Raw genomic sequence first — 83,650 nt, forward strand, 5'->3', positions numbered from 1 at the left:
GCGGTCAGGGCCGCGAGCAGCGCGTCGACGCTGGCGCCTTCGGCCAGGCGCGCGCGCCAGTATTCCAGGCCGGTGGGATCCGGTTCGCGTCCGAGGAAGCCGCGGTACAGGCCGCGGACGAGGTCCGCGTGGTCGTTCTCGGGCAGGTGTGCGCTAGTTTCTGGCATAGGAATCGATAGGGCTGGCAAATGGATCAGCTGGAGTGGAACTGCAGCTGCGGATGCAGGTTGACCAGGCCGCTCCAGACGATCGAGGCGGGATTCGGCGAGACCGTGAAGCTGTGCACTTCGTGCAGGTAGTTCAGCACCTTCTCGAACGAACCTTCGCCATGGCCGCCGGCGCCCAGGCCGACGGTGAGGGTGTACTCGTCCGGGAACAGCGACAGGTTCAGGGCGAAGCTGGCGCTCAGCACGGCGCCGGCGCGGGCCGGGCCCGGCGCCTGGCGCATGCAGTAGCTGTTGGTCTCGAACAGCACCGCGCCGTAGCGGTTGCGGATCTTGAAGCCGACATGCGGGTCGGCCACGTCCTCGTGCAGCAGGTAGTCGACCTGCAGGGTCGCCGCCTCGTCGGCCAGCAGGGTGCTGCGTTCCTGGCCATGGCGGTCGAGCAGGCGCACGCCGACGCAGTCGGCCGCCGGCGTGGTGATGCTGCCGGTCTTGCCCGCCAGCGCGCTCAGGGAGGCGGGAGCGGCATGCAGCGGGGCAGGCGCATCCGCCGGCGCGGCCTGGACGCGCAACTGGTCCGGGGACTGGTCGAGCCGGCCCAGCAGGTCGGCCTGGTACAGGTCGAGCGCATCGGCCGGCGCGCCGTCGAAGGCGATGCGGCCGCCGCGCAGGAAGATGCAGCGGTCGCACAGGTTGAGCACGGTGCCCGCGCTGTGCGAAACGAACAGCAGGGTCGTGCCCTGGGCGATGTAGCTGCCGATGCGGTCGAAGCATTTCTGCTGGAAGAACACGTCGCCCACCGCCAGCGCCTCGTCGACGATCAGGATGTCGGGCCGCACGCAGGTGGCGACGCTGAAGGCCAGGCGCACCTGCATGCCGCTCGAATACACGCGCACCGGCTGGTCGATGTAGTCGCCGATGTCGGCGAAGGCCAGGATCGCGGGCATCAGGGCCTCGATCTCGGGCACCGACAGGCCCAGCAGCTGGCCGGCCATGACGGCGTTCTGGCGGCCGGTGAAGTCGGGGTGGAAGCCCATGCCCAGTTCGAGCAGGGCGGCGACCCGGCCTTCCATCCACACCCCGCCGGTGGTCGGCTGGGCGGTGCCGGTGATGAGCTTGAGCAGGGTGCTCTTGCCGGCGCCGTTGACGCCGATCAGGGCCACCGCTTCGCCGGGGCGGATCTCGAAGCTGATATCGTCCAGCACCCACTTGAGGCGGTGGCGCGGGCGGCCGGGCAGCACCCAGTCGGCCAGGCGCGCCCAGCGCGAGCCGTACTGCTTGTAGGCCTTGCCCAGCCTGGAGGCGATGATCGTGCCCATCAGAGTTCGTCCACCATTTCGCCGGCGCGCTTGCGGAACATGCGCCATCCCAGCAGGCACAGCAGGGTAGCCAGCGCCAGCACCGGCAGCAGGCCGGCCCAGTCGGGCGCCTGGCCCTTGAGCAGGATGTCCTGGCAGGCCAGGATCACGGGCGCCATCGGGTTCCAGTCCAGCAGCGGGCGCACCGTCTCGGGCAGGATCGCGCGCGGATAGACGATGGGCGTGAGCCAGAACCAGAACTGCATCGCGATCGTCAGGAACTGGCCGACGTCGCGGAAGAACACATTGAGCACGCCGGCCACCATGGCGATGCCGACGGCCAGCATCACCAGCAGCAGCAGGACCGGGAGCAGGGCGAAGTAGGCCGGGCCGGGGAAGTTGCCGCTGGCCAGCAGGAACAGGGTAAACAGGCCGAAGATGATGCCGAAATTGACCAGGGCATTGAGCACCACGATCACCGGCAGGCAGGTGCGCGGGAAGGCGACCTTCTTGAGCAGGCTGGCCTGCTCGACGAACATGTTCTGGCCGCGGGAGACGATTTCGGCGAACAGGCCCCAGGTCAGGATGCCCGCGCACAGGTAGATCGAGTAGGCCATGTTGCCTTCGCTGCCGGGCAGCTTGGCGCGCATCACCTCGGCGAAGATCACGGTGTAGACCAGGATCATGGCCAGCGGGCTGAGCACGGACCAGGCGGCGCCCAGCACCGCGTTCGCGTACTTCGACTGGAACTCGCGCTTGACGCTGCCCAGCACGAAACCGCGGTAGGCCCACAGGCCGCGCAGGATCAATGGAGGCGTCATGGGGCGGTCCGCGGCAGGGGCGCCCCGTCGGCAACGTACGGGAGGGTGAGAGTCATAACAGTGGCATAGCCGGATGAGCACGAAATTATACTCGATGCCAGACGCACACTCTTGTTACACTTGTAATATCTTGTCTCAGTTCAACGCCGAATTGTCACGTGGACCAAGCTGTGAGGTAAGCGTTCACTCACCCTGGACGAGCTTCTCCAGCGCATCCGGCTTGATGATGATGAGCCGGTGCGCATCCTTCTGCACGATGCCCTTCTGGGTCAGCACGGCCAGGGCGCGGGTCACGGTTTCGCGGCTGGTATTGATCATGTTGGCGATATCCTGGTGGGTCGGCAGGTCTTCGACCACAGCCGGCTCGCCCGGCTGGCGCTGCTGCTTGGACTGCATCAGGACCAGGTAGGTATAGATCCGCTTGGCCGTGTTGTTAATGCTGAGCAGGGCGCGGAATTCCGAATCGCGCTGGATCTTCTGCGCCAGGTGGCGCAGCATCTGGTTCGCCACCGAGGGCGAGTGCGAGAACAAATGCATCGCCGTGGTGGCGGGCAGGAAGGCCACCACCACCGGCGTCAGGGCCACCACCGAGGCCGAGCGGGTCGAATTGTTGATCAGGGCGATTTCGCCGAAGAAGTCGCCCGGCGCCAGCATGCGCAGGCCGATCGCGCGGCCGTCCTCGGTCACGTCGATCACCTGCAGCTGGCCGGACAGCAGGAACAGCAGGCCGTCGCCGTGCCCGCCCTTGTGCAGCACCACTTCGCGCTTGGCGTACTGGCGGATGCGCAGTTCCTGCTTGACCCGCGTCATTTCGTCCTCGCTCAGGTCGGCGAGCAGGGGAATCTTGCGCAGGTGGATCTGGGCCTGGGTCTGGCCGGCGCCGTGGCGGGTGTCGAACGGCACCGCGACGCCGCCCGTGGCCAACGCTTCTCCTGGAGTGGCGGTCATGGATGTGGATTTCAAGTTTCTTGCCTCAGGCATAAGCAGCGTACAGGTAGGTCAGGCCGGCCGCGAAGACGATGCCGGCCGCGTTCGCGCCGATGTCGCGCCAGCAGAACCGGCGGTCGGGCACCAGGGCCTGCAGGCATTCGATGAGCCAGCCGCCGGCAAGCAGGCCGGCCAGCAGCAGCAGGGTCGGCGCCGGTCCCCGGACCAGCGGCAGGGCCAGGCCGGTCAGGACGGCGAAACCGGCGAAATGCAGCAGCTTGTCGTTCGGCAGGGGAGGCAGCCAGCGGTTCGGCACCAGGCAGCCCGCCACCAGCAGGACGGCAAACAGCCCGGCCAGCAGTGCATTCCAGCCCATCACGCGGCGGGTGTCGGGTTAGCGGAAATCATACCTGCGTGATTGTATATGCTTGAGCGCGCACGTGCGCGGACCGGGCGGCCGGCGGGGAGCAAAATGCGGCTTTTTGGCACCAGCTAGTTCGCCGCGTGGGCGACGGGGGCGGCTACGGGCCGTACCGGCGGACGCAGCCGGCGCCGCAGCGCGCGCAGCGCCGGCGCCTCGACCAGGTGCCAGCTGAGCGCCGCCAGCGGCAGCACCACCGCCATGCCGGCCAGGCACAGCGCCACCGGACCGGCGTCCGACATCCATTCGCCGAGCATCAGCAGCACCGGCCAGTGGTAGATATAGATGCCATACGAATAGTCGTGGCGCTGGAAGTGGCCCAGGCGGCGCGGGCGCGCGCTGCCCGCCCACAGGGCCAGGGTAACGGCCAGCAGCGCGGCGCCGAACCAGGTGAGCCCGCTGGGGTTGAGCATCGCCGTGCCGTTCCAGCTGATCGCCATCAGGATGGCGGCGCAGGCCGCCTGCGCTGCGCCGAAGCGCGCTTGGGGCAGCAGGGCCTGCAGGGCGACGCCGGTCAGGAACAGCGACCACAGGCGCACCTCCCACACATAGCCGGCCATCACCGAGGGGAACACGTTGGCCGCCAGCAGCAGGAACAGCGCGGCCCCGCCCAGCCACTGGCGCATCGGCAGGATCGCCGCCGCGCCGATCAGCGCCACCATCACGTACATCCGTCCTTCCCAGTACAGGGTCCACAGCGGGCCGTTCAGGAATTGTCCGCCGAGCACGCCGGCAATCTTCAGCTCTTCCGGAGGAATGTGGAGCACCAGGCCGTGCAGCACCGTGCCGCCGAAGATGAAACGCCAGGGCGCGCCGTCCGCCAGGCCGGCCCAGCCGGCGGCCGAGAACAGGCCGACCGCCAGCACCGTGGTCACCAGCAGGCAGACGAACAGGCCGGGTACGATGCGCGCCACGCGGCGCAGCGCGAAGCGGCCCAGGTGCGGGTCGCGCAGCCAGCTCTGGCCGACGAACATGCCGCTGACGAGGAAGAACACGCCGACCGCCAGCGAACCCAGGTCGGTCACCGGCCGCATCAGTTCGGTGAGCGGGTCGCGCGCGTTCGGCTGCACGTGGTTGAGCTGCCAGGCGTGGTAGACCACCACCAGCAGCGCGCAGACCAGGCGCACCAGGTTGAAGCCGTTGTCGTGGGTGCCGAGCGTGTCGCCCAGCGTGCGGGAAGAGGAGGAACGCAGCATCGTCACTTGCCCTGCCACTGCCAGCTGAGCTGGATCTGGCGGTTATCGTATTGGAAGATCGAAATGTTTTCGCTGTTACTCACGAAACGCGTTTCCAGCCGCAGCGCCTGGTTGCGGCCGATCGCATAGCTCAGCGCGGCACGGCCGACGCGTGTGTTCTGGTCGCGCACGGTGTTGATCAGGCCCGGCGCATAGGCTTCGCCGCTCTTCCAGCTCTGGTAGCTGAACGACAGCTCGCCGCTCAGCGGCCCCCACAGGGGACGGCGCGCCAGCAGGGTGGTGGCGTAGCCGTGGCGGTCCCCGCCCGGACGCTCGCGCCGCGCGCGGTCGGTCATCCAGGCATGGCTCATGCTGGCGTACACGGTGTCGCCGCGGTAGTTCAGCTGGCCGGTCAGCTCGAGCAGGGTCGAGTCGAAATTGCTCAAGGTCAGGTACTGGCTGCGCGACACCCCGCCGGTGGCATTCAGCGCCATCCGCGGCGGCAGCGGCAGCGGCACGCCGACCCGGGCCTGGAGCTGCAGCTGGCGCTGGTAGTACTTGCCGCCGAGCGCGGTGGCGCCCACGATCGCCGAGGCGCGCACCGGCCAGGCGCCGAAGCGGTAGGGGCTGTCGATGCCGGCGTACAGCGAGGCGCTGTCGTAGCGGCGCAGGCTGTCGTTGCGGCGTCCCGCGAACTGCATGAAGCCGCTGAGGCCGTTCGGCGTCAGGTCGCGCACGTGCTCCAGGTTGAAAGCCGTGTACTGGTCGTGCTGGGGCAGGAAGTCGGACTGCAGGGGCAGCTCGATCTGGCCGCCGTCGCGCTCGATGATGTAGCTGGGATTGCGCGCACCCTGGTTGACGTTCATGTCCAGGCCGCGCGACAGGCTGACCACGGTCGAGCGCGCCGCTTCCCAGGTGTCGCAGCCGGTATCGCGCGCCTCGGCGATCAGCTCCAGGATCGGGCGCGGCGGGTCGAAGCGGGTCTCGACGATCGCGAACAGGCGCTCGGCCTCGTCGCTGTGGCCCAGGCTGCACTGGATCAGCGCCACTTCGAGGTAGGCGCCGGCGTGCAGGGATTCCTTCTCGATCACCCGCATCAGGGTGCGCGAGGCGTCGTCCTTGCGGCCTTCGGTGATCGCCTGCAGGGCGTTTTCATACAGCACCTGGGCTTCGGTGGCCTGGTCGCCGGAAGGCGCCGCCCGGCCGGCGGCCGCCAGGGCCAGGCAGGACAGCAGCAGCGGCAGGCGTAAACGACGGGCCATCATGCGCCCTCCGCCAGGCTGGCCAGGGTGTAGAGGGCGGTCGGCTTGCCCTTGCCGCGCAGCTGGCGCTCGCCCAGCGCCAGGAAACGGTGGCGCGTGGCGCGCTCCACGGTGCCGGGACCGACGATGGCGTCGTGCGGGAAGTCGCGCGCCGCCTGCTCCAGGCGCGAGGCGGTGTTCACGCTGTCGCCCACCGCCGTGTAGATGCTGCGGAACGAGGTGCCGAAGTCGCCCGCCATGGCCTGGCCGCTCTCGATCCCGATGCGCACCCGCAGGCGCGGGCGGCCGTCGCGCTCGCGCACCGCGCTCAGCTGCGCCACGCGCGCGACGATCTCGCGCGCGGCATCGAGCGCCTGGTCGGCATGGTCCGGCACCGGCAGCGGGGCGCCCCAGAAGGCCACCAGGCCGTCGCCGGTGTACTTGTCGAGCGTGCCGTTGCGGGCGAACACGGGGCCGGTCAGGCAGTCGAGGAAGTCCTGGGTCAGGCGCGCCGCTTCTTCCATCGACAGGGTCTCGACCTGGGCGGTATAGCCCTCCATGTCGGCGATCAGGGTGGTGACGTCGAGCTGGCGCGGCTTGAGCGTATCTTCCAGGTCGCTCTTGAGCAGTTCCTGCACCACCGCCGGCGCCACGTACTGGCGCAGGGTGTCGAGCAGGTGGCGCGAGCGGTGCTGGGCCACCTGCCACTGGTAGGGCACGGCGAAGGCCAGCAGGAACAGGTTGCTGGCCAGCGGTCCGGTGGCCGAGAAGCCGGGATCGTGGGGGGCGATGACGAAGGCCAGCCCGACCCACACCACCGAGGCCAGTCCCATCAGGCCGACGCTGGTCAGGGCCGACAGGCGCGGGAAGGCGAAGGTGGCGAACAGCGCGCAGCCGGCCGAGAACAGCAGCGCCAGCGCGGCGCCCGGCCAGCGCGCCGGCGCCTTGCCGGCCTGCTGGTCGAGCAGGGTGGACAGCACGGCCGCCTGCACGCCCAGGCCCGGGCGGCTGTTGCCGAGCGGGGTGGCGACGCGGTCGCCCTGGCCGAGCGCGGACGAGCCGATCACCACCAGGCGCCCGGCCAGGTCTTCGCGCACGTATTCGCGGGCCAGCACCTCGGCCGCCGTCACCACGGTATAGGCGGTCCAGTCGCGTTCGAAGCCGACCCGCAGGCTGGGCCCGGCCGGGGCCAGCCGCGGGCCGCCGCTGCAGCAATTCACCAGGGCCAGGGACAGGGCCGGATAGACCTTGCCGCCGAAGGCCGTGTACAGGGGAATGCGGCGCAGCACGCCGTCGCGGTCGGGAATGAAGCCGATGTTGCCGACGTTCGCCGCGCGCCGCAGGCCGGCGTGGTTGGCGATGTAGCCGGTGGCGGCCACGGTGGCGGCAGCCGCTTCGGCCGGCAGGCCGGCGGCCGGCACGCCCTGGCGCAGCGCCACCGCGTTGCCGGACTGGAAATCGAAGGCCTGGGCCAGCACCACCGGGCCATGCGCCGCCAGCGCCGCCAGGCGCGCATCGCCCTCGGGGTCGGCGGCGTCCGGGAACACGATGTCGAGCGCCACCCCGCGCACGCCATAGTCGGCCAGCAGGGTCTCGACCAGGTCGGCCACGCGCTCGCGCGGCCACGGCCAGGGGCCGAGGCGGGCGGTGCTCGATTCGTCGATGTCGACCACCAGCACCCGCGGTTCGGGCGTGCTCACCGCACGCAGGCGCAGGAACAGGTCGCGTAACTGTTCGTTACCGAAAGCCCAGGCGCCGGCGCCGGACTGGGCATACACGCACAGGAGGAAAGCGGCGACCGACATCAGGGCCTGGACGGCGCCATGCGGAAGGCGGAACGAGCGGATCGCTGGTGGCAGGGAGAAAACAGACACGCTCGGTGTGGTCGTATTACAACGTTTGACAGGATAATCGTCGAGTATAGCGTCGCTTATCCCTCAGTGACACAATTCTCAATAGAAATTATAACCGATGGGCAGGGAGAGAATTGGTTAAAATGTGACGACCGTCACGTTTTTGCTATGGGCGCTGGGCGGATAATCGCGGGGAGGAGGAAGTATGATACGTCGTGGAATCGTTCTGGCAGCATTGACTTGTGCAATGGCGGCGGCAGCGCAGGCTGGCGAAGCCGGCAAGGTTATTTTTGTTGCGGGAAGCGCACAAGTGCTGGACCAGCCGGCCGCCGAAGGCAAGCCGGTGCAGGAAGGCGAGATGCTGCAGACCGGCGCCGACGGCTTCCTGTACGTCAAGACGATCGACAACGGCCTGTTCATCCTGCGCCCGAACACCAAGGCGCGCATCGTCACCTACCAGGTCGACGAGCGCCATCCCGAGAATACCCGCATTAAGCTGGAGCTGATCAGCGGCGTGGCCCGCAGCAAGTCCGGCGACGCCGTCAAGCGCGCGCGCCAGAACTTCCGCTTCAATACGCCGGTCGCCGCCATCGGCGTGCGCGGCACCGATTTCACGGTGTTTACCGACCAGTCGACCTCGCGCGTGTCCGTCATTTCGGGCGGCGTGGTCGTGACCGGCTTTGGCGACGCCTGCCGTCCCGAGGGTAGCGGCCCCTGCGAGGGCGTGTTCAGCCGCGAACTCTCCGCCGCCCAGCGCGGCAAGATGCTGCAGATCCGGCGCGGCGCCCAGGCGCCCACCGTGCTCAGCGGCGACAGTGTGCTGCCGGGCCAGCAGGCCGCGCCCGCCGGCGCACCGCAGGCAAGCGTGGCGCCGGTCGGCAGCGGCTCCGTCACGACTGTGGAGCAGACGGTCGAGGCGCGCAAGAACGAGCAGCTGGCGGGCAATATCGCGGCCCAGAATCCGACCACGCCGGTTGGTCCCGGCACGCCGACACCGGGTGGTTCCGGCGGTGACAATCCGGATACCTCGATGCCGCCGCCGGTGGTGGCCGTTCCCGAGCCCGTGAAGCAGAGCGGCATCCTGTGGGGGCGCTGGGTGCGCGTCAACGGCTTGCCGGCCGATTTCAACCTGACGCTCGAGCGCGCCAAGCACCAGCTGGTTGCGGTGAACGGCAATTTCGCCGTGTTCCGCACTGCCGGCCAGGAATACGTAAGCCCTGAACGCGGCGGCATCGGCTTCAAGCTGGCCGACAGCGAAGCGTATATCGTCACCGACTACGGCAGCGTGACCAATGAAACGGCCGCTACCCTGTCGAACGGCAAGCTGAACGTCGATTTCGGCAGCAAGACCTTCGCCACGTCCTTCGATGCATCGACCCGCAAGGAAGCCTTCAGCTTCACCGGCGCCGGTGTTGTTGCGCGCGACGGCACCCTGTATGGCGACCGCGCAAATGGCCGGCTCAACTTCGTCAACGTCCAGGGCCTGCTGACCAACGACAAGGGCGGTGGAGCGGCTTATGTCTTTGATGGCAAGATCGACGAACTCCGTTCGATCAATGGCGCCGCTTCCTGGACGCCGATTAAGAACTGAAGCGCAGGGAATAAAGTGAAACGGCCGTCGAGAACGGCCGTTTTTCTTTTGAAGGCCGATTCAATTCTATCGAATTCTATCGCTGCCCCGGAGGCGTACATATTAATATGTACAAACACCGCGCCGCTCATCCAATCCCTTCCGGACTACACCTCGCCACTCTCGGCGCCGATTATTTTGTTTCAATTTGTAAGCCAGGCTTCGGCGAACTTGAATACAAAATCAGGACATTTTTCGTGCGTCCTCCCTCTCATTACTGGGATAGGATAGCGCGGCTTGCTTTCGCTGGATGATTCTCTGATAATGAGCCGCCAAAATTATCCGAGTGTCTTGAAGAAAGATTTTGCATCATGTGATGGCTGTCACATTATCAGGAATCGCCTTCTGTCATGATGCGGATCGTTGGGGCTGCAGACACACTAGTGACGCTGCAAATCGACTTAAATTTTTGATCTAACCGATCTACTCAGGAGTTTTAAATGGCAACCACGTATCACACCCAAATTCAAGAACTGTACGTCGCTTACTTCAACCGTCCTGCAGACCCGGCTGGCCGTGATTTCTGGGAAACCGTCCTGGAAGGCAATGGCGGCGACCTGGCTCCGATCTCGGCTGCATTCGCTGCTTCGGCTGAGTACAAGGACGAATACGACCAGCTGACCGTCAGCGGCGTCGTCACCCAGGTTTACCAGAACCTGTTCGGCCGCGCTCCGGACGCTTCGGGCCTGGCATTCTGGGTCAACGCACTGAACACCCGCGCCATGACCGTGGACACCATGGTGACCTTCATCGCCAAGGGCGCACAGGGTTCGGACAAAGTCGCCTTCGACAGCAAGGTCGTCGTCGCTTCGGCCTTCACCAACGCACTGAACACCCCGGAAGAAGTCGCTGGCTACAACGTCGAGTCGCTGGCTGCAGCTAAAGAACTGATCGCCGGCATCAAGACCGCTGCTCAGGCAACCGCTGCTATCGTCCCGGCAACCCTGGACGCAAGCGTCGCTGCCGTGATCAAGTCGGGCGTCGAGTTCACCCTGGAAAACGGCCTGGCTGCCCTGGGCAACGCGCAAGCCGACCTGGCTGACTTCCTCGAAGAGTTCGACACCGACGTCGATGGCGACACCGACGTGGACGCAGACGACGTCGAAGCCGCCGTTGAAGAAGCTGATGACGCGATCGCAGCACTGGTCGCCGACCCGCTGTACGGCACCTCGACCAACGCAGGCGTCAAGGCTGCCCTGCTGGCAGAGCAGATCGAGATCAACGCTGAAGCGCTGGAAGATGCACAGGACGCCCTGGCTGACGAGCAAGAAGCCCTGGACGAAGTCGACGGCCTGGGCGACGCCCTGGCTGCTCTGACCTCGGCAACCGAAGCCGCTGAAGAAGCTGCTGACGCGGAAATCGAAGCGGAAGCCGCCTTCGCTGCTGCCGAAACCTCGTTCGAAATCCGTAACGCAACCGCTGTTACCGCCGGTACCCTGGCTGGCGGCGACCTGGAAATCGAAAACGCCGACGGCGACGTCATCCTGACCATGGAAGACGGCGAAGTCGTCCTGGGTGAAGACGTTGACGCTGCTGACTACCCGGGCCTGGCTGCTTACATCGCTGCTGCTAACGCCTACCTGTCGGCCCAGGCTGACACCGCTGCTGCAGACGAAGCTGCCCTGTTCGCTCAGCTGCAAGTCGAACTGCTGGATCAGTCGGGTGTCCTGGCTGGCGCCTTCACCTTCACCGAAACCACCCCGGAAGATGCTGACGCACCGACCTTCGATGAAGTTGTTGACGAACTGAGCGCCCTGACCGCTGAAGCCCTGAGCGCACGTGCCGCTTCGGACGCTGCTCCGGCCGACGTCGCTCTGGACGCTGCCGCTGACGCCGCTGAACAGGCTGTCACCGACTTCCGTGGCGAAATCACCGCCTACCTGGCCGCCAACGACACCGACCTGGCAGACGCCGTCACCGCCGCTGAAGGCGTGGTGGAAGCCGCTCAGGGCGATATCGACGACCTGGCAGAAGCCGTGGAAGACCTGGAAGCCGCTGAAGCCCTGGCCGACCAAGTGGCAGCCCTGGAAGCAGCAGTGGCCGACGCTCAGGAAGCCTTCACCGTCAACGACTACGCTCTGCCGAAACTGCTGGGCGCCAGCGCCTTCGGTACCTCGGGTTCGGACATCTTCGTTGCCAACGGCGTGAACTCGACCATCACCAGCTTCGGCCGTGCTGGCGACGACGTCCTGTACATCGGCGAAGGCTTCAAGCTGAACACCACCGGCGACCTGACCAAGGGCGACAACGCAGCACTGGAAGTGTTCTTCGTCCAGTCGGGCAACAACACCGTCGTCACCATCGAAACCAAGGCCTTCGGCTCGAACTCGGCTGACGCTGAGATCAAGATCACCCTGACCGGTGTCGACGCTGACGACCTGACCTTCGATAACGGCATCATCAGCCTGTAATTCGCTGATACGCTGCAAGTGGCCGGCTAGCCGGCCTCTCCGCAAAAGCCCCGCAACTTCGGTTGTGGGGCTTTTTTTTGTGGCTTGAGCGCAAAATTTGTGATGTGCATCACATTTTTTGAAAGTTTTGCCTCATAATATCTTGCCGCGACCGCTCAACAGCGGGCGGTGGCGTTCGCGACACGCCCAACTGATGTCGCTACCTGTCCATCCCCCATGAAAAACAACTTCCTGACACCGAAGAACGAAATCGAACAGGCGCTGCAGATTTTCAAGCGCACATTCATCACGGTAGGGGTGTTCAGCGCCATCACGAACCTGCTGGCGCTGGTGCCGTCGCTGTACATGATGCAGGTGTACGACCGCGTCCTGGCCAGCCGCAACGAGCTGACCCTGGTCATGCTGACCGTCCTGATGCTGGGCGCCTACCTGCTGCTGGCCTCCCTCGAACTCATCCGCTCTTTCATCCTGGTGCGCGTCGGCGCCCGGTTCGACATGCAGATGAACAAGCGCGTGTATACGGCCGCCTTCGAGCAGAACCTGAAGCAGTCCGGGGCCAACGCCGGCCAGGCGCTGTCCGACCTGACCAACCTGCGCCAGTTCCTCACCGGCAGCGCCTTGTTCGCCTTTTTCGACGCGCCCTGGTTCCCGGTCTACCTGATCGTCATCTTCCTGTTCCAGCCGTCGCTGGGCTTCCTCGCCCTGGGCGGCACCATCGTCCTGGTGATCCTGGCGGTGGTGAACGAGCGCGTGTCGCGCAAGCCGCTGTCGGAAGCGAACTCGATGGCGATCGAAGCCAATACCCTGGCCACCAACAACCTGCGCAATGCCGAGGTGATCGAATCGATGGGCATGCTGCCCAACCTGATGCGCCGCTGGTTCAAGCTGCACAGCAAGTTCCTCAACCTGCAGGCCGAGGCCAGCCACAAGGCCGGCGTCGTGTCGTCGGTGACCAAGTTCGTCCAGATGTCGCTGCAGTCGCTGGTGCTGGGGCTGGGCGCGATCCTGGTCATCGAAGGCAAGATGTCGGGCGGTATGATGATTGCCGCCTCGATCCTGGTCGGCCGCGCCATGCAGCCGGTGCAACAGCTGATCGGCGTCTGGAAGAACGTCAGCGGCACCCGCAGCGCCTACGGACGCCTGGTGGCCCTGCTGGGCACGAACCCGGCGCGCGAGGCCGGCATGGCCCTGCCCAAGCCGACCGGCACCCTGACCGTCGAAGGCGTCACCGCCGCGCCGCCAGGCGTCAAGACGCCCGTCGTGCGCGGCGTCAGCTTTGGCATCCTGCCGGGTGACGTGCTCGGCATCATCGGCCCGAGCGGCTCGGGCAAGTCGACCCTGGCGCGTCTCCTGATCGGCGTCTGGCCGGCCATGATGGGCAAGGTGCGCCTGGACGGCGCGGACATCTATCACTGGAACAAGAGCGAGCTGGGGCCGCACCTGGGCTACCTGCCGCAGGACATCGAACTGTTCGCCGGCACCATCGCCGAGAACATCGCCCGCTTCGGCGAGGTCGACGCCGAGCAGGTGGTGCTGGCGGCCAAGCGCGCCGGCGTGCACGACATGATCCTGCACATGCCCGACGGCTACGATACGCGCCTGGGCGACGGCGGCTCCGGCCTGTCCGGCGGCCAGAAGCAGCGCCTCGGCCTGGCGCGCGCCATGTATGGCGACCCCGCGCTGCTGGTACTGGACGAGCCGAATTCGAACCTGGACGACGCCGGCGAAGCGGCCCTGGTGGCGGCGCTGCGCGACCTGCGCGAGCGCGGCAAGACCATCGTCCTGATCACCCACCGCACCAGCGCGATCGGCATCACCACCAAGCTGCTGTTGATGAACGACGGCCAGGTGCAGATGTTCGGCCCCACGGCCAAGGTGCTGGAAACATTGAACGAAGCGAACCAGAAACAGTTGCAGGCCCAGAAAGCCGCCAAGGCCGCCGCCGCGGGTGGCGCGGCGCCGGCGCCGGGCGCGCCCCCTGCGGGCGCCGGGACATCGCCGGGAACCATTCCGACGGCGGACACCGCCCAGAAGCGTGACGCGACCACGGCCTCGAATCAAGGGAAATGATGAAGCTTATTAAGAATAGCGAAGAGAAGGTATCGGAAGTCCTGGCGCACCCGGTCGAGCCGCTCGAGGTCGACACCGATTCCAGTAAATGGAGCCGCTTCGGCTGGTTCATCGTGCTGTTTGGCTTTGGCAGCTTCCTGCTGTGGGCCCTGCTGGCGCCGCTCGACAAGGGGGTGCCGATGAGCGGCACCGTGGCCAAGCAATCCAACCGCCAGGCCGTGCAGCACCTGGGCGGCGGCACGGTCCAGGAAATCCTGGTGCGCGACGGCGACGAAGTCAAGGCCGGCCAAGTGGTGGCGCGCATGAATCCGGTGGTCGCCAAGTCGGCCGTGGAAATGACCGACGCCCAATACCTGTCGGCCATCGCCAATGCGGCGCGCTTGTCCGCCGAGCGCGATGGGCTGAAGAAGATTACTTTCCCGCCTGAACTCGAGCGCCGCCGCAACGAGCCGCGCGTGGCCGAGCTGATGTCGCTGCAAAACCAGCTGCTGCTGTCGCGCCAGAGCGCGCTGCAAAGCGAAGTGTCCGGCATCGAGGAAAGCATCGCCGGCCTGAAGATGCAGATCCAGGGCTTGCAGGAATCGCGTGACAGCAAGAAGGAACAGGTCGCCCTGCTCAAGGAGCAGCTCGGCGGCATGCGCGACCTGGCCAAGGAGGGCTACGTTGCCCGTAACCGCCTGCTCGAGCTGGAACGCACCTATGCCCAGCTGAACGGCTCGATTTCCGAAGACATCGGCAACATCGGCCGTTCGCAGCGCCAGGTGGTGGAGCTGACCCTGCGCAAGGGCCAGCGCATGCAGGAGTACCAGAAGGAAGTGCGCAGCCAGCTCAGCGACATGCAGCGCGAAGCCGAGGCCCAGCTGGCGCGCCTGACCGCGCAACGCTTCGAATTGCAGAACGTCGAGGTGAGGGCGCCCGCCAGCGGCACCGTGGTCGGCCTGGCGGTGTTCACCAACGGCGGCGTGATCCCGGCGGGTTTCCGGATGATGGACATCGTCCCCAGCGGCGACCCCCTGATCGTCGAAGGCCAGCTGCCCGTCAACCTGGTGGACAAGGTCCATCCTGGCCTGAAGGTCGAGCTGATCTTCTCGGCCTTCAACCAGGTCAAGACGCCGCGTATCGAAGGCGAACTGCTGACCGTGGCGGCCGACCGCACCGTCGACGAGCGCACCGGCGTGCCGTATTACGTGGTGCGCGTGAAGGTCGACCAGCAAGGCGCCCATGTGATTGCCAAGCACAAGATGGACATCCGCCCGGGCATGCCGGTCGAGCTGTTCGTCAAGACCGGCGAGCGCACCATGATGAACTACCTGCTGCGTCCGATCCTGGACCGCATGCAGGCGGCAATGGGGGGCGACTGATGGCAGGATTCCGACCACACCGCGTGCTTGCCCGCGGCGGCCTGCTCGGCGCCGCCCTGTCCCTGGCCTTCGCCGCGGCGCCGGCCCAGGCCCTGTCGCTCCAGCAGGCCTATGAAGCCGCGCTGCGCAACGACCCGACCTACCGCATGCGGATCGAGGAAAGCGTGGCCAGCAAGGAGCAGGCCATCGTGGCCCGCGCCGGCCTGCTGCCAAACGTCTCGGCCAGCTACAACTTCAGCCGCAACGTGGCCGACCAGACCACCGTGCAGCAGACCCCGCTCGGCGTGGCCGAGACCACCCGGCATCCGCGCTACCTCAGCCGCTCGACGACGGTCCAGCTGCGCCAGCCCATCCTGAACCTGGAAGCGTATTACCGCTACCGCCAGGGCAAGGTGCAGGCGGCCCAGGGCCTTGAGGCGCTCGAGGCCGGTACCGACGAAGTGGCGCTGCGGGTTGCGCGCGCCTACATGGACGTGCTGTTCGCGCAAGACCAGGTCGCGCTTTCGAAGGTGCAGCGCGACATGTACCAGGAACAGCGCGCGGTCAATCAGCGCCTGTTCGAGAAGGGCGAGGGCACCCGCACCGACACGCTCGAGACCCAGGCGCGCTACGACCTGGCCGAAGCGCAGTTGATCGAGGCCGAGGACGCCCTGGTGGCCGCGCGCGACACCCTGCAAGGGGTGATCGGCATGGATCCGGGCACGCTCGACCAACTGGGCGACAACTTCCGCCCGGTGGCGCTCACGCCCGGCTCCTACGAGGAATGGGAAAAGCTGGCGCTGGAGAACAACAACACGCTGGCCGCGACCCGCCTGGCGGTCGAGAACGCGCGCCTGGACATCGGCCGCAACCGGGCCGGCCACGCGCCGCGCCTCGACTTCGTCGCCACCTACAACAAGGGCGACAACGAATCGCTGAACCAGTTCGGCACCGTCTCGACCAACCGCCAGATCGGCGTGCAGCTCAACGTCCCGATCTACGCCGGGGGCGCGGTCAATGCCGCCACGCGCCAGGCCGCCGCTACCTATGCGCGGACCCAGGCCGAGCGCGACGTGCGCACCAATGACATCCTGGTTGAGTTGCGAAAAGCCCACAGCGTGGTCGAAAGCAGTTCGCGCAAAGTCGACGCCCTGGTGAAGGCGGTCGAGTCGGCCAAGCTCCTGATGACCGCCACCGAACAGAGCATCAAGGGCGGCGTACGCATCAACCTCGACCTGCTCAACGCCCAGCAGCAGCTGTTCACCAGCCAGCGCGACCTGGCCCAGGCCAGGTACGGCTACCTGCTGGGTGTCCTGCGCCTGCGCGCCGCTTCCGGCACCCTGGACAGCCAGGTAATACGCGAAATCGCCGCGTATTTCCGCTGATTATGATGGGCCGGTGCAATACCGGCCCGTATTTCTTTTATTACCACTTTTCTTATTATTGACGAGTCATGGACTAGGCTTTGATTAGCTCGTCCGTGCGTCTGTTCACAGATGGGTTCACGCCGCTCCGAGATGCTTGAAATTCTCGTAGGTAATTGATTTTCATAGGGAAATTGGGTGCGCACTCTTCACGCACTCTTCAGTATCTCGCGCCATTTTTTTTATCAATCCGTTATATTTTCTGAACAAATTTAACGGAGGATGTTATGGCAGATTATGTTACTGACGTGCAGAAATTATATGTGGCCTATTTCAGCCGTCCGGGCGATCCGGAAGGCGTGGCATTCTGGGCAAATCAAATGGCGACCAACCCGGCAGCCTACCAGAATATCTCCGCCGCATTCTCCACGTCCGCCGAGTACCGCGCAGCCTATGCCAACATGAGCAACAGCGCCGTCGTCACCGAGATCTATGACAACCTGTTCGGCCGCGCCGCCGAGCAGGCCGGCATCAATTTCTGGGTCGACAAGCTGGACAAGGGCATCATCACGATCGACAACATGGTGACCACGATCGCCGCAGGCGCCCAAGGCAGCGACCTGTTCGCCTACAACGCCAAGGTGGCGACCGCAGTCAAGTTCACTGAGCGCATCGACCTGCCCGCGGAAAAAGCGGCGTATTCCGGCGACGCGGCGCTGAAGATCGCGGTCGACTATATCGCCGCGGTCAAGGACCTGCAGTCGGCCGCCATGGGCAATGATCCGGGCAACATCGATGCCGCGATCGCGCGCATGTCGGGCACCCCGACGGGCATGGAAGAGATCCAGGTGGTGGGCCTGCCGGAAGACGGCGGCTGGTAAGTAAAGCCGAGGGCGTTCGCCGTTGCACAGGCGCTACGCCGGGGAGGGCGCTGCCTCAGGGGCAGTGGTATGGCGCATGTCGCGCGCTGCCTGGACGCCTGGACTCCCAAGCCGGATACGGGACGGCGCTCGCCGCCCCGCAGCGGCCGCCGCGCGCCTGCGGCGGCCCTGGCATTTAGACGCCGGCGCCCGCCGGATGTTCGCCGGCCCGGTCCGCCTGGATCTGGCCATCCTTGCCGGCGCAATGCGGGCATGAGACTCCCACCACATACTCCGGCGACAGCTGCTGGCGCGGCGTAACCACGGCGCGGCAGGCGAAGCATTGCGCGGTTTCGGTCGGTTCCAGCTTCGGATTGAGGGCGGTGCGGTAGTCGAACACGAAGCAGTCGCCCGAGTAGTGGTCGCCGCCCACTTCCTCGAAATACTTCAGGATGCCGCCGTCGAGCTGGAAGACCCGGTCGTAGCCGATGTTCTTCATGTGGATCGCCGCCTTCTCGCAGCGGATGCCGCCGGTGCAGAAGGTCACCACGGTCTTGCCGGCCAGCTCATCCTTGTGCTGGGCCGCCACCGCGGGGAACTCGGTGAACTTGTCGATGCGGTAGTCGAGCGTGTTGTCGAAGGTGCCGACGTCGACCTCGAAGGCGTTGCGGGTTTCCATCATCACCACCGGCACGCCATCGTCGTCATGGCCCTGGTCGAGCCAGCGCTTGAGCGTCTTCGGATCGACCGACGGGGCGCGGCCCAGTTCCGGCTTGATCAGCGGCATGCGCATGGTGATGATTTCCTTCTTGATCTTCACCAGCATGCGCTTGTGCGACTGCTCGAGCGACAGGCTCTCTTTCCACTCCAGGTCGGCCAGGCGGGCGTCGCTACGCACCCAGGCCAGGAACCCGTCGATGTGCTCGCGCGTGCCCGACAGGAACATGTTGATGCCTTCCGGGGTCAGCAGCACGGTGCCTTTCAGGCCCAGCTCGTTGCACAGGGCCTGGTATTGCGGGCGCAGTTCTTCCAGGTTGTCGAGCGTGATGAATTTGTAGGCGGCGATGTTGACGTACTGGGTGGACATGGCGATACGCGGTGAAAAGTCAGGGCGATATTATAAGGCAGGGTGGGGGGCTTGCCGCTGGGATTGCCTATTCCCGACCCCTTGGCGTCCTCGCCGAGCAACAATGATAAAGGTTTGCTAAGAAACTTGGGTTCCGGCGAAGGCCGGAACCCAAGTTCCCTTCCGAAGTCACTTGTCGTGCTGATAAGCAACACGCATCGACACCCAACTTCATCGCTTCCGCCCAGCAAGGTAAAATGTCAGGATGACTTCCCCGATCTTCACCCACCTGCGTGTCCATTCCGAATACTCCATCGTCGACGGCCTGGTCCGTATTGACGAGCTGGTGGGAGCGGCCGCCAAGGACCGGCAGCCGGCGCTGGCCGTGACCGACCTGGCCAATACCTTCTGCCTGGTGCGCTTCTACAAGGCGGCGCGCGGCAAGGGGATCAAGCCGATCGTGGGGGTGGATGCCTGGATCACCAACGACGACAACCGCGACAAGCCCTTCCGCCTGCTGATCCTGGCCAAAAACCGCACCGGCTACCTGCAGCTGTGCGACCTGCTGTCCAGGGCCTGGCTGACCAACCAGTACAAGGGCAGGGCGGAGATCCGCGTCGACTGGCTGGAGGCACTCAGCACCAGCATCTCGACCCTGGAACCGGAAACGCCGCAGAACGACGCCCTGATCGTGCTCTCGGGCGCCCAGTTCGGCGACATCGGCCAGGCGATCGACAACGGCGATCTGGCCAAGGCCGAGGCCGCCGCCCAGCGCTGGGCGCGCATCTTCCCGGGCCACTTCTATATCGAGATCCAGCGCGCCGGCCAGCCGAACCAGGAACAGCAGGTGCGCCACTCGGTGGCGCTGGCTTCGCGCCTCGGCCTGCCGGTGGTGGCGACCCACCCGGTGCAGTTCCTGAGCAAGGACGAATTCATCGCCCACGAAGCGCGTGTCTGCATCGCCGAAGGCGAGATGCTGGCCAACGCCAAGCGCGTGCGCCGCTTCAACGAAGAAATGTGCTTCAAGTCGCAGGAAGAGATGGCGCGCCTGTTCGCCGACCTGCCGGGCGCGCTCGCCAACTCGGTCGAGATCGCCAAGCGCTGCAACGTCGTGCTTACCCTGGGCAAGCCGCAGCTGCCGAATTTCCCGACCCCGGGCATGACCATCGACGAATTCCTGGTGGCCGAGACCCAGAAAGGCCTGGAAGAGCGCCTGCTGCAGCTGTATCCGGACCCGGTGCAGCGCGAAAAGGAACGCCCGCGCTACGAGGCGCGCCTGAAGTTCGAGAACGACACCATCATCAAGATGAAGTTCCCGGGCTACTTCCTGATCGTGGCGGAGTTCATCCAGTGGGGCAAGAACAACGGCGTGCCGATCGGTCCGGGCCGTGGTTCGGGCGCGGGCTCGCTGGTGGCCTACGCGCTGAAGATCACCGACCTCGACCCGTTGAAATACAACCTGCTGTTCGAGCGCTTCCTGAACCCGGAACGCGTCTCGATGCCCGACTTCGACATCGACTTTTGCCAGGAAAAGCGCGAACTGGTGATCCAGCACGTGAAGGACCTGTACGGCCGCGACGCGGTGTCGCAGATCGCCACCTTCGGCACCATGGCCGCGAAAGGCGCGATCCGCGACGTCGGCCGCGTGCTCGACTTCGGCTACAACTTCTGCGACGGCGTGTCCAAGCTGATCCCCTTCAAGCCGGGCAAGCAGGTCTCGATCGCCGAGGCGATCGAAGAGGAGCCGCTGCTCAAGGAGCGCCTCGAGAACGAGGAAGAGGTCAAGCAGCTGCTCGACCTGGCGCAGCAGGTGGAAGGCATCACCCGTAACATCGGCATGCACGCCGGCGGCGTCCTGATCGCCCCCGGCAAGCTGACCGACTTCTGCCCGCTGTACACGCAGTCGGGCGACTCGGGCGTGGTGTCGCAGTACGACAAGGACGACGTCGAAGCCGTCGGCCTGGTCAAGTTCGACTTCCTGGGCCTGACCACGCTGACCATCCTCGACCGCGCGGTCAACTACATCCGCGCGCTCGACCCGGCCGACGCCGACTTCAACCTCGAGACCCTGCCGCTCACCGACCGCCCTTCGTACAAGCTGCTGTCCGAGGCCAAGACGGTCGCGATCTTCCAGCTTGAATCGCGCGGCATGCAGGGCATGCTGAAGGACGCGCGTCCCGACCGCTTCGAGGACATCATCGCGCTCGTCGCCTTGTACCGTCCGGGCCCGATGGACCTGATTCCCGACTTCTGCAAGCGCAAGCACGGCGAGAAGTTCGACTATCCCGATCCGCGCACCGAGTCCATCCTGTCCGAGACCTACGGCATCATGGTCTACCAGGAGCAGGTCATGCAGATGGCGCAGATCGTGGGCGGCTACTCGCTGGGCGGCGCGGACATGCTGCGCCGCGCGATGGGCAAGAAAAAGGCCGAGGAGATGGCAGAGCACCGCGAGATCTTCCGCGCCGGCGCCGCCAAGGACGGCCTGTCGACCGAGAAGGCCGACGAGATCTTCGACCTGATGGAGAAGTTCGCGGGCTACGGCTTCAACAAGTCGCACGCGGCCGCCTACGCGCTGCTGTCCTATCACACGGCCTACCTCAAGGTCCATCACACCGCCGCGTTCATGGCAGCCAACATGTCGCTGGCCATGGAAGACACGGACAAGATCAAGATCCTGGTCGAGGACTCGATCGACGTCTGCAAGCTCACCATCCTGCCGCCGGACGTCAACGAATCGCAGTTCCGCTTCACGCCGGAAGGCCCGCCGCGTTCCGTCACCGGCAAGCAGGTGGCCAACATCCGCTACGGCCTGGGCGGCGTCAAGGGCGCCGGCCAGGGCGCGATCGAGGCCATCATCGCGGCGCGCACCGCAGGCGGCAAGTTCAAGGACCTGTTCGACTTCTGCAAGCGCGTGGACCGCAAGCAGATCAACCGCCGCACCGTCGAATCCCTGATCCGCGCCGGCGCGATGGACTGCTTCGGCGTCGACCGCGCGGTCTTGCTGGCCTCGGTCGCCTTCGCCATCGAGGTGGCGGACCAGGCGGCCGCCTCGGCCAACCAGGTCAGCCTGTTCGGCGGCGACGACAGCGACCTGGTCGCCCCGCCGGAATACGTCAAGGCCACGCCCTGGACCGACCGCCAGAAGCTGGCCGAAGAGAAGATCGCGCTCGGCTACTACCTGTCGGGCCACATGTTCGACTCCTACGCGGCCGAGGTGCGCCGCTTCGCCAAGACCAAGCTCAAGGACCTGGAGCCCTCGCGCGATCCGCGCATGCTGTGCGGCGTGATCACCGGCGTGCGCACCCAGATGACCCAGCGCGGCAAGATCCTGATCGTGGCGCTGGACGACAAGACCGGCGTGGTCGAGGTGACCATCTACAGCGAGCTGTTCGAGGCCAACAAGAACATCTTCAAGGAAGACGAGTTCCTGCTGGTGGTGGGCAAGGTGTCGGAAGACCGCTTCAACGGCGGCCTGCGCATCACGGCCGAAAAGGTATTCGACATCGCCGCCTCGCGCATCCAGTACGGCCACAAGCTCGAGATGGACCTGGCCACCACGACCAGCCCGGCCAAGATCGCCGAGGTGCTGCAGCCCTACCGGGCGCAGGACGGCCTGCCGGTCAGCCTGCGCATCAACCCGCAGGGTATCGAGTGCGTGATGCAGCTGGGCGACGACTGGCGCGTGGCGCCGTCGGATCAGCTCAAGCATGCGCTGGAGCTGACGCTGGGGGCGAAGGGTGTGGCGGTGGAGTACTGATCGGGCTTCGGTTGGGAACTTGGGCCCCCGCCTTCGCGGGGGTGACGTTGTTTTAAAGTGCAGATATAACCCGCGTGCGCGATTTCGGACACGTCCTAAATACGTCACCCCCGCGAAGGCGGAGGCCCAAGTTTGCATGAACAGCCCTACCGCTTCCTCTTCTTCGGTACAAACTCCACCACCCTGAACGTCGCCCCCAGCAGCCACAAGCCGCCAAGGGTCAGCAGCAAGCCAGCCCCCGCACTGCCCACCACCAGCGGATGATTGAAATCCGTCCGCTCCCGGTAATCCATGATGTGCAGCATCCAGAAGAAATCGAACAGCCGCCAGGTGCTGTTCCGGTGCGGCAGCACCTCGCCGGTCTGCCCCGACACGTAGATGGCCGTGGTATCCGCATCCAGCACGTGGATGCGCCACACCTTGCCCTCATGCCCGCGCACTTCCGGCGTCGACAGCAGCAGCTGCGGCGCCAGCATCGGCATGCCGCCGCGGTAGGAAGCCGCGGCCAGCCGCGCCGCCATCGGGGCGTCGACTTCCAGCGGCCGCCCGTCGCGCGCCCCGGCCAGCCAGACCGTCTTTCCCTGCGACAGCCGGTACACGGGCAGCGCGTCCAGCCAGGCGCTCGCGATCCGGTCCACGGGCCGCTCCTGCGCCGCCAGCACCTGCCCGACCGGCAGCGCATCCGCGATCCAGGGCCGGGCGGCGGGCGCCGGGGCGCGGGTGTGCATGCCGTGCACCTTGTGCATGTCGAGCAGGCTCATGACGAGGCCGCTGCCCATCCAGAGCAGCACCTGCAGGCCGATCAGCAATCCCAGCCAGGTGTGGGCGATGCGCAGCAGCCGGGTCATCGCTTGAGCTTTCGTCTTACCCACAGCACCAGCAGCCAGGCGCCGCTGAGCGCCATGGCGCTGCCCGCGAGGCTGCTGGCTTGCAGCAGCCCGTTATTGACGTCCTCGCGCTCCTCGTAATCCATGATGTGCAGCATCCAGGCCAGGTCGAACCAGCGCCACAGGTCGTGCCGGCGGCTCAAGAGCTCGCCCGAATACGGCGAATAGTACAGGGTGGTCGCGGCCGCGTCGTCGAAGCGGGCGGCCCACAGCGGCGCGGGACGGGCGCCGACCTCGCGCGGCGCGGTCGCGAGCCAGTCGACGGCGCGCAGCCGGCCGTCGCCCCGGTAGGCGGCGCGGGCCAGCGCCGCGACCTGGTCCCGCGTGAGCGGCGCCAGCGGGGCGCCGCTGGCGGCGTCCAGCAGGCTGACATCCTTGCCACGGCGCAGCTCGACCACTTCGCGTCCGCCCAGCTGCTTGAAGGCGAAACCGCTCATGCCTGGGTAGCGCGCCGCCAGGGCGGCGGGATCGATGCGCGGGGACGAAGGCAGCAGGGCAGGGCGCTCGCCGCGCGCCAGGTGGTCGCCGTGGACGACCTCGATCGGCACCGCCACCATGTACAGGCCGCCCGCCATCCAGAGCAGGGCCTGGATGCCGACCAGCAGCGACAGCCATTTGTGGATGCGCCGCACCCACAGCGGCCAGCGGCTGGGTGGCGCCGGGCGCATCAGGCGGCTTCGCCCTGGTGCTCGCGCAGGCCGCGCGTGGCCTGGGTGGTCTTGTCCAGGACGCGCCGCTCGACCACCTTGCGGTTGCTGGTTTCGTCGTCGCGCTTGGCCTCGCGGTGCCACAGGTGCAGCACTTCGGTGGCGAAGGCGCCGTCCTTGCGCCGCACGCCGGCGTGCAGCAGGCGCACCACCAGGTCGGAATCCTCGTGGCCCCAGCCGACGAAGCTCTCGTCGAAGCCGTTCACCCGCAGCAGGTCGGCGCGCCATACCGCCAGGTTGCAGCTCTTGATGCGGCGCCAGCTGAACTTGCGGTGCACGCGGCCCAGGTCGGGCCAGCGCAGCAGCAGCTGCAGCAGCTTGTTCATGTCGCCGCGCAGGCGGTAGCGCAGCTTGTCGAAGAAACCCAGCGCGGGCAGGTCGAGGTGTTCCGCCAGGGTCTTCTCGGTCAGGGCGGGGCTGAGCAGGATGCGGCTGCCCGACACCAGGAAGCCCGGCCGCGCCAGTGCGCGGTGGCGCGCGATGAAGTCTCGCTGCGGGATGCAGTCGCCGTCCAGGAAAATGATATAGTCGCCGGTTGCCGCCAGTGTGCCGCGGTTGCGCGCCATCGCGGCGCGGAAACCGTCGTCCGGCTGCCACACGTGCTTGAGCGGCACGGGCGAACGCGCGCGCAGGCGGTCGATGGCGTCCCGCGTGTTGGCACCGGAGCCGTCATCAGCGATAATGATTTCAAAATTCTTGTCATCCTGCAAGAAACAGGCTTCCACCACCGCCGTCAGGGCGTCCGGCCGGTTGTACGTCGTGATCACGACCGAAATTGTCGGTGCTTGCTGCATGGCTTCCAGAATAAAACGCTCAAGGTGGCAAGAATATCCCACAAGAACCTGAATGAACAATAAGCCATTGAAGTCGTGGGCGCCGATGCAGCTGTGGATCGGCTTCCAGGTCTTCCTTTTCCCCTTCATCAGCCTCATCACCCCCTCCGGCATCGGCTTTTCCAGCCTCCTGTTCGTGCTGACGCTGCTGTTCGTGCCGCGCCAGGCCTGGACTGCACTGGCGCCGCACTGGAAGGACGTGCGCTGGGTCGTGGCCGCCTTCGCCTTCCAGCTGGCGCTGGTGGCGGTGTGCGTGCTGCTGCGTCCCGAGGCCGACCTGGCGCGCCTGGACAAGCCTTCGCGCATGCTGATGGGTTTCAGCGCCGCCATGCTGGTGCTGCTGGCGCGCCCGCCGCGCGCCCTGCTGTGGTGGGGCGTGGCCGGCGGCGCCGTGGCGGCCTTGCCCTTCATCCTGTGGCAACGCATCGTCCTGGGCGAGGACCGCCCCGGCGGCTTCCTGAACGCGATCACCTTCGGCGACCTGGCCTTGTGCCTGGGCCTGCTGGCGCTGGCGGCGGCGGTCGACTACCGCCACAGCACGCGCAAGGCGCTGCTGCCGGCGCTGGGCGCGGTGGCGGGGCTGGCGGCCTCGGTCGCCACCGGCAGCCGCGGCGGCTGGATCGCGCTGGCGCTGGCCGGCGTCCTGTTCCTCTGCTATGCCCAGATGCTGCACAGCCGCCGCGTACGCCTGCTGCTGGTGGGCAGCTTCGCCCTGGTCGGCGCCACCTTCTTCATTCCCGCCACCGGCATGCAGGAGCGCGCCGAGCAGGGCGTGGTCGACGTGCGCACCTGGATGAACGGCGGCAGCGCCTTCAGCAACGTCGGCATCCGCCTCGAGTTGTGGAAGGGCGCCGCCATGCTGATCGCGGAGCGTCCGTTCACGGGGCTGGACGCGGCCACGGTGCGCGCGGAACTGCGCCGCCACGTCGAAGCGGGCGAGCTCGATCCGGCGATCCTGCCGCTCGAACACCTGCATAATGACGCCTTGCAGGCGCTGGCGACGGGCGGCGTCTGGGGCCTGCTCGCCTGGGCCGGCATCCTGCTCGCGCCCTTCCTGTTCTTCTCGCGCGAACTGGGACGCGGCGTGCACATGGGCATGCCGCAGTTCGCGCCGGCCCTGGCCGGCATGCTGGTCGTGCTGTCCTATTTCAGCTTCGGCCTGACCGAAGTGATCTTCTGGTCGCTCAAGGGCTGCATGTTCTATGCGCTGATGGTCTTCCTGCTCATGGGCTTCTGCCTGATTGCGAAAGAAAAAAGTGGAAAATAAAGTCGTCGTCAAGCGCCTGCTGGCGCTGATCAAGCCTTATCAATCGCGCTCCTGGCTGGCGCTGCTGTCGATGGCGCTCACCGCGGCCACCCAGCCGCTGCTGGGCAAGGCGCTGGAGCTGCTGCTCGATCTCGGCTTCAAGAAGAAGGTGCCCTTCAGCCTGTGGTGGATCCCGGGCGTGCTGGTCTCGATCTTCATCCTGCGCGGCATCGGCACCTTTTCCACCGCCTACCTGAACAACTGGGTGCTGTCGCGCGTGCTGAACGACCTGCGCGCCATGGCCTTCGAGCGGGTGCTGCGCCTGCCGGTGGCGCGCTTCCAGGAAGAGACCACCGGCAAGATCATCAACACGGTGGTCAACGACGTGCGCCAGGTGGTGGACATGATCCAGTCGGTGTTCGTGGCCTGCGTGCGCGACGTGCTGGTCGTGATCGGCCTCCTGGGCGCGCTGCTCTACCTGAACTGGAAGCTGACCCTGGTCGCCATCGTGGTGGTGCCGTTGACGGCCGTGATCGTGCGCACCACCACCGGCCGCCTGCGCCGCCTCAACCGCGAAAGCCAGCGCGTCACCGCCGAGATGACCGGCGTGGTCGAGGAAGCCGCGCGCGGCCACCAGGTGATCCGCGTATTCTCGGGCGAACGCTACGAGCGCGCGCGCTTCCACGCCCGCAGCGAGGCGCTGCGCGGTTTCGCCCAGCGCATGACGGTGGCCTTCGCCGCCACCACCCCGATCACCCAGATCGCCACCTCCATCGCCTTGTCGCTGGTGATCGTGCTGGCGATCCGCGCCGAGATGACGGTGGGCGAATTCACCAACTTCGTGACCATGATGCTGATGCTGCTCACGCCCCTGAAATCGCTGGCCGAGGTCAACGGCCCGATGCAGCGCGGGATCGCCGCCGCCGAGACGGTCTTCCAGATCGTCGATTCGCCGACCGAGCTCGATACCGGCAGCCATGAGCTCGGCCGTGCGAAGGGCCACCTGGTGTTCGAGCGCGTGGCCTTCCGCTACCCGAACGCGGCCGGCCTGGCCCTGGACGAGGTCTCGCTCGCCATCCAGCCCGGCCAGACGGTGGCCCTGGTGGGCGTGTCCGGCGGCGGCAAGTCTACCTTTGTCAACCTGGTGACGCGCTTCTACGATCCGGAAGGCGGCCGCCTGCTGCTGGACGGCGTGCCCTACCGGGACATCAAGCTGGCCAGCCTGCGCGCCCAGCTGGCGATGGTGAGCCAGAACGTGGTGCTGTTCGACGACACGCTGGCAGCCAACATCGCCTACGGGGCCGAGCGCATCGACTACGAGCGCCTGGCGGCGGCGGTCAAGGCCGCGCACCTGACGGACGTGGTGGCCAAGCTGCCGGAAGGCGTGGAGACGCGCATCGGCGAGAACGGCTCGCGCCTGTCCGGCGGCCAGCGCCAGCGCGTGGCGATCGCGCGCGCGATCTACAAGGACGCGCCGATCCTGATCCTGGACGAGGCCACCTCGGCGCTGGACAACGAATCCGAACGCGCGGTGCAGGCGGCGCTCGACAGCCTGATGGCCGGCCGCACCACGATCGTCATCGCGCACCGCCTGTCGACCATCGAGCGGGCCGACCGCATCGTGGTGATGGAGCATGGGCGGATCGTGGAGCAGGGGACGCATGAGGAGCTGCTCGGGGCGAACGGGATGTATGCGAACCTGTATCGGCTGCAGTTTGCGGCGGTGGAAGAGAAGTAGAACTTGGGTTCCGGCGAAGGCCGGAACCCAAGTTTCTCGGCACAGCCGCACGGCAAATAAAAAAACCGCGCCTCCCCGAAGGAAGAGCGCGGCAACTTGGCAGAACCCTGTCGTTAACTTGCGTAGTGCGCCGCCTCTCCCGGCCGTTCGGCCTCGACACCGTGGGCGCGCTGCTCCACTGCTTCCACATAGCGTTTCAAGGCGTCGTCCAGCGAAGGCAGCAGCAGCCCACGCTCGCTGCCCAGCGCGCTGAATCCCGGGCGCCGTGCGGCATAGCCGCAGGATTCCATCGACACTTCCTCCAGCCGGCCCGGATCCACCCCGGCCGCGGCGCAGGCGCGCCGCGCCAGTTCGGCCCAGCTCACCGCCTCGGCATTGGTCAGGTGCCAGACGCCGCGCTCGCGGTCGATCAGCAGGTCGAGCGAGACGTTCACCAGGTCGGGCACATAGGTCGGCGCCACCACCATGTCGCCGGCCGCCTGGAAGGACTGGCCGTGGTCGAGCGCATTCAGCGCCTGGGTCACGAAGTTATGCTGGTCCCAGGGGCCGAAGAAGGACGAGGTGCGGATCACCAGCGCCTGCGGGTCGGCGTCCAGCACGCGCTGCTCGGCCTCGGCCTTGCTGCATCCGTAGACGCCCAATGGATTCACCGGGTCCGACTCCACATAGGGCCGGCCCTTGGCGCCGTCGAACACCAGGTCGGTCGAGAAGGTCATGAAGCGCAGCGCGTGGCGGATGCAGGCCAGCGACAGGATCGTCGGTCCCAGGGTATTCTCGCGCATGCAGCGTTCGCTGTCGCCTTCCGCCTCGTCGACACGCACGTAGCCGCCCGCATTGATGATGGCCCAGGGCTTGAAGCGCTGGATCGCGCGTTCCACCGACGCAGGATCGGTGATGTCCATCTCCTGGCGCGTCAGCACGTGGTAGGCCAGGTTGCGTTTTTCGCAGATGCGCGCGAAGGCCGAGCCCAGGGTGCCGGTGGCGCCGCTGATGAGGATCGGCTGCACGTGGGCCGACTTGAACTGTCCGCGCACGGCCAGGTCGGCCACCGCGGTGCTGGTCGCCACCGGCTTGCACAGGAAGCGTCCCGGACGACGCCACCAGCCTTCACCCTGCAGCACCGGATTGCTCAGCGGGCGTCCGCTGGACAGCTCGCGCATCAGGGTCGCCACCGCGGTGGGACGGGGCGTGCCGCCGCGCACGTCGAAGGGGCCGGGCTCGTAGTAGCCGCGGCACTCGGTCACCAGGCAATTCCAGTCGAAGGAGCCGAGCAGCGCCCAGACCGTCACGGCGCGGATGTCGGCGCCCTGGTTGCGCGCCTTCTTGGCCGCGTTCCAGATCTCGACCAGCCAGCGCAGCTGGTCTTCGCGGTTGGCGTCGATATGGGCCTCGGTGATGGCGATCGGCAGGCCGTAGCGTTCCCAGGTTTCCATCAGCAGCGGCGCGATGCCCGGCGTCGGCGTGGCCAGCACGCGCGGCGTCTCGATGTCGGCATGGTAGATGCCGCGGAAGGTATGGCAGCGGTCTTTCGGATAGCGCTCGGGACGATGGTCGAGCCAGCGTTCGCTGGTGGCGTAGTAATTCACGCCGATGATGTCCGGCGGGCAGGGATTGTCGCGGAACCAGAGCAGTTCCTCTTCGGTCGCGTTCGATTCGAGCAGGTAGTTCCACAGCTTGTGGTCCTGGTCCACTTTACCGCACAGCAGGTCCCAGCCCAGCCAGCGGCGTTCGTTGAAGAAGCTGGTGATGGCTTCCATCTCCGGCATCCCGTAGGTTTTGGACAGGTCGTCGGTCTGGACCAGCTTGGCGTCCGGGTTGACGGCGCGGATGGCGCGCATCGCCAGCACCGTGGCGCGGCATTCGACGAGCAGGGCGCGTACGAAGGTGGCTTCGTCGCCGCCGTGCGGATACCAGACCCCCGCCAGGCCCGAGAAGCGCGCCGTGGTCAGCGGTTCGTTGACCGGGGTGTAGTACTCGACCCAGGGGTAGCGCGCGGCGACCGCGCCGGCGTATTCGGCGAGCTTGTCGGCGAAGCAGGCATCGACCAGGCTGGTATGGCGCGGGCCGCTGCCGTGGTGCACCAGGCCGACGATCGGGGTGACGCCCAGCTGCTGCAGGGCAGGCAGGCGCTCGTCGGGCCAGGACCAGTCGGCCGACTCGATGCCGTCCGGCGCGGTGCGTTCCCACAGCACCGGATAGCGGATCGCCCGGATGCCGAGCGAGGCAAAGCGTTCGATATCCTGCAGGCGCTCGGCGTGGCCGTTGCGGTCCATCTGGCTGAAGTAATTGTCGCGCACACGGTTGACCGTGCATTCAAGTCCGCCCCAAAGCGCCAGCTCTGGGGTTTGTTCCGGCTGGGAACCAAGATGTGGAATCATGAGGTGGTATCTACTTTGTGAAAACAGCCTCAAGCCTACTGTCCCGGTTTTGACCCTTATGTGAAGTAGCCCACATAAAAGCGGTTTTTCGGACAATTCCTACTTTTTGTGGGCATCATTCACTTTATTGAGCTTAATTTCGGTTAAAAATACGAAACATCAAAGGCGGATGAGCGCGTGCGCCGCCAAGCGCGCGATCGCGCGACAATGCTGACAGCCGACTAAGGGAGAGCGCGATGTATATGGTGTACTGGACCATGGTGGACGACGACGCCAGCCAGCCGCACGCCCAGGTCTTCGACACCACCGAGATGGTGGGGGCCATGCAGTTCATGGAAGAGCTGCGCAAGCGCCAGCGCGCCGGCGAAGGCGTGCGTTTCGTGACGATGTGTTCGGAGCACCCGGACGTGGTCGGCCACCCGGGTGTGGACGTGACCGGTCCCGGCTACAACTGGAAGAAGCGGCGGAGCTAGCCGGCAAAAACGGCCAGACCCCAGGACCCATCTTCCCGGCCCCGGTTTATACTGTGGCAACCGGCGTCCAGACCGGGAACGAGACCTGTCCACATGAACCATCCCATCATTCCGATCGTCGCGCAGGGGGCGAGCCGCCTGCGCAAGCGCCAGGCGCCCAAGGGCCGCCAGGTCGATGCGCAAGCCCTGGCCGACGTCCGCGCCCTGCTGGGCGAAGCCCCGCGCCGGCGCGACCTGCTCATCGAGCACCTGCACAAGATCCAGGACCGCCACGGCTGCCTGTCCAGCCCCCATCTCGCCGCCCTGGCGCAGGAAATGGGCCTGGCCCAGGCCGAGGTCTACGAGGTGGCCACCTTCTATCACCATTTCGACGTGGTCAAGGAAGGCGAACCGGCCCCGGCCGCGCTGACGGTGCGCGTGTGCGCCGGCCTATCCTGCGAGATGGCGGGCGCGCGCGAACTGCTGGGCAAACTGCCGGGCATCCTGGGGCGCGAGGTGAGGGTGCTCGAGGCGCCCTGCGTCGGCCGCTGCGAGCAGGCGCCGGTGGCGGTGGTCGGCCAGCTGGCCGTGCCGCAGGCGAGCGCGGAAAACGTGCTGGCCAAGGCGCGCGCCGGTGAGACGACCGACCTCGTCCACGATCACATCGGTCTCGACGCCTACCGCGCGGCGGGCGGCTATGCGCTGCTGCGCGACTGCGTCGCCGGCAAGCTCGACGCCGGGCAGGTCATCGCCACCCTGGAGGCGTCCGGCCTGCGCGGCCTGGGCGGCGCCGGCTTTCCGCTCGGCCGCAAGTGGCGCATCGTGCGCGCTGAACCCGGGCCGCGCCTGATGGCGATTAACATCGACGAAGGCGAGCCCGGCACCTTCAAGGACCGCGTCTACCTCGAGCGCGATCCGCACCGCTTCCTGGAAGGCGCCCTGATCGCCGCCTGGGCGGTCGGCATCGAAGCCATCTACATCTACCTGCGCGACGAATACCACGGCTGCCGCGCCATGCTGGAAGCCGAGCTGGACAAGCTGCGCGCGGACCCGCCCTTGCAGGGCATGCCGCCCATTCACTTGCGCCGTGGCGCCGGCGCCTATATCTGCGGCGAAGAGTCGGCCATGATCGAATCGATCGAGGGCAAGCGCGGCATGCCGCGCCTGCGTCCGCCCTATGTGGCCCAGGTGGGCCTGTTCGGCCGCCCGACCCTGGAACACAATTTCGAATCGCTGCACTGGGTGCGCGAGATCCTGGAGCGGGGCGGCGAGTGGTTCGCCGCCCATGGGCGCAACGGCCGCCGCGGTCTGCGCTCGTTCTCGGTCTCGGGCCGGGTGCGCGAGCCGGGCGTGAAGCTGGCGCCGGCCGGCATCACGATCCGCGAACTGATCGCTGAATACTGCGGCGGCATGCGGGATGGCCACGACTTCTACGCCTACCTGCCGGGCGGCGCCTCGGGCGGCATCCTGCCGGCCAGCCTCGGCGACATCCCGCTCGACTTCGATACCCTGCAGCCCTACGGCTGCTTCATCGGCTCGGCCGCCGTGGTCGTACTCTCGCAGCACGACAGCGCGGTGGCGGCCGCCCGCAACACGCTGGCCTTCTTCAAGGACGAGTCCTGCGGCCAGTGCACGCCCTGCCGCAACGGCACCGCCAAGGCGCTCGACCTGATCCGCCAGCCGGCGTGGGACACGGCATTGCTGGGCGAACTGTCGCAGGTGATGCGTGACGCGTCCATTTGCGGCCTGGGCCAGGCCGCGCCGAATCCCATCGACTGCGTCATCCGCTACTTCCCGCACGAGCTGGTGCACCATGAATGACTTCAACCGCCTCATCACATTCGAACTGAATGGCCGCAGCGTCGACGCGCTGCCCCACGAAACCCTGATCGAGGTCGCCGCGCGCGAGGGCATCGAGGTGCCGCGCCTGTGCTACAAGGAAGGCATGGAGGCGGTCGGCAACTGCCGCTCCTGCATGGTCGAGATCGATGGCGAGCGCGTGCTCGCGCCTTCCTGCTGCCGCCATCCCACGGCCGGCATGAAGGTCAGCACCGACAGCGCGCGCGCCCTGGCGGCGCAGAAGATGGTGCTGGAACTGCTGCAGGCCGATATGCCGGAAGCCGAGTACACGCGCCGCAACGAGGTCGACCTCTGGGCCGAGAAGCTCGGCGTCGGCAAGCCGCGCTTCGCGCCCACGCGCCCGCAGCCGCAACACGACGCGACGCACGCCGCGATCACGGTCAACCTCGACGCCTGCATCCAGTGCACGCGCTGCGTGCGCGCCTGCCGCGACGAACAGGTCAACGACGTGATCGGCCTGGCCTTCCGCGGCGAGGGCGCCAAGATCGTGTTCGACCAGGACGACCCGATGGGGGCCTCCACCTGCGTGGCCTGCGGCGAATGCGTGCAGGCCTGCCCGACCGGCGCCCTGATGCCGGCGCGCGAGGTGGCCCTGCACATCCCGGACAGGCAGGTCGATTCGGTCTGCCCTTATTGCGGGGTCGGCTGCCAGCTGACCTACCACATCAAGGACGACAAGATCCTGTACGTGGAGGGACGCAAGGGCCCGGCCAACCAGGGCCGCCTGTGCGTCAAGGGCCGCTACGGCTTCGACTACGCCCACCATCCGCACCGGCTCACCAGGCCGCTGATCCGGCGCGAAGGCGTGCCCAAGACGGGCGACTTCACGATGGACCCGGAGCGCGTGATGGACGTCTTCCGCGAAGCCAGCTGGGAAGAAGCCCTGGCCCTCGCCGGCGGCAAGCTGGCGCAATTGCGCGACCAGCACGGCGGCGCGGCCCTGGCGGGCTTCGGCTCCGCCAAGGGCAGCAACGAGGAAGCCTACCTGTTCCAGAAGCTGGTGCGCACCGGTTTCAAGACCAACAACGTCGACCACTGCACCCGCCTGTGCCACGCCTCCTCGGTGTCGGCCCTGCTGGAAGGCATCGGCTCGGGCGCGGTCTCGAACCCGGTGATGGACGTGACGCGCGCCGAGGTCATCGTCGTCATCGGCGCCAACCCCACCGTCAACCACCCGGTGGCGGCCACCTGGATCAAGAACGCGGTGCGCACGGGCGCCAAGCTGGTCGTGCTCGACCCGCGCCGCTCCGAGCTGGCGCGCCACGCCCACCGCTACCTGCAGTTCAAGCCCGACACCGACGTCGCCCTGCTGAACGCGATGATGCACGTGATCGTCACCGAAGGCCTGGTCGACCGCGACTTTGTTGCCGGCCGCACGGTCGGCTACGAAGACCTGGAGAAGAACGTCGCCGAGTACAGCCCGGAAGCGATGGCGCCGATCTGCGGCATCGACGCCGAGACCATTCGCTACGTGGCGCGCCTGTACGCCACCTCGAAGGGCTCGATGATCCTGTGGGGCATGGGTGTGTCCCAGCACGTGCACGGCACCGACAACGCGCGCTGCCTGATCGCGCTGAGCCTCATGACCGGCCAGATCGGCCGTCCCGGCACCGGCCTGCATCCGCTGCGCGGCCAGAACAACGTGCAGGGCGCCTCCGACGCCGGACTGATCCCGATGATGCTGCCGGACTACCAGCGCGTCGACAACCCGGCCGCCCGTGAAAAATTCGAGCGCGCCTGGGGCGCCACCCTGGACCCGAAGCCGGGCCTGACGGTGGTCGAGATCATGGACGCGATCGATGCCGGCCAGATCCGCGGCATGTACATCATGGGCGAGAACCCGGCCATGTCCGACCCCGACGCCAACCACGCCCGCGCCGCCCTGGCCGCGCTCGAGCACCTGGTGGTGCAGGACATCTTCCTGACCGAGACCGCCTACCTGGCCGACGTGATCCTGCCTGCCTCCGCCTTCCCGGAAAAGACCGGCAGCTTCACCAATACCGACCGGCTGGTCCAGCTGGGCCGCCAGGCCATCGATCCGCCGGGCGAGGCGAAACAGGATCTGTGGATCATCCAGCAGATGGCGAACCGCATGGGCCTGCCGTGGAACTACAGCCACGTGTCCGAGGTGTTCGACGAGATGCGCAAGACCATGGCCAGCATCGGCGGCATCACCTGGGAGCGCCTGGAACGGGAGGGCGCCGTGGTCTACCCGTGCCTGAACGAGGGGGACGCCGGCCAGCCGGTGGTGTTCACCGAACAGTTCCCGCGCGAGGGCGGCAGGGCGCGCTTCGTCCCGGCCGACATCATCCCGGCCGACGAGCGTCCCGACGCCGACTACCCGCTGGTCCTGATCACGGGCCGCCAGCTGGAGCACTGGCACACCGGCAGCATGACCCGCCGCGCCACCGTGCTGGACGCGATCGAGCCCGATCCGGTGGCCCTGGTGCACCCGCTCGACCTGGAGCGCATGGGCATCGCCCCGGGCCAGCCGATCACGATCAGCTCGCGCCGCGGCGAGGTGGTGCTGTACGCGCGCGCCGACGACAGTTCGCCGGTGGGGGCGGTCTTCGTGCCCTTCTGCTACTACGAGGCGGCGATCAACCGCCTGACGAACGCCGCGCTCGACCCCTTCGGAAAGATTCCGGAATTCAAGTATTGCGCCATCAAAGTCACCCCCGGCGGGGAGGTGGCGCCGCAGGGCAGCTACGGTGGCGGCCAAATCCTGGCCGGCATGGCACAATTGGCAACATGAACCGCCCAGACCTGCCACGCTACCGTCCGCAGCTGTCCGACGCCCGCGCCAGCCTCACCCAGGAGGTGCTGGCCGTGGACGAGCGCGGCCGCCGTTCGACGATTTCGATCCCGGCGGAGCGCCCGCTGACGGTCTACGTCGACAAGCGCGAGCTGGTCACCCTGATGACCCTGGGCGGCGCGCCCGAGGCCCTGACGCTGGGCTACCTGCGCAACCAGCGCCTGGTGCGCAACATCGAGGACATCGTCTCGATCCAGGTCGACTGGGAAGTCGATTCGGTGGCGGTGCTCACGCGGCACGGCATCGCCGACGTGGAAGAGCGCACCGCGAAGAAGGTGGTCACCACCGGCTGCGGCCAGGGCTCGGTGTTCGGCGGGTTGATGGACGAGGTCGACCGCATCGTCCTGCCTTCTGAAGCGCGGCTGCCGCAATCGGTGGTCTACCGCATCGTCGAAACCATCCGCACCCAGCAGTCGATCTATAAGCAGGCCGGCTCGGTGCACGGCTGCGCGCTGTTCTCGAACACGGGCGAGCTGCTCTACTTCGTGGAGGACGTGGGCCGCCACAACGCGGTGGACGCCATCGCCGGCCTGATGTGGCTCGACGGCCTGGAGGGCGCCGACAAGGTGTTCTACACCACCGGCCGCCTGACGTCCGAAATGGTGATCAAGGGCGCCCAGATGGGCATTCCCTTCCTGCTGTCGCGTTCCGGCACCACCCAGATGGGGCACATGGTGGCCGAGCGGGTCGGCATGTCGCTGCTGGCGCGCTGCTCCGGCAAGCACTTCCTGCTGCTGGCGGGGCACGAGCGCCTGGTGTTCGAGCCGGACCTGCTCGAACCGCTGGGCGCGCCGCGCTTTGCCTGATGTCCCTGCTGGACGCCATCTCGCATGCCTTCGCGCTGCTGTTCAGTGGCGACGCCGCCCTGTGGCGCATCGTCTGGGTCTCGATCAAGACCAGCCTGCTGGGGCTGCTGCTGGCGACGCCGCCCGCGGTGCTGCTCGGCTACGCCATCGCCATGCACCGTTTTCCGGGCCGCCGCATCGCGATCTGGCTGGCCCAGGCCGCGCTGTCCCTGCCCACGGTGCTGATCGGCCTGCTGCTCTACCTGCTGCTGTCGCGCCGCGGCCCGCTGGGCGGCCTGGAATGGCTGTTCAGCCAGAGCGGCATCGTGCTGGGCCAGTGCATCATCGGCCTGCCGGTGCTGCTCGCCTTTACCCTGGCGGCGGTACAGGCCCTCGACCCCCGCTATGCCGAGACGGCGATCGCCCACGGCGCCTCGCCCTGGCGCGTGATGCGCACCGTGCTGCACGAGGCGCGCTATGGGGTGATGGCGGCCGTGATCAGCGGCTTCGGCCGCGTGGTGTCGGAAGTCGGCTGCGCGCTCATGGTGGGCGGAAACATCGAAGGGGAGACGCGCACCATCACCACCGCCATCGCGCTCGAAACCAGCAAGGGCGAATTCGCGCAGGGGATCGCGCTGGGCATCGTGCTGGTGAGCCTGGCGCTCCTGATGAACGGGGCGCTGGTGCTGCTGCAGGGCGAGGCGCGTATGCCGGGAGTGCGCGCATGAAGAACGACCTGTCCGCGCTGCTGACCGTCCATGGCCTGCGCCGCCAGCACGGCGAGCGGGTCTTGTTCGAGATCGACCGCCTGAGCATCGACGCCGGCAGCGCCTACGTGCTGACCGGCGTGAACGGCGCCGGCAAGAGCACCTTGCTGCGCATGCTGGCGGGCCTGGAACGCTGCGAGGCCTGCACCGTCGAGCTCGACGGGCAGCGTGCGCCGCTGTATCCGTATCCGGCGGCATTGCGCCGGTCGATCGTCTACGTGCACCAGCATCCGATCATGTTCTCGACCAGCGTCGGCCACAACATCGCCTATGGCCTGCTGGCGCGCGGCGAGGACCGGCGCGCCGTGCGCGGCCTGGTCGAGGAGGCGATGCGCTGGGCCGGGGTCGAGCATTTGCGCGACACCGATCCGAATCGCCTGTCGGGCGGCGAAAAGCAGCGGGTGGCGCTGGCGCGCGCCCGCGTGCTCAAGCCGCGCCTGCTGCTGCTGGACGAGCCCACCGCCAACCTCGACGGCCAGGCGCGCGAGCAGGTGCTGGCCCTGATCCCGACCCTGCTGCACGAGGGCGGCAGCGTGGTGATGGCCTGCCACGACCGCGACCTGATCGGCCTGCCCGGCGTGCGCCGCCTCAAGCTGCGCGAAGGCCGCCTCGAAATCCGATAACCCACTGAAGGAGCCCCGCATGCAACGCCGCCGCCTGTTCGCCGCCCTCTTGTCCGCCACCCTGGTCTCGCCCTTCGCCGTCGGCCAGGAGACGATCCGCCTCTCGACCACCACCAGTACCGAGAATTCGGGGCTGTTGAAGCAGCTGCTGCCGGTCTTCGAGGCCAAGACGGGCTACAAGGTCCACGTGATCTCGGTCGGCACCGGCAAGGCGCTGGAGCTGGGCAAGAACGGCGACGTCGATGTCACTTTGGTCCATGCGCGCAAGCTGGAGGACCAGTTCGTCGACGAGGGCTGGGGCGTGGGCCGGCGCGACGTGATGTACAACGACTTCATCGTGGTCGGCCCCAGCGAGGATCCGGCGAAGCTGAAGGGCACGAAGGACGTGATCGCCGCCTTCAGGCGCATCGCGGCCACCAACGTGAAATTCATCTCGCGCGGCGACAACTCGGGCACCGACGTGATGGAGAAGGGCTACTGGCAGCAGGCGGGCGTCAAGCCGGCCGGCGCCAACTATGTGTCGGCCGGCCTGGGCATGGGCGAGGTGCTGAACATGGCGGCCGAGATGAAGGCCTATACCTTGACCGACCGCGCCACCTACGGCGCCTACCAGGCCCGCACCGGGCTGGCGATCATCATCGAAGGCGACAAGCGCATGTTCAACCCTTACGGGATTATCGCGGTGAATCCGGCCAGGCATCCCAAGGTCAACTACAAAGGCGCGAAGGCGTTGATCGAATGGATCACCTCGCCGGAAGGGCAGGGACGCATCGCGGCCTTCAAGCCGGCGGGCGAGCAGCTGTTCTTCCCATCGGCACAGTAGCGCGGATGGCCGCGCCGTCCACGCGCTGATTTTGCGTGCGCGGGCTCCTGGGCAATTCGGCTAGAGTTGAGCTGCCCAGTATCGGCGAACCCCGGGAGACGCCTTGTTTTCGCATATCGAAGAGCAGGTCCGCGCCTGCGTGGAATGGCTGCGGCTGGTGGTGGAAGCGCTCGGCGCGCTGGTGATCGCGGTCGGGGTGGTGCTGGTCGTGGCCGGCCTGGTGCGGCATGTGCTGTCGCGGCAGGGCGGCGGCTTCCTGCCGATCCGGCTGACCTTCGCCCGCTACCTGACCCTGGCGCTGGAATTGCAGCTGGCCGCCGACATCCTCTCCACCTCGGTGGCCCCGACCTGGGACCGGATCGGCAAGCTCGCCGCCATCGCCGTCATCCGTACCGGGCTGAACTACTTCCTGACCAAGGAGATCAACGAGGAGCGCAAGAGCGAGGAGTCGGCATCCCGGCGGGCCGGGAGCGAGCGTCCTACATCAGGATGACGTCGTACTGTTCCTGGTGATAACCCTTTTCCACCTGCAGCGAAATGCGCTTGCCGATGAAGTCGCCCAGCATCGCGAGGTGCTGGGATTCCTCTTCCAGGAACAGGTCGATCACCTCCTGCGAGGCGACGATGCGGAATTCGCGCGGGTTGAATTGCTTGGCCTCGCGCAGCAGTTCGCGCAGGATCTCGTAGCAGATCGTGCGGCTGGTCTTGACCTGGCCCTTGCCGCTGCAGGCGGGGCAGGGTTCGCACAGGATGTGGGCCAGCGACTCGCGGGTGCGCTTGCGCGTCATCTCGACCAGGCCGAGTGCGGAGAAGCCGCTCACCGAGACCTTGGTGCGGTCGCGCGCCAGGGTTTTCTTGAGCTCGGCCAGCACCGCGTTGCGGTGCTCGTTGTTCTCCATGTCGATGAAGTCGAGGATGATGATGCCGCCCAGGTTGCGCAGGCGCAGCTGGCGCGCGATGGCGTGGGCCGCTTCCAGGTTGGTCTTGAAGATGGTGTCGGCAAAATTGCGTCCGCCGACGAAGCCGCCGGTGTTGACGTCGATGGTGGTCATCGCCTCGGTCTGGTCGACGATCAGGTAGCCGCCCGATTTCAGGTCCACGCGGCGGCCCAGCGCGCGCAGGATTTCCTCTTCCACGCCGTAGAGGTCGAACAGCGGGCGCTCGCCGGTGTAGTGGGTCAGGCGCGCCAGCACGCTGGGGGTATACACCTGGGCGAAATCGACGAGCTTCAGGTAGTTCTCGCGCGAGTCGACCTGGATGGTGGCGGTCTCGTCGTGCACGAAGTCGCGCAGCACGCGCTGGGCCAGGCTCAGGTCCTGGTAGAGCAGGGTGGTGGGCGGCCGGGTGCGCGCACCCTGGACGATGGCGCCCCAGGTCTTGCGCAGGTAGTCGATGTCGGCCTTCAGGTCCTCGTCCGAGGCGTCCTCGGCCTGGGTGCGCACGATGTAGCCGCCTTTTTCCTCGCCCGGGAGCAGGTTCTGCATGCGGGTGCGCAGCAGTTCGCGGTCGGCTTCCTTCTCGATCTTCTGCGAGATGCCGATGTGCTGGTCCTGCGGCAGGTAGACCAGCATGCGGCCGGCGATCGAGACCTGGGTCGACAGGCGGGCGCCCTTGGTGCCGATCGGGTCCTTGATGACCTGCACCGTCAATACCTGGCCGTCGAACAGCAGCTTCTCGATCGGGGTGGGCGGGTTGCCGTTGCCTTCGTGGCTGCGCGCTTCCCAGATGTCGGCCACGTGCAGGAAGGCGGCGCGTTCCAGGCCGATGTCGATGAAGGCCGACTGCATGCCCGGCAGCACGCGCACGACCTTGCCCAGGTAGATGTTCCCCGCCAACCCGCGCGTGAGCGTGCGTTCGATGTGCAGCTCCTGAACCGCGCCCTGCAGGACCAGCGCGACGCGCGTTTCCTGCGGTGTGATGTTGATGAGGATGTCTTCGTTCATGGGCCCGGCCGTGCAGTGTTGTTCAGACTGACATGATACACGGTGGGACGCGGCAATGAGGTAGGGTTGGCGGCTTAGCCGCCGACGCGGTGGCCGCTATCGGCTTCGTTATCGCGCACAGGCCGGCGAACGTGGTTTGAACGCGTCGGCGGCGGAGCCGCCAACCCTACGGTAGCAGTCGGGTAGGGTGGACGGGTCTCCCGCCCACGCGGTGATCGTTGGCGGCTCCGTGATCGCGTACGGGCTGGGTGACGAGGCTTGAACGCGTGGACGGCGAAGCCGTCCACCCTACGGCAGGCGATCCGGCCAGTCAGACGGCGTAGCCGGCCTTGCGCAGCAGGTTCGCCGTCTCGAACAGGGGCAGGCCCATGATGCCCGAGTGGCTGCCCTCGATGTGCTCGATGAACACGGCGGCGGCGCCCTGGATGCCGTAGCCGCCGGCCTTGTCGTAGGGCTCGGGCGAGGCGCAGTAGGCGCGGATCTGTTCCGGGGTGAGCTTGGCGAAGCGCACGTCGGAGACTTGCGTGATGTGTTCCGCGATATTCATGCCGTGCACCGCCACCGCGGTCAGCACCTGGTGGGTGCGGCCGGACAGGCGCTCGAGCATGTCTTGCGCTTCGCGGGTGTTGGCGGGCTTGCCGAGGATCTGGCCGTCGATGGTGACGGTGGTGTCGGCCGACAGCACGGGACGCATCGGCTGGCGGCGGGCCAGCACCATGTTCCAGGCGAAGGCGCCTTTTTCGCGCGCCACGCGCGCCACGTAGTCCATGGGCGCTTCGCCCGGGTGCACGTCTTCGCTGACGTCCACGCCGCGCGCCGGGTCGGCGCGCAGGGCCAGCAGTTCGAAGTCCACGCCGATCTGGCGCAGCAGCTCGCGCCGGCGCGGGCTCTTCGAAGCGAGATAGATTTTCTTGTCGTTGGGTCTCGTGAACATGGCGGCTCAGACGCGGTGATACGGATGGTTCTGGGTGATGGTCCAGGCACGGTACAACTGTTCCGCCAGCATGACGCGCACGATTCCGTGCGGCAGCGTCATGCTGGAGATGCGGATCATGCCTTCGGCGCGTGCCTTCAGCTCCGGATCGAGGCCGTCGGCCCCGCCGATGAGGAAGGCGGTGTCGCGCCCGTCCTGCTGCCACTGCTCGAGCTGGCGCGACAGGCCGACACTGGTCAGGTCCTTGCCGCGCTCATCCAGGGCAATGATGCGCACGCCTTTCGGCAGCACCGCTTCGATACGCTCACGTTCGAGCGCCATCGCGGTGGCCGCCGTCTTGCTGCCGGACCGCTCGACCGGCTTGATTTCCTTGAGCACGATGCGCAGCTCGGGCGGCATGCGCTTGACGTACTCGGCGAAGCCGGTCTCGATCCAGGCCGGCATCTTGTGGCCGACCGCGACAATCAACAACTGCATCGAGGCTTACTCTGCCGCTTTCTTCACGCGGCGGATCACCTTCTTGGCCGGCGCCGCGTCGGCGGCGGGAGCGGCGGCCTTGGTGGAGACACGCTTCGGCGGCTTGGCCTTCAGCGCCTCGACCGCGGCGGTTTCGCTCTTGCTCGGCGCTACCTTGACGGTCTTGCCGACTGGTGCTTTCTTGGCGGCAGGCTTCTTGGCCGGCGCTTCGGCAGCAGCCGCTTTCTTGGCTGCCGGCTTGCGCTCGCGCACCGGCTTGGCTTCCGGCTGGTCCTGGTTGGCCGCCAGGTGCTTGGACTTCGGCTTGACTTCCGCCGCCTCGGCCGCTTCCGGCGTCGACTTGCGCTTGGCCGCGCCCAGCTTGACCGGCTTCTCGCCCCAGATTTCTTCCAGGCGGTAGTACTGGCGGATGGCAGGCTGCATGATGTGGACGATCATGTCGCCCAGGTCGACCAGCACCCATTCGCCGGTGTCTTCGCCTTCCAGGCCGACCACGTCGCCGCCCGCCGCCTTGACCTTGTCGCGCACCGATGCCGCCAGCGCCTTGGTCTGGCGGTTCGAGGTGCCCGAGACCACGGCGATGCGGTCGAACAGGCTGGTCAGGTGGGTGGTGTCGAACAGGACGATGTCCTGGCCCTTGACGTCTTCCAGGGCGTCGACCACCAGGGTTTGCAGTTTCTTGATATCCATTAGTTTTTATAGAGGTTGTGTTGTTGAATATAGTCTAGCACTTGCGCCATCACCAGCGCGCTTGCGTCTGCGCCATCGCGCAGGGCGTCGCGGATCCGCGTGGCCGAGATGTCGACCGCCAGCGTCTGCGCCAGACAAACTTTTCCGTGCGGGGATTCCCGCACCGCGTCCGGCGTTGCAAGCCGCGCGGACAATTCTTGGGCTACCTGTGGCGGCAGCTTGTCGCTTGCCAGGTCATAGCCGGGGCGGGCCGCCACGCCCAGGTTGGCCAGCCCGAACAGCGCATGCCAGTCGCGCCAGGTGTCGAGCTTCTGCAACTGGTCGGCGCCCATCAGGAACACGATGGAGGCGTCCGGGCCCAGCTCGGCGCGCAGGGCGCGCAGGGTGTCGACGGTATAGGTCGGCTGGCCGCGTTCGATTTCCTGCAGGTCCAGCAGGACCGGGAAGGGCTTGTCCTGGAACGCCAGTTCCAGCATGGCCACCCGGTCGGCGTCGCTGGCCTGCAAGGCGCCTTTTTGCCAGGGCCTGGCCGGCAGCACGCGCAGCTGGTCGGGATGCAGCAAGGCGGCGAACAGCTCGGCCAGTGCGACGTGGCCGTGATGCACTGGGTCAAAACTTCCTCCCAGCAAGGCAACGCAGAAGGTCACGACTGCAGCCAGTCCCGGTGGACCAGGAAGTCCGTATACAGCAGGGCCTCGGGGCTGCCGGGTTCCGGGTGCCAGTCGTAGCGCCATTTCACGATCGGCGGCATCGACATCAGGATGGCTTCGGTGCGCCCGCCCGATTGCAGGCCGAACAGGGTGCCGCGGTCCCAGACCAGGTTGAATTCGACATAGCGGCCGCGGCGGTAGGCCTGGAAGTCGCGTTCGCGTTCGCCGTAGGGCGTGTCCTTGCGTGCATTGAGGATGGGCAGGTAGGCGTCGAGGAAGTGATCGCCGACGCTCTGCACCATCGCGAAGGACTGGTCGAAGCCCGCTTCGTTGAAATCGTCGAAGAAGATGCCGCCCACGCCGCGCGCTTCCTTGCGGTGCTTCAGGTAGAAATACTCGTCGCACCAGGCCTTGAAGCGCGGGTGCAGCGCCTCGCCATAGGGCGCGAGGGCGTCGTGGCAGACCTGGTGGAAGTGGCGGGCGTCGCCGGTATCGCCGTAGTAGGGCGTCAGGTCCATGCCGCCGCCGAACCACCAGACCGGGTCCTTGCCTTCCGCTGTGGCTTCGAAGAAACGCACATTCATGTGCACGGTGGGCGCGTAGGGGTTACGCGGATGCAGCACCAGCGATACGCCCATGGCTTCCCAGGCGCGGCCGGCCAGTTCGGGGCGCGCGGCCATGGCCGAGGGCGGCAGGTTCTTGCCCATCACGTGGGAGAAGTTCACGCCGCCGCGTTCGATCACATTGCCTTCCTCGATCAGGCGCGAGATGCCACCGCCGCCTTCAGGGCGTTCCCAGGCGTCGCGCAGGAAGGGCTTGCCGTCGACTTCCTCGAGGGCTTGCACGATGCGGGCCTGGAGCGAGAGCAGCCAGGCTTTGACGGCGTGGGGGGATGGGGTGGACATGCGGATCGGATAAGAATGCGAAAAAGTGGGCAGATTGTACACCTGGCATCGAGGTGTTGTTACGTTTGCTGTTTGTTCGGTGGTGATGACTGCCGCTGCGGCTGCTCGAAGAAACTTGGGTTCCGGCCTTCGCCGGAACGACGGGTTGAGGGGCGTGGCCGAAATCAGTTTGCCGAATTTCGACCACCAGCCCAAGAACCGTCGTTCCGGCGCAGGCCGGAACCCAAGTTTGCATGCGTAGCCGCTGCTTAACGCTCAGCGGCCACGCGAATCACTTCACCCCGCGCCACCCGATATCACGGCGATACTGCGCGCCATTGAAGTGGATTTTTTCCACCGTCTCGTACGCCTGCTTCTGCGCCATCTTGACGCTGTCGCCCAGACCGACCACGCACAGCACGCGGCCGCCGCTGGTCTGCAGGGTGCCGCCCACCATCTGGGTGCCGGCGTGGAAGGTGATGCATTCGGGCGTCTCGGCCGGGATGCCGTCGATGATGTCGCCCTTGCGCGGGCTTTCCGGATAGCCTTCGGCGGCCATCACGACGCCCACCGCGGTGCGGCGGTCCCATTCGAGTTCCACGGCGTCCAGGGTGCCGTTGCAGGCGTGGTCCACCACGCCCAGGAAGTCGCTCTTCAGGCGCGCCATGATCGGCTGGGTTTCCGGGTCGCCCATGCGGCAGTTGAATTCCAGGGTGCGCGGGTTGCCTTCGGCGTCGATCATCAGGCCGGCGTACAGGAAGCCGGTATAGGTGATGCCGTCCTTGGCCATGCCCTGGATGGTCGGGTTGATGATCTCGCGCATCACGCGCGCGTGCATCGACGGGGTCACGATCGGGGCCGGGGAGTAGGCGCCCATGCCGCCCGTGTTCGGGCCTTCGTCCTGGTCCTTGAGGCGCTTGTGGTCCTGGCTGGTGGCCAGGGCCAGGACGTTCTTGCCGTCGCACATGACGATGAAGCTGGCTTCCTCGCCGGCCAGGAATTCCTCGATCACGATGCGCGCGCCGGCGTCGCCGAAGGCGTTATCGGACAGCATGTGGTCGACCGCGGCATGCGCCTCGTCGAGGGTCATCGCCACCACCACGCCCTTGCCGGCCGCCAGGCCGTCGGCCTTGATGACGATCGGGGCGCCGCTGGCCTTGATGTAGTCGTGGGCCTGGGCCGCATCCGAGAAGCTCTGGTACCTGGCGGTCGGGATGCCGTGGCGCTGCATGAAGGCCTTGGCGAAGTCCTTCGAGCTTTCCAGCTGGGCCGCCTCTTTGGTGGGGCCGAAGATCTTGAGGCCGCGCGCGCGGAACAGGTTGACGATGCCCGCCGCCAGCGGCGCTTCCGGGCCGACCAGGGTCAGGTGGATGCCTTCGGCCACCACGAAGTCGGCCAGGGCCGCCGGGTCCGTGATCTCGACGTTGACCAGGTGCGCATCGAGTTCGGTGCCGCCGTTGCCGGGGGCGACGAAGACGGTCTGGACGCGTTCGGATTGGGCCAGTTTCCAGGCCAGGGCGTGTTCGCGGCCGCCCGAGCCGACTACGAGGATTTTCATGGGAGCTTCCGGTTTATTCTTCGATCACGGCGTTGGTGTAGACCTCCTGGACGTCGTCCAGGTTTTCCAGCGCGTCGAGCAGCTTCTGCATCTTGGCCGCGTCTTCGCCGGTGAACACGGTCTCGGTCGCAGGCTTCATGATGACTTCCGCCACTTCGGCCTTGAAGCCGGCCTGCTCCAGCGCATCCTTCACGCCGGCGAAGGCGAACGGATCGCACAGCACTTCGAAGCCGCCTTCCTCGTCCGGGACGACGTCGTCGGCGCCGGCTTCGAGCGCGGCTTCCATCAGCTTGTCTTCTTCCACGCCCGGGGCGAACAGGAACTGGCCGGTGTGCTTGAACATGAAGGCCACCGAGCCCTCGGTGCCCATGTTGCCGCCGAATTTGCTGAAGGCGTGGCGCACTTCGGCCACGGTACGCACGCGGTTGTCGGTCATGCAGTCGACGATGATCGCCGCGCCGCCGATGCCGTAGCCTTCGTAGCGCACTTCCTCGTAGTTGACGCCTTCCAGGCCGCCCGAACCGCGCTGGATCGCGCGCGTGACGTTATCCTTCGGCATGTTCGCATCGGCGGCCTTGTCGACCGCCAGGCGCAGACGCGGGTTGGTGGCGACATCGCCCCCACCCATGCGCGCAGCCACGGTGATTTCCTTGATCAGGCGCGTCCAGATCTTGCCGCGCTTGGCGTCGGTGGCGGCTTTCTTATGCTTGATGTTGGCCCATTTGCTGTGTCCAGCCATGTCGAGAATTCCTTAGACGGTAAGGGAAGCGGCTACGGCTCCCAGTATGCAAGAGTGGCCGACATTCTAACATAGGCCACTCTTGCAAAAACGTCAGGCCCGACTCACGGAAACAACAGCCAGGTCCCCCAGGCCAGCAGCGCCAGCCCGCCCGCGCTGGCGATCCAGTGGCCGCCCGCCAGCCTGATTTCGGCCGGCGCCAGCAGCAGCAGGGCGGCGACCGGCGCCGGGTGGAGCGGCCCGGCCCACAGCGGCAGCAGCATCAGCAGCCAGATGCTGCCCATGCAGGTGCGGGCGTGGCCGACGCCGCGGCGCAGGGCGTCGTGGGGATCGTCGCTCCAGTCGGCCAGCAGGCCGGGGAGCGGCGCGCGGCAGTGCTCCAGGCAGGCATGCTTGGCCGGCAGCCACTGGTAGATGCCGGCCGCCACCAGCGCGAGGCCGAGAGCGCCCGGATAGCGCACCGCCATGCTGTCGTCGAGCATGGCGGCGTCGTGCAGGGTCCATTGCATCAGGGCCGCGAGCAGCGTAAAACCGGCGCAGGGGAGCAGGTGGCCCAGCACGAACAGCGCCGTGCGCAGGCGCGGCATGGGTGCGCAATGCCAGCGGGCCGCGCGCGCGACCAGGATGGTGGGGCGGATGGCGAGCGGCAGCATCACGGCGGTGCTCATTCCGCCCCAGAGGGCGGTGACGAGCAGCAGCTGGCCGGCGCCATAGGGCGTGGGAGCCGGAGTGCCGGTGGAAGGGGTGGTGGACTCCGCCCCGGCTCCCGTGGTCAGGGCGCCGACCAGGAGCACCAGCCAGCACAGGGCGGCGACCAGCGACAGCCAGACCAGTCCCAGTTGGACCTGGCGGTCGGTGGCGGCGTGGCTTCCGGTTTCGATCAGGTTCATGGTGCGGCCCCCCGATCGGCCATGGATGCGCGGGCGAGCCTGGCCCCCCGCCTGCGCGGGGGTGACGGTGCGTTTGGTGGAATGAGAGCGGGCGACATGCGCTTCTCCTGAAGTTGACGTGTCCAGTTCGACCGCATGCCCCGGCCGGCGTTCAACGGACCCGTCAGCAGGTTCGGCGCAGGCGTTCTACAATCGTCGGATGAACAAAAGCCTCGCCGCGAATCCTGCTGCTCCCTTACCACGCTCGGCCCTCATCGGTGGTCTCTCGATCGCCATTGGCGGCGCCGTCCTGTTTTCCACGAAGGCCGTGGTCGCGAAACTGCTGTACCGATACCACATCGATGCAGTCACTTTGATCGCGTTCAGAATGCTGTTCTCATTGCCGGTGTTCGCCGCCGTCGCGATCTGGAAAATGCGCGCCGGCCCGCCGCTGTCGCCGTCCGACCGCTGGCGTCTGGTCGGACTGGGCCTGATCGGCTACTACCTGTCGAGCTACCTCGACTTTCTCGGGCTGCAGCACATCTCGGTCGGGCTGGAGCGCCTGATCCTGTTCCTGACCCCGACCTTCGTCCTGGTCATCAATGCGATGTTCTTCAAGCGCCGCATTGGCGCGGTCGAATGGTGCGCCCTGGGGCTGGCCTATTGCGGCATCGTGCTGGTCTTCGTGCACGACCTGGCGGGCGGCGCCGGCAGCGCGGTGCTCGGTTCCCTGTTCGTGCTGGGATCGGCGATCAGCTACGCGGTTTACCTGCTGGGCTCGGGCGAGATGGTGCGCCGCATCGGTTCCCTGCGCCTGGTGGCCTACGCGATGTGCGTGTCGAGCGCGGCCTGCATTCTGCAGTTCTTCGTGCTGCGTCCGGCCAGTCTGCTGGTGCAGCCGGCGCCGGTTTACTGGCTCTCGCTCGCGAATGGAGTATTCTGTACCATCTTCCCCGTCTTTATGACCATGGTCGCGGTGCAGCGCATCGGCGCGGCGACCGCCTCGCAGGCAGGCATGATCGGACCGGTGTCGACGCTGTTCCTCGGCGCCCTCATCCTCGGGGAGCCGATCACGGCGGTGCAGCTGGCCGGCACCGGGCTTGTGCTTGTGGGGATTTACCTCCTGTCGCTCAAAAAATGACCAAATCGACCCAACCCATCCCACGCATCGCACTCATCGCGCACGACAAGAAGAAGGACGACATGATCAAGCTCGCGGGCGAGTACCGCGACTTCCTGCAGACCTGCATCCTGTCCGCCACCGGCACCACCGGCGGACGCCTGGTCAATGAACTCGGCCTGACGGTCGAGCGCATGCATTCCGGCCCGGTGGGCGGCGACCTGCAGATCGGCGCCCAGCTGGTCAATGGCCAGATCGACTGCGTGATCTTCCTGCGCGACCCGATGACGCCGCAGCCGCACGAACCCGACATCAACGCCCTGGTCCGCGCCTGCGACGTGCACAACATCGCCTGCGCCACCAATGTATCGACCGCGCACCTGGTGCTGTCGCAGCTGCGCGGCGCCTATCACGCGGCCATCGGAAAATAAGCAAGAGGAGGCCGCATGCGCGCCAAAGCGATCCGGATCGCCGCCAACGGCGGTCCCGAAGTCATGGAATATGTCGACGTCGACGTGGGTGATCCCGGACCGGGCGAGGCGCTGGTGCGCCAGCACGCGATCGGGCTGAATTTCATCGACGTGTATTTCCGCACCGGCCTGTATCCGCAGCCGCTGCCCGCCGGCCTGGGCCAGGAAGGGGCGGGCGTGGTCGAGGCGGTGGGCGAGGGCGTCACCCATGTGCGCCCGGGCGACCGTGTCGCCTACGCGGGCGGCCCGAACGGCGCCTACGCCGCGCTGCGCACGATGCCGGCCCACGTGCTGGTCAGGCTGCCGGACGCGGTGGGCTTCGAGACCGCCGCCGCCATGATGCTGCAGGGGCTGACGGTCCAATACCTGTTCCGCAGCACCTACCCGCTCGCGGCCGGCCAGACCATCCTGTTCCATGCCGCCGCCGGCGGCGTGGGCCTGATCGCCTGCCAGTGGGCGCGCGCGCTCGGCGTGAACCTGATCGGCACCGTGGGCTCGAAGGAAAAGGGCGAGCTGGCCCTGGCGCACGGCGCCGCCCATGTCATCAACTACAACGAGGAAGACATCGTGGCGCGCGTGCGCGCCCTTACCAATGGCGCTGGCGTGCCGGTGGTGTACGACTCGGTGGGCAAGGACACCTTCTTCGCCTCGCTCGACTGCCTGAAGCCGCGCGGGCTGATGGTCAGCTTCGGCAATTCGTCGGGGCCGGTGGAGCCCTTCTCGCCGGGCGAGCTGGCCAAGCGCGGCTCGCTCTACCTCACCCGCCCGACCCTGGGCGCCTACATGGCGACGCGTACCGAGCTGGAGGCGATGGCGGCGGACCTGTTCGGGATGGTCGAGAGCGGCCAGCTGAAGATCGAGGTCAAGCAGACCTTCCCGCTAGCCCAGGCCGCCGAGGCGCACCGCGCACTCGAAAGCCGGCGCACCACCGGTTCGACGGTGCTGCTGCCATGAGGGACACCAACGGAGACCAGCCCCCTTCGCCGCCGGGGGATGATGGGGTGCCGAAGTTTGGGCGGCTGCTGATCGTGCTGGCGGCGGCGCTGCTGATGATCGTGGCGATCACGTTTGGGTCGGAGGCGTGGTTTAGCTGAGTCAGCGCCGAAGTCACTAGAGCGTCGTTCCGGCCTTCGCCGTAACGACGTTGTAACGTAGCGGGCCAAATGGAAATGAAAAAGGCCAGGCATCCGCCTGGCCTTCCTTCATCCACTCCCGTGGCTCAACCCTTCTTCTCTTCCAGCTTCACCTCGACCCTTCGCGCCGTCCCCGACACCCCAGGGAATCCCGCGAACGCGCTCTTCACCAGCGCCGGCATCACTTCCGGCGTCGACAGCTCGCGGCTGGTGTTGTGCACCGTGACATCGAACAGCCGCTTGGCGTCGCTCGCCTGCTTGATCGACACCTGCAGTTCGCGCCGGTACTGGTGTTCCACCGACACCTGGTAGGCCGGGTACGGCCCCCAGAATGGATCGTAGAAGGGGCTGTACCAGCCGCCCCAGTAGCGGCGGTGGAAGCCGCGGTAGCCGTAGCCGAAGCGCGGCATTGGATGGTAGAAGGGCGACATCACCGGCTCCAGCACCCGCACCGGGATGTCGGTGGTGGTGAAACGCATCCCCACGGTCAGCGCCGGCGTGGCGCCGTTGGCGTCGCGGAAGCCCAGGCGCGCCAGTTCGCCGCGCACCAGTTCCTGGTAGCTGCGCCATTCGAGCGTGTCGTCCACCGGCGGCGGCACCTCGAAGACAAAGGTCTTGTCTTCCATCTGGGCGGGCCATTGATGGAAGGTCGTGACGTCGCTGCGGTAGGTCGTGGCGCAGCCTCCCAGCAGCAGCGCCAGCGCCGTTCCCGCGGCGGCCATGATCAGGCGTTTCATTGCTTTCTCCCTTGATGAAGTCGGTCTTTCCCCGATGATGTAGCTTAGCTTTAGTCCGGCATATATTGCGCGTAATTTACACCCCGTTACGCACGGCACATTCCGATACATGAAATCGTACGAAGCGCTTGAAAATCTTGTTGGTAAAATAAGCACTTCATCCACTGTGTTTGCGGACTCCCCTATGCGCACCGATACGCCCCAGACCATTTACCGGAAGGACTATACCCCGCCGAGTTACCTCGTGGATACTGTCGAGCTCGGCTTTGACCTCGATCCGGCCCGCACCGTCGTCGCCAACCGGCTGACGATGCGCCGCAATCCCGACAGCGGGCAGCGGACGATCGAGCTGCATGGGGAGGATATCGAGCTGGTGGCGCTGCGCCTGAACGGCAAGGCCCTCGGCAAGGGTGAGTACCACCTGGCCAACAACACCCTGGTCATCTTCGAGGCGCCGGCGCATGTGACCCTCGAGATCGAAACGATTTGCGTGCCCGAGCAGAACACCACTCTGAGCGGGCTGTACGTTTCCAACGGGAACTTCTTCACCCAGTGCGAGGCCGAAGGCTTCCGCCGCATCACCTTCTTCCCGGACCGCCCGGACGTGATGGCCACCTACAAGGTCATGCTGCGCGCCGACAAGGAGCGCTTCCCGGTCCTGCTCTCGAACGGCAACCTGCTCGAAGAAGGCGAGCTGGACGACGGCCGCCACTACGCGCTGTGGGAAGACCCGTTCAAGAAGCCGTCCTACCTGTTCGCCCTGGTGGCGGCCCGCCTGGTCTGCCAGGAAGAGACCTTCCGCCTGGCGGACGGCCGCGACGCCCTGCTGCAGGTGTGGGTGGAAGAGGGCAACCTCGACAAGACCGACTACGCGATGCAGTCGCTCAAGCACAGCATCCGCTGGGACGAGGAGCGCTACGGCCTCGAGCTCGACCTGGACCGCTTCATGATCGTCGCCACCAGCGACTTCAACATGGGCGCGATGGAGAACAAGGGCCTGAACATCTTTAACACCAAGTTCGTGCTGGCCAACCCGCGGGTGGCGACCGACGTCGACTTCCAGGGCATCGAGGCGGTGGTGGCGCACGAGTACTTCCACAACTGGACCGGCAACCGCGTCACCTGCCGCGACTGGTTCCAGCTGTCGCTGAAGGAAGGCCTGACGGTGTTCCGCGACCAGGAATTCACCGCCGACATGATCGGCACCGATACCGGCCGCGCCGTCACCCGCATCGACCAGGTGCGCACCCTGCGCCAGGCCCAGTTCCCGGAAGACGCCGGCCCGATGGCCCACCCGGTGCGGCCCGACTCGTTTGTGGAGATCAACAACTTCTACACGGTGACCGTGTACGAAAAGGGCGCCGAAGTGGTGCGCATGTACCAGACCCTGCTGGGCCGCGACGGCTTCCGCAAGGGCATGGACCTGTACTTCCAGCGCCATGACGGCCAGGCGGTCGAGTGCGACGACTTCCGCCGCGCGATGGCCGACGCCAACGGGCGCGACCTGGCCCAGTTCGAGCGCTGGTACAGCCAGGCCGGCACGCCGCAGCTGCGCTTCGAGTCGCGCTGGGACGAGACGGCGCATACCTACACCATGAAATTCTTCCAGTCCTGCCCGCCGACGCCTGGCCAGCCGGACAAGCTGCCCTTCCACATCCCGGTAGCTGTCGGCCTGCTCGACCGCGAGGGCCGCGACATGCGCCTGGTGGTCGATGGCCAGGCGCGCGGCACGACCGCGATGCTGGAACTGACCCAGGCCGAGCAGACCTTCGTGTTCACCGATGTGAAAGAGCAGCCGGTGCCCTCGGTGCTGCGCGACTTCTCGGCGCCGGTGATCCTGCAGCATGGCTACGGCGACAGCGAACTGCTGCACCTGTTCAGCTACGACAGCGACCCGGTCAACCGCTGGGAAGCCGGGCAGCGCCTGGCCATGGGCCGCCTGCTCAAGCTCACCGGCGAAGCGAAGGTGTCGTCCACCCGCCTGGACCTGGACGACACCTTCATCGAGGCGATGCGCAAGATGCTGGCCGACGAATCGCTCGATCCGGCCTTCCGCGAGCAGGCCTTGCTGCTGCCTTCGGAAACCATGATCTCGGAGCAGCTCGACCAGGTCGACCCGCTGGCCGTGCACACCGCGCGCCAGTTCGTGCGCGCCGACCTCGGCACGCGCCTGCGCGCGGAATTCATCGCGCAGTACGAAGCCAACCAGACGCCGGGCGCCTACAGCCCGGACGCCGCGTCCGCCGGCAAGCGGGCACTGAAGAACTTGGCCCTGGCCTACCTGAACGCCGTGCCGGACGCCGAGAGCGTGGCCATGGCCCAGCGCCAGTTCGACACGGCCGACAACATGACCGACCGCGCCGCCGCGCTGAGCGCCCTGATCCAGTCGCGGGTGCCGGAAGCGGCCGACGCGCTGGACGTGTTCTACCAGGAGTTCAAGGGCGAAGCCCTGGTCGTGGACAAGTGGTTCACGATGCAGGCCACCGCCCCGACCACCGACGTGGCGGCGGTGCGCGCGCTGATGCGCCATCCGGCCTTCACCCTGCGTAACCCGAACCGCGCCCGCAGCCTGGTGGCGGCCTTCTGCGCCAGCAACCCGGTGCAGTTCCACGCCCCGGACGGCAGCGGCTACCAGTTCTGGGCCGAGCAGGTGATCGCGCTCGACGCGCTCAACCCGCAGGTCGCGAGCCGCCTGGCGCGCGCCATGGACCGCTGGCGCCGCTATGCGCCGGAGCTGCAGGTCCAGATGCAGACGGCCCTGCAGCAGGTGGCCGGCCAGCCGGAATTGTCGAACGACGTGCGTGAGGTGGTCAGCAAGGCCCTTGCCAATTGACGCCGCAGCGCATCCGTAGGGTGGGCGGGTTCCCCGCCCACGCGGTGATCGTTAACGGCTCCGTTGTCGAACACGAACCGGCAAACGCCGTTTGAACGCGTCGGCGGCGAAGCCGCCAACCCTACGCAAAAGAATTTAATAACCCATCCAAAGGAAGTCCATGAAACGCGTCAGCCTTACCCAATACCTGGTAGAGGAGCAACGCCTCCACCAGAACATCAACGCCGAGCTGCGCCTCCTGATCGAGGTCGTGGCGCGCGCCTGCAAGCGCATCAGCTATTCGGTCAGCAAGGGCGCGCTGGGCGAAGTCCTGGGCAGTGCCGACACCGAGAACATCCAGGGCGAAGTGCAGAAGAAGCTGGACGTGATCTCGAACGAGATCCTGCTCGAAGCCAACGAGTGGGGCGGCCACCTGGCCGCGATGGCGTCCGAAGAAATGGAAACCATCCGCCAGATCCCGAGCCGCTACCCGAAGGGCGAATTCCTGCTGCTCTTCGATCCGCTGGACGGCTCCTCGAACATCGACGTCAACGTCTCGATCGGCACCATCTTCTCGGTGCTGAAGGCGCCGGAAGGCATGACCCAGCCGACCGAGCAGGACTTCCTGCAGCCGGGCACCGCCCAGGTCGCGGCAGGCTACGCGGTCTATGGCCCGCAAACCATGCTGGTGCTAACCACCGGCAACGGCGTGCACTGCTTCACCCTGGACCGCGAGATGGGTTCCTGGGTGCTGACCCAGAGCGACATGAAGATTCCGGAGTCGACCAAGGAATTCGCGATCAACATGTCGAACAAGCGCCACTGGCATCCGCCGGTGCAGCGCTACGTCGACGAGCTGCTGGCCGGCAAAACCGGCCCGCGCGCCAAGGACTTCAACATGCGCTGGATCGCCTCGATGGTGGCCGACGTGCACCGCATCCTGAACCGCGGCGGTGTCTTCATGTACCCGGCCGACCTGCGCGACCCCGCCTCGCCGGGCAAGCTGCGCCTGATGTATGAAGCGAATCCGATGGCGATGATCGTCGAGCAGGCCGGCGGCGCCGCCACCGATGGCAAGGGCCGCATCATGGACATCCCGCCGACCAAGCTGCACCAGCGCGTGCCGGTGTTCCTGGGTTCGAAGGAAGAAGTGGAAGTGGTGACCGGCTACCACGCGGCCTGAGTTTTTTGCAATAAAGCCGCAAGCGAGCGATACACACTAGCAAGTTTGTGGCGTTATTTGCTAGAATACGGTTCTTTCGCCGCTGTAGCTCAGTCGGTAGAGCAGCGCATTCGTAATGCGAAGGTCACCAGTTCGATTCCGGTCAGCGGCACCAGAATAGCGAGAAGGGCCACCCGTCAGGGTGGCCCTTTTTGCATTCCGGCGCCGGTTCAGCAGTTCTGGTATTTCCAGTTGCGCTGCTTGCCTTCGGCAATCCACTCCACCGCCTGCTCCAGGCGGCGCAGGCGGGTGGGCTCGGTCTTGGCGTCCAGCAGCCAGTCCACGTACTCGCGCTTGGCGCTGGGCGAGAAGGCTTCGAAGTGTTCCCTGGCGCCCGCCTTGTCCTCCAGGGCGGCGAGGAAATAGTCTGGCACCACCAGTTCGCGCGCCGCGTTCGGCTTGGCGCGCGCCGGCGCCTGCACGCCTTCCGTGTTCAGGGCCATCGCCTTCTTGACGTAGGCGGCCATTGTCTTCTTGGACGGCAAGTCCTTGAGCGAGGCGATGCGGCCGAACTGGCCCATCGCCTCGCGCCCCTTGTCGTCTTCCTGCGCCACCAGCAGTTCGCCCTTCCAGAAGCCGAAGGCGCAATGCGCCTTGAAGGAGGCCATATTGCACAGCATGCCCTGGTAGAGGAAGAAGGGCATGCTCCATTTGATGGTCTCTTCCACGTCCGGGCAGGTTTCGTGCACGACCTGGCGCAGGTGGCGCAGGATGGGCTGGGCGAATTCGGCCGAGTTGGCGATGTAGTCGTCGATGCGCGGGTCGATCGTGGGCATGCTGGTCTCCGTGGTCAGGAGACGATTTTGCTCAATGGCATCGAAAAAGTCCACCGGGCCTTACGCGCGGCTCAGTTGTCGCTGGCCAGCGCCGGCTCTCCCGCCTCCTGCAGCCCGCGCGCCAGGCTCGACACGCTCGGGTTGTCGACGAACACGCAGCGCTTGCCGGTGCGCTTGCAATGGTCCTTCACCCGCCAGTAGGCGGCGTGGCTGATGCAGCCGGTCTGGCAGATCACCAGGTCGGCCGCGGCCAGGCTGGCGTCGAGCAGGCTGCTGCTGTCCTTCAGGCCGCCGTCGTGGTGGGCGAACTGGCCGCCGGCGCGCTCGACCAGAGTGCGGTAGCTCGGCACGTTGCCATCCCGGCCGCCCACGCACAGCACGCTGCGGTTGAACAGGCGCACCGGCGCTTCCTGGGGCGCGGGCGTGGGCGGGGACGGGAGCGCCGGCGCCGGATCGTCCTGCGGCGCTGCGGGAACGACCCGCGCCGCCTTCAGCTCGGCCAGCTGCGCCCGCAAGGCCTGCTCGCGCGCTTCCATCTGCGCCACCCGGTTGGCCAGGCGCTGGCGGCTTTCCAGCTCGGGCACCGCGGCGGCCAGCTGGGCCAGCTCGGTACGCAGCTTGTGGACCTCGGTGTCCTTGCCGATGATCGTGGCGCGCGCCTGCATCAGCTGCTGTTCGTGGCGCTCCGCCGCCTCGGCCTTGTCCTGCACCAGGGCCTGGCAGCGCTCCTGCGTCTTCGCCAGCTCGCGTTCCAGCCTCGCGTTGTCGGCCAGCAGCGCGTTGAACTTGTTGATGTCCGCGCGGGCGCAGGCGCCGGCCTGGTGCTGCACCATGTGGATGTCGCGGCACATCTTTTCCTCGAGCTCGGCAGTGCAGCGCGGGTGGCTCAGGCCAGCCCAGAAGGCGCCGGCGACGTCGCCGGCCGCCACTGCCGCGTCCCACATGCGGCCCACGTCTTCCGTCGTTTTCGCCGCGCGGAAGCGCTGGACGTTGACCGCGTAGCGGCGCTCGAGTTCCTTCTGCACGGCGTCCGCGACCGGGGTGCGCAGCAGGCAATCGCTGACGGCCCCGACGTGGATCTCGTAGTCGTCATGCATCAGCTGGCCGCCAGTCACTTTCTCCACCAGCCGGCGCAGGACGCCCAGCGGCAGGCCCACCCCGATCAGCGGGCAATGGCAGGCATGGCTGAGTTCCCAGACGCGCCGGCGGCGCGAGCCCTGCAGCATGTGGGCGTAGGGTAGGGCCGCTTCATGCATCGCTTCCTTGTCGCACATTCGATCTCGCTCCCAGGCTAATCGCGTAATTGATAATGATTCTCATTTATATTTTAGGGAAAACGGGGAGGAAAGCAAGAGGAATCTGGACAGGAAGAGTGATGCATGCAGGCCGCATTTCGGACCCGATCACGGCACGATCGCGTCGGATAGCAGAGCTCTGTTAGGCAGCGCACGGTCCGGACAGGTTGTCCGTTGTATTTTTTGTATCGCGAGCCAGTGGTCCGATACTGTACTCGTGTCGGACGCCACTGGCGTGCGCCCGACGACGACGGCGAGATGGCTGCCTGCCTTCACGACTGTTGAGCTTGCTCCAGGTCCAGACACCGACAACCTTGACCTAGAGCATGTCCTCGCAGGACTGATTGATGTAGCGCAGGCATTCTCGTCGCCTCGTTCTCCTACGGGCGAAATCAGGCAAGAATGTGGTGATAGTCGAGTATCGGTCTACTCCGCGTTGGTCTACACTTTACGAGGGATACATCATGGATAATCAGAAGTCAACCGAGGGAAAAGGCAGCGACGCAAGCCGCGAGGGCGCAGGTTCGAGCATCGGTAAAGGCCAGGATTCCAATCTCGGCAAGAGCAGCGGTGCATCGGGCTCGAGCCTGGGCAGCGGTGCGTCGGGCGGCAGCCTCGGCAGCGCCAACGCCTCGCCGAGCAGCGCCAGCGGCGCCACCAGCTCCAGCAGCGGCGCCGTCGGCGGCACCAGCAACGCCAGCTCCGGCTCGTCCGGCAGCTCGCTGGGCAGCAGCGCAGCCGGCAGCAGCGGCTCGATGGGCAGCAGCGCAAGCGGCAGCAGCGGCTCGATGGGCAGCAGCGCAAGCAGCACCAACATGGGCAGCACCACCGGCAGCACCACCGGCAGCAGCCTGGGCACCAGCGCCGGCAGCAGCGGCAGCATGGGCGGCGGCAGCACCGGCAGCAGCCAGTCGGACATGGGCCAGCAACAGCAGCAGGGCGGTATCAAGGGCGCCATGGCCTCGATGAGCCCTGACAAGATGCACCAGGGTATCGACAAGGCAGCCCAGGCAGCCCAGCCGCTGGTGGACCGCCTGGTCAGCACCGCGCACGCCGGCGTCGACCGCGTTAGCGGCATGCTGGGCAGCACCCGTGAAAGCATGGGCCAGCGCTCGCAGCAGCTGAACGAGAAGTACCAGGACCTGTCGGCCCAAGGCCGCGAGTACGTCCGCAACAACCCGGGCAGCGCCCTGCTGGCCGCCATCGGCGTCGGCTTCGTGCTGGCAAAGCTGCTGGGTGGTTCGAGCGACCGTTCGCGCGATTCCCGCTCGTATCGCGACTACCGCGATTATTGATCGCTAACCGTCCACCAGGGCGGAACGTGAAGGAGCCCGGCCAGCGTTATGCTTGGCTGGGCTTCGTTTTTTGTGGGGTGTGGTGCAAGGTGAGGGTGGTGGTCTGCACACAAACTTAGGTTCCGGCCTTCGCCGGAAGTCGTAGGCGCCAGTGGCGCGTACGACGTGCCAGGGTAGCTGGGATGAGTAGGTGCTGACGCTATCCCGCAAGTTAACTTTGAGACCGTCGTTCCGGCGAAGGCCGGAACCCAAGTTCCTCAGCAGACCCGTAACGCGCACACATCATCCCACACTCGGTTCCCCGGTTTTCACCACCGGCTGCGCCGGATGCCTCCTCAGCCTGTCCCTCCCACGCTTGAGCAGATGCTCGAAGTCATCCACATAAGTAAACACCGCAGGCACCACCAGCAAGCTGAGCAAGGTCGAGGTAATCAATCCTCCCATCACCGCGATCGCCATCGGGGCGCGGAAGCTCGGGTCCCCCGAGAATCCCAGCGCCAGCGGCAGCATGCCCGCGCCCATGGCGATGGTGGTCATCACAATGGGGCGCGAACGCTTGTGGCAGGCGTCGACCAGGGCGTCGAAGCGGTTCATGCCCGCCTTGCGCGCCAAAATCGCATAGTCCACCAGCAGGATCGAGTTCTTGGTCACGATCCCCATCAGCATGATCAGGCCGATCATGGTCGGCATCGACAGCGCGTTGCGTGTGATCAGCAGGGCCACGAAGGCGCCGCCGATCGAGAGGGGCAGTGCGGCCAGGATGGTGGCCGGCTGCATGAAATCGTTGAACAGCAGCACCAGCACGCCGTAGATGCACAGCACGCCGATCAGCATCGCCACGCCGAAGCTGGCGAACAGCGCCTGCATCTCCTGGGCGTCGCCCAGCTCGGCGATCTGCACCGAGGGCGGCAGCTTCTGGAACACGGGCAGGGCGCGCGCCTCGGCGTTGACTTCGCCCAGCGAGCGGCCAGACAGTTCCACGTCCAGGGTCACGTTGCGGCTGCGGTTCAGGCGGTCGATCTGGGCCGGGCCGCTTTCCACCGTGATGGTGGCGACGTTCGCCAGCAGCACCGGGCCGTTCGCGCCTGGCACGGTCAGGCGGCCGATGGCCTCCAGGTCGGCGCGCACCGCGTCCGGCAGCTTGACGCGGATCGGCACCTGGCGCTCGGCCAGGTTCATCTTGGCCAGGGCCTGGTCGTAGTCGCCGGCGGTGGCCACGCGCACCGTCTCGCCGATGGCGGCGGCCGTCACGCCCAGGTCGGCCGCGCGCGCGAAGTCCGGGCGCACGATGATCTCCGGGCGCACCAGCGAGGCGCTCGAGCTGACATTGCCGATGCCGCGCAGCGTGCGCAGTTCGCGCTCGGCCTGGCGCGCCGCCGCCTGCAGCGCTTCCGGGTCTTCGCTGCGCAGCACCAGCTGCATCTTGGTGCCGGTATCCGGCGCGCCGACGGTGAAGCGTGCGCCGGGGATCGCGGCCACGCGTTCGCGGATGCCCCGCTCGATACCGGAGAGCGATTCGTCGCGGTCGTCGCGGTGCACCGTGTTCACGGTCAGCACCGCGCGCCGCGCTTCGGCCGCCGCGCCAGGCGCGAAGGCGTCGCCGCTGGAGCCGCCACCGATCGAGCTGAACACGTTCTTTACGCCCGGCACCCCCATCACCGCCAGGCGGGTCTGCTCGGCCACGGCGTGGGTCTCGGCCAGGGTGGCGCCGGGCGCCAGCTCCACGTTGATCTGGGTCTGCGAGCGGTCGGCCGGGGGCACGAAGCCGGTTGGCAGCAAGGGTACCAGGGCGATCGAGCCGAAGAAGAACACGGCCGAGCCGATCGCCGTGGCCAGGCGGTGGCGCAGGCACCATTTCATCACCCGCATGTAGCGTCGCATGATGGGGCCGTCTTCTTCCTGGTGCGGCTTGGCGGGCTTGAGCAGGTAGGCGCACATCATCGGTGTCAGCAGGCGCGCCACCAGCAGCGAGGCCAGGATCGCCAGTACGGCGGTCCAGCCGAACTGCTTGAAGAACTTGCCGGGAATGCCGCCCATGAAGGCAGTCGGCAGGAACACCGCCACCAGCGAGAAGGTGGTGGCGATCACCGCCATGCCGATTTCGTCGGCCGCCTCCAGCGCCGCCTGCATCGGCGTCTTGCCCATGTGGAGGTGGCGCGAGATGTTCTCGATCTCGACGATGGCATCGTCGACCAGCACCCCCACCACCAGGGCCAGCGACAGCAGGGTCACCATGTTGAGGGTGTAGCCGAACAGGTACTGGCCCAGGAATGCCGGGATCACCGACAGCGGCAGGGCCGCCGCCGCGATCAGGGTGGCGCGCCAGTCGCGCAGGAACCACCACACCACCAGCACCGCCAGCACCGCGCCTTCGTACAGCATCTCCATCGAGGCGTCGAAGTTTTCTTCCACCGCGAAGGAGTTGTCGATCACCTCGCGCAGCACCAGGTTCGGATGCTCTTTTTGCAGCTGGGCCACGGCCGCGCGTGCGCCCTCCGCCACGTCGACCTCGCCCGCGCCGCGCGTGCGGAATACCTCGAAGGCCACCACCTTGCGCCCGTCCTGCTCGGCGATGGCGCGCGGTTCGGCCACCGTGTCGGCCACGTTCGCCACCTGGTCCAGGCGCACGCTGCGGCCGTCCGGCAGCGGAATCTCCATGCCCGCCAGCTCCTGGGCGCTCTTGACGGTGGCGATGGTGCGCACCGATTGCTCGGCGCCGCTGACGTCGCCGCGCCCGCCGGGCGCTTCGCGCTGCACGTTGCGCAGCTGACGCGAAACGTCCAGCGCCGACACCCGCAGCGCCGCCATCCGGGCGTCAATCAGCTCCACGCGCACTTCGCGCGTCACGCCGCCCACGCGCTTGACCGCACCCAGGCCCGGTACGCTCAGCAGGCGCTTGGAGACGTCGTTGTCGACGAACCAGCTCAGCTCCTGGTCGTCCATGCCGCTGCCGGCGCCGGGCGCGCGCGCCACCGTGAAGGTGGCGATCACGCGCCCGGCGGTGGCGGCCTTGGTCACGCTCGGGTCGCGCATCTCGGCCGGCAGGTCGGCGCGCACGCGCGAGACCGCGTCGCGCACGTCGTTCACCGCGTCCGACAAGTCCTTCTCGAGGATGAACTCGACGGTAATGGTGGCCACGCCATCGAGCACGCGGGTATAGATGTTCTTCACCCCTTGCAGGGTGGCGACCGAATCCTCGATCTTGCGCGCGACCTCGGTCTCCAGCTGCGCCGGGGCGGCGCCGTCCAGCACCGCGCTGACGGTGACGATCGGCAGTTCGATGTCGGGGAAGTCCTGCACCTTGTTGGCCTTGAAGGCCAGCAGCCCGGCCAGGGTGAGCAGGGCGAACAGCATGATCGCCGGGATCGGGTTGCGGATCGAGAGGGCGGAAAAATTCATCGCAAGCCTCTCAACGCGCCGCACGCGCGGGCGCTGCCGCGGGCTGCGCCGCGGGTTGTGCAGCGGGTTGTGCCGATACGTTGCGCACCAGGTCGCCGTCGTTCAGGAAGCCGGCGCCGCTGACCACGATCGGGGTGCCGGCCGCCAGGCCGCCGGTGACCTCGACCCGGTCGCCCAGGCGGCGGCCGGTGCTCACCTTCAGCTGGCTCACGCGGCTGTCGCGGTTCAGGCGGAACACGTAGGAAAAGCCGTCGCGCACCGCGATCGCCTGCTGCGGCACGGTGAGGGCGTTCGAGGCGCCCAGCTCGAAGCGGCCGCTGGCGAACATGCCGGCCTTGAGCGGCGCGTTGGCCGAAAGCGATGGCGGCAGGTCGACATAGACCAGGGCGATGCGGGTTTGCGGATCGACCGAGGGCGCGACGGTGCGCACCTTGCCGGTGACTTCGCCGCCGCTGGCGGCGCGTACATAAGCGCGCATGCCGGGCTGGATGCGGCCCAGGTCCTGGGCGGTGATCTCGGCGCGCCATTCCAGGCGGCCCTGGCGGATCATGCGAAACAGTTCCGTGCCCACGCCCACCACGGCGCCCACCGTGGCGTTGCGCGCCGAGATGACGCCGCTGTCCGGCGCCACCACCTGCGTGTACTTGAGGCGCAGCTGCTGCTGGGTCAGCGTGGCCTGGGCGGCGCTCACGCGCGCCGCGGCGGTACGCTCGGCGGTGAGGTACTGGGTCACCTGCTGCTCGCTCAGCGCGCCGGAGCTCTTCAGGGCGCGGGCGCGCCCGGCGTTGGCCGCGGCCTCCGCGGCATTGGCCTGGGCTTCCTGCACGGCGGCGCGGGCCTGCTCCACGTCGGCGCGCACGGTCTCGGCGGAGAACACGGCCAGCACCTCGCCCTTCTTGACCACGTCGCCCACGTTGACCCGGACTTCGGTCAGCCGCAGCCCGCCCGATTCGCTGCCGATCACGGCTTCCTGCCAGGAGGCGATGCTGCCGTTGGCGGTGAGCTTGAGGGGCAGGCTGGCGGTCGAAGGCAGGCCGGTGGACACGGTCAGGGCGGGCTTGGGCGCCGGGGCCGGCTCGTCCTTGGCGGTGACGCCGCCGGACAGGGCGAACGCAGCCAGGACGCACAGTGAGGCTGCCGCCGCCGCGATCAGCGCGGGGCGTGGAATCCGTTTGATTTGCATGGTTGGTCGACTCTCGGGTAAGCGACCAAGTGTAGCAAAAGCGGCCTGGTCGGCAGCGTTCTCGCGTGCGCGTTATGCAGGGCGCTTACAAAGATTTACAGCATCGCCGACGGCGGCATGGGACACCGGGTGGCGCATGGGGTATAAATCCTTATCGAGAAGGAGGAAGCATGGTCCGCAAATGGATAGTGGCCTTGTGCTGCCTGCTTGCCGGCGCCGTGTCCGCGGCGGCGCCCCTGACGGCGGAGCAGGCCCTGCACGTGCTGAACCGCATGAGCTTCGGCCCGCGGCCGGGCGAGGTGGCGCGCCTGCAGGCCATGGGGCTGGAGCGCTACGTGGCGGAACAGCTCGACCCTTCCAGGCCGGACTTGCTGGGCGAAGACGCGCGCCGGGTGCGGGAGCTGGGGAACGCACGCCTGGACGCCGATGGCGCCGAAGCCGACGACCTGGCGCGGCAGGAGCGTCTGCTGCGCGCCATCGCCAGCCGGCGCCAGCTCGAGGAGGTACTGGTCGGCTTCCGGCTGCAGCAGCACGGGGCAGCGGGGATGGCCCCGGCCGAACAGGCGCGCATGGCGGAGACGCTGCGCCCGCAGGTGTTCGGACGGGTTGACGGGGATCCGGCCGCGTGGCTTCGGGCGCTGGCCGAACGTTTTGTCGGCGGCGTGCCGCCGCGGCGCTTGATGTCGCGCATGGAAGCCGCGTGGCGGCGCAGCGGCGGCGACCAGAAGGAGGTCTTGCGGGCCTTGTTCACTAGTCCGGACTTCCTGGCGCCGGCGGCGCAGGCGAACAAGCGCAAGGATCCGCTGCGCCTGCTGGCCTCGGCGGTGCGGAGCAGCGGCATCGAGGTCGCCAATGCGGCGCCGCTGGCGCGGGCGCAGGTAGAGCTGGAAGAAGAGGGGATGGGCGCCTGGCCCGAGGTGGCCGCGGCCCTGGCGCAGGGGCGCTTGCCGCTCGCGGCCGAAGCGCCGCGCCGGCACCGCCAAGCGTCGGTGGCGCCGCCGATGCGTGTATTGCCGGGGGACCGCAATCAGCCGGCAAGCTTGGCCTCGCCGTCGACGGTGCGGCCGGAGGCGCCGACGCCTTCAGCAGCGGCCATGGCGGCGGCCACGCGCACGCCGCCGCTGGATGCGGCCTTGCTCGGCAGTGAGGAATTCCTGCGATATTGATTCGCAGCGAACGCGGCATTGCGCAATGCCGCATTAGCGACAAGAACGGTCTGATTGGAAACGTTTCTCTTCACAATGGCGCACCGTAGTTCTACGGTATTGCAGTGCACAATAAATTGGATTATATTGAAACCGTCTCCTCCAGTTTTCTCCGAAAATTGGATTCCCGCCCGCCAACCCTACGCGTCCTCGCCCTGGAACGCCTTCTCGCGCCAGGTCAGCACCAGCGTATCCCGATGCCCATGCTCCCCCAGCGGCTGGATCGGCGTCGATTCATGGATCACGGCCGCGTCGTCCAGCAGCAGCAGGGTCCAGGGCTCCAGCATCGTGAAGCGCTGGCCCGCCGGCCCGTTGGCCTCGAACACCCGCGTCTCGCCGCCCTTGATGCCATGGCGCCCGATCAGGATCACGGCCACGAAGTCGACGCCGTCGCGGTGCGCGCCTTCCGGCGTCGGACGGCCGATGCCGTCGGCGGTGTCGATGCGGAACTGGTGCGCTTCCACATACCAGCGGCGCGGGCCGCGCACGCCGGAGCAGACTTCGCCCAGCGCGCGCAGCAGACGGTTCCAGGCCGGGTTGGCGATGGTGCCGGGCTCGATCGGCGCGAACAGGCGGTGCATGCCGCCGTGCAGGGCGTTGTACTCCACCGGCTGCCAGTGCGCGCGGTGCGGCGTCTGCGACAGCTGGCTGCCGTCGTCGACGAAGCAGGAATGGCGGCGGCGCCGGTAGCGGCCGCCGTCCTTCAGGTAGTTGTCGAGTTCGAGGTGTTCCCAGCTCGGCGCCAGCGTCTGGAGTTCGTCCAGGCTGCAGCCGGCCAGGCGGGCGACGTCGAGGGGACGCAGCAGGGCATAGCCGGTGCTGCGCAGGGCGTCCGTCAGCTGCGACGGCTCAAGATAAGGTGCTTGCGGTGTTGTCATGCCGGCTAGCGTAGCACTTTTCCACGCCGCCGGTCTGAGGCTTACCAATTCTTGACCAGGGTGATCCGGAAGGAGCGGGGCTCAATCGGGTGGAAGTGCACATCGTCCACCGGCGCCGCTTCGCCCTTCAGCTGCGAGGCGTAGAAATAGTCGATCGCCGAATCGCGCCGGTTGGTGAGGTTGAAGCCTTCCAGTTCCAGCTGCAGGTCCTTGGCCAGGCGGTAGCCGATGCGGCCGCCCAGCGTGACGCTGGCCTTGGAGCGTACGCTGTCGTCCTCGATCAGCGGACGCGGGCCGAACCAGCGCAGTCGCAGGGCGCTCGACCACGGGCCGCGGTCCACGGTCAGGCTGAGCTGGGCCACGCCTTCGATCGCGCCGGGAATCCGGTTGCCGGCTGGGTTGCCGCCGCGCGAACGGGCGCGCGCGTAGGCGGCGTCGAAGTCGAGCGACAGCCACTTGAGCGGACGGTAGTAGTTCGAGAATTCGATGCCGTAGCGGCGGCTGGGGTCGCCCGCCTCGGTGTTGCCGGCGTCGCCGATATAGGTCAGCTCGGAATCGAAGTCCAGGCGGTACAGCGACAGCGAGGTCTGCATCTTCGGGATGGCTTCGCTGCGGATGCCGAATTCAACACCGCGCGAGCGCACCAGGCCCGGCGTGCGCTCGATCGCGTCCATGGTCTTCGGGTCGACGCTGGCCACGGTGCCGCGCGCGTCATTGCTGTGGAAGCCATGGCCGACATTGGCATACAGTTCGGTCGAGGTCCACGGGCCATATACCAGGTTCAGCGACGGCGTGACCAGGGTGTCATGCGCGCTGCCCGTGTTCTCCGGACGGTCGCTGTCGACGCGGAAGCGGTAGCGGCTGGCGCGCACGCCGGCCACGGTGCGCAGCGCCTCGCTCCAGCGCGTGGCGCTCTCGATATAGAGGGCGCCGCTGGTCTCGACGATATGGTCTTCGCGCGTGGTCGCCAGGCGCTGGCGCGCGCGCGTGTCGTACAGGCCGTTGTGGATGTTGTCGTTCTGGAGCTGGGCGCCCACCGTCAGGTCGGACGAGAAGGCCTCGCTGCGGTGCACGTGCCAGGTGTGGCTGCCGTCCATGCCCGAGGTCACGCGGCGGTCCGGCTGGCTGAACTGGTCGCCGTCGACCGGGTCGTTGAGAAAATAGGTGAAGTTCGAATACAGGTCGAGGCGGTTGCGGATGACATAGGCGCTCACCTTCGAAGCCGAATCGGCATCGGTGCGGCGCCACACGCCGGACAGGCTGGCGCGGCGCGCCTCGCCCCCGTCCGTGCTGTCGATGTTGTCGTAGCGGCCGATGCGGCCATCCTGTACCGCCCGCAGCGGGATCTGGTCGGTCGCGTTCCAGTGTCCGCTGTAGTGCATCGCGGTCACGCTCCAGCCGTTGTTGGCGTAGCCGCGGCTGTAGCGCAGCACGGCGTTGGTCTTGCGGTAGCCGTCGTCCCGGGTCCAGGGGCCATCGTTCTTGAGGCCCTCGACCGCAACCAGCACACTGCCGCCGGCGGCGTCCACCGAGCCGGCGACGACCGTGCGCGCATAGCCGTCCTGGCCCAAGGTGGCCGTTGCCAGGTTCCTGGTGAGGCGGTTGGCGTAGGTGAGCGCGGCCACGCCGGCCGAGGAAAAGTCGCCCTCGCGCGAGGAATACGGCCCCTTGCGGTAGTCGAGGCGGCCGACCAGTTCGGGAATCAGGAAGTTCAGGTCGGTCCAGCCCTGGCCGTGCGCATGGCTGCGCTGGTTGACCGGCATGCCGTCGACCCAGGTGGCGAGATCGGTGCCGTGGTCGAGGTTGAAGCCGCGCAGGTAGAACTGGTTGGCCTTGCCTTCGCCGCTGTGCTGGCTGGCGATCAGGCCGGGCGTGACTTCGAGCAGTTCGCCCGGACGGTAGGCGATGCGGTTGGCGAGGTCTTTCGCGCCCGCGCTGCCGGCGCCGGCCGAGTCGGCGATGCCGAGCATGCTCGCGCGCGCACCTTCGACCAGCACGCGCTGGAGCACAAAGTCGTCGGCCTGGGCGGGGACGTGAATGAACAGCGCGGCCAGCGCGCAGGGGAGAATGCGTAATTTCATTGCGTGTCTAGCGGGCCGGCTGTTCGATGGCCTGGCGCATGAAGGTGAGGGAGCGGACCGTTCCCGCTTCGTTGAGGTTGACGGTGTTGACCTGGTCGGGCAGGAAGTCGATCAGGACGCCCTGGCGAATGACCGCCGCCTGCGACAGCGGGGTCTGCTCGGCTTCCTGGTAGATGACGACGCTTTGCGCGTCGATCGTCATGCCGACCCAGCGCAGCTTCAGGGGCTGCTTGTCCGGCCCCTTGATGGCGAACTGCTGCTCGATGTACTTGCGCAGCACGTCCTGGTCTTCCGGGTCGCCCAGGTCGAACTGGCGCTGGTAGAGGTTCGTCAAGAGCGCTTCGATGTCGTGCGCCATGTAGGTGTGGACGATCTCCGTGCTCCTGGTGCGCGCGTTGTACGAGATATCCGTGATGCTGGTGTGGAAGCGGTGGGCGTGCGCCGCCATGCTCGATGCGGCGAGCAGGACGGCGCACAGGACCTTGGACAGCCTGGATGTCATTGGACCGCCTTCGGAGCTTCAGCGGCCGGCTTCTTGAGCGGCGTGCGGAAGTCCTGCATCAGGTTGTTCTGGTTCTGCTGGGTCTTGAACAGCTCCAGGCGCGAAGGCTGGGCCTTGCGCGGCCAGGCGTTGTTGTCCACGTCGATGTCCGCCGTTTCCCAGTAGGGGTCCTGCACCAGGCCCACGATCGGCTCGTCGGTGATGAACAGCTTGGTGATCTTCGTGGGCGAATAGCGCCACACCTCGGCCGGGATGCGCTCGATATACTTCTTGCCGCTCTTCAGTTCGATCTCGACGATCAGCGGGGTCACCAGGCCGCCCTTGTTGGTGAAGTCGACCAGGGTCAGGCGCTTGCCGGACTTGAGCAGTTCCTTTTCCCAGTCCTCCAGTTCCGCCATGGTCTCGTTGTACGTGTTGCGGTCCTTGTTGGTCACCGTGAAGTCGTCGTGTTCGTTGTAGAAGTCCTTCAGTTCCGGGAAGCGGTCGACACGGCGCACCATGCCCTTGTTGCGCTGGTCGATGATGGACACCGGCTCGGCCTGGTGGCGGGCGCGCTGCCAGGCTTTTTCGATTTCCGGATCCTTGCTGCCGACGGTGTACTCGGTGATGCCGTCCACGCTCACGTCGACCGGGTCGGTGGTGTAGAACCAGCCGCGCCAGAACCAGTCGAGGTCCGTGCCGGAAGCATCTTCCATGGTGCGGAAGAAGTCGGCCGGGGTCGGACGCTTGAACTTCCAGCGCTCGGCGTATTCCTTGAAGGCGAAGTCGAACAGTTCGCGCCCGAGGATGGTCTCGCGCAGGATATTCAGGGCGGTGGCCGGCTTGGCGTAGGCGTTGTTGCCACGCTGGAGGGTCGATTCGGCATTGGTCATGATCGGCACCTGGTTGGTGCTGCGCATGTAGGCGACGATGTCGCGCGCCTCGCCGCGGGTATCCGGGTAGTTCTCTTCCCAGGCCTGCTGGGCCAGGAACTGCAGGAAGCTGTTCAGGCCCTCGTCCATCCAGGTCCACTGGCGCTCGTCGGAATTGACGATCATCGGGAAGTAGTTGTGGCCCACTTCATGGATGATCACGCCGATCAGGCCATACTTGGTCGCCTTCGGATAGGTCAGCTCGCCCGTCTTCTTGTCCTTGACCGGGCGGCGGCCGTTGAAGGAGATCATCGGGTATTCCATGCCGCCCACCGGGCCGTTGACCGAGATCGCGACCGGATAGGGGTAGTCGAAGGAATACTTGTTGTACTGCTCGATGGTGTGGATCACGGCCGCCGTCGAGTAGGTCCCCCACAGCGGATTGGCTTCCTTCGGGTAGTAGGACATCGCCAGCACGTCCTTGTCGCCGCTCTTGATGCCCTGGGCGTCCCAGATGAACTTGCGGCTGGTGGCGAAGGCGAAATCGCGCACGTTCTTCGCCTTGAAGCGCCAGGTCTTGCTGGCGCCCGCGCGCGCTTTTTCACGCGCCTCGGCTTCAAGCTGGGTGGCGATCAGCACCGGCTTCTTTGCGGTCCTGGCTTGCTGCAGGCGCTCGCGCTGGGCGCTGGTGAGCACTTCTCCCGGATTCTGCAGTTCGCCGGTCGAGGCCACGATGTGGTCGGCCGGGACCGTGATGTCGACTTCGTAGTCGCCGAACTCCAGGGTGAACTCGCCGTCGCCCATGTACTGCTTGTTCTGCCAGCCCTTGATGTCGTAATAGGCGGCCATGCGCGGGAAGAACTGGGCGATCTCGAACAGGTCGCTATTGTTCGCCTTGTCCTCCTGGTCGAAGCGCTCGAAGCCCATGCGGCGGCCCAGCACGTTCATTTCGGGGATGTTGAAGCTCCAGGCCACATTGAACGAGAAGCGCGAACCCGGCTTCATCGGCTGCGGCAGGTCGATCCGCATCATGGTCTTGTTGATGGTATGCGCCAGCTTGCGCCCGCCGCTATCCGTCACGCCGTGGATGGCGATGCCGCCTTCGAAAGTGCGCGAGGCCAGCTGGAAGCGCAGGGCCTCGAACTTGACCCCGTCGTTGCCGCGCGCCTGCCAGGCATCGCGCGAGGGCAAGGTGGCGATGTTGCGGTTGTCCGAATCCGGACGGAACATGTTCTGGTCCAGCTGCACCCACAGGTAGGACAGCGTGTCCGGCGAGTTGTTGTGGTAGGTGATCGTGCCGGAACCGCTGACCGCGCGCCTGGCTTCGTCGAGCGTGACCTTGATGCGGTAGTCGGCGCGCTGCTGCCAGTAGGCGTGGCCGGGCGCGCCGGAGGCGGTGCGGTACTCGTTCGGCGTGGGCAGCAGCTCGTCGAGCTGGCGGAACTTGTCCTCGATGGCCGGCGCGGCGGCGCTGGCGGCGGCGCTCAGGCCCAGGATCAGTGCGGCGACGCTCGCCTGCAGGTGCTTGATGTTCATACAAGTGTAAAGGCTGAATGAGAAACCGGCAGGACACAGAAAAGTGCCCCGCCGGTAGGGTTGGCGGCTATGCCGCCGACGCGTTCGACAATCGCTGGAACCGGCGCTTACTCCGATTTCTCTGACTTGTCCGCGTCCTTCTGCTCCGTGGTCTTGAGCTTGGTATTGTAGTCGCGCATCAGGTTGTTCTTGTCCTGCTCGGTCTTGAACAGCTCCAGGCGCGAAGGCTCCGCCTTGCGCGGCCAGGCGTTGTTGCTGACGTCGATATCGGCGGTTTCCCAGTACGGGTCCTGCACCAGGCCCACCATCGGCTCATCGGTGATGAACAGCTTGGTGATCTTGGTCGGCGAATAGCGCCATACTTCGGCCGGAATGCGCTCGATGTACTTCTTGCCGCTCTTGAGCTCGATCTCGACGACCAGCGGAGTCACCAGGCCGCCCTTGTTGCTGAAGTCCACCAGGGTCAGGTGCTTGCCCGACTTGAGCAGTTCCTTCTCCCAGTCCTCGAGACCTTCCATGGTCTCGGCGTACTTGTTGCGGTCCTTGTTGGTGACCGTGAAGTCGTCGTTCTGGTTGTAGAAGTCCTTCAGCTCAGGATACTGGTCCACGCGGCGGACCATGCCCTTGTTGCGCTGGTCGGTGATCGAGATCGGCTCCGCCTGTTTGCGCGCGCGCTGCCAGGCCTTCTCGACTTCCGGGTCCTTGCTGCTGACCGTGTACTCGGTGATGCCGTCCACGCTCACGTCCACCGCGTCGGTGGTGTAGAACCAGCCGCGCCAGAACCAGTCGAGGTCCGTGCCCGAGGCGTCTTCCATGGTGCGGAAGAAGTCGGCCGGGGTCGGGCGCTTGAATTTCCAGCGCTGGGCGTATTCCTTGAAGGCGAAGTCGAACAGCTCGCGGCCCAGCACCGATTCGCGCAGGATGTTCAGCGCGGCCGCCGGCTTGGCATAGGCGTTGTTACCAAACTGGAGCAGGGACTCCGAGTTGGTCATGATCGGCACCTGGTTACGGCTGCGCATGTAGTCGACGATCTGGCGCGGATGGCCGCGCATCTCCGACCAGTCTTCTTCCCAGGCTTCCTGGGCCAGCGACTGCACGAAGGAGTTCAGGCCCTCGTCCATCCAGGTCCACTGGCGCTCGTCCGAGTTGACGATCATCGGGAAGTAGTTGTGGCCCACCTCGTGGATGATCACGCCGATCAGGCCGTACTTGGTGCGCTTGGAATAGGTGAGTTCACCGGTCTTCTTGTCCTTGACGGGGCGCGGGCCGTTGAACGTGATCATCGGGTATTCCATGCCGCCCACCGGGCCGTTGACCGAGATCGACACCGGGTAGGGATAGTCCAGCGAATACTTGTTGTACTGCTCGATGGTATGGACGATCGCGTGGGTCGAATAGCGCTCCCACAGCGGGTTGCCTTCCTTCGGGTAGTAGGACATCGCCATCACATCGGTGTTGCCGCTCTTGATCCCCTGGGCGTCCCAGATGAACTTGCGGCTGGAGGCGAAGGCGAAGTCGCGCACGTTCTTGGCGCGGAAGTGCCAGGTCTTGGTGCCGGTCGCGCGCTGCTTCTCGCGCGCTTCGGCTTCGGCCTGGGTGGCGATGATGACCGGCTTCTTCGACGTGCGCGCCTGCTTCAGGCGCTCGCGCTGGGCGGCGGTCAGCACCTCGCCCGGGTTCAGCAGTTCGCCGGTCGAGGCCACGATGTGGTCGGCCGGGACCGTGATCTGAACGTCGTAGTCGCCGAATTCCAGGGTGAATTCGCCGGCGCCCAGGAACTGCTTGTGCTGCCAGCCATAGACGTCGTAGTAGGCCGCCATGCGCGGGAACCACTGGGCGATCTCGAACAGGTCGTTCTTGTCGTCGAACTTCTCGTAGCCCGAGCGGCCGCCGAGCACCTTCTGCTCGTTGATGTTGTAGCTCCACTCGACGCTGAAGGACACGCGCGCACCCGGCTTCAGGGCCTGCGGCAGGTCGATGCGCATCATGGTCTTGTTGATGGTGTGGGACAGGGCGCGGCCGCCGCTGTCCTTGACGCTCTTGATATTGAAACCGCCCGGGAAGTCGGCGGCGGTGAGCATCGAGCGCATGCCGTCGAACTTCAGGCCTTCCTCGGGGCTGCGCGGCTTTTCCCAGGCCTGGCGCGAGGCTACGGTGGCGCTCTGGCGCGCATCCGAATCCGGCTTGTAGATGTTCTGGTCCAGCTGCACCCAAAGGTACTTCAGGGTGTCCGGGGAATTGTTGTAATACGTGATGGTGCCCGAGCCGGTGATGGCGCGGCGGCTTTCGTCGAGGGTGGCGCGCATCGTGTAGTCGGCGCGCTGCTGCCAGTAGGCGTGGCCTGGGGCACCGGAGGCGGTGCGGATTGCGCCCGGGGTCGGGAGCAGTTCATCGAGCTGGCGGAACTTGTCGTCGAAAGGCGCAGCTGCAAAAGCCGAGGCGGTGAGGCACAAAGCCGCCAGGCTGATGGGCAGACGTATCATATTTCCCCTGGAATTTTAGTTGGTATAGGAAAAACTATTCTAGCTTTACCCAACCGGCAATTGTTCGGGGGATTTGTAAAAAAGCTGATACATAATACATATGCGGAACCCATGTATTGACGGGTTCCGCACACCGGCCTTACAGCGACACGCGCTTGTACGGCGCATTCAGGGGGCCACCCACGATCTTGCCGCCGTCAGCGTCCTCGAAGCGCAGCTCGGCGTCGCGCTCCAGCATGAACAGGACCTTGTCCGACTCGGCGTATAGCGTGTCGAAAGGACCGCCTTTCATCGACAGCCCCAGCTTGCCGTCGCGCTCGGCGATCTCGAAGCTGCCCAGCACCGGCGACTCGTAGCGGCCGACATAGGTTTTGCGGAGCTCCGGCGACAAGGCCACCGCCTCGCGCACCTTCGGCTGGCGCACCGACCAGCCGTATTCGATGGCAACGGCGCGTTCCAGGCTTGCGGCCAGCTGTCCGCCATTGTCGCCGTTGGTCATCACGATCACGCCATTGTCGCCGTCGAAGCTGGCCAGCATGGACGACCGGAATCCCTTGTTGGCGCCCGTGTGGCCGAAGGCCTGGCGTGGCGCCTGGCCCTCGATACCGAAGCCGAGTGCATAGTTGCGCTGGATCGGCGTGAGCATGGTACGCGCCAGCTCGGCCGACAGGACGCCTTTGAGGCGCCCGGCCTGGATATCCTGCACCGCCAGGGCGAAACGGGCGACGTCGCTCGGCGTGGTCCACAGGCCGGCCGCCGCCATTTCGGGATGGGTGTAGGCCCCGCCCGGATACGGCTGCCCCTTGCCGTCATGGGGCTGGGCGGCGCGCGCTTTCATGGCCGCCGGTAGCGGCTGCGCGAACGTGCTGTCGCGCATGCCGAGCGGCTTCAGGACCGACTCCGCCAGGAGGGCGTCGAAGGGCTTCCCGGCAGTATCCGCCATGGCCTGCTGGACGACCGTGTAGCCGCCGCCCGAGTAGTTCCAGGCCGCGCCGGGCGCCGCCTCGATACGCACCGGCTTGTTGTTGGCCGGCGCCTGGCCGCCCAGTATCTGCAGCACGGTCGGCAGCGGGGCATCGGCCGCGTAGCCGGGGAAGCCCGAGACCGACGTGCCGGCCGTGTGCGACAGCAGTTGGCGCAGGCTCGCCTTGGCCCCGTCAGGGCCGGCCGGCAGCTTCCAGCTCGTCAGGGAGTTGTTGATGTCGGCGTCGAGCGCCAACTTGCCGCCCTCGACCATGCGCATCGCGGCCAGGGCGGTGACAGGCTTGCTGACCGAGGCGGCCTGGAACAGCGTTTCCGGCGTGACCGCCGGTCCACCGGCATAGGCGACACCGTAAGCGCGCGCCCAGGCCAGCTTGCCGCCGCGGATCACGGCAACGCTGACGCCAGGGACATTCAGGCGCTTCATCTCATCGGCCAGGCTGGCGCCGGGTGCGCCCTTGAGCATGACGCGGCTGGCCAGGTTGCGCTCGATGCGCGTGATGGCGGCGCTGTCGTCCGCCCAGGCCGGGACGGACGGAAAGAAGCTCGCGCAAAGTGCCGCCGCCAATGCGGCGGTGCGAGGGCGGAATAAGGCAGTGAGACGTTCAAGGTGCATCCGGATCTCCATGTCGTTGACTCAAGCCCGCCGAGTATGGGGCATGCGGTCCACATGGAGCAACGTGCATACGCCAGATTACCCCGCCGGCATGCTGAAGGTGAACGAGGTCCGTCCTTCGGCCGAGGTGACGCGGATCGCCCCGCCGTGGCCGGCGGCGATCTGGTCGACGATGTACAGCCCCAGGCCCAGGCCCTCGCTGCCGGCGCGCGAGGAAGCGCGCCAGTAGGGCTTGAACAGCTGGCCGATCATGGCCGGGCTCAGGTCCGGTCCCTCGTTGGTCACGCGCAGGATGAAGCTGGGACCGTCGAGGGCGCCGGTGACCGTGATCGGCCGCTGCGGGTTGCCGTGCACCAGCGCGTTCTTGAGCAGGTTCGAGAGCAGCTGCGCCAGGCGCTGCGGGTCGCAGCGCAGCGCCAGCCGCGTATCGATGGCGGTATCGAGCTGGCGTCCGGGATAGACCCCGCGCAGCTCGTCCACCACCTGCTCCAGCACGATGCCGATGTCGTCGCGCTCGTGCAGGTCGAGCGCGATGCCCGCGCCCATGCGCCCGCGCGTGAAGTCGACCACGTCGTCGACCAGCGCCGCCATGCGCCGCGCGCTGCGGCGGATGCGCTCCACCAGCTGGCGCGCGCCGGCATCCTCGACCCTGCGTCCGAGGATCTCGCTGCCGCTCAGGATCGCGCCCAGGGGCGTGCGCAGGTCGTGCCCCAGCACGGCGATGAACTGTTCGCGCAGTTCGGCCGTTTCGCGTTCCGAGAACAGGGCGGTGCGCGCGGCGCGCAGCGAGCGTTCGGATTCGAGCTGGTTCGAGATCAGTTCCGCGAACAGGCTCAGGGCCGACACGGTGGGACCGTCGGTGAGGCGCGCCGCTTCCGGGTCGAGGCCGCACAGAGTGCCGAAATAAAAGCCGTCCGGGCGGAAGATCGGAATCGAAAAGTAGCTCTGGAAGCCGTAGATGCGCGGCGTGTAGTGCTCGCGGTAGCGTTCGCTGTGGCGGACGCTGTCGATGATCACAGGCTGGCGCGTGGCGTGGACCTCGCTGCAGATGGTGGTGTCGACGTCGAGCGTATCGCCGGGGCGCAGGCCGAAGTCGAGGCGGTCGTGCACCGCGCAGGCGGTCCAGGACACGTCGGTGACATGGGCGATGGCGACGAAGCGCAGCCCTGTCATGGCGGCGACCGTCTCGAGAATGCGTGGAACAGCGCCAATGCCCTGTATTTCGCTCACATGCGTGAGAACATCCCCAAGAACGCCGTCTCCCATGATCGCCGTCCGTTTATCGTTGTAATATTTACATCATAGCATCAGCAAGCGGGTGGAATACAAGCATTTTTTTCATGGGATTGCAGGCCGCGATCGTAGGGTGGACGGCTCGGCCGTCCACGCGGTGATCGTTGGCGGCTCCGTTCTCGCAGACGGGCCGGCGGAAGCTGGTTGAACGCGTGGACGGGGGACCCGTCCACCCTACCGTAGGCGCTGCTTAGACCAGCCAGCCCCCGTCCGCATACACCCGCTCCTCACCCAGGTACACCGCGTCGGTCACCGCGAACACGTCGATGTGGTAGCGCGCATCCTTGCGCTTGAAGCCCGGCTTCGGATAGACCCCGTGCTTGGCCCCGAGCGAGAGATGGATGCCGCACATGCGCTCGTAGGTGCCGATGTCGTCGACGCGGCGCTCGCGCGTGAAGGCGCGGTTCAGGCCGAAGCCCAGCTCGCGCACCCAGACCTCGCCCTCGTCGGCGCGGATGATGTCCAGCACCTCCTGGAAGGCCGGGGTCGCGTTCTCCGCCGCCACCACACGACCCTTGTCGATCACCAGGGTCACCGGCGTGTCGGGGTGGTTGGAGCGGTAGTTCGTATCGCCGAACACGTGCACCTGGACCCTTCCGTGCACCGCCTCCAGGTCGAGCGCCTCGGTGAACACTTCGCCGATCGGGAACTGGCCGCCCACGTTGTGCATCTCGCTGTAGTCGCCGACGTTCAGCTTGGCGGGCTCGAGGGGCGAGGCGAAGTGCAGCACCTCGCCGCCGCCCTCGACGCGGGCGCCCGGCGCGGTGTCGATGCGCGCCTTGAGCGCGCGTCCGGTGCCGCGGAAATAGGCCGGGTCATAGGCCAGAGCCTCGATGTAGTGCTCGCTTTGCGCGCCGGGCATGCGCGACAGGTGCACGTGCTCGATCACCTTCAGGCCCAGCTTGAACAGTTCGACCCGGATGCGGAAGCCGTCCAGGCGGAAATTGGTCGACTGCACCAGCACCACCAGGTCCTTCGATTGCATGGCGCGGAAGGCGGCCAGCACCTCGCCGGCGCCCACGCTGTCGAAGTCGATGAAGCGCGCGTCCGGCAGGTTGCGGCGGTAGGCCGCGAGCAGGGCGCGCGACAGCGGAGTGCGGGTGTCGTAGACCACTAGCGCGGCATGGGCCGGGCCGTGTTCGACGGCAATCGCCAGCAGGTCGGCCAGGTGGGCCGTGGCGGCCTCGACGGCATGGGCGGGCAACTCGTCCGTGGACGGGGAAGAAGAGGGAACGGCGGAATGCATGGCGGGCTTCGATGGAGGATCCAGCCCGCCATTATACGGATCCAGGCCAAAAGTTCCCTGTACGAGTCCGCTATTTGATCCCTGAAGTGTCAGCCCACGCTACCCCGTGAACAGCGCGCCGCTCGACAGGTGGCGGCGCTATGATTTGAGCAACAACAACGGCCTCGACAGGCCTTGTTTCAGCAAATCAAATGGCGAGGCGAACGGTGGAGCGGATGGCATACCGATGGGAAACGCCTGCCAGCATCTGGCAGGAGGATGGCGCGAACGGGCACTTCGCCCTGCAGTCAAGCGAGGGCTTGGGACGCATCGACTGGCAGTCCCATGCCGGCGCGCGCCTGGCCGACGTCGCTCACCTGCTCGGCGCCTCGCTGCCCACATCCTGCGCCTGTGCGCCCATCTATCCCGAAGGCTTCGTCCATTGCCCCCATTGCGGCCAGGCCTTGCAGCGCCTGAACGGCCAGCCCACGCGCCGGCCGGGCTGGTGGGGACCGGGCGCCGACGCCGCGCTGCCGCGCCATGTGCCGCACGGCTTGCCGGTGACTTCGCTGGCCCTGGGCGACAGCCTGGAAGAGCGGCCCGCCGCGCCCCACGCCGGCCGTCCCGACCGCCTCATGCCCGCGCCGCCGAACGCCTGGTGCGTGTTCGCCGCCGCCGGCTTCGGCTTTCCCGAGCAGCGCCTGCTGGCCCTGGCGCACACGCGCGGCGTGCTGCAGTACTGGGACCCGCTGGCCCAGCTGTGGCATGTGCTGACGCCCGAGGACGGCGCCGCCGGCCTGGCGTTTACGGCTTCGGCATATGCATGGCTGCCGCTCGAGGGCGGGGCGCGCGGCGAGGTGGCCCTGGCGCCGACCGCGTACGGCCTGCAGCGCCTGTGGATCAACCCGGTCAGCGAAAGCTACCGCCTGGAGCCGGTAGTCGATGCGCCGGTGCTGGCCGCTCCCGGCCTCATGCGGCGCTACCTGGCCTGCCTGGTCGGGGCCGAGGGCAATGTCCACCTGTGGAGCGCGCGCACCGATTTCAGCGAAGCGCAGCAGCTGGCCTGTCCCGACCTGCCGGCGGGCGGCTGGTCGCGCCCCTTCGGCTACGACGGCCGCCTGTTCTGGCTGCACGAGGCGGGCCAGCTCAGCTGGCGTCCCGGCGAAGCGCCGCGCTTCGCGCCCTGGCCGCCCGGGTGGCAGCCGCGCCTGGCCTTCGGCGGCCCGACCCAGAGCCGCGACGGGCGCCTGTGGCACATCGGCCATGACGGCCAGGGCTACTCCTTCCTCGAACTGGGCGCGGAGACCGGTCCTCCCGCGCAGGTGCCGATCGACGGCGCGCGCCTGGGCTTCGCCAACTTCCTGTTCCGGCGCGGCCACCCGGTGCTGGACGAACCCTGGTCGTCCGAACATGTCGAAGACCAGGCCCAGGACGATACCCTGGTGGTGCCGCTGCTGCGCAGCTTCAACAACAACCGCAGCCAGCCGAGCGGGCTGGTGCTGCGCTTGCACAAGTACACCGGGCGCGCCGAGGACGCGCTCGACGATCGCGTGATCCCGCGCGTGACGGTGGAATGGATAGGCCGGCGCAACGTGATCCTGGACGAGATCGCGCGCCTGGCGCGGCCGCTCGAGTGCGTGCCCTTGGTCTACGACGACTGCCTGTGGCTGCATCATCCCGACTGGAACCAGATGCGCGGCTGGCGCCTGGACGAGCTCGCGTGATGAAGGCGTGGTCCGGATTCCTGGTCCGCTGTCTCTCCGCCGCCGTGCTGGCCGGCGCGCCGGCCTTCGCCTGGGCCATTCCGCAGGTCTTCCTGGTGCAGAACTCGGGCTGGATGGAGCCCTTCTACAGCGATCCGCAATCTTCTTTCAAGCCGCTGGTCGGCGCGCTGGCGGGCAGCGTGGTGCAGGCGGGCGATGCGGTGGTGCTGGCCGCCTTCAACCAGTCGCTCCCTGGCGCGCCTTCCCCGCGCGCGCTGCTCTCCTTCAAGGCGGGCAAGGAGACGGTGCAGGGCAGGGTGACGCAAGCCCTGCGCGCACTGGACACGGCGCGCAAGCCCGGCAGCGCGGCGCTGGCGGACACCGACCTGGGCGAAGCGGTGCAGGCCGCCATTGGCCAGGCGCTGGGCGGCAAGCCAGGCATCGTCTGGCTGTTCACCAACAACCGCAACAGCCCCAACAACGACCAGGCCACCGCCCAGCGCAACCGCGAGTTCTACCAGCTGATCCACGGCGGCGCCGCTATTACCCGGGCGCTGGCCTTCCCCCTGCGCATGCCGGTCAAGGGCGAGCACTACAGCGCCAACGGCCTGATGGTGTATGCCTTCGCCGTCGGCAACGAGGGCAGCAGGGCCCTCGACGCGCTGCTGGCCGCCGGGCGCGTCCAGCGCGTGATCACCGAACCGCCCGCGCGCCTGAAGCCGCTCGACCGCGACACGGTGCGCCTGGCGCCGCGCAAGGTCGAGAATGCAGCGGGGGTGCGCTTCGCCACCGCGGCCAATGGCGTGCTGCGCGCCGACGTGGCGCCGGATGCGCGCCAGCCCACGGCGCGCATCGAATGGAATCTCGAGAACACGATGTACCCGTACACGATTTCCTCGGCCACCCTGAGCGCGCGTTCCGTGCTGGGCGGCGAGGACCGCCCGATCACGCTCGCCAGCAGCCGGGTGAGCGCGCTGGCCCCCGGCAAGCCGGCCCCCCTGGGCTCGACCATGACCCTGCCGGTGGCGCAACTACCCGACAAATGGTCGTGGGAGGCACTGAAGTCGGCCGGCTCGGCCTATGTGCTGCCGGGGACCATCCAGCTGCACCTGGCGAACCAGAAGCTGGAGCTGTCGCAGGCCTTCCGCCAGCGCATGGCGGCGCTGTTCCCAGGCGATCCGCTGCCGGACATCTTCATCCCGCCGGCGCGGGTGCAGGCGTCCACCGCCGTGCTGCCGGTGGAGGTGCGCGTGCACTACGGCATGGGGCCGCTGCTGGCTCTGGGCGGCGCGGCGCTGGCGCTGCTGGCGGCGGCCGGCGCGGCGGCCTATGCCTACGCCCGCCCGAAAATCGCGCATGTGACCGTGGAAGACGAGCTGCGCACCATGCGCGCGCGGCCCGGCACCACGCAACCGATCTACGACAAGGCCGGGCGGCAGGTTGCCCAGCTCAAGACCACCCTGTTCGGCCACCAGCTGCTGGACCTGCGCGAAGGCGCGCAGGTCAAGCTTGGCCGCTAAGACGAGAGGACCATGATGCAAGGAACCCAGCCACCCGCCGCGCCGTCGCCGGCCGATCCCGGCTTCAAGCTGCCCGAGGAATCGGCCTCTCCCCAGGACACCTTGCCGAAGACCGCGCCCGATACCGCGGCGCGTCCGGTGGAAGTCGTGCCTGGGACGGAGGGCATGCCGCCGGCCACCGACACCTCGACGCGCGATCTGGCGATCGGCGGCGCCGTGTTCCTGATCCTGCTGGTGGTGTACTTCTTCGTGCGCAACGCTTTCGTGCACCACCTGGTGGTGCGCCGCGTCGCCCCTTCGTCGGCGGGCACGGCGGGCTGGCTGCTGTTCATCGGACTGGGCTTCCTGTCCGCGGCAGCGGTGCTGGCGATCATCAATGCGAGCCGCTATCTGACCTTCGGCGTCACCGGTCCGCTGGTCATCGTCGGGGTGGTGGCCCTGGTCGCGGCGCTGTTCACCGGCCGCCGCTAAGCTGAAAGAGAGACGACATGGCAGAATTCCCTACCCCCGGCAGCCTGGGCGCGAAAACCGAGCTCAAGGTCGACCTGCGGCCCACCCTGTTCATCGGCGCGGGCGGCACCGGCATGGAAGTGATGATGCGCATCCGCCGCCGCATCCTGTCGGCGGTGTGGAACCGCCACCATCCGACCCGCGTGGAGTCGATCGGCGACTTCCCGGTGGCGCGCTTCCTGCACTTCGACCTCGACAGCAACGCCGTGATCGACGAAGGCAAGTCGCAGCGTACCGATCCCTGGTACGAGCTGGTGCGCCTGAGCGACGAGGAGCGCCTGGTCGAGCCGCTCGACCTGCCGCAATACCACGAGTCCGACGACAGCCTGGCGCGCTTCCCGCTGATCGAGAACTGGATGCCGCTGCGTCCCAAGAAGCTGCGCTCGCTGGGCATCGACCCGTCCAAGGGCGCGGGCCAGATCCGCGCGCTGGCCCGGCTCTACCTGTTCGACAAATACCCCAAGCTGCGCGGCCGCATCAAGGGCGCGCTCAACTTCCTGAGCAGTAACGCCGGCATCGAGCGCAAGGAGAACTACCAGCGCCTTGGCCTGCAGGTCGACACCTCGAAATTCCGCATCGTTGTCATCGCTTCCGCCGCCGGCGGCACCGGCGCCGGCAGCGCGATCGACCTGGGCTGGCTGTCGAAGGCCATCGCGCGCCAGGAGGTGTCCGACAGCCAGGTCGACCTGGTGCTGTTCATGCCCTCGGGTTTCGCCAAGGCCAACAAGGAGCGCACCGAAGCCAACGCCTACGCCACCCTGATGGAGCTGGAAACGGCGATGCGCGACATGAACGCGCGCGTGCACTGGATGGAGCCCGACAGCATCGCGGGCAGCGGCTCGCCCTTCGACGACGTGTATTTCGTCGACACCGCCAACCTGGCCAACAAGGCCACCCTGGACGTCAAGGACGTCTACCAGATGGTGGCCGACACCCTGTTCGAGGATTTCGCCTCGGCCGATTTCGCCAACCGCAAGCGCTCGGTGGCGGTCAACCAGCAGCAGCACAAGCTCGGCCCCTACAATCCCAAGGTGCCCGAGACGCGCTTCGGCGACATGCGCCTGTCGTACTCGAAGGTGTATTCGGCCTTCGGCCAGGCGGTGCTCGATACCCAGCAAAGCCTGGTCGAGGACATTCGCGCCTACGAACTGGCCGGACTGATGGTGAAGGCCTTCTTCGGGCTGGTGAGCAGTGATGGAACGGCGGCGCGCCGTGCCGGCGACCAGGAACGCGACAGCTTCATGCGCGAGCAGATGGACATGGCCGAGCGTCCCTTCGACGAGTTCCCCGACTTCCGCAAGGGTACGGTGGACGTCACCGCCTTCCCCGAATACACGCTCACGCATACCCTGCTGCTGGACCGCGACGGCCGCTCCTTGCTCGAGCGCGTGGAGAGCAAGGTGCAGCTCGAGATGGACCGCATCATGGCGTCCTACGACATCAAGCTGTGGCGCGAGAAGGTGGCCGAGCTGCTGCCCAACCTGGAACGCGACGCCATCCGCGAGGCCGGCGCCACCGCCGAGACCAGCGAGGACCGCATCAAGCGGCATACCAGCGAGCAGCTGCAGCGCCTCAAGACCCGCGTCCGCGACCGCCTGTATGCGCTGCTCGACGACCGCAAGCAGGGCGGACTGGAATTCGTGCTCTCGCTGCTGGAGCAGGTCAAGGCGCGCCTGCTGCAGCGCGACCTGGCCAACGCCGAGCGCAACGGCCGCCGCTACCGCGACGTGCGCGACGCGCTGCGCACGCGCCAGGTGGAGGAGTCGCTGAACAACCTGTCGCAGGCCTCGAGCCGCATGTTCGGCAAGGAAGCGCAGGGGCGCGAGGTGATGAACCACCTCAAGCGCGACATCGCCGACTACCTGCGCTTCCACCTGCTGGCCGTCTCCGCCGGGCAGTCGATCGAGGTCATGCGCGGCATGTCGGCCTGGCTGGGCGACCCGCAGAGCACCGACGAGCAGGGACAGGCGCAATGGAGCGGCATCGCGGGCGAATTCCAGGAAGGCCGGCGCCAGGTCCAGGCCATGCTGGCGGCAGCCGATCAGCGCATCAGCCAGCTGCGCGCCGACGCGCGCCAGGAGCACGCCACCTATATCAAGCTCGCCGCCGACACCACGCCGCCGCCCGTGCGCCTGACGGGCGACGTCAGCGCCTGGAGCGAGGAAGTGCTGCTGGAGTTCGGCGGTTCGGCGCGCTTGTTCCCGCAGCTGGGCGACGAGCGCCTGCGTTCCGAGCTGCTGCTCAAGCTGTTCCGCCGCGCCCAGCTCCAGCTCTCCAGCCAGGAGCTGGCCCAGCCGGAACCCGTCGATCCGCTGCTCGAGCGGCTGTCCAGCCTGACTCCCCAGGAACGCCAGCGCGTGTTCGGCGAGTGGATCCGCAGCGCCATGCCCTGGGTGAACGCGCGCTTCTCGGCCGAGTTCACGCCGGCCGCCGACCAGTTCAAGTGCTTCATCGGGGTGGGCGACGTGGGCGCCTGGCGCAAGATGGAGGCCGAGCTGCGCGCCGCCGTGCCGACCGGGTACTTCCATGGCGACCTGGTCTCGATCGTCAACACCGGTTTCACCGGGCGCGCAGTGTGCTACATCGAGCTCTCCGGCTATCCGATGACGGTGCTGCGCGGCCTGCCGACCTGGCGCGCCTCGTACCAGATCGAGAACCCCAAGATCCCGACCCACCTGCACTTCGACGCCACCCGCTTCCGGCATCCGATCTCGCCCTCGATGGATGAGCTCAACCGGCTGGCCGACGACTACGAATGGTTCCTCCAGGCGATCGCGCTGGGCGTGATCCGGCGTAAACCCGACCTGGGCGACCGCGAGGCCAGCTTCCAGCCGCGCGGACAATACCTGTTCGAGGTCGAACCCGGTTCCGGCGAGTGGCTCCAGATCGGCAACGAGTACGCGATCCGCTCCAACGGCCTGCCCAGCTACTACCGCGAGCAGGTGATCGCCGCCGTGCAGGCGCGCCTGGCCGCCATGGGGCCGCACCAGCTGGCGCTGCTGGCGGCCCTGATGCGCCACTATCAGCTGCGCGTCTACGAGCCGCGCCTGGAAGTCGACGAGACCGGGGCCCAGCTGCCGTCGCCCTCGCTGCCCAACATCACGGCGCGGCGGCTGTACGACCAGTGGATCCGGCGCGCCGCCGCGGCCGACCCGGGCCTGTCGCCGAGCCAGATCGAGACCGCGCTGTCCGGGATCGCCCACTGGACCGAGGCCGTGCCCGGTTCGGCGAGCGACGCCTACAGCTGGGAGGTCGAGCGCCCAGTGGACAAGCGCGTGATCCTGCCCGACTACCTGGCCAGCGAGGACAGGGCCGGCGAAGTCCTGCAGCGCAAGGCGGCGCCGACGCCGGCGGGGGCGGCCCCGGCCGCGGCGGGCGGCAAGCGCTACAAATTGTTCCTGCAGGGCGCGCAGCGCGGACCCTATACGCCGGACGAGATCGCCCAGATGGCGGCGCGCGGCGAGATCGACGCCGGAACGCGGGCCTGGGACATGCGCTGGAATCCGAAGCTGGACAAGTGGAGCACGGTCGGCGCGCTGCCGGAACTGGCCGCGCTGCTGGGTGAGGCGATCCCCGATCCGGACGACGGTGTCCCCGATCCGGAGTAAGGGACCGCATGGCTCAGAACGAAGTGATCTACCGGTGCGTCAACGCCGCCTGTGGCCGGACCTTCCCGCGCGGGGTGAATTTCTGCCCCTGGTGCGGGACGGCCCAGCGGGCGGCGGCCGTGCCCGCGTCCGCGCCGTCCCTGGTCAAGGGAGCAGG

Annotated in this window: 64 protein-coding genes and 1 tRNA gene; 30 read left to right on the top strand and 35 right to left on the bottom strand. The window is 67.0% G+C overall.

Annotated features, from left to right (window positions below; translation table 11 throughout):
- From KBW98_RS09075 to KBW98_RS09110, 8 genes are all read right to left on the bottom strand, one after another.
- On the bottom strand, positions 1–167 hold a 167-nt coding region (locus tag KBW98_RS09075), incomplete at its 3' end, for a DUF4214 domain-containing protein (RefSeq protein WP_211519859.1).
- Between the two features lie 26 nt (positions 168–193).
- Positions 194–1,483 carry an ABC transporter ATP-binding protein gene (locus tag KBW98_RS09080; protein WP_211519802.1) on the bottom strand — a complete coding sequence of 430 codons (1,290 nt, stop codon included), beginning with the start codon at positions 1,481–1,483 and terminating at the stop codon, positions 194–196.
- Positions 1,483–2,283: an ABC transporter permease gene (locus KBW98_RS09085; RefSeq protein WP_211519803.1), complete on the bottom strand. Its 801-nt coding sequence runs from the start codon at positions 2,281–2,283 to the stop codon at positions 1,483–1,485. Before KBW98_RS09085 ends, KBW98_RS09080 begins: the two co-directional genes overlap by 1 nt.
- A 183-nt stretch (positions 2,284–2,466) precedes the next feature.
- Positions 2,467–3,246, bottom strand: a complete 780-nt coding sequence (locus KBW98_RS09090; RefSeq protein ID WP_229429077.1) for a Crp/Fnr family transcriptional regulator — start codon at positions 3,244–3,246, stop codon at positions 2,467–2,469.
- 10 nt (positions 3,247–3,256) lie between these two features.
- Positions 3,257–3,586, bottom strand: coding sequence for a hypothetical protein (locus tag KBW98_RS09095; RefSeq protein WP_211519804.1), 330 nt, complete (start codon positions 3,584–3,586; stop codon positions 3,257–3,259).
- A gap of 116 nt (positions 3,587–3,702) precedes the next feature.
- Positions 3,703–4,827 (bottom strand): acyltransferase, encoded by a 1,125-nt coding sequence (locus KBW98_RS09100; protein WP_211519805.1) that lies wholly within the window; start codon positions 4,825–4,827, stop codon positions 3,703–3,705.
- A gap of 2 nt (positions 4,828–4,829) precedes the next feature.
- Entirely contained in the window at positions 4,830–6,071 is a 1,242-nt protein-coding gene (locus KBW98_RS09105; RefSeq protein ID WP_229429078.1) for a lipopolysaccharide assembly protein LapB, read from the bottom strand.
- Positions 6,068–7,921 carry a CHASE2 domain-containing protein gene (locus KBW98_RS09110; protein WP_373888920.1) on the bottom strand — a complete coding sequence of 618 codons (1,854 nt, stop codon included), beginning with the start codon at positions 7,919–7,921 and terminating at the stop codon, positions 6,068–6,070. Before KBW98_RS09110 ends, KBW98_RS09105 begins: the two co-directional genes overlap by 4 nt.
- A gap of 289 nt (positions 7,922–8,210) precedes the next feature.
- On the opposite strand from KBW98_RS09110, the gene KBW98_RS09115 reads away from it, so the two are divergent.
- From KBW98_RS09115 to KBW98_RS09140, 6 genes are all read left to right on the top strand, one after another.
- Complete coding sequence (locus tag KBW98_RS09115) at positions 8,211–9,491, top strand: FecR domain-containing protein (protein WP_373888921.1); 1,281 nt, start codon at positions 8,211–8,213, stop codon at positions 9,489–9,491.
- 479 nt (positions 9,492–9,970) lie between these two features.
- Positions 9,971–11,941, top strand: a complete 1,971-nt coding sequence (locus KBW98_RS09120; protein ID WP_211519806.1) for a DUF4214 domain-containing protein — start codon at positions 9,971–9,973, stop codon at positions 11,939–11,941.
- Positions 11,942–12,157: 216 nt separating this feature from the next.
- Positions 12,158–14,011: a type I secretion system permease/ATPase gene (locus tag KBW98_RS09125; RefSeq protein ID WP_211519807.1), complete on the top strand. Its 1,854-nt coding sequence runs from the start codon at positions 12,158–12,160 to the stop codon at positions 14,009–14,011.
- Complete coding sequence (locus KBW98_RS09130) at positions 14,008–15,372, top strand: HlyD family type I secretion periplasmic adaptor subunit (RefSeq protein WP_229429079.1); 1,365 nt, start codon at positions 14,008–14,010, stop codon at positions 15,370–15,372. The genes KBW98_RS09125 and KBW98_RS09130 overlap by 4 nt, the downstream gene beginning before the upstream one ends.
- Entirely contained in the window at positions 15,372–16,736 is a 1,365-nt protein-coding gene (locus KBW98_RS09135; protein ID WP_211519808.1) for a TolC family outer membrane protein, read from the top strand. Before KBW98_RS09130 ends, KBW98_RS09135 begins: the two co-directional genes overlap by 1 nt.
- 266 nt (positions 16,737–17,002) lie before the next feature.
- Positions 17,003–17,596 (top strand): DUF4214 domain-containing protein, encoded by a 594-nt coding sequence (locus tag KBW98_RS09140; RefSeq protein WP_211519809.1) that lies wholly within the window; start codon positions 17,003–17,005, stop codon positions 17,594–17,596.
- A gap of 175 nt (positions 17,597–17,771) precedes the next feature.
- Here KBW98_RS09140 and KBW98_RS09145 read toward each other — a convergent pair whose 3' ends face one another.
- Entirely contained in the window at positions 17,772–18,662 is an 891-nt protein-coding gene (locus KBW98_RS09145) for a sulfurtransferase (protein WP_211519810.1), read from the bottom strand.
- A 244-nt stretch (positions 18,663–18,906) separates the two neighbouring features.
- On the opposite strand from KBW98_RS09145, the gene dnaE reads away from it, so the two are divergent.
- Positions 18,907–22,401, top strand: a complete 3,495-nt coding sequence (dnaE, locus tag KBW98_RS09150) for a DNA polymerase III subunit alpha (protein WP_211519811.1) — start codon at positions 18,907–18,909, stop codon at positions 22,399–22,401.
- A gap of 146 nt (positions 22,402–22,547) precedes the next feature.
- On the opposite strand, the gene KBW98_RS09155 is transcribed toward dnaE, so the two are convergent.
- From KBW98_RS09155 to KBW98_RS09165, 3 genes are read right to left on the bottom strand one after another with little or no spacing between them, the layout of a single operon-like run.
- Positions 22,548–23,273, bottom strand: coding sequence for a hypothetical protein (locus KBW98_RS09155; RefSeq protein WP_211519812.1), 726 nt, complete (start codon positions 23,271–23,273; stop codon positions 22,548–22,550).
- Complete coding sequence (locus KBW98_RS09160; protein WP_211519813.1) at positions 23,246–23,956, bottom strand: PepSY domain-containing protein; 711 nt, start codon at positions 23,954–23,956, stop codon at positions 23,246–23,248. Before KBW98_RS09160 ends, KBW98_RS09155 begins: the two co-directional genes overlap by 28 nt.
- Complete coding sequence (locus KBW98_RS09165) at positions 23,956–24,789, bottom strand: glycosyltransferase family 2 protein (RefSeq protein ID WP_211519814.1); 834 nt, start codon at positions 24,787–24,789, stop codon at positions 23,956–23,958. The genes KBW98_RS09160 and KBW98_RS09165 overlap by 1 nt, the downstream gene beginning before the upstream one ends.
- A gap of 52 nt (positions 24,790–24,841) precedes the next feature.
- Here KBW98_RS09165 and KBW98_RS09170 point away from each other — a divergent pair, with 52 nt between their 5' ends.
- On the top strand, positions 24,842–26,095 hold the full coding sequence (locus KBW98_RS09170; RefSeq protein WP_211519815.1) for an O-antigen ligase: 1,254 nt from the start codon (positions 24,842–24,844) through the stop codon (positions 26,093–26,095).
- The gene (gene msbA, locus KBW98_RS09175) at positions 26,085–27,812 is read left to right on the top strand and encodes a lipid A export permease/ATP-binding protein MsbA (protein WP_211519816.1); all 1,728 of its coding nucleotides are present in this window, start codon (positions 26,085–26,087) and stop codon (positions 27,810–27,812) included. The genes KBW98_RS09170 and msbA overlap by 11 nt, the downstream gene beginning before the upstream one ends.
- A gap of 113 nt (positions 27,813–27,925) precedes the next feature.
- On the opposite strand, the gene KBW98_RS09180 is transcribed toward msbA, so the two are convergent.
- The gene (locus tag KBW98_RS09180) at positions 27,926–30,190 is read right to left on the bottom strand and encodes a family 1 glycosylhydrolase (protein WP_211519817.1); all 2,265 of its coding nucleotides are present in this window, start codon (positions 30,188–30,190) and stop codon (positions 27,926–27,928) included.
- Positions 30,191–30,426: 236 nt separating this feature from the next.
- On the opposite strand from KBW98_RS09180, the gene KBW98_RS09185 reads away from it, so the two are divergent.
- From KBW98_RS09185 to KBW98_RS09220, 8 genes are all read left to right on the top strand, one after another.
- Positions 30,427–30,663: a hypothetical protein gene (locus KBW98_RS09185; protein WP_211519818.1), complete on the top strand. Its 237-nt coding sequence runs from the start codon at positions 30,427–30,429 to the stop codon at positions 30,661–30,663.
- A gap of 93 nt (positions 30,664–30,756) precedes the next feature.
- On the top strand, positions 30,757–32,463 hold the full coding sequence (locus KBW98_RS09190) for an NAD(P)H-dependent oxidoreductase subunit E (RefSeq protein ID WP_211519819.1): 1,707 nt from the start codon (positions 30,757–30,759) through the stop codon (positions 32,461–32,463).
- A complete protein-coding gene (gene fdhF / locus KBW98_RS09195; RefSeq protein ID WP_211519820.1) occupies positions 32,456–35,257 on the top strand; it encodes a formate dehydrogenase subunit alpha in 2,802 nt (933 codons plus the stop codon). Before KBW98_RS09190 ends, fdhF begins: the two co-directional genes overlap by 8 nt.
- Positions 35,254–36,123, top strand: a complete 870-nt coding sequence (locus tag KBW98_RS09200) for a formate dehydrogenase accessory sulfurtransferase FdhD (RefSeq protein ID WP_211519821.1) — start codon at positions 35,254–35,256, stop codon at positions 36,121–36,123. Before fdhF ends, KBW98_RS09200 begins: the two co-directional genes overlap by 4 nt.
- Entirely contained in the window at positions 36,123–36,830 is a 708-nt protein-coding gene (locus KBW98_RS09205) for an ABC transporter permease (RefSeq protein ID WP_211519822.1), read from the top strand. Before KBW98_RS09200 ends, KBW98_RS09205 begins: the two co-directional genes overlap by 1 nt.
- On the top strand, positions 36,827–37,492 hold the full coding sequence (locus KBW98_RS09210; RefSeq protein WP_211519823.1) for an energy-coupling factor ABC transporter ATP-binding protein: 666 nt from the start codon (positions 36,827–36,829) through the stop codon (positions 37,490–37,492). Before KBW98_RS09205 ends, KBW98_RS09210 begins: the two co-directional genes overlap by 4 nt.
- 19 nt (positions 37,493–37,511) lie before the next feature.
- A complete protein-coding gene (locus KBW98_RS09215; protein ID WP_211519824.1) occupies positions 37,512–38,315 on the top strand; it encodes a substrate-binding domain-containing protein in 804 nt (267 codons plus the stop codon).
- Positions 38,316–38,418: 103 nt separating this feature from the next.
- Entirely contained in the window at positions 38,419–38,808 is a 390-nt protein-coding gene (locus tag KBW98_RS09220) for a DUF1622 domain-containing protein (RefSeq protein ID WP_211519825.1), read from the top strand.
- Here the strand turns inward: KBW98_RS09220 and rng are convergent.
- From rng to KBW98_RS09265, 9 genes are all read right to left on the bottom strand, one after another.
- Positions 38,795–40,258, bottom strand: coding sequence for a ribonuclease G (gene rng / locus KBW98_RS09225; RefSeq protein ID WP_211519826.1), 1,464 nt, complete (start codon positions 40,256–40,258; stop codon positions 38,795–38,797). The two genes, KBW98_RS09220 and rng, sit on opposite strands and share 14 nt — an antisense overlap.
- Positions 40,259–40,568: 310 nt before the next feature.
- Positions 40,569–41,192, bottom strand: coding sequence for a nucleoside triphosphate pyrophosphatase (locus KBW98_RS09230; protein ID WP_211519827.1), 624 nt, complete (start codon positions 41,190–41,192; stop codon positions 40,569–40,571).
- A 6-nt stretch (positions 41,193–41,198) separates the two neighbouring features.
- A complete protein-coding gene (gene rlmH, locus KBW98_RS09235) occupies positions 41,199–41,669 on the bottom strand; it encodes a 23S rRNA (pseudouridine(1915)-N(3))-methyltransferase RlmH (protein ID WP_211519828.1) in 471 nt (156 codons plus the stop codon).
- A gap of 6 nt (positions 41,670–41,675) precedes the next feature.
- Positions 41,676–42,359: a ribosome silencing factor gene (gene rsfS / locus KBW98_RS09240; protein ID WP_211519829.1), complete on the bottom strand. Its 684-nt coding sequence runs from the start codon at positions 42,357–42,359 to the stop codon at positions 41,676–41,678.
- Complete coding sequence (locus KBW98_RS09245; protein WP_211519830.1) at positions 42,359–43,006, bottom strand: nicotinate-nucleotide adenylyltransferase; 648 nt, start codon at positions 43,004–43,006, stop codon at positions 42,359–42,361. The genes rsfS and KBW98_RS09245 overlap by 1 nt, the downstream gene beginning before the upstream one ends.
- On the bottom strand, positions 43,003–43,914 hold the full coding sequence (gene hemF, locus KBW98_RS09250) for an oxygen-dependent coproporphyrinogen oxidase (RefSeq protein ID WP_211519831.1): 912 nt from the start codon (positions 43,912–43,914) through the stop codon (positions 43,003–43,005). Before hemF ends, KBW98_RS09245 begins: the two co-directional genes overlap by 4 nt.
- A 271-nt stretch (positions 43,915–44,185) precedes the next feature.
- The gene (gene purD, locus KBW98_RS09255; protein ID WP_211519832.1) at positions 44,186–45,451 is read right to left on the bottom strand and encodes a phosphoribosylamine--glycine ligase; all 1,266 of its coding nucleotides are present in this window, start codon (positions 45,449–45,451) and stop codon (positions 44,186–44,188) included.
- Between the two features lie 13 nt (positions 45,452–45,464).
- Entirely contained in the window at positions 45,465–46,190 is a 726-nt protein-coding gene (locus KBW98_RS09260; protein ID WP_211519833.1) for a YebC/PmpR family DNA-binding transcriptional regulator, read from the bottom strand.
- Between the two features lie 104 nt (positions 46,191–46,294).
- The gene (locus KBW98_RS09265) at positions 46,295–47,080 is read right to left on the bottom strand and encodes a DUF2182 domain-containing protein (protein WP_211519834.1); all 786 of its coding nucleotides are present in this window, start codon (positions 47,078–47,080) and stop codon (positions 46,295–46,297) included.
- A 199-nt stretch (positions 47,081–47,279) separates the two neighbouring features.
- On the opposite strand from KBW98_RS09265, the gene KBW98_RS09270 reads away from it, so the two are divergent.
- The 4 genes from KBW98_RS09270 to KBW98_RS09285 are packed head-to-tail and all read left to right on the top strand — an operon-like array spanning position 47,280 to position 49,743.
- Positions 47,280–48,200 carry a DMT family transporter gene (locus KBW98_RS09270; protein WP_211519835.1) on the top strand — a complete coding sequence of 307 codons (921 nt, stop codon included), beginning with the start codon at positions 47,280–47,282 and terminating at the stop codon, positions 48,198–48,200.
- A complete protein-coding gene (locus KBW98_RS09275; RefSeq protein ID WP_211519836.1) occupies positions 48,197–48,610 on the top strand; it encodes a methylglyoxal synthase in 414 nt (137 codons plus the stop codon). The genes KBW98_RS09270 and KBW98_RS09275 overlap by 4 nt, the downstream gene beginning before the upstream one ends.
- 15 nt (positions 48,611–48,625) lie before the next feature.
- Positions 48,626–49,603: a quinone oxidoreductase gene (locus KBW98_RS09280; protein WP_211519837.1), complete on the top strand. Its 978-nt coding sequence runs from the start codon at positions 48,626–48,628 to the stop codon at positions 49,601–49,603.
- A complete protein-coding gene (locus KBW98_RS09285; protein WP_211519838.1) occupies positions 49,600–49,743 on the top strand; it encodes a hypothetical protein in 144 nt (47 codons plus the stop codon). Before KBW98_RS09280 ends, KBW98_RS09285 begins: the two co-directional genes overlap by 4 nt.
- Positions 49,744–49,868: 125 nt before the next feature.
- Here the strand turns inward: KBW98_RS09285 and KBW98_RS09290 are convergent, their stop codons facing one another.
- The gene (locus KBW98_RS09290; RefSeq protein WP_211519839.1) at positions 49,869–50,519 is read right to left on the bottom strand and encodes a DUF4136 domain-containing protein; all 651 of its coding nucleotides are present in this window, start codon (positions 50,517–50,519) and stop codon (positions 49,869–49,871) included.
- Positions 50,520–50,703: 184 nt separating this feature from the next.
- On the opposite strand from KBW98_RS09290, the gene pepN reads away from it, so the two are divergent.
- The 3 genes from pepN (at position 50,704) to KBW98_RS09305 (ending at position 54,668) form a co-directional block, all read left to right on the top strand.
- A complete protein-coding gene (pepN, locus tag KBW98_RS09295; protein WP_211519840.1) occupies positions 50,704–53,352 on the top strand; it encodes an aminopeptidase N in 2,649 nt (882 codons plus the stop codon).
- Between the two features lie 160 nt (positions 53,353–53,512).
- On the top strand, positions 53,513–54,514 hold the full coding sequence (locus KBW98_RS09300; RefSeq protein ID WP_211519841.1) for a class 1 fructose-bisphosphatase: 1,002 nt from the start codon (positions 53,513–53,515) through the stop codon (positions 54,512–54,514).
- Positions 54,515–54,592: 78 nt separating this feature from the next.
- Positions 54,593–54,668: transfer RNA gene (locus tag KBW98_RS09305), tRNA-Thr, on the top strand.
- 55 nt (positions 54,669–54,723) lie between these two features.
- Here KBW98_RS09305 and KBW98_RS09310 read toward each other — a convergent pair.
- Together KBW98_RS09310 and KBW98_RS09315 are read right to left on the bottom strand one after the other, a co-directional pair.
- Entirely contained in the window at positions 54,724–55,329 is a 606-nt protein-coding gene (locus KBW98_RS09310; protein WP_211519842.1) for a YdeI family protein, read from the bottom strand.
- A gap of 71 nt (positions 55,330–55,400) precedes the next feature.
- Entirely contained in the window at positions 55,401–56,603 is a 1,203-nt protein-coding gene (locus tag KBW98_RS09315) for a DUF2325 domain-containing protein (RefSeq protein ID WP_211519843.1), read from the bottom strand.
- Positions 56,604–57,088: 485 nt separating this feature from the next.
- Here KBW98_RS09315 and KBW98_RS09320 point away from each other — a divergent pair, with 485 nt between their 5' ends.
- Entirely contained in the window at positions 57,089–57,919 is an 831-nt protein-coding gene (locus KBW98_RS09320) for a YqjD family protein (protein ID WP_211519844.1), read from the top strand.
- A 282-nt stretch (positions 57,920–58,201) separates the two neighbouring features.
- Here KBW98_RS09320 and KBW98_RS09325 read toward each other — a convergent pair whose 3' ends face one another.
- Both KBW98_RS09325 and KBW98_RS09330 read right to left on the bottom strand, forming a co-directional pair.
- Positions 58,202–61,318 carry an efflux RND transporter permease subunit gene (locus KBW98_RS09325; protein WP_211519845.1) on the bottom strand — a complete coding sequence of 1,039 codons (3,117 nt, stop codon included), beginning with the start codon at positions 61,316–61,318 and terminating at the stop codon, positions 58,202–58,204.
- Positions 61,319–61,328: 10 nt separating this feature from the next.
- Entirely contained in the window at positions 61,329–62,501 is a 1,173-nt protein-coding gene (locus KBW98_RS09330; protein WP_211519846.1) for an efflux RND transporter periplasmic adaptor subunit, read from the bottom strand.
- Positions 62,502–62,671: 170 nt separating this feature from the next.
- Here KBW98_RS09330 and KBW98_RS09335 point away from each other — a divergent pair, with 170 nt between their 5' ends.
- Positions 62,672–63,667 (top strand): DUF1800 family protein, encoded by a 996-nt coding sequence (locus KBW98_RS09335; RefSeq protein ID WP_211519847.1) that lies wholly within the window; start codon positions 62,672–62,674, stop codon positions 63,665–63,667.
- Between the two features lie 179 nt (positions 63,668–63,846).
- Here the strand turns inward: KBW98_RS09335 and KBW98_RS09340 are convergent, their stop codons facing one another.
- The 8 genes from KBW98_RS09340 to KBW98_RS09375 all read right to left on the bottom strand — a co-directional run bounded on the left by KBW98_RS09340 (position 63,847) and on the right by KBW98_RS09375 (position 76,173).
- Positions 63,847–64,584: a 2OG-Fe dioxygenase family protein gene (locus KBW98_RS09340; RefSeq protein ID WP_211519848.1), complete on the bottom strand. Its 738-nt coding sequence runs from the start codon at positions 64,582–64,584 to the stop codon at positions 63,847–63,849.
- A 41-nt stretch (positions 64,585–64,625) separates the two neighbouring features.
- The gene (locus KBW98_RS09345; RefSeq protein WP_211519849.1) at positions 64,626–66,665 is read right to left on the bottom strand and encodes a TonB-dependent receptor; all 2,040 of its coding nucleotides are present in this window, start codon (positions 66,663–66,665) and stop codon (positions 64,626–64,628) included.
- Between the two features lie 7 nt (positions 66,666–66,672).
- Positions 66,673–67,167 carry a DUF6702 family protein gene (locus KBW98_RS09350; RefSeq protein ID WP_211519850.1) on the bottom strand — a complete coding sequence of 165 codons (495 nt, stop codon included), beginning with the start codon at positions 67,165–67,167 and terminating at the stop codon, positions 66,673–66,675.
- Positions 67,164–69,554, bottom strand: coding sequence for a M1 family metallopeptidase (locus KBW98_RS09355; RefSeq protein ID WP_211519851.1), 2,391 nt, complete (start codon positions 69,552–69,554; stop codon positions 67,164–67,166). The genes KBW98_RS09350 and KBW98_RS09355 overlap by 4 nt, the downstream gene beginning before the upstream one ends.
- 107 nt (positions 69,555–69,661) lie before the next feature.
- Positions 69,662–72,037, bottom strand: a complete 2,376-nt coding sequence (locus KBW98_RS09360) for a M1 family metallopeptidase (RefSeq protein WP_211519852.1) — start codon at positions 72,035–72,037, stop codon at positions 69,662–69,664.
- Positions 72,038–72,176: 139 nt separating this feature from the next.
- Positions 72,177–73,634: a serine hydrolase gene (locus tag KBW98_RS09365; protein WP_211519853.1), complete on the bottom strand. Its 1,458-nt coding sequence runs from the start codon at positions 73,632–73,634 to the stop codon at positions 72,177–72,179.
- A gap of 78 nt (positions 73,635–73,712) precedes the next feature.
- The gene (locus tag KBW98_RS09370; protein ID WP_211519854.1) at positions 73,713–74,900 is read right to left on the bottom strand and encodes an ATP-binding protein; all 1,188 of its coding nucleotides are present in this window, start codon (positions 74,898–74,900) and stop codon (positions 73,713–73,715) included.
- Positions 74,901–75,117: 217 nt separating this feature from the next.
- Positions 75,118–76,173: a hypothetical protein gene (locus KBW98_RS09375; RefSeq protein WP_211519855.1), complete on the bottom strand. Its 1,056-nt coding sequence runs from the start codon at positions 76,171–76,173 to the stop codon at positions 75,118–75,120.
- Between the two features lie 215 nt (positions 76,174–76,388).
- Between KBW98_RS09375 and KBW98_RS09380 the strand changes: the two genes are divergently transcribed.
- Genes KBW98_RS09380 through KBW98_RS09395 form a run of 4 tightly spaced genes read left to right on the top strand, consistent with a single transcriptional unit; the run spans position 76,389 to position 83,493 of the window.
- On the top strand, positions 76,389–77,876 hold the full coding sequence (locus KBW98_RS09380) for a hypothetical protein (RefSeq protein ID WP_211519856.1): 1,488 nt from the start codon (positions 76,389–76,391) through the stop codon (positions 77,874–77,876).
- Complete coding sequence (locus tag KBW98_RS09385; RefSeq protein WP_211519857.1) at positions 77,876–79,375, top strand: hypothetical protein; 1,500 nt, start codon at positions 77,876–77,878, stop codon at positions 79,373–79,375. The genes KBW98_RS09380 and KBW98_RS09385 overlap by 1 nt, the downstream gene beginning before the upstream one ends.
- A gap of 12 nt (positions 79,376–79,387) precedes the next feature.
- On the top strand, positions 79,388–79,846 hold the full coding sequence (locus tag KBW98_RS09390; protein WP_229429081.1) for a hypothetical protein: 459 nt from the start codon (positions 79,388–79,390) through the stop codon (positions 79,844–79,846).
- 17 nt (positions 79,847–79,863) lie between these two features.
- On the top strand, positions 79,864–83,493 hold the full coding sequence (locus tag KBW98_RS09395) for a tubulin-like doman-containing protein (RefSeq protein WP_211519858.1): 3,630 nt from the start codon (positions 79,864–79,866) through the stop codon (positions 83,491–83,493).
- Positions 83,494–83,650: the final 157 nt, after the last annotated feature.

It is taken from the genome of Massilia sp. ST3 (assembly GCF_018119405.1).
Classification (GTDB): Bacteria; Pseudomonadota; Gammaproteobacteria; order Burkholderiales; family Burkholderiaceae_D; genus Telluria.

Coding starts and splice junctions, on each gene's coding strand:
- rng (WP_211519826.1), bottom strand. CDS start 40,258: ATGAACGAAGACATCCTCATCAACATCACACCGCAGGAAACGCGCGTC.
- KBW98_RS09165 (WP_211519814.1), bottom strand. CDS start 24,789: ATGCAGCAAGCACCGACAATTTCGGTCGTGATCACGACGTACAACCGG.
- KBW98_RS09350 (WP_211519850.1), bottom strand. CDS start 67,167: ATGACATCCAGGCTGTCCAAGGTCCTGTGCGCCGTCCTGCTCGCCGCA.
- KBW98_RS09180 (WP_211519817.1), bottom strand. CDS start 30,190: ATGATTCCACATCTTGGTTCCCAGCCGGAACAAACCCCAGAGCTGGCG.
- fdhF (WP_211519820.1), top strand. CDS start 32,456: ATGAATGACTTCAACCGCCTCATCACATTCGAACTGAATGGCCGCAGC.
- KBW98_RS09365 (WP_211519853.1), bottom strand. CDS start 73,634: ATGCACCTTGAACGTCTCACTGCCTTATTCCGCCCTCGCACCGCCGCA.
- KBW98_RS09315 (WP_211519843.1), bottom strand. CDS start 56,603: ATGTGCGACAAGGAAGCGATGCATGAAGCGGCCCTACCCTACGCCCAC.
- hemF (WP_211519831.1), bottom strand. CDS start 43,914: ATGTCCACCCCATCCCCCCACGCCGTCAAAGCCTGGCTGCTCTCGCTC.
- KBW98_RS09105 (WP_229429078.1), bottom strand. CDS start 6,071: ATGATGGCCCGTCGTTTACGCCTGCCGCTGCTGCTGTCCTGCCTGGCC.
- KBW98_RS09360 (WP_211519852.1), bottom strand. CDS start 72,037: ATGATACGTCTGCCCATCAGCCTGGCGGCTTTGTGCCTCACCGCCTCG.
- KBW98_RS09355 (WP_211519851.1), bottom strand. CDS start 69,554: ATGAACATCAAGCACCTGCAGGCGAGCGTCGCCGCACTGATCCTGGGC.
- KBW98_RS09205 (WP_211519822.1), top strand. CDS start 36,123: ATGTCCCTGCTGGACGCCATCTCGCATGCCTTCGCGCTGCTGTTCAGT.
- KBW98_RS09185 (WP_211519818.1), top strand. CDS start 30,427: ATGTATATGGTGTACTGGACCATGGTGGACGACGACGCCAGCCAGCCG.
- rsfS (WP_211519829.1), bottom strand. CDS start 42,359: ATGGATATCAAGAAACTGCAAACCCTGGTGGTCGACGCCCTGGAAGAC.
- KBW98_RS09270 (WP_211519835.1), top strand. CDS start 47,280: ATGAACAAAAGCCTCGCCGCGAATCCTGCTGCTCCCTTACCACGCTCG.
- KBW98_RS09230 (WP_211519827.1), bottom strand. CDS start 41,192: ATGTTCACGAGACCCAACGACAAGAAAATCTATCTCGCTTCGAAGAGC.
- KBW98_RS09135 (WP_211519808.1), top strand. CDS start 15,372: ATGGCAGGATTCCGACCACACCGCGTGCTTGCCCGCGGCGGCCTGCTC.
- KBW98_RS09095 (WP_211519804.1), bottom strand. CDS start 3,586: ATGGGCTGGAATGCACTGCTGGCCGGGCTGTTTGCCGTCCTGCTGGTG.
- KBW98_RS09370 (WP_211519854.1), bottom strand. CDS start 74,900: ATGGGAGACGGCGTTCTTGGGGATGTTCTCACGCATGTGAGCGAAATA.
- purD (WP_211519832.1), bottom strand. CDS start 45,451: ATGAAAATCCTCGTAGTCGGCTCGGGCGGCCGCGAACACGCCCTGGCC.
- KBW98_RS09160 (WP_211519813.1), bottom strand. CDS start 23,956: ATGCGCCCGGCGCCACCCAGCCGCTGGCCGCTGTGGGTGCGGCGCATC.
- rlmH (WP_211519828.1), bottom strand. CDS start 41,669: ATGCAGTTGTTGATTGTCGCGGTCGGCCACAAGATGCCGGCCTGGATC.
- KBW98_RS09300 (WP_211519841.1), top strand. CDS start 53,513: ATGAAACGCGTCAGCCTTACCCAATACCTGGTAGAGGAGCAACGCCTC.
- KBW98_RS09200 (WP_211519821.1), top strand. CDS start 35,254: ATGAACCGCCCAGACCTGCCACGCTACCGTCCGCAGCTGTCCGACGCC.
- KBW98_RS09375 (WP_211519855.1), bottom strand. CDS start 76,173: ATGCATTCCGCCGTTCCCTCTTCTTCCCCGTCCACGGACGAGTTGCCC.
- KBW98_RS09330 (WP_211519846.1), bottom strand. CDS start 62,501: ATGCAAATCAAACGGATTCCACGCCCCGCGCTGATCGCGGCGGCGGCA.
- KBW98_RS09345 (WP_211519849.1), bottom strand. CDS start 66,665: ATGAAATTACGCATTCTCCCCTGCGCGCTGGCCGCGCTGTTCATTCAC.
- KBW98_RS09080 (WP_211519802.1), bottom strand. CDS start 1,483: ATGGGCACGATCATCGCCTCCAGGCTGGGCAAGGCCTACAAGCAGTAC.
- KBW98_RS09310 (WP_211519842.1), bottom strand. CDS start 55,329: ATGCCCACGATCGACCCGCGCATCGACGACTACATCGCCAACTCGGCC.
- KBW98_RS09140 (WP_211519809.1), top strand. CDS start 17,003: ATGGCAGATTATGTTACTGACGTGCAGAAATTATATGTGGCCTATTTC.
- KBW98_RS09210 (WP_211519823.1), top strand. CDS start 36,827: ATGAAGAACGACCTGTCCGCGCTGCTGACCGTCCATGGCCTGCGCCGC.
- KBW98_RS09325 (WP_211519845.1), bottom strand. CDS start 61,318: ATGAATTTTTCCGCCCTCTCGATCCGCAACCCGATCCCGGCGATCATG.
- KBW98_RS09285 (WP_211519838.1), top strand. CDS start 49,600: ATGAGGGACACCAACGGAGACCAGCCCCCTTCGCCGCCGGGGGATGAT.
- KBW98_RS09145 (WP_211519810.1), bottom strand. CDS start 18,662: ATGTCCACCCAGTACGTCAACATCGCCGCCTACAAATTCATCACGCTC.
- KBW98_RS09340 (WP_211519848.1), bottom strand. CDS start 64,584: ATGACAACACCGCAAGCACCTTATCTTGAGCCGTCGCAGCTGACGGAC.
- KBW98_RS09130 (WP_229429079.1), top strand. CDS start 14,008: ATGATGAAGCTTATTAAGAATAGCGAAGAGAAGGTATCGGAAGTCCTG.
- KBW98_RS09390 (WP_229429081.1), top strand. CDS start 79,388: ATGATGCAAGGAACCCAGCCACCCGCCGCGCCGTCGCCGGCCGATCCC.
- KBW98_RS09190 (WP_211519819.1), top strand. CDS start 30,757: ATGAACCATCCCATCATTCCGATCGTCGCGCAGGGGGCGAGCCGCCTG.
- KBW98_RS09320 (WP_211519844.1), top strand. CDS start 57,089: ATGGATAATCAGAAGTCAACCGAGGGAAAAGGCAGCGACGCAAGCCGC.
- KBW98_RS09395 (WP_211519858.1), top strand. CDS start 79,864: ATGGCAGAATTCCCTACCCCCGGCAGCCTGGGCGCGAAAACCGAGCTC.
- KBW98_RS09290 (WP_211519839.1), bottom strand. CDS start 50,519: ATGAAACGCCTGATCATGGCCGCCGCGGGAACGGCGCTGGCGCTGCTG.
- KBW98_RS09120 (WP_211519806.1), top strand. CDS start 9,971: ATGGCAACCACGTATCACACCCAAATTCAAGAACTGTACGTCGCTTAC.
- KBW98_RS09380 (WP_211519856.1), top strand. CDS start 76,389: ATGGCATACCGATGGGAAACGCCTGCCAGCATCTGGCAGGAGGATGGC.
- KBW98_RS09275 (WP_211519836.1), top strand. CDS start 48,197: ATGACCAAATCGACCCAACCCATCCCACGCATCGCACTCATCGCGCAC.
- KBW98_RS09280 (WP_211519837.1), top strand. CDS start 48,626: ATGCGCGCCAAAGCGATCCGGATCGCCGCCAACGGCGGTCCCGAAGTC.
- KBW98_RS09215 (WP_211519824.1), top strand. CDS start 37,512: ATGCAACGCCGCCGCCTGTTCGCCGCCCTCTTGTCCGCCACCCTGGTC.
- KBW98_RS09085 (WP_211519803.1), bottom strand. CDS start 2,283: ATGACGCCTCCATTGATCCTGCGCGGCCTGTGGGCCTACCGCGGTTTC.
- KBW98_RS09170 (WP_211519815.1), top strand. CDS start 24,842: ATGAACAATAAGCCATTGAAGTCGTGGGCGCCGATGCAGCTGTGGATC.
- KBW98_RS09125 (WP_211519807.1), top strand. CDS start 12,158: ATGAAAAACAACTTCCTGACACCGAAGAACGAAATCGAACAGGCGCTG.
- pepN (WP_211519840.1), top strand. CDS start 50,704: ATGCGCACCGATACGCCCCAGACCATTTACCGGAAGGACTATACCCCG.
- KBW98_RS09385 (WP_211519857.1), top strand. CDS start 77,876: ATGAAGGCGTGGTCCGGATTCCTGGTCCGCTGTCTCTCCGCCGCCGTG.
- KBW98_RS09265 (WP_211519834.1), bottom strand. CDS start 47,080: ATGAACCTGATCGAAACCGGAAGCCACGCCGCCACCGACCGCCAGGTC.
- KBW98_RS09335 (WP_211519847.1), top strand. CDS start 62,672: ATGGTCCGCAAATGGATAGTGGCCTTGTGCTGCCTGCTTGCCGGCGCC.
- dnaE (WP_211519811.1), top strand. CDS start 18,907: ATGACTTCCCCGATCTTCACCCACCTGCGTGTCCATTCCGAATACTCC.
- KBW98_RS09260 (WP_211519833.1), bottom strand. CDS start 46,190: ATGGCTGGACACAGCAAATGGGCCAACATCAAGCATAAGAAAGCCGCC.
- KBW98_RS09100 (WP_211519805.1), bottom strand. CDS start 4,827: ATGCTGCGTTCCTCCTCTTCCCGCACGCTGGGCGACACGCTCGGCACC.